At 71.8% G+C, this 115,343-nt stretch carries 91 protein-coding genes and 1 pseudogene (1 of these 92 running past the window's edge); 49 read left to right on the forward strand and 43 right to left on the reverse strand.

Going from position 1 to position 115,343, the window contains the following annotated elements; genetic code table 11:
* Window positions 1-50: 50 nt before the first annotated feature.
* A complete protein-coding gene (locus tag ABEA87_RS28100) occupies window positions 51-2,474 on the reverse strand; it encodes a glycoside hydrolase family 48 protein (RefSeq protein ID WP_425570968.1) in 2,424 nt (807 codons plus the stop codon).
* Between the two features lie 598 nt (window positions 2,475-3,072).
* Here ABEA87_RS28100 and ABEA87_RS28105 point away from each other — a divergent pair.
* From ABEA87_RS28105 to ABEA87_RS28115, 3 genes are all read left to right on the forward strand, one after another.
* The gene (locus ABEA87_RS28105) at window positions 3,073-3,516 is read left to right on the forward strand and encodes a hypothetical protein (RefSeq protein WP_345634613.1); all 444 of its coding nucleotides are present in this window, start codon (window positions 3,073-3,075) and stop codon (window positions 3,514-3,516) included.
* Between the two features lie 48 nt (window positions 3,517-3,564).
* Window positions 3,565-4,650: a hypothetical protein gene (locus ABEA87_RS28110; RefSeq protein WP_345634616.1), complete on the forward strand. Its 1,086-nt coding sequence runs from the start codon at window positions 3,565-3,567 to the stop codon at window positions 4,648-4,650.
* A 378-nt stretch (window positions 4,651-5,028) separates the two neighbouring features.
* Entirely contained in the window at window positions 5,029-6,513 is a 1,485-nt protein-coding gene (locus tag ABEA87_RS28115; protein WP_345634618.1) for an endo-1,4-beta-xylanase, read from the forward strand.
* Window positions 6,514-6,584: 71 nt separating this feature from the next.
* Here the strand turns inward: ABEA87_RS28115 and ABEA87_RS28120 are convergent, their stop codons facing one another.
* Together ABEA87_RS28120 and ABEA87_RS28125 are read right to left on the reverse strand one after the other, a co-directional pair.
* Window positions 6,585-7,661, reverse strand: a complete 1,077-nt coding sequence (locus tag ABEA87_RS28120) for an alpha/beta hydrolase (RefSeq protein ID WP_345634620.1) — start codon at window positions 7,659-7,661, stop codon at window positions 6,585-6,587.
* Between the two features lie 899 nt (window positions 7,662-8,560).
* On the reverse strand, window positions 8,561-10,585 hold the full coding sequence (locus ABEA87_RS28125) for a hypothetical protein (protein WP_345634621.1): 2,025 nt from the start codon (window positions 10,583-10,585) through the stop codon (window positions 8,561-8,563).
* A gap of 278 nt (window positions 10,586-10,863) precedes the next feature.
* Here ABEA87_RS28125 and ABEA87_RS28130 point away from each other — a divergent pair, with 278 nt between their 5' ends.
* Complete coding sequence (locus tag ABEA87_RS28130; protein WP_345634622.1) at window positions 10,864-11,847, forward strand: N-acetylglucosamine kinase; 984 nt, start codon at window positions 10,864-10,866, stop codon at window positions 11,845-11,847.
* A gap of 51 nt (window positions 11,848-11,898) precedes the next feature.
* On the opposite strand, the gene ABEA87_RS28135 is transcribed toward ABEA87_RS28130, so the two are convergent.
* The 3 genes from ABEA87_RS28135 to ABEA87_RS28145 all read right to left on the reverse strand — a co-directional run bounded on the left by ABEA87_RS28135 (window position 11,899) and on the right by ABEA87_RS28145 (window position 16,081).
* Window positions 11,899-12,852: a MurR/RpiR family transcriptional regulator gene (locus ABEA87_RS28135; RefSeq protein WP_345634624.1), complete on the reverse strand. Its 954-nt coding sequence runs from the start codon at window positions 12,850-12,852 to the stop codon at window positions 11,899-11,901.
* A gap of 97 nt (window positions 12,853-12,949) precedes the next feature.
* Window positions 12,950-14,704: a serine hydrolase gene (locus ABEA87_RS28140; RefSeq protein ID WP_345634626.1), complete on the reverse strand. Its 1,755-nt coding sequence runs from the start codon at window positions 14,702-14,704 to the stop codon at window positions 12,950-12,952.
* Window positions 14,705-14,722: 18 nt separating this feature from the next.
* A complete protein-coding gene (locus ABEA87_RS28145) occupies window positions 14,723-16,081 on the reverse strand; it encodes an exo-beta-N-acetylmuramidase NamZ family protein (protein ID WP_345634628.1) in 1,359 nt (452 codons plus the stop codon).
* A 513-nt stretch (window positions 16,082-16,594) separates the two neighbouring features.
* Between ABEA87_RS28145 and ABEA87_RS28150 the strand changes: the two genes are divergently transcribed.
* The 4 genes from ABEA87_RS28150 to ABEA87_RS28165 all read left to right on the forward strand — a co-directional run bounded on the left by ABEA87_RS28150 (window position 16,595) and on the right by ABEA87_RS28165 (window position 20,716).
* Window positions 16,595-17,563, forward strand: coding sequence for an N-acetylmuramic acid 6-phosphate etherase (locus ABEA87_RS28150; protein ID WP_345634630.1), 969 nt, complete (start codon window positions 16,595-16,597; stop codon window positions 17,561-17,563).
* Window positions 17,560-18,834, forward strand: a complete 1,275-nt coding sequence (locus ABEA87_RS28155) for an ABC transporter substrate-binding protein (protein ID WP_345634633.1) — start codon at window positions 17,560-17,562, stop codon at window positions 18,832-18,834. Before ABEA87_RS28150 ends, ABEA87_RS28155 begins: the two co-directional genes overlap by 4 nt.
* 77 nt (window positions 18,835-18,911) lie before the next feature.
* Window positions 18,912-19,820: a carbohydrate ABC transporter permease gene (locus tag ABEA87_RS28160; RefSeq protein ID WP_345634635.1), complete on the forward strand. Its 909-nt coding sequence runs from the start codon at window positions 18,912-18,914 to the stop codon at window positions 19,818-19,820.
* Entirely contained in the window at window positions 19,817-20,716 is a 900-nt protein-coding gene (locus tag ABEA87_RS28165; protein WP_345634637.1) for a carbohydrate ABC transporter permease, read from the forward strand. The genes ABEA87_RS28160 and ABEA87_RS28165 overlap by 4 nt, the downstream gene beginning before the upstream one ends.
* 40 nt (window positions 20,717-20,756) lie before the next feature.
* Here the strand turns inward: ABEA87_RS28165 and ABEA87_RS28170 are convergent, their stop codons facing one another.
* On the reverse strand, window positions 20,757-21,785 hold the full coding sequence (locus ABEA87_RS28170) for a LacI family DNA-binding transcriptional regulator (protein ID WP_345634639.1): 1,029 nt from the start codon (window positions 21,783-21,785) through the stop codon (window positions 20,757-20,759).
* Between the two features lie 398 nt (window positions 21,786-22,183).
* Between ABEA87_RS28170 and ABEA87_RS28175 the strand changes: the two genes are divergently transcribed.
* The 4 genes from ABEA87_RS28175 (at window position 22,184) to ABEA87_RS28190 (ending at window position 27,579) form a co-directional block, all read left to right on the forward strand.
* On the forward strand, window positions 22,184-23,713 hold the full coding sequence (locus ABEA87_RS28175) for an endo-1,4-beta-xylanase (protein WP_345634641.1): 1,530 nt from the start codon (window positions 22,184-22,186) through the stop codon (window positions 23,711-23,713).
* Between the two features lie 209 nt (window positions 23,714-23,922).
* Window positions 23,923-24,579, forward strand: a complete 657-nt coding sequence (locus ABEA87_RS28180; RefSeq protein WP_345634644.1) for a polysaccharide deacetylase family protein — start codon at window positions 23,923-23,925, stop codon at window positions 24,577-24,579.
* Window positions 24,580-24,898: 319 nt separating this feature from the next.
* Window positions 24,899-26,614 carry a CopD family protein gene (locus ABEA87_RS28185; protein WP_345634646.1) on the forward strand — a complete coding sequence of 572 codons (1,716 nt, stop codon included), beginning with the start codon at window positions 24,899-24,901 and terminating at the stop codon, window positions 26,612-26,614.
* Window positions 26,615-26,769: 155 nt separating this feature from the next.
* Complete coding sequence (locus ABEA87_RS28190) at window positions 26,770-27,579, forward strand: dienelactone hydrolase family protein (protein ID WP_345634648.1); 810 nt, start codon at window positions 26,770-26,772, stop codon at window positions 27,577-27,579.
* A gap of 30 nt (window positions 27,580-27,609) precedes the next feature.
* On the opposite strand, the gene ABEA87_RS28195 is transcribed toward ABEA87_RS28190, so the two are convergent.
* The 4 genes from ABEA87_RS28195 to ABEA87_RS28210 all read right to left on the reverse strand — a co-directional run bounded on the left by ABEA87_RS28195 (window position 27,610) and on the right by ABEA87_RS28210 (window position 29,855).
* Entirely contained in the window at window positions 27,610-27,987 is a 378-nt protein-coding gene (locus tag ABEA87_RS28195; protein ID WP_345634650.1) for a hypothetical protein, read from the reverse strand.
* Window positions 27,988-28,148: 161 nt separating this feature from the next.
* The gene (locus ABEA87_RS28200; protein ID WP_345634652.1) at window positions 28,149-28,679 is read right to left on the reverse strand and encodes a hypothetical protein; all 531 of its coding nucleotides are present in this window, start codon (window positions 28,677-28,679) and stop codon (window positions 28,149-28,151) included.
* 103 nt (window positions 28,680-28,782) lie between these two features.
* Entirely contained in the window at window positions 28,783-29,508 is a 726-nt protein-coding gene (locus ABEA87_RS28205; RefSeq protein ID WP_345634654.1) for a hypothetical protein, read from the reverse strand.
* Window positions 29,508-29,855, reverse strand: coding sequence for a CU044_2847 family protein (locus ABEA87_RS28210; protein WP_345634656.1), 348 nt, complete (start codon window positions 29,853-29,855; stop codon window positions 29,508-29,510). The genes ABEA87_RS28205 and ABEA87_RS28210 overlap by 1 nt, the downstream gene beginning before the upstream one ends.
* 89 nt (window positions 29,856-29,944) lie before the next feature.
* Here ABEA87_RS28210 and ABEA87_RS28215 point away from each other — a divergent pair, with 89 nt between their 5' ends.
* The gene (locus tag ABEA87_RS28215; protein ID WP_345634658.1) at window positions 29,945-33,076 is read left to right on the forward strand and encodes a trypsin-like peptidase domain-containing protein; all 3,132 of its coding nucleotides are present in this window, start codon (window positions 29,945-29,947) and stop codon (window positions 33,074-33,076) included.
* 252 nt (window positions 33,077-33,328) lie between these two features.
* On the opposite strand, the gene ABEA87_RS28220 is transcribed toward ABEA87_RS28215, so the two are convergent.
* Both ABEA87_RS28220 and ABEA87_RS28225 read right to left on the reverse strand, forming a co-directional pair.
* Window positions 33,329-34,417, reverse strand: a complete 1,089-nt coding sequence (locus ABEA87_RS28220) for a hypothetical protein (protein WP_345634661.1) — start codon at window positions 34,415-34,417, stop codon at window positions 33,329-33,331.
* 461 nt (window positions 34,418-34,878) lie between these two features.
* Window positions 34,879-35,253: a Rossmann-fold NAD(P)-binding domain-containing protein gene (locus ABEA87_RS28225; protein WP_345634663.1), complete on the reverse strand. Its 375-nt coding sequence runs from the start codon at window positions 35,251-35,253 to the stop codon at window positions 34,879-34,881.
* Between the two features lie 20 nt (window positions 35,254-35,273).
* On the opposite strand from ABEA87_RS28225, the gene ABEA87_RS28230 reads away from it, so the two are divergent.
* From ABEA87_RS28230 to ABEA87_RS42735, 9 genes and pseudogenes are all read left to right on the forward strand, one after another.
* Complete coding sequence (locus tag ABEA87_RS28230) at window positions 35,274-35,765, forward strand: helix-turn-helix domain-containing protein (RefSeq protein ID WP_345634665.1); 492 nt, start codon at window positions 35,274-35,276, stop codon at window positions 35,763-35,765.
* A gap of 80 nt (window positions 35,766-35,845) precedes the next feature.
* Complete coding sequence (locus tag ABEA87_RS28235; protein ID WP_345634667.1) at window positions 35,846-36,589, forward strand: GntR family transcriptional regulator; 744 nt, start codon at window positions 35,846-35,848, stop codon at window positions 36,587-36,589.
* 214 nt (window positions 36,590-36,803) lie between these two features.
* Window positions 36,804-37,166, forward strand: a complete 363-nt coding sequence (locus tag ABEA87_RS28240) for a DUF4286 family protein (protein WP_345634669.1) — start codon at window positions 36,804-36,806, stop codon at window positions 37,164-37,166.
* 38 nt (window positions 37,167-37,204) lie between these two features.
* On the forward strand, window positions 37,205-38,506 hold the full coding sequence (locus tag ABEA87_RS28245; RefSeq protein ID WP_345634671.1) for an ABC transporter substrate-binding protein: 1,302 nt from the start codon (window positions 37,205-37,207) through the stop codon (window positions 38,504-38,506).
* Window positions 38,507-38,592: 86 nt separating this feature from the next.
* On the forward strand, window positions 38,593-39,393 hold the full coding sequence (locus ABEA87_RS28250) for a sugar phosphate isomerase/epimerase family protein (RefSeq protein WP_345634673.1): 801 nt from the start codon (window positions 38,593-38,595) through the stop codon (window positions 39,391-39,393).
* Window positions 39,394-39,400: 7 nt separating this feature from the next.
* On the forward strand, window positions 39,401-40,276 hold the full coding sequence (locus ABEA87_RS28255) for a carbohydrate ABC transporter permease (RefSeq protein WP_345634675.1): 876 nt from the start codon (window positions 39,401-39,403) through the stop codon (window positions 40,274-40,276).
* On the forward strand, window positions 40,273-41,097 hold the full coding sequence (locus ABEA87_RS28260; protein ID WP_345634677.1) for a carbohydrate ABC transporter permease: 825 nt from the start codon (window positions 40,273-40,275) through the stop codon (window positions 41,095-41,097). The genes ABEA87_RS28255 and ABEA87_RS28260 overlap by 4 nt, the downstream gene beginning before the upstream one ends.
* Window positions 41,098-41,166: 69 nt before the next feature.
* Window positions 41,167-41,763, forward strand: a complete 597-nt coding sequence (locus ABEA87_RS28265; protein WP_345634679.1) for a hypothetical protein — start codon at window positions 41,167-41,169, stop codon at window positions 41,761-41,763.
* Window positions 41,764-41,935: 172 nt separating this feature from the next.
* A pseudogene (locus ABEA87_RS42735) lies at window positions 41,936-42,319 on the forward strand (glycosyltransferase); the annotation flags it as partial.
* Between the two features lie 528 nt (window positions 42,320-42,847).
* On the opposite strand, the gene ABEA87_RS42740 reads toward ABEA87_RS42735, so the two are convergent.
* Window positions 42,848-43,408, reverse strand: coding sequence for a low temperature requirement protein A (locus tag ABEA87_RS42740; protein ID WP_425570970.1), 561 nt, complete (start codon window positions 43,406-43,408; stop codon window positions 42,848-42,850).
* A 168-nt stretch (window positions 43,409-43,576) separates the two neighbouring features.
* Between ABEA87_RS42740 and ABEA87_RS28275 the strand changes: the two genes are divergently transcribed.
* Window positions 43,577-44,308 carry a DUF7873 family protein gene (locus ABEA87_RS28275; protein ID WP_345634683.1) on the forward strand — a complete coding sequence of 244 codons (732 nt, stop codon included), beginning with the start codon at window positions 43,577-43,579 and terminating at the stop codon, window positions 44,306-44,308.
* Window positions 44,309-44,310: 2 nt separating this feature from the next.
* Here the strand turns inward: ABEA87_RS28275 and ABEA87_RS28280 are convergent, their stop codons facing one another.
* Window positions 44,311-46,002, reverse strand: a complete 1,692-nt coding sequence (locus ABEA87_RS28280) for an MFS transporter (protein ID WP_345634684.1) — start codon at window positions 46,000-46,002, stop codon at window positions 44,311-44,313.
* Window positions 46,003-46,558: 556 nt separating this feature from the next.
* On the opposite strand from ABEA87_RS28280, the gene ABEA87_RS28285 reads away from it, so the two are divergent.
* Window positions 46,559-47,848: a glycosyltransferase gene (locus ABEA87_RS28285; protein WP_345634686.1), complete on the forward strand. Its 1,290-nt coding sequence runs from the start codon at window positions 46,559-46,561 to the stop codon at window positions 47,846-47,848.
* Between the two features lie 92 nt (window positions 47,849-47,940).
* Here the strand turns inward: ABEA87_RS28285 and ABEA87_RS28290 are convergent, their stop codons facing one another.
* From ABEA87_RS28290 to hpnR, 4 genes are all read right to left on the reverse strand, one after another.
* Window positions 47,941-49,515: an FAD-dependent monooxygenase gene (locus ABEA87_RS28290; protein WP_345634688.1), complete on the reverse strand. Its 1,575-nt coding sequence runs from the start codon at window positions 49,513-49,515 to the stop codon at window positions 47,941-47,943.
* Between the two features lie 94 nt (window positions 49,516-49,609).
* Complete coding sequence (locus ABEA87_RS28295) at window positions 49,610-50,260, reverse strand: acyl-CoA-like ligand-binding transcription factor (RefSeq protein WP_345634689.1); 651 nt, start codon at window positions 50,258-50,260, stop codon at window positions 49,610-49,612.
* Between the two features lie 121 nt (window positions 50,261-50,381).
* Window positions 50,382-52,589 (reverse strand): FUSC family protein, encoded by a 2,208-nt coding sequence (locus ABEA87_RS28300; protein WP_345634690.1) that lies wholly within the window; start codon window positions 52,587-52,589, stop codon window positions 50,382-50,384.
* Window positions 52,590-52,681: 92 nt separating this feature from the next.
* A complete protein-coding gene (gene hpnR / locus ABEA87_RS28305; RefSeq protein ID WP_345634692.1) occupies window positions 52,682-54,238 on the reverse strand; it encodes a hopanoid C-3 methylase HpnR in 1,557 nt (518 codons plus the stop codon).
* A 165-nt stretch (window positions 54,239-54,403) separates the two neighbouring features.
* Here hpnR and ABEA87_RS28310 point away from each other — a divergent pair, with 165 nt between their 5' ends.
* Together ABEA87_RS28310 and ABEA87_RS28315 are read left to right on the forward strand one after the other, a co-directional pair.
* The gene (locus ABEA87_RS28310) at window positions 54,404-55,006 is read left to right on the forward strand and encodes a TetR/AcrR family transcriptional regulator (RefSeq protein ID WP_345634694.1); all 603 of its coding nucleotides are present in this window, start codon (window positions 54,404-54,406) and stop codon (window positions 55,004-55,006) included.
* 312 nt (window positions 55,007-55,318) lie between these two features.
* Complete coding sequence (locus ABEA87_RS28315; protein ID WP_345634696.1) at window positions 55,319-56,677, forward strand: CynX/NimT family MFS transporter; 1,359 nt, start codon at window positions 55,319-55,321, stop codon at window positions 56,675-56,677.
* 103 nt (window positions 56,678-56,780) lie between these two features.
* Here ABEA87_RS28315 and ABEA87_RS28320 read toward each other — a convergent pair whose 3' ends face one another.
* Window positions 56,781-59,609 (reverse strand): PKD domain-containing protein, encoded by a 2,829-nt coding sequence (locus tag ABEA87_RS28320; RefSeq protein WP_345634698.1) that lies wholly within the window; start codon window positions 59,607-59,609, stop codon window positions 56,781-56,783.
* Between the two features lie 310 nt (window positions 59,610-59,919).
* Here ABEA87_RS28320 and ABEA87_RS28325 point away from each other — a divergent pair, with 310 nt between their 5' ends.
* From ABEA87_RS28325 to ABEA87_RS28355, 7 genes are all read left to right on the forward strand, one after another.
* On the forward strand, window positions 59,920-61,128 hold the full coding sequence (locus ABEA87_RS28325) for a low temperature requirement protein A (RefSeq protein WP_345634700.1): 1,209 nt from the start codon (window positions 59,920-59,922) through the stop codon (window positions 61,126-61,128).
* Window positions 61,129-61,313: 185 nt separating this feature from the next.
* Window positions 61,314-62,807 carry an alkaline phosphatase family protein gene (locus tag ABEA87_RS28330; RefSeq protein ID WP_345634702.1) on the forward strand — a complete coding sequence of 498 codons (1,494 nt, stop codon included), beginning with the start codon at window positions 61,314-61,316 and terminating at the stop codon, window positions 62,805-62,807.
* A 122-nt stretch (window positions 62,808-62,929) separates the two neighbouring features.
* The gene (locus ABEA87_RS28335) at window positions 62,930-63,319 is read left to right on the forward strand and encodes a GntR family transcriptional regulator (protein ID WP_345634704.1); all 390 of its coding nucleotides are present in this window, start codon (window positions 62,930-62,932) and stop codon (window positions 63,317-63,319) included.
* Complete coding sequence (locus ABEA87_RS28340; RefSeq protein WP_345634706.1) at window positions 63,316-64,218, forward strand: ABC transporter ATP-binding protein; 903 nt, start codon at window positions 63,316-63,318, stop codon at window positions 64,216-64,218. Before ABEA87_RS28335 ends, ABEA87_RS28340 begins: the two co-directional genes overlap by 4 nt.
* 153 nt (window positions 64,219-64,371) lie before the next feature.
* Entirely contained in the window at window positions 64,372-65,283 is a 912-nt protein-coding gene (locus tag ABEA87_RS28345; protein WP_345634708.1) for an ABC transporter ATP-binding protein, read from the forward strand.
* Window positions 65,280-66,290, forward strand: coding sequence for an ABC-2 transporter permease (locus ABEA87_RS28350; RefSeq protein WP_345634710.1), 1,011 nt, complete (start codon window positions 65,280-65,282; stop codon window positions 66,288-66,290). Before ABEA87_RS28345 ends, ABEA87_RS28350 begins: the two co-directional genes overlap by 4 nt.
* 28 nt (window positions 66,291-66,318) lie before the next feature.
* The gene (locus ABEA87_RS28355; RefSeq protein WP_345634712.1) at window positions 66,319-67,536 is read left to right on the forward strand and encodes a low temperature requirement protein A; all 1,218 of its coding nucleotides are present in this window, start codon (window positions 66,319-66,321) and stop codon (window positions 67,534-67,536) included.
* A gap of 13 nt (window positions 67,537-67,549) precedes the next feature.
* On the opposite strand, the gene ABEA87_RS28360 is transcribed toward ABEA87_RS28355, so the two are convergent.
* The 5 genes from ABEA87_RS28360 to ABEA87_RS28380 are packed head-to-tail and all read right to left on the reverse strand — an operon-like array spanning window position 67,550 to window position 74,647.
* The gene (locus ABEA87_RS28360; protein WP_345634714.1) at window positions 67,550-69,715 is read right to left on the reverse strand and encodes an amylo-alpha-1,6-glucosidase; all 2,166 of its coding nucleotides are present in this window, start codon (window positions 69,713-69,715) and stop codon (window positions 67,550-67,552) included.
* Window positions 69,715-70,830 (reverse strand): Gfo/Idh/MocA family protein, encoded by a 1,116-nt coding sequence (locus ABEA87_RS28365; RefSeq protein ID WP_345634716.1) that lies wholly within the window; start codon window positions 70,828-70,830, stop codon window positions 69,715-69,717. The genes ABEA87_RS28360 and ABEA87_RS28365 overlap by 1 nt, the downstream gene beginning before the upstream one ends.
* The gene (locus ABEA87_RS28370) at window positions 70,815-71,522 is read right to left on the reverse strand and encodes a ThuA domain-containing protein (RefSeq protein ID WP_345634718.1); all 708 of its coding nucleotides are present in this window, start codon (window positions 71,520-71,522) and stop codon (window positions 70,815-70,817) included. Before ABEA87_RS28370 ends, ABEA87_RS28365 begins: the two co-directional genes overlap by 16 nt.
* A gap of 15 nt (window positions 71,523-71,537) precedes the next feature.
* Window positions 71,538-72,551, reverse strand: coding sequence for a hydroxyacid dehydrogenase (locus tag ABEA87_RS28375; protein ID WP_345634720.1), 1,014 nt, complete (start codon window positions 72,549-72,551; stop codon window positions 71,538-71,540).
* Complete coding sequence (locus ABEA87_RS28380; protein ID WP_345634722.1) at window positions 72,548-74,647, reverse strand: heparinase II/III domain-containing protein; 2,100 nt, start codon at window positions 74,645-74,647, stop codon at window positions 72,548-72,550. The genes ABEA87_RS28375 and ABEA87_RS28380 overlap by 4 nt, the downstream gene beginning before the upstream one ends.
* A 165-nt stretch (window positions 74,648-74,812) precedes the next feature.
* Between ABEA87_RS28380 and ABEA87_RS28385 the strand changes: the two genes are divergently transcribed.
* The 5 genes from ABEA87_RS28385 (at window position 74,813) to ABEA87_RS28405 (ending at window position 82,148) form a co-directional block, all read left to right on the forward strand.
* Entirely contained in the window at window positions 74,813-75,907 is a 1,095-nt protein-coding gene (locus ABEA87_RS28385) for a substrate-binding domain-containing protein (protein ID WP_345634724.1), read from the forward strand.
* A 255-nt stretch (window positions 75,908-76,162) separates the two neighbouring features.
* Entirely contained in the window at window positions 76,163-77,512 is a 1,350-nt protein-coding gene (locus ABEA87_RS28390) for a type 2 periplasmic-binding domain-containing protein (RefSeq protein ID WP_345634726.1), read from the forward strand.
* Window positions 77,513-77,558: 46 nt separating this feature from the next.
* Window positions 77,559-78,554, forward strand: a complete 996-nt coding sequence (locus ABEA87_RS28395; protein ID WP_345634728.1) for a carbohydrate ABC transporter permease — start codon at window positions 77,559-77,561, stop codon at window positions 78,552-78,554.
* Window positions 78,551-79,435 (forward strand): carbohydrate ABC transporter permease, encoded by an 885-nt coding sequence (locus tag ABEA87_RS28400; RefSeq protein WP_345634729.1) that lies wholly within the window; start codon window positions 78,551-78,553, stop codon window positions 79,433-79,435. The genes ABEA87_RS28395 and ABEA87_RS28400 overlap by 4 nt, the downstream gene beginning before the upstream one ends.
* A gap of 4 nt (window positions 79,436-79,439) precedes the next feature.
* Window positions 79,440-82,148 (forward strand): DOMON domain-containing protein, encoded by a 2,709-nt coding sequence (locus ABEA87_RS28405; RefSeq protein ID WP_345634731.1) that lies wholly within the window; start codon window positions 79,440-79,442, stop codon window positions 82,146-82,148.
* Between the two features lie 115 nt (window positions 82,149-82,263).
* Here ABEA87_RS28405 and ABEA87_RS28410 read toward each other — a convergent pair whose 3' ends face one another.
* Window positions 82,264-82,911 carry a TetR/AcrR family transcriptional regulator gene (locus tag ABEA87_RS28410; RefSeq protein ID WP_345634733.1) on the reverse strand — a complete coding sequence of 216 codons (648 nt, stop codon included), beginning with the start codon at window positions 82,909-82,911 and terminating at the stop codon, window positions 82,264-82,266.
* 90 nt (window positions 82,912-83,001) lie between these two features.
* On the opposite strand from ABEA87_RS28410, the gene ABEA87_RS28415 reads away from it, so the two are divergent.
* Genes ABEA87_RS28415 through ABEA87_RS28425 form a run of 3 tightly spaced genes read left to right on the forward strand, consistent with a single transcriptional unit; the run spans window position 83,002 to window position 85,268 of the window.
* A complete protein-coding gene (locus ABEA87_RS28415) occupies window positions 83,002-84,006 on the forward strand; it encodes an alcohol dehydrogenase catalytic domain-containing protein (protein WP_345634735.1) in 1,005 nt (334 codons plus the stop codon).
* Window positions 84,007-84,041: 35 nt separating this feature from the next.
* Window positions 84,042-84,932, forward strand: a complete 891-nt coding sequence (locus ABEA87_RS28420) for an SDR family NAD(P)-dependent oxidoreductase (RefSeq protein ID WP_345634737.1) — start codon at window positions 84,042-84,044, stop codon at window positions 84,930-84,932.
* Between the two features lie 12 nt (window positions 84,933-84,944).
* A complete protein-coding gene (locus ABEA87_RS28425; RefSeq protein WP_345634739.1) occupies window positions 84,945-85,268 on the forward strand; it encodes a nuclear transport factor 2 family protein in 324 nt (107 codons plus the stop codon).
* 28 nt (window positions 85,269-85,296) lie between these two features.
* Here the strand turns inward: ABEA87_RS28425 and ABEA87_RS28430 are convergent, their stop codons facing one another.
* The 6 genes from ABEA87_RS28430 to ABEA87_RS28455 all read right to left on the reverse strand — a co-directional run bounded on the left by ABEA87_RS28430 (window position 85,297) and on the right by ABEA87_RS28455 (window position 91,485).
* Window positions 85,297-86,181, reverse strand: coding sequence for an STM4011 family radical SAM protein (locus ABEA87_RS28430; RefSeq protein WP_345634741.1), 885 nt, complete (start codon window positions 86,179-86,181; stop codon window positions 85,297-85,299).
* Window positions 86,178-87,485, reverse strand: coding sequence for an STM4012 family radical SAM protein (locus tag ABEA87_RS28435; RefSeq protein ID WP_345634743.1), 1,308 nt, complete (start codon window positions 87,483-87,485; stop codon window positions 86,178-86,180). The genes ABEA87_RS28430 and ABEA87_RS28435 overlap by 4 nt, the downstream gene beginning before the upstream one ends.
* Window positions 87,485-88,288, reverse strand: a complete 804-nt coding sequence (locus tag ABEA87_RS28440) for an STM4013/SEN3800 family hydrolase (protein WP_345634745.1) — start codon at window positions 88,286-88,288, stop codon at window positions 87,485-87,487. Before ABEA87_RS28440 ends, ABEA87_RS28435 begins: the two co-directional genes overlap by 1 nt.
* Window positions 88,276-89,397 carry an STM4014 family protein gene (locus ABEA87_RS28445; protein ID WP_345634747.1) on the reverse strand — a complete coding sequence of 374 codons (1,122 nt, stop codon included), beginning with the start codon at window positions 89,395-89,397 and terminating at the stop codon, window positions 88,276-88,278. Before ABEA87_RS28445 ends, ABEA87_RS28440 begins: the two co-directional genes overlap by 13 nt.
* Before the next feature lie 128 nt (window positions 89,398-89,525).
* Complete coding sequence (locus ABEA87_RS28450; RefSeq protein ID WP_345634749.1) at window positions 89,526-90,464, reverse strand: STM4015 family protein; 939 nt, start codon at window positions 90,462-90,464, stop codon at window positions 89,526-89,528.
* 7 nt (window positions 90,465-90,471) lie between these two features.
* Complete coding sequence (locus ABEA87_RS28455; protein ID WP_345634751.1) at window positions 90,472-91,485, reverse strand: STM4015 family protein; 1,014 nt, start codon at window positions 91,483-91,485, stop codon at window positions 90,472-90,474.
* A gap of 100 nt (window positions 91,486-91,585) precedes the next feature.
* Between ABEA87_RS28455 and ABEA87_RS28460 the strand changes: the two genes are divergently transcribed.
* Window positions 91,586-92,347, forward strand: coding sequence for a class I SAM-dependent methyltransferase (locus ABEA87_RS28460; RefSeq protein WP_345634753.1), 762 nt, complete (start codon window positions 91,586-91,588; stop codon window positions 92,345-92,347).
* 15 nt (window positions 92,348-92,362) lie between these two features.
* On the opposite strand, the gene ABEA87_RS28465 is transcribed toward ABEA87_RS28460, so the two are convergent.
* Window positions 92,363-93,238 (reverse strand): sigma-70 family RNA polymerase sigma factor, encoded by an 876-nt coding sequence (locus tag ABEA87_RS28465; RefSeq protein ID WP_345634755.1) that lies wholly within the window; start codon window positions 93,236-93,238, stop codon window positions 92,363-92,365.
* Window positions 93,239-93,526: 288 nt separating this feature from the next.
* Between ABEA87_RS28465 and ABEA87_RS28470 the strand changes: the two genes are divergently transcribed.
* The 3 genes from ABEA87_RS28470 to ABEA87_RS28480 all read left to right on the forward strand — a co-directional run bounded on the left by ABEA87_RS28470 (window position 93,527) and on the right by ABEA87_RS28480 (window position 95,464).
* Window positions 93,527-93,940: a carboxymuconolactone decarboxylase family protein gene (locus ABEA87_RS28470; RefSeq protein ID WP_425570971.1), complete on the forward strand. Its 414-nt coding sequence runs from the start codon at window positions 93,527-93,529 to the stop codon at window positions 93,938-93,940.
* A gap of 306 nt (window positions 93,941-94,246) precedes the next feature.
* On the forward strand, window positions 94,247-95,029 hold the full coding sequence (locus ABEA87_RS28475) for a nucleotidyltransferase domain-containing protein (RefSeq protein ID WP_345634757.1): 783 nt from the start codon (window positions 94,247-94,249) through the stop codon (window positions 95,027-95,029).
* 3 nt (window positions 95,030-95,032) lie between these two features.
* The gene (locus tag ABEA87_RS28480; RefSeq protein WP_345634759.1) at window positions 95,033-95,464 is read left to right on the forward strand and encodes a phosphatase domain-containing protein; all 432 of its coding nucleotides are present in this window, start codon (window positions 95,033-95,035) and stop codon (window positions 95,462-95,464) included.
* 63 nt (window positions 95,465-95,527) lie between these two features.
* Here the strand turns inward: ABEA87_RS28480 and ABEA87_RS28485 are convergent, their stop codons facing one another.
* Entirely contained in the window at window positions 95,528-97,123 is a 1,596-nt protein-coding gene (locus tag ABEA87_RS28485) for a hypothetical protein (RefSeq protein WP_345634761.1), read from the reverse strand.
* Window positions 97,124-97,478: 355 nt separating this feature from the next.
* Between ABEA87_RS28485 and ABEA87_RS28490 the strand changes: the two genes are divergently transcribed.
* On the forward strand, window positions 97,479-98,897 hold the full coding sequence (locus tag ABEA87_RS28490; RefSeq protein ID WP_345634763.1) for an alkaline phosphatase family protein: 1,419 nt from the start codon (window positions 97,479-97,481) through the stop codon (window positions 98,895-98,897).
* Window positions 98,898-99,020: 123 nt separating this feature from the next.
* Here ABEA87_RS28490 and ABEA87_RS28495 read toward each other — a convergent pair whose 3' ends face one another.
* The 6 genes from ABEA87_RS28495 to ABEA87_RS28520 all read right to left on the reverse strand — a co-directional run bounded on the left by ABEA87_RS28495 (window position 99,021) and on the right by ABEA87_RS28520 (window position 109,887).
* Window positions 99,021-99,869: a hypothetical protein gene (locus tag ABEA87_RS28495; protein WP_345634765.1), complete on the reverse strand. Its 849-nt coding sequence runs from the start codon at window positions 99,867-99,869 to the stop codon at window positions 99,021-99,023.
* Entirely contained in the window at window positions 99,866-101,098 is a 1,233-nt protein-coding gene (locus ABEA87_RS28500; RefSeq protein WP_345634767.1) for a CHAT domain-containing protein, read from the reverse strand. The genes ABEA87_RS28495 and ABEA87_RS28500 overlap by 4 nt, the downstream gene beginning before the upstream one ends.
* A 38-nt stretch (window positions 101,099-101,136) precedes the next feature.
* Window positions 101,137-104,511, reverse strand: coding sequence for an NB-ARC domain-containing protein (locus ABEA87_RS28505; protein WP_345634769.1), 3,375 nt, complete (start codon window positions 104,509-104,511; stop codon window positions 101,137-101,139).
* A gap of 4 nt (window positions 104,512-104,515) precedes the next feature.
* Complete coding sequence (locus ABEA87_RS28510) at window positions 104,516-107,023, reverse strand: NB-ARC domain-containing protein (RefSeq protein WP_345634771.1); 2,508 nt, start codon at window positions 107,021-107,023, stop codon at window positions 104,516-104,518.
* A gap of 658 nt (window positions 107,024-107,681) precedes the next feature.
* On the reverse strand, window positions 107,682-108,932 hold the full coding sequence (locus tag ABEA87_RS28515; RefSeq protein WP_345634773.1) for an HNH endonuclease signature motif containing protein: 1,251 nt from the start codon (window positions 108,930-108,932) through the stop codon (window positions 107,682-107,684).
* 211 nt (window positions 108,933-109,143) lie between these two features.
* Window positions 109,144-109,887 (reverse strand): hypothetical protein, encoded by a 744-nt coding sequence (locus ABEA87_RS28520; RefSeq protein WP_345634775.1) that lies wholly within the window; start codon window positions 109,885-109,887, stop codon window positions 109,144-109,146.
* A 71-nt stretch (window positions 109,888-109,958) separates the two neighbouring features.
* On the opposite strand from ABEA87_RS28520, the gene ABEA87_RS28525 reads away from it, so the two are divergent.
* On the forward strand, window positions 109,959-110,510 hold the full coding sequence (locus ABEA87_RS28525; protein WP_345634777.1) for a YbhB/YbcL family Raf kinase inhibitor-like protein: 552 nt from the start codon (window positions 109,959-109,961) through the stop codon (window positions 110,508-110,510).
* 120 nt (window positions 110,511-110,630) lie between these two features.
* On the opposite strand, the gene ABEA87_RS28530 is transcribed toward ABEA87_RS28525, so the two are convergent.
* The gene (locus ABEA87_RS28530; protein ID WP_345634778.1) at window positions 110,631-111,476 is read right to left on the reverse strand and encodes an alpha/beta fold hydrolase; all 846 of its coding nucleotides are present in this window, start codon (window positions 111,474-111,476) and stop codon (window positions 110,631-110,633) included.
* A 10-nt stretch (window positions 111,477-111,486) separates the two neighbouring features.
* Window positions 111,487-112,617 (reverse strand): dipeptidase, encoded by a 1,131-nt coding sequence (locus tag ABEA87_RS28535; RefSeq protein ID WP_345634780.1) that lies wholly within the window; start codon window positions 112,615-112,617, stop codon window positions 111,487-111,489.
* Between the two features lie 209 nt (window positions 112,618-112,826).
* Here ABEA87_RS28535 and ABEA87_RS28540 point away from each other — a divergent pair, with 209 nt between their 5' ends.
* Both ABEA87_RS28540 and ABEA87_RS28545 read left to right on the forward strand, forming a co-directional pair.
* Window positions 112,827-113,801 carry an aldo/keto reductase gene (locus tag ABEA87_RS28540; RefSeq protein ID WP_345634782.1) on the forward strand — a complete coding sequence of 325 codons (975 nt, stop codon included), beginning with the start codon at window positions 112,827-112,829 and terminating at the stop codon, window positions 113,799-113,801.
* Between the two features lie 143 nt (window positions 113,802-113,944).
* A complete protein-coding gene (locus tag ABEA87_RS28545; protein WP_345634784.1) occupies window positions 113,945-114,970 on the forward strand; it encodes a 5'-3' exonuclease in 1,026 nt (341 codons plus the stop codon).
* Here ABEA87_RS28545 and ABEA87_RS28550 read toward each other — a convergent pair.
* Window positions 114,957-115,343, reverse strand: partial view of a beta-ketoacyl synthase N-terminal-like domain-containing protein gene (locus ABEA87_RS28550; protein WP_345634785.1) — the end only. The gene runs 897 nt beyond the window's last position; 387 of the gene's 1,284 nt are visible here — the last part of the coding sequence; the start codon falls outside the window, past its right edge; its stop codon occupies window positions 114,957-114,959. The two genes, ABEA87_RS28545 and ABEA87_RS28550, sit on opposite strands and share 14 nt — an antisense overlap.

The raw sequence follows: 115,343 nt of genomic DNA on the forward strand, positions 1-115,343 counted from the left end.
ATGCGAACATCGGATCGGGGCGCGGCCGGCGGTGGGGTGAGGAAGCTGGCTCAGCTGCCCGACGCGGACAGCGTGGGTACGGCGTTGGTTCCGCTGTAGGTGCCCTGGAACCCGAAGGTGGTGGTGCCACCGGGCGCGATCGTGCCGTTGTAGCCGGCGTTGACCGCGGTGACCGACCTGCCGGAGGTGGAGACCGTGGCGTTCCAGGAGTTGGTGATCGCCTGGTTGCCGCCGAAGGTCCAGGCGACCCGCCAGGCGTGGATGGTGGACGTCCCGTTGTTGCGGACCGTGACCGTCGCGGTGAATCCGCTGCCCCAGTCGCTGTCGACGTGGTAGCTGGCGCTCACCGCGCCGGACTGGCCGCCGGTGGGGCTGGGGCTCGGACTCGGGCTCGGCGAGGTGGGGCTCGACGGGCTCGACGACGGGCGGGCGGTGGCCGACATGGAGGCGCTCGGGCTCACGGTCCCGCCGCCGCCGAACAGCTCCGAGTAGGTGGCCAGGGCGATGGCGATGTCGGCCTGCGCCCAGAACCGGTGGTACGTGAAGGACGGCACGGCCCCGCCGTTGAGGTAGGTCTGCACCTTGGCGAAGTCCGGGTCGTTGCGGTAGAAGGAGCGGATCGACAGGAAGGTGGCGCCGGAGGCGATCGGGTCGCCGTTGGGCATCTTGCCGGTCCAGCCGGACGGCACGTAGACGGTGTCGTCGAAGCGGTTGTAGTCGGTGCGGGTCTCGGCGATGGCGATGCCCTTGTTGTCGGTGTGCGTCGCCAGGGCGTCGAGCAGGTTCTTGCCCAGCGTCTGGGCGGCGGTGTTGCCGCTGGCGGCGGCGTAGTACAGCAGCGCCTTGACCAGGCCGGCGGCCACGCCCACGTCCTGGCCCCGGTCCACGACGCTGACGTGCAGGCTGGCGTTGCTGCCGGGGCTGGACGCGTTCCAGGTGTCCGGCTGGCCGGTCCAGCTCAGGTTGGACGGGATGGAGAAGCTGCCGCCGGTGCCGACGGTCACCTGGGCGGAGGCCCAGGTGACCCACTTGTCGAGGATGGGCTTGACCTTGGCGTCCTTGCTCAGGTAGTAGTACTCGGCCCAGCGCTCCATGCCCCAGACCTGCATGCCGAACCAGTTGTTGCTCGGCGGGTCGTGGTACACCGGCTCCCAGTCGTAGAACATGCCGTAGAAGGTGGGGCTGTTGGCGGGCGGGGTGGCGTACTGGCCGTTCCAGCTGTTGGTGGCGCCGCCGGCGATCGCGCCCTCGGTCGACTGGAGCCAGTGCAGGAACTCGATCTGCCGGTTCAGGCTGGTGGCCCAGTCCGACTTGCCGGTGGACGCCTTCGGCGCCATGGCGGCGACCGTGGACAGCGCCCACGCCGCCACCGGGTTCTGGTACCCGTGGTGCGTCGCGCCGTCGCCGATGCGCCAGGCCCAGCCGCCGCCCGGCTCCGCGCCGCCCCAGGCGTAGTACCAGCCGAGCAGGTAGTGCTGCGAGGAACGGCCGCTGCCGGCCGGGCAGCTGGACGGGCTGGTGCAGTTGCCGATCTGCTTGAAGTACTTGTCGAACATGGAGTAGCGCAGGTAGTCGCCCATCTTCGCGGCCTTGGCGACCGAGGCGGACACGGCGCTCGCGTTGCCCTGCGCCGACGCCCACCGGTACGCCCAGTACGCCGCTTGGATGGCCCGCGCGTCGGCGTCCGGCGCGTTGGTGTACTTCCACTGCTGCGAGTAGCTCTGGTCACCGGTGAACAGGTCGAGGTACCCGTTCGTGCCGCCGTACTTGAACAGGTCGGTGCACGGCTGCGGGATGGTCTCCCACACCGACTCCTGCGAGCCGCGCTGGTAGCTGTTGATGAAGCAGGGGCCGGCCGCGCTCGGGCCGTTCTCCCCACCGGTCCCGGCGGTGTTGCCGTACCCGTAGACGTTGTCCACGTCCAGCAGCCAGTGCATGCCGTAGATGTCGGAGTTGCCGTACGCGGAGCGCAGCTCGCCGGCGATCGGGTCCTGGCCGACCGAGACCGAGCTGTCCAGCCGGCTCGGGTAGCTGCTGGGGTCGGGCCACTCGGGTGCGTAGGTGGCCGGCGCGCTCGCGTTGTACGAGTCGTTGCTCGGCTGGTCGGTGTGGGTGGGGATGATGTACTTCTCGGCCGCCGTCCACGCGTTGTTGAACGGCGTCCAGTCCCCGGTGACCCGGCCGTACACGGCCTCCAGCCACATCCAGTAGCTGAACGCCTCGGAGGTGCTCTCGTGCCCGTGGTCGGGCGCCTCCACCATCAGCGTCTCCACCGAGTGGTAAGGCACGCCGGCCGGGCTGAAGTATCCGTTGGCCGAGTTCTTAATCTTGTTGTACTGGTCCAGGAACTGCTGCGCGTACGGGTCCACGGCCGCCGGCGCGACGGCGCCGGTCGCGGCCTTGACCATGGTGGTGCCGACGGCGACCCCGGCGACCGCGCCACCGACGACGGTGACGAACTTTCTGCGGGACATGCGGGACGACATTGCGAGCCCTCCTAATAGGGGTGGCGGTGCCCGGTCGCGGCCGGCCGGCCGGTACGGGCGGGCGGAGCAGTATTCGGGTGGTCTAGGTCAGTTGGCGGTACGGGCGGCGTCGATGCCCGGTCGGCCCCTAGCGCGCGGGTCGGCGCGGCCATGCCCGGACTCGTTCTCGCCCATGTCGCCGGTCGGCACCGGTACCGTGCCCGGCGAGTTCCACCACTGGCACTCCGGCGGGCTCCCCTGCGCCGAGTACCAGCAAAAAGCAGTGCCTGTTCATCACGCGACCCCTTCGATGACCATGTCAGATCATCGATGGAAGCGCTCCCAAATAGGCTGATCGGCTCGGCCGCAAAAGTCAAGGTGTCCCGCGCACCGATCGCCCGGCCGCCGCTGGCCCAGGCCCGCGAGCAGCCGACTTTCCCTGCCCGCGCGCATCTCCTACCATCGGCGGGCGAGGATCCGCCCCCCTGCCCGCACCACCCGCGCACCGCCGAGGAGCGACGTGGCCGTCAGCGACCCAGACGAACCGGGGATCCACCACGCGTGGAATCCGCCCGACGGGGTCGGGGTCCGCCCGCCAGGACCCGATGTGCGTGACGACGACTGGGGCCTCGAGTACGAGCGGAATCCGGATGTGCGGCCACCCGGGCCCTACCTCGGCCAGGACGACTGGGCACCCGACGACCGGGCACCCAACGATCGGGCACCCGGCAACTGGGCATCCGGCGGCGCGGCCCCCGACATCGCCGGCCAGCCCGGCACCGGCGCGCCAGTGCCCGGATCCGGCGGGCCGCCGCCCGGCCCCCAGTTCGGCCAGGACGACTGGGCATCCGGCGACACGGCGTCCGGCGATACCGCGTTCGGCGACACGGCGTTCGGCGACCGCGACCGTCGCTATGCCGCCGCGCCGTTCGCGGCCGGCTCTGGCGGCGGGAGCCCGCGCGACGCGGCGACCGGGCCGCTCACCGAGTACCGCGCGGGCTGGTGGCGCAGGCTGATGGCGGCGCTGCGCCGCCCGCGGCCCCGCTCGTAGCCGGCGTGGCGCCGGCGGATCGCGGAGGATGCGGGATGTGGTCGACGAGTGAATGAGATCGTCAAGGGTGCCCTGGATGGCGGGTGGTCGCTCATCGTCGGGTGGGTGCTGCCCAGCGCCGTGAACCTGGCGCTGGCCGTGCTCATCTGCTCCGGCGTGGCCGGCGTGCCGTCCATCGGCGACCTCGCCGACGGCGACAACGCCGGCCGCGGCGCGGTGGCGCTCGGCGTGGCGGTGCTCGGCGGACTGATCCTGGCCGCCCTGCAGACCCCGCTGTACCGGCTGCTGGAGGGCTACCTCGGCTGGCCGCGGTGGCTGTTCGGCCGCGCCCGGCGGCGGATGCTGCACCACAAGCACCTGCTGACCGACCGGCTGGCGATGTGCCGGCTGGCGGACGCGGAGCGCGAGGGCGGCCTGGACGAGGCGGGCCGCTCGGCGCTGGCCGCGCTGCGCGCGCACCCGGTCGTCGGCCGGTACGCGGCCCGGGACGCCGGCCTCAGCGCCACCCAGCGGGCGCTGCTGCGGGAGCGGCTGCAGCGCTTCCCCGTCGACGACGACCAGGTGGTCGCCACCCGGCTGGGCAACGGCATCCGCCGGCTGGAGGAGTACGGCTACGACCGGTACCGGCTCGACTCGCAGGTCCTCTGGTACGAACTGTCGGCGGTGGCCCCGGAGCAGACCGCGAAGCAGATCGACCGGTCTCGCACGGGCGTCGACTTTTTCGTCTGCCTGCTGTTCGGCCACCTCATCGTGGCCGCGAGCGCCATCGGCCTGCTGGCCGCCGGCGTGCTGCCCCGCTCCCCGGCACGCATCCTCGCCGTGCCGCTGCTCGTGGTGCTGGCGCACGTCTGGTACCGGATCGCCGTGGTGGCCACCGACGACTGGGCCGCCGCGGTACGCGCGATGGTCAACGTCGGGCGCGGGCCGCTGTCCGAGGCGATGGGCCTGCGCCTGCCGGACGGCATCGCGGACGAGCGCGAGATGTGGACGCTGGCATCGAGGCTGGTCCGCCTCCCGTTCGACCGGCGCGCGGCGGCCCTGGACAGGTTCCGGAACGGGCCCGATCCGGCCCAGACCATCGAGGCTCAGGCCGCCGGTGCCGAGGCGCGGGAGGCGGCGGGCGAGCCGTCCTGATGACCGGGCGGGTCCGCCGGGTGCCGGGCGAATGCCCCGTGCGCGATCCCGGCGCCCGCCCGCCGATCGTCGATCGCCGAAAGTTTTCGAAGCCGCAACTCTCCAAATCTCTCCCCCGGGCTGCCCGAGTGCACCGGAGATGAGTCGTTGACTGGCGCGAACCCGCTCAGTTAGCCTTCCTTCATCTTCCGAAAGGTATCGGAAGACGGGAGCCAAGAGACCTTCGCAGGTTCGTGTGTGCGCCCGGCGGCAACCGCCGGGCGTCGTGGCTAGGCCAGAGGGCAGGCCGGCGGATCGGCCACGGCCGTGGCGGGCAACCGCGGCCGGGTGCGTCCGGCCGTGATGCCTGCGTCGAACCGGTAAGAAGGAAGAGGTCTCATGACGTCCCGATCGACCCGCCGGGTCCGGCTGCTGTGCGGCATCACGGCGCCGCTGGTGGCCATCGCCGGCATCGGCATCACGCTACTGAGTAGCAACGCGGCGTCGGCCGCCACCGGGCTGGCCGCCGCGGCCGAGGCCCAGGGGCGGTACTTCGGCGTCGCGTACGCCACCGCGCACGCCGGCGACTCCACGTACAGCGGCATCGCCGGCAGCCAGTTCGACATGGTCACGCCCGAGAACGAGATGAAGTGGGACACCACGGAGCCATCTGCGGGCAACTTCAACTACGGCCCCGGCGACCAGGTCGTCGCCTTCGCGCAGGCGCATAGCGAGCGCGTGCGCGGCCACAACCTGGTCTGGCACCAGCAGATACCGGGCTGGGTGACCGGCCTGTCCGGCACGGCCGCGAAGACCGCCATGGAAAACCACATCACCAACGAGGTGACCCACTACAAGGGCAAGATCTACGCCTGGGACGTGGTCAACGAGCCGTTCAACGACGACGGGTCGTACCGGACGGACGTGTTCTACAACGCGTTCGGCGGCGGCGTGCAGTACATCGCCGACGCACTGCGCACCGCCCACGCCGCCGACCCCAACGCCAAGCTGTACGTCAACGACTACAACATCGAGGGCGCCGGCGCCAAGGCCGACGCCATGTACAGCCTGGCCCAGCAACTGCTGCAGCAGGGTGCTCCGCTGAACGGCATCGGCTTCGAGACCCACCTCGCGGTGCAGTACGGCTTCCCGACCAACATGCAGCAGAACATGGCCCGGTTCGCGAACCTGGGGCTGGACGTCGCCGTCACCGAGCTGGACGTGCGCATGACGCTGCCGGAGACCTCGTCCCAGGACAGCACGCAGTCCACCTACTACACCAACGTCATCAACGCCTGCAAGGCGATCAGCCGGTGCGTGGGCTGGACGGTCTGGGGCGTCTCGGACAACTACTCCTGGGTGCCGAGCACCTTCTCCGGCCAGGGCGCGCCCCTGCTGTGGAACAGCAACGAGCAGCAGAAGCCGCTGTACACCACGGTGCTCAACGCCCTCGGCGGCACCAGCGTCCCGCCGCCACCGAGCAGTTCGCCGCCGACCAGCCGGCCCCCGACCAGCGCGCCGCCGTCGTCCCAACCGCCGACCTCGCGGCCGCCGACCAGCGAGCCGCCCACGACCAACCCACCGACCGGCGGCTGCACCGCCGCCTACTCGATCGTCAACCAGTGGCCCGGCGGCTTCCAGGTGACCGTGACCGTCACCAACGGGAACGCCGCCCGCAGCTCGTGGCAGGTCGGTTGGACCTTCGCCAACGGTCAGACCATCACCCAGCTGTGGAACGGCACACTGAGCCAGAGCGGCTCGGCCGTGACGGTGCGCAACATGAGTTACAACGGCACGCTGGGCGCCGGTGCCAACACCACGTTCGGTTTCACCGGCACGTGGAACGGCAGCAACGGCGTCCCGGGCAGCCTCACCTGCCAGTAGACCCACCCGGCTCCACCGCCATGGGCGCCCCGGCTTCCCCGGGGCGCCCATCTCGGGTCGAGCCGCGAAACCTAGTGGTCCGGTACGAACTGGTTGGCCCAGCTCATCACGGTCTGCCGGTAGTCCGCGGCGTTGCGTTCGAGGTTGAGGTCGTGGCCCGCGCCCGGAAGCACGTACACGTGCAGCTGTGCGGCGGGGCTGAAGTAGCCGGACTCCTGCTGGTACAGGGCCGTCGAGCTGGAGCAGTCGCTGTGGATTATCAGGCCGGAGCAGAACAGGAAGTCCTGCCCGCCCTGCACCAGCAGCACGGGTACCTTGATGCCCAGGGTCGCCGGCCCGGTGAGTTGCAGCACCGCGCCGGCCATCTCGGTCAGGCTCACCACGTCCTTGTTCGCCTCGTCGACGGCGACCACCGCGGGGTCGGTGTCCGACGCGTTGTAGAACACCGACGCGCGCTTACCCGGGATGGTGGTGATGTAGCCGACGTCGTACGAGAGCCCGAACTTCGGGTCCAGCGCGGCCGGATACGCCGCCGTGAGCACCGCCTGAGTCAGATCGGTGACTGACACGTGGTGGGTCGCCCCGGTAAGGACCACGCCGTCGACATCGTGGTACGTCGACGCCTCCACCTCCGTGACGCCGCTGCCGAGCGAGTGTCCCACCAGGATCACCTTCGAGAACGCGGTACCGCCGACGCCGCCGGCACGCAGCTTCTGGATCACTTGGTGCACCACCGCGGCCTGCGCCACGGCGGTCAGCACGAGGGACGGCTCCTTGGTGCTCTGCCCCGTCCCCACCCGGTCGATGTTCAGCGTCGGGTAGCCCGCCTCGTTCGCCGCGCGCACGTAGGAGTAGGTGGCGGGCTGGTACGGGAAGTCCCAGTAGTAGCTGTTGTAGGTGGCGCCGGGAATCAGCACCTGGATCGCCGTGTGATGCGGGCCGGTGGGAACGCACAGCTGGGCGTGCACGTGCGCGGACAACAGCAGGTCGAGAGTCACCGGCACGCTGACGTCCGTGCAGGTCGCCGGGGCCGGGTCGGCCTCGGCCGGGGCCGCGTACGCGAGCGGGGACAGTAGCAGCGCGGCGGCCGCCGCAACCGGTAGCAGGAAGCGTCGGCGGCGCAGCGCGACACCGTGGGAACGACGCATCGGTATCTCCGATCCCTTGTGGCGTAGGGCGAAGCGGGCGCTCCACCAGAGCCGACAACGAGGTGGCGGACCGGATCCGCCTGGCCCGTGGGGGCACAGTGCGGTGCCGATTGATCGCGAACGGGCGGCCGGACGGCCGCGCCGGCGGGCCGGCGGAGTAAAACCGAAAAGCGTTCGAGCGCGTATCCCGGCGGGGCGGTCGAGCCGCCGACCACGAACGATCCACACGGGCACGCCCGGCCGAACGACGTCACGGCCGGCCAAGCATTCGGTGGTTACGGGTCAGCCGGACAGAGATCCGCCGACGCATGGCCGCACCGGTACGGTGCGGCGGAACGGCGGCGAGTAGCGCGGTCGCCGGCGTACGCGCGGGTCGGGCGGGATCGACCGACGCCAGCCGGCCTGTCCGTCCCCGAGAACATTGATACGCATGATTCACAGGGCGGGCGACGCATCGACCCCCACCGGTACCGGGTTACCGGTATCGGCTCACCCGCTCGGAACTGGAGCGGAACGGACGATGCCCTCGCGCGCACGGCCGGCGCGCGCCGCCCACCCGGCCGCGGGCACCGCCGAGCGCACGAGGCACCATGGGACGGCCGGCGGCGTCACCGACGGGCGGACGCGACCCATCCGGGCCGGTTCGTACCGACGCGCACACTGTTCCGCGCGGGCGGGCCGGCCGGCCCGCTGGCGCCTTCGGAACGTCCGGGCGCCGGAGCTGCCGTTGACGGCGGGTGCGGTGACGGCGCGGGGGACGGGCGGCCGAGGCCCGGGCAGAAATTTCGGCCGGTACGGGGGTGGCGCGAACGGCACCGCAGTGCTCCTCGACCCCGGCCGGCATGAGCGGCCACGCGCCGGGCCCGGGGCATACCGCCCCGGGCCCGGCTCGGCATCGGTCAGCTGGACGGGCAGGGCTTCCCGCCGCAGACGTTCACCACCAGGCCGGTCAGCAGGAACGTGGCCTTCTGCTGCTGGGCCTGCGGCTGCGCCCGGGGGAACTCGTGCGGGTCGGCGCCGTACTGCGGCTGGTCGGGGGCGAGGTTGGTCGGCGGCGGGTTGAACGCGGCCCCGCTGTTCCAGACCACCATGGCCGAGCCCTGGTACGGGTGGTTCGGCAACGGCGGGATGCCCCAGTACGGCTGCTTCTCGTCGGTCCAGCCGGGCGCGAGTGCCGGCTGGTAGAGGCGGGCGCCGATGGTCCGCGCCTCGACCTCGGCCGCCGCGTTGGACACCTGGTGGTCGGCGAAGGCCACGTGCATGAGCACGGTGTGGTTGGGCGTGTGCGGCAGCGGGTCGCTGGTGATGTGCTGCGCGTACCCGTCGGCCTCGCCCCGGTCCCAGAGCATCTGCACCAGGCCGAAGAGTAGCTGCTGGTTGATGGGGTCGGGGTAGGACACGTCGAGGATCTGCTGGAACGGCGCGAAGTCCACGCTGCGCTGCAGCAGCGTCGAGTAGTTCATGCCCGGCACGCCCAGCACCGCCCGGGTGTAGTCCTGGGCGATGGCGGTCAGCGCGCCGCCGTTGATGCCACCCTGGCTGTTGCCGTCGTAGTGCAGGCCACCTCGCACATCGAGCAGCGAGTGCCCCTTCGCGTCCTGGAAGGCCGGGTTGCTGGCGAACCCGGACGCGGTGTCCATGTCCCGGCCGAGGAACAGGAAGTTGAGGAAGCTCTGCTGGAGCCGGTCGGGTACGGCCGGGAACTGGGACACGTCGGTCCACACCCCGCTCACGAAGTTCACGTCGTCGGCGGCCAGGCCGATCCAGCTGGTCGCGCAGAACATGAAGTCGTGGCCCTCGGACATGTCCTTGACGTTGCCCGCGTTGACCTCGGTCGGCGAGCCGAGCAGTCCGTGCCCGTACAGGGACAGGTGCGCGGGGTGGGCCGCGTCGGCGGAGCGCGGGATGTTGCAGACGAAGTCGGCCTGCAGGTTGGTTCCGGACGGGGTGGGCAGCGCGTCCGGGGTGGCCGGCAGGCCGTTACCGGAGGCGGGGCCGTAGTGCAGCCGGGAACCCGGGCCCCCCGAGCCGGTGAGGAACGAGGGCACCGTGACCGTACCGACGACCTGCCGGGCGATGCGGGGGTCCTGGTCGGCCGGGTAGTCGGTGACCGAGGTGACGGTGAACTTCGGCGCGGCCCTGCCCAGCGAGCCGAACGCCGTGTCGCGCATGGCGAGCACGCGCCCGGTCAGGTTCTGCTCGCTGGCGATGGTGAAGTCCCAGGCCAGGTAGAGGTCGCGGGTGTGTACCCCGTGTGCCGCGAGCACCCCGGCGAGGTGCTGGACCTGCGCGTCGCGGGTGGTCCGCTTTCGGCCCTGGGCGTCCAGGGCGGAGCTGAAGCTGGCCGGCGCCCGCAGGGTGCGACCCGCGCTGTCCCTCAGGTCGCGCAGCCCGACGACGTAGGTGGCGCCCTCATCCATGGCCACCGCGGGGCGGATGATGAGCAGCTGCCGGTCCGGCTGGGCGGCGGCGTGCGCGTCGAGCTCGGCCCAGTACGGCGTGCGCTTCCCGGTCCGCGTGTTGATGAGCACGATCGGCGCGTCGGCGTCGAGCGACGAGCCCACGTCGGTCACCGGTGCGATGTGCGACCGGGCCACGTCGAGCCCGGGTACCTGGACCAGGATCGGCTCGCCCGGGCTGAACCCGTCCTGCCGGTTCCACTCGGTCGGGTCGATGTGCTGGCCAAGCACGTTGGCGGGCATCGCCGCGGCGTCGAAGTGCACCCGCAGGCCGGTCGCGCTCTGCCGGTCCGGCACCGTGTAGTAGTTGTCGGGGAACGGCAACATGCAGCCGGCGGGCGCGACCGGGTCGCAGGCGTCTTTCGGGGCGGTGGGGACGGCGCCGAAGCTGGCAGTCCCGGTCAGCGCGAGGCCGAGCAGCACTGTCGTGCCGAACACCGCCCATCGCGCGTTGAGGCGAGGCACGTTACCTCCGGGGGTAGGCGTGAAAGCATCGCGACGAAACGATCTCTACTTCATACAAGACTTCCCGGAGCCCGGGCAATAGCCGCGGGTACCGAGCCGATCGCACACCGTCCACATCGGACGGTGTGGCCCGGGTTCGTGGCGGGTGCCGCCGCCCGCCCGGGCAGCGGAATCGGGCACTGCACCCGACCCCACCCGGCGTGGCATATTTGCTGATATGAGAGATCGCAACCCCGGCACTCCCCGCCCGCGCCCGCACCGCGTCCCCGCCCGCCGCCGTGGCTGACCTGGTGATCGGCGCCGACCTCGGCGGCACGTCCACCCGGGTCGCGCTCGCCGATGCCGACGGAGCGCTGCTGGCCACGGCGAGCGCGGGAGGCGGCAACCCGACCAGCCACGGAGCCGACCGGGCCGCCGCCGAACTGGGCATCGCGGTCAAGCGCGCCCTGGACGGGTTCGACCCGCGACGGGTGCGCGCCGCCGTGCTCGGGGTGGCGGGCGCGGGGGCTCTGGACGACCCAGGGGCGGCCCGGCTGTTCGACGAGGCGGTCGGCGGCTCGGGCCTCGCCGTGCGGCCGGACTTCCTGAGCGACGCCGAGGTCGCGTACTGCTCGGCGACGCCGCGGCCCTCGGGGACCCTCCTGCTGGCCGGCACCGGGGCCAAGGCGGCGCGCGTGCGCGACCGGCGCGTCCAGGCCACCGCCGACGGGTTCGGCTGGCTGCTCGGCGACCACGGGTCCGGATTCTGGCTCGGCCGCGAGGCGGTGCGCGCGGTCCTCGCCGCGATCGACGGCACCGGCCCGGAGACCTCGCTGACCGGCACGGTACCGGGGCGGCTGCTCGACCGGCCCCTCGACCGCCCGGCGTACCGGCGCCGGTACGCGGTCATCCGCGCGGTCGCGGCCCGGCCGCCCGTCGCACTGGCCGGCCTGGCCGTCCTGGTCGCCGAGGCCGAGGCGGCCGGTGACGAGGTGGCCACGAGCATCTGCGACCGGGCCGCCGCCCACCTGGTCCGCACGATCGGCGAGGTGCGGGAGCCGGGCGAGCGGGGGCCGCTGGTGCTCAACGGCGGTGTGGTGCGCTCGCCGCACTCGCCGGTGGGGCGGCGCGTGCGGCGGCTGATCGCCGAGCGGTTCGCCGGCGAGGTGCTGACCCCGGCGGACGGGATCGCCGGGGCGGTATGGCTCGCGGTGCGGGCCGCCCGTCCACAGTGGTCAGAGGAGCGGCTCGCCGCGATCCACGCCCGGCTGACCGGGGCGTAGCCGCGGGGCGCTGGCCAGCGGCGGGGCGCTGGCCAGTTTGTTCCGGGTCCGTCAATGCCGGCCGCGAGGCGCGGGCGCGCGCCGGCTGCCGACGGCACCCCGGGTGGCCTTGAGGGCGGCCAGGGTATCGGCGTACGTGCGCTGCGCGACACCCACGAACATGCAGTCCACGACGGTGAGTTGCGCCAGGCGGCTGGCCATCGCGCCCGACCGGAACGTCGTCTCCCGGGCGGCGGTGGTGAGCACGTGCTCGGCGGCCAGCGCGATCGGCGAGCGCGGGAAGTTGGTCAGCGCCACGGTGGTGGCGCCGCCCGAGCGCGCCTGCTTCAGCGTCTCGATGGTGTCCGTCGTGGCGCCCGTGTGCGAGATGCCGATGGCCACGTCGTCCGGTCCGAGCAGGGCCGCGCTGGTCAGCGCCGCGTGCGTGTCCGGCCAGGCGAACGCCACCCGGCCGATGCGGTGCAGCTTCTGCTGGAAGTCCAGAGCGACGAACGCGCTGGCGCCCACCCCGTAGAGGTCCACCCGGCGCGCGCGTACCAGCGCCTCGACCACCCGTTCGAGCACCACGACGTCCAGCTGCGCCCCGGTCTCCTCGACCGCGCGGGCGTCCGCGAACGCGATCTTCTCGACCACCCGGCCGAGGTCGTCCCCGGGCCCGATGTCGCTGCCCATGACCCGCTCGTCGCGCCCGGCCCCCTGCGCCCGCCCGGCCTCGGTGGCCAGCGCAAGCCGCAGCTGCGGGTACCCGGCGAAGCCGATCGCCTTGCAGAACCGGATGACCGTGGCCTCCGAGACGCCGGAGGCGGCGGCCAGCTCGGTGACCGTCAGGGTGGCCGCGGTAACGGTGTCCGCCAGCACGTGCTCGGCCACCTGCCGCATCGACGGCTGGAGGGCCGGCAGCAGCGCGCGGATGCGCACGACGGTGCCGAACTCCGGTGCCCGACGGGCGTCGGCGGCGGGTGCGACCGACGCCCGGGTCGGGGACGACTTGCGGCTGGAAGCCATAACACCAACGTAGTCGAGGGGGCGGGCAGTGGGGCGACTGGTCTGGGTCGACGCGCGGCGCCAGACGCGCCGAGCCAGACCAGTCGAGGGTGGCAGGTCAGCTGGTGCTTTCCGTCCATCCGGCCGGTTGGAACCGGGCCGCGTCGGCCGGTCGGGCGTCGTCGAACAGCACGCCGTGCGGACCGGTCACCCGCACCGCGTCCACGTACACGCCCCGGCCCTCGTACAGGGGGTCGGTGGTGTAGCGCCAGCGCAGCTCGGTGGTGCCGCCGGGCAGTCCGGCCGTCGCCCGCAGCCACTGCCGCCCCTCGAAGCCGGAGAACGAGCCGCCGGTCTGCCAGGAGTCGGAGCCGACCCGCAGCGACAGCGGGACCGGTTGCCAGGACGCGCCGCCGTCCGACGACGCCTCCAGCACGCCGACATCGGTCTCCTCGGTGTCGTACCAGAGGTCGAAGGACAGTCGGGCCCCGGCGGCGGGTACGGCGACGGGAACGGTCAGGGTGGCCGTCGACGCGTCGGTCGTACCCGAGAACCAGTCGGTGCGACCGCTCGCCGGGCGTACCGGCAGCGCGAGCGCGAGGTCACGCGCGACGGCTCGCCGGGACGGATTGTTGCTCCCCCAGTTCCGGCTCGGATGCACCCGGTTGGTCAGCAGGATGACGAACGAGTCGGACAGCGGGTCGATGACGATGGAGGTGCCGGTGTAGCCGGTGTGCCCGGCGGTCACCGGCGAGCTGAGCGCGTCCATGTAGAACCGTTGATCCAGCTCGAAGCCCAGGCCGTGCCCGTTGCCCGGGAACGCCTGGTTGAGGTCGGTGAACAGGGTCCGCACCGAGTCCTCGGACAGGATCCGCACGTGCCCGTACCGGCCGCCGTTCAGCAGCGTCTGCGACAGCACGGACAGGTCCCGCACGGTGGAGAACAGCCCGGCGTGCCCGGACACGCCACCCACGCAGTACGCGTTCTCGTCGTGCACGGTGCCCCACACGATGCCGCGGTCGGTCCAGGGCTGGTACTCCTCGGCGGCGATGCGCGGCTTCAACGACGCCGGCGGGTTGAACATGGTGTCGGTCAGGCCCAGCGGCCGGGTGATGCGCGCCGCGATCACCTGATCGAGGGTCTGGCCGGTGACCGCCTCGATCACCTTGCCGAGCGTCATCATGTTCATGTCGCTGTAGAGGTACGCCGTGCCGGGCGCCGCGAACGGCTGCACCGCGTAGACCGCCGCCCACCGCTCGTCGTTGGTCGCGTAGTCGCACAGCGACGGGTCCGGGTCTGCGGGCAGCCCCGACGTGTGGGTGAGCAGCTCGCGGATAGTGATGCCGGCCTTGCCGTTCGCCGCGAACGGCGGAAGGTAGTGCGCGACGGGGGTGTTCAGGCCGATCCGGCCCGCCTGGATGAGCTGCACCGCGGCGATGGAGGTGAACAGCTTGGTCATCGACGCCAGGTCGAACATGGTGTCCGTCCGGGTCGGGATCCACTGGTCGGGCGGCAGCTCGGTGGGGGTGTCGTCGGCGTAGCGCAGGGCGTAGCCCACGGCGTCCCGGGCGACGACGACGCCGTCGTGCGCGGCCAGCGCCACGGCGCCGGCATACTCCGGGTACGTCGGCGACGGCTGCAGGTAGCTGGCGATGTCGTCGCCGATCTGGTCGACGTACTGGGGAACGAGGCCGGCCTGCCGGGCCGTGCCGATGCGCAACGTCTGCGAGGAATGGGTGAACCGCAGGTCGGCGCCGGTGACCGTGGGCGGCCCACCGGCCGGGGCCGCGGCGCCGGCCGCCGACGGCGCTATGGTCAGGCCGGCGGCGGTGACGAGCGCTGCCACGGCGCGCAGCGCGGATCGAGGCTTCATCGGTGGCCTCCGCTGTCTTTAGTAGATGAGGTACCTGTCGCGCAGCGCGCGGAAGGTGGCGAGCTCGCCCTGCCAGCCGGCCACGACGGCGTCGGTGTCCAGGCCGGCGTCGATGCCGGCGCGTACCCGGTCGGAGCCGGTGAGGTTGTCGATCCAGTTGTCCGGGCGCCACCCGAAGTCGTCCGGGTACAGCGCCCGCAGCGTCACGAGCATGGCGATGCCGGTGCGGATCGGGTCGAACGCGTACCGGTCGGTGACGTAAAGCTCTACGCCGCCAATGGTCTGACCAACCCACTTGGAGAAGGTGGGGCTGAAGTAGTTTTCCCGGAACCGCGCGCCGGGCAGGCGCAGGGCGGTCAGCGCGTCGCGCCAGCGCCCGTCCCCGGCCGGCGTGGCTATCTCCTCGAACGGGCGGGTGCTGCCCCGCCCCTCCGACGCCAGGGTGCCCTCGAACATGCACGTACCGGGGTAGACCACGGCCGTGTCCACGGTGGGCATGTTCGGCGACGGCGGCACCCAGGGCAGGCCGGTGTCCTCGAAGTACATGTCGCGGGACCAGCCGTCGAGCTCGACGACGGTCAGGTCGACCGCCCGGCCGGCCTCGTCGGCGATCCACTCACCGTTGTACAGCCGGGCCAACTCCCCGACGGTCATGCCGTGCGCCTGACAGATCGGCCGGCGCCCCACGAAGGTGGCGTACTCGGGGTGCAGCACCGGGCCGAGTGCCGCGCGTCCGGAGATGGCGTTGGGGCGGTCCAGCACGACGAACCGCTTGCCCGCCATGGCCGCCGCGGCCATCGAGTCGTAGAGCGTCCAGATGTAGGTGTAGAAGCGCGCCCCCACGTCCTGGATGTCGAACACGACGGTGTCGACCCCGGCGGCGGTCAGCACGTCGGCCAGTTCCTGACCGCTCTTGTTGTACGTGTCGTAGACGGGCAGCCCGGTGCGCGGGTCGTCGTAGAACCCCTGCGACCCGCCCGCCTGCGCGGTGCCCCGGAAGCCGTGCTCCGGGCCGAACACGGCGACCAGGTCGATCCGGCCGTCGGCGTGCATGACGTCGACCTCGTGGCGCAGGTCGGGCAGGATTCCGGTGGGGTTGGTGATCACGCCTACCCGTTGGCCCCGCAGGGTCCGGTAGCCGGAGTCGAGCAGCGCGTCCAGCCCGGTGCGCACCCGGCCGCCGTGGCCGGCACCCTTCGACGCCGCGTCCTTGGGCGCCGCGCCCTTGGGCGCCGTGGCCGATGCGGTCGGCGCCCCGCTCGATGAGCCGGCGCCCGGTGGCGCGGCGGCCGACGGGGGCGCGGCGGCGCCCGCCGCGACAATGGTCCCGGCGGCGGCGGCCGCGCCGGTGAGGAACGCACGACGGTCAACGGACATGCGCCGCTTTCCTTTCGTTCCCGCAACGGGGCCCGTGCCGCCGCGTCGGGCGATGGTGCGGGCACGGGCACGTTGTCGACGTCAGCGGTATCCATCAGGGCGATGGGGATCGTGCCGGTAGACGCGGCGACACCGTCGGCGGATGTGCGGTGGTCGCCATCCCCGGCTCGACAACCGCCGGGCCCCCCGTGGCGGCCCGGTGGGTGGATCCCGCCGCCGTGATGCTGATTGACGATGACATTGACAAGTTTGAAGGTTACCGACCTCGCGTACAGGCCGTCAACAGTCTGCCGCCACCACCTCGGGTGGCGCCGGCGGCTCGCTCCCGACCGTGCGCTGGCGGCCTCGGAGATCCGGAAATCGAGGCCGTGACCTGCGCAATGATCGCGCGTATCGCCGGGCGCCGGAGCGCCGGGGCTCCCGAAAAGCATTGACGCACTCCGACACATGGTGGAAAGTTTCTATCGTGTCGCATCGATCAATGACCGGCCTCGCGTCGCGGGATACCCGCCCGTGAGCGCCTCCGCCGACCACGCGGCCTGGGTGGTCGCCCCGACCGAGGAACGCAATCCCCATACGCTCGACATCGATCTGCGCACCACCATCGACATCCTGCACATGATCAACGATGAGGACGCCCGGGTGCCCCGCGCGGTGCGCGACGCCCTGCCGGCTCTGGCGGCGGCGGTCGAACTCGGCGTCGCCGCGTTACGCGGCGGGCATCGCGTCCACTACTTCGGCGCCGGCACGTCGGGGCGGATGGCGGTGCTGGACGCGGCCGAGCTGATCCCCACCTACGACCTCGAGCCATCCTGGGTGGTGGCGCACCACGCGGGCGGGGCCCAGGCCATGAAGCAGCCAATCGAGGACGTCGAGGACGACGAGGCAGGTGGGGCCGCCGAGGCCGCCGGGCTGGGCCCCGGCGACGTCGCGATCGGCCTGACCGCGAGCGGCCGCACCCCCTACGTCACCGGCGCCCTGCGCGCCGCCCGGGCGCGCGGTGCCGGCACCGTACTGATCTCGGCCAACCCGGGCGCGGCGCTCGGCACCGAGGTCGACGTGCACGTCGGAGTGTCCACCGGCCCCGAGGTCATCGCCGGTTCGACCCGGATGAAGGCGGGCACCGCTCAGAAGCTTCTCCTCAACGCGTTCTCCACGGCGTTGATGGTGCGCATGGAGCGCACCTACTCCAACCTGATGGTCGCCGTCGCCGCACGCAACGCCAAGCTGCGCGGGCGGGTGGTGCGGATCCTGGTCGAGGCCACCGGCCTCGACCCGCAGACCTGTGCGCTCGCCGCCAGGCAGGCCGGCGGCGACTGCCGGGTCGCGCTGGTGTCGCTGCTCGCCGGGGTGCCGGCCGGCACCGCGCGGCAGGCACTGGCCGCCTCGTCGGGCGGGGTCCGGCGGGCGCTCACCGTCGCCCAGGCGGCGGGCACCGAAATTGAGGTCACGGTCTCTTCAGCTGAGAGGGCACAGACATGAGAACGCGCAAGGGATTCGCGATTCTCGGCTTGGCGACGGTCCTGGCGGGCATGAGCGCCTGCACGGCGACGGGCTCGTCGGGCGGCGACGACGGAGGCAAGGTCACCTTGTCGGTGTGGTCCTGGCGTCCCGAGGACGCGGCCACCTACAAGCAGATCTTCGCCGAGTTCCACGCGGCGCACCCGAACATCACCGTCGACTTCAAGCCGTACAAGTCGACGGAGTACAACACGATTCTCTCCACCGGACTGACCCAGGCGGGCGGCCCGGACGTGATGCAGTTGCGTTCGTACGGGTTGGCGCAGCCGCTGATCCAGGCGGGCAACCTGGTCGCGCTAGACGGCAAGGTGACCGGGTTGGCCAACTTCGACCCCACGGCGCTGGATGGCGCGCGGGGCAAGCAGGACCACAAGGTGTACGGCGTCCCGCTGGAGATGTCGACGTTCCAGATCTACTACAACAAGGACATCTTCTCGAAGTACGGCGTGACGCCGCCGACCACCTGGGACCAGATGATCGCCGACGCGAAAACCTTGCAGGGCAAGGGCATCACCCCGTTCGCCGCGGCCGGTAAGGACACCTGGCTGCTCCCGCTGTACGACGACGCCTTCGCCGCGACCCGGTACGGCGGCCCGGCCTTCGAGGGGAAGGTGCTCGGCGGAAAGGCGAAGTTCACCGACCCCGACTATGTCGCCGCGCTCGATGTGATGAACCAGCTCAAGCCGTACTTCCCGAAGGACCAGATGGGTCTCGCCGAGACCGACGTGCAGACGCTGTTCGCCACCGGCAAGGCGGCGATGATCCCCGAGGGATCGTTCGCGCTCGCGCCGATGAAGGCCATCAACCCGAACCTGAACCTCGGGGTGTTCAACGCACCGCCGGCGCCCGGGGCGCTGGTGAGCAACCCGCTGGAGGTCGGCTGGGTGGACGCCTCGTACGGCCTGTCCGCGAAGTCCAAGCACCAGAAAGAGGCGCTGGAACTGCTGCAGTGGATGACCACCGCCGACTTCGGGCACCTGGTCGCCGACGACCTGAAGCAGGTGTCGCTGATCAAGGGCGTGCAGTCGGCCGACCCGCTGTTGGGGCAGATGGTGCAGGACTACACGGCCGCGCCGACGCCGTACCTGATGCTGGTCGATTTCCGCTACGGCACTCCGCTGGGCAGCGACCTGGAGGCGGCCGGTCTGCAGAAGATGCTGCTCGGCCAGCAGTCCGCCAGCCAGGTGGCCGGTGACATCCAGAACGGCATCTCGCAATGGTTCACGCCGTAGCCAGGCACGCGGCACCCAGGGCTCGGGCCGGTCGTGGCCGACGCAACGCCGCGACCGGCACGAGCCCGGTGCCACGAATGAAGTGGCGCAAGGCCGGCTGGTTCCTGCTGCCGGCGTTCCTGCTGTACACCGTGTTCGTCGTGTACCCGCTGGTGTCCGCGCTCGCCGACAGCTTCTGGCGCTGGCAGGGCACGGCGCGCGGCGGCTTCGCCGGGATGGCCAACTTCACCGGACTGTTCACCACGTTCCCGCTCAACCACCAGCTCTGGCCCGCGTTCTGGCACACCGCCGTGTTCTTCGTCGGCACCATGGTCGTGCAGAACACCTTCGGCCTGCTGGTCGCGGTCCTGCTGACCGAGCTGCGTTGGGCCAGGCGGTTCCTGCAGACCGTCTACACGCTGCCGTACCTGGTCGGCGGGCTGGTCGTCGGATACCTGTGGAGCCTGCTACTGAGCCCCAGTTTCGGACCGGTCAACGCGACCCTGGAGGCCGTCGGGCTGGGCTCGTTCGCCAGGCCCTGGCTCGGCGACCCGGCTCTCGCCCTGCCGGTGGTGATCCTGGTCAACGCGTGGCAGTACGTTGGGTTTCCGGTGCTGCTGTTCGGCGCCGCGCTGGCCGGTTTGCCGCCGGAGTACGCGGAGGCCGCCCGGGTGGACGGGGCGAACGCCGCGCAGCGGTTCTTCCGGGTCACCCTGCCGCTGCTGCTCCCGTCGATCGGCGTGGTGTCGATCCTCACGTTCATCGGCTCCTTCAACACCTTCGAGCTGGTGTACGCGCTGGAGGGCGCGCAGGGCAACCAACCCACCGGGCCGGGCGGCGCCACCGACGTGCTCGGCCTCATCTTCTACCGGGTCGCCTTTCAGGAGGGCGGCGTGGACGCGATAGGGCAGTCCTCGGCGCTGGCGGTGCTGCTGTTCCTGTTCATCTTCGGCATCGCCGTGCTCGCCAACCGCGTGGTCCGCCGTCGGGAGGCGACACTGACGTGACCGTGCTGAACGAGCAGGCGATTCGCACCGGTGCCCGGCCCGCCGTGACGCGCCGCCGCGCCAGGCGCCGCACGCCGCGCGAGCGGCTGGTGCTCGCGCTGGGCATCCTGCTGCTGTGGGGGTACGCGGCCGTGGCGCTGGCGCCGATGGTCGTGATGGTGATCGACTCGTTGCGGCCGAACGCGCTGGTGCTGTCGGATCCGCTGGGCCTACCGAAATCGCTGAACTTCTCCAGCTACGCGACGGCGTGGACCCAGGCGTCGTTCGCGACCTACGTGCGCAACTCGGCGCTGGTCACCATCGCCGCCGTGGCGCTGGACGTGTGCGTGTCGCTGCCGGCGTCCTATGTGCTCGGTCGCTACCAGTTCCGCGGCAGCGGCATGCTCATCGCGTACTTCCTGTCCGGGCTGATGCTCCCGATCCGGCTGGGCATCCTGCCCATCTTCTACCTGCTCGGCAGCTTCGGCATGATCGACTCCCGGCTGGGGCTCGTGCTGGTGTACGCGGCCAGCGGAGTGCCCTTCTCGGTGTTCATCATGTCGGCGTTCTTCCGCGGGCTGCCCCGGGAACTGGAGGAGGCCGCGCGCATCGACGGCGCGGGCGAGTTTCACATCTTCGCGCGCGTCATGGTGCCGCTGGTGCGGCCGGCCATCGCCACGGTGGTGGTGTTCCGCTTCGTACCGCTGTGGAACGACTTCTTCTTCCCCCTGGTCCTGCTGCGCACCACCGGTAAATACACGCTGCCGGTCGGGCTCACCCAGTTCTTCGGCGAGTTCCAGACCAACTGGTCGGCACTGTTCGCCGGGCTGGTCATCGCCACCCTCCCCCTGGTGATCCTGTTCGTGGTGGCCACCAAGCAGCTCGTCGCCGGACTGACCGCGGGAATGGGCCGGTAAGCCGCTCGGCCGGCGGTCTTCAGCAACGGGCGGGCGGAAGTCAGGGGGGCGGCGGGGCCGTCGAGGCCCGGATCTCCAGGCGGGTCGCCAGCTCGACGTGGTGGGAGGCGATGGCCTCGCCGGCCCGCAGCCGCAGCAGGGTCTGCACGGCCAGCTCACCCATCTCCCGCAGCGGCTGGTGCACGGTGGTCAGCGGCGGTGCGGTCGACGCCGCCGCGTACGTGTCGTCGAACCCGACCACGCTGAGGTCCTGCGGCACCCGCAGGCCGGTGAGCCGCGCGGCCTCCAGCACGCCGAAGGCGATCTGATCGGAGCCGGCGAAGATGGCGGTGGGGCGGTCGGGCCCGTCGAGCCACGGCAGCGCCTCCCGCACCCCGGTGTCGTAGCTGAACGAACCGGTTGCCACCGGCCCGGTCGGGATGGCCGCCCGCTCCAGCGCCGCCCGGTACCCGTGCAGTCGCGCCACCGAGCAGGCCAGCGTGGGCAGCCCGCTGATGTGCCCGATCCGCCGGTGCCCGAGCCCGAGCAGGTGCTCGGTCGCGGCGACGCCACCGGTGAAATTCGTCGAGCCGATGCTGGTGAACTTCGTGCTGGGCAGGTTGATGGTGTCGATGACGACCATCGGCAGGCCCGCCTCGTGGAATCGCGCGATCTGTTCCGAGGTGAGCACCGAGGTCACGATGATGATGCCGTCGCGCCCGGACGCGCTGACCCGCCTGGCCCACTCGCGCGGGGTGTCCCCGGTGTGCCGCTTAGGTATCACCGTCACTCCCCCGGTGGCACCCGCGTCGGCGGCGCCGTTGACGATCTCGGCCGCGTACGGGTTGAGCAGGTCGTCGAAGACGATTTCCACGAACCGCTCCTCGCCGCGGCCGCGGCCGGAGACCGGCACGTACCGCAGGTCGCGGATGGCTTCCTCGACCCGCGCCCGGGTCGCGGCGGACACGTCGAGGCGCCCGTTGACCACCTTGGAGACGGTGGGCATGCTGACGCCTGCGGCCGCGGCGACGGCCGCCAGGGTCGTTCGGCGAGCGGACTCCGAAATGTTTTCGGGGTCGTCGATCCCCACCAAGCACTCCCGTCGGTCGGCTGAGTCTCCCAGTCTGCAATTTGGGCGCCGGCCCGGCAAGACCTCGGGCGGTGGTCGTCGGCCCGGCGGATGCTCCCAGTCCCTCGCGGCGGATTTCCTTGCTCCGGGCAAGTCAGCAAGTCGAATCGCGCACGCCCGGCCGGACCGCCGGCACCGACCAGCGGCGAGGTGCCGGACCATCCGAAAATTTTCGGATCCTCTCGATCGGCAAACCAGGCGCTCAGGCTGGCTTCTTGACCGGAGACTCGAAGACATCTACGGTGCTGATTATCGACATGCGTCGCCATCATTTCCGAAACTTTTCGGCACCTCCCCGGTGCCTTCGTCCCCGCTCCCCGATGGCGACGCACACCCCCCGATAGAAGGGAACACCGTCCATGGCCACGGATGTTGGCCCCGATCCGCACCGGTCACTGCCGCCCGGGCCGGCCCGGGCGCCCCGGCGTCCCCGCCGGCGGCGGCTGGCCGCGACCCTGACCGCCACCGTCGGCGGCGTCGCCGCGGCGGCGATGGTCGCGGTCTTCGCGGCCAGCCCCGCGTCGGCCGCCTCGCCCCTGCGCCAACTGGCCGAGGCGCAGGGTCGCTACTTCGGCACGGCGGTGACGCAGAACATGCTGTCGAACTCCACCGTGACCAACCTGGCCGGTGCCCAGTTCGACATGGTCACCCCCGGCAACGAGATGAAGTGGGACACCACCGAGCCCGGCAACGGGTCCTACAACTACGGCCCCGGCGACCAGATCGTGTCCTTCGCCCAATCGCACAGCATGCGGGTGCGCGGGCACAACCTCGTCTGGCACAGCCAACTGCCCAGTTGGGTGTCGAGCCTGCCGACCAACCAGGTACAGGCGGCCATGGAGGCCCACATCACCAACGAGGTCACCCACTACAAGGGCAAGGTCTACTCCTGGGACGTCGTCAACGAACCCTTCGACGACAGCGGCAACCTGCGCACCGACGTCTTCTACCAGGCCATGGGTACCGGCTACATCGCCGACGCGCTGCGCACCGCGCGGGCCGCCGACCCCAACGCCAAGCTGTACCTCAACGACTACAACATCGAGGGCAGCGGCGCCAAGGCCAACGCCATGTACAACCTCGTCTCCTCACTGAAATCCCAGGGCGTACCGCTGGACGGCGTGGGCTTCGAGAGCCACTTCATCGTCGGCCAGGTGCCCTCCACCATGCAGGCCAACCTGCAACGTTTCGCCGCGCTCGGCCTGGACGTCGCGGTCACCGAACTCGACGACCGCATGCCCACCCCGGCCAGCCAGGCCAACCTCAACCAACAGGCCACCGACTACGGCAACGTCGTCAAGTGGTGCCTGGCCATCTCCCGCTGCGTCGGCGTGTCGCAGTGGGCCGTCGGTGACCCCGACTCCTGGATCCCCAGCGCCTTCCCCGGCTACGGCGCGGCCACCATGTACGACAGCAACTACCAGCCCAAGACCGCGTACAACTCCGTGGTCACCGCGTTGAGCGGCGGCAGCACCCCGCCCCCCACCACCGCTCCACCGACCACCGCACCGCCCACCACCGCACCCCCCACCACCGCACCCCCCACCACGGCTCCCCCGACCGGCGGCGCCGGTGGCTGCCGGGTCGGCGACACCATCAGCGCCTGGAACACCGGCCTGACGGCGAACCTCACCATCACCAACACCGGCAGCACTCCCATCAACGGCTGGTCCCTGGTCTTCACCCTCCCCAGTGGACAGACCATCACCTCCGGCTGGAACGCGACGTACACCCCCACCAGCGGGCCGGTCACCGCCACCAACCTCGGCTACAACGGCAGCCTGCCCGCGGGTGGCTCCACCACCATCGGGTTCCAGGCCAACCACACCGGCAACACCGCCGCACCCACCAGCTTCAGCCTCAACGGCCGAGCCTGCGCCCTCGGCTGACCCCGAACCGGTGCCGGCCCGGGAGGGTCCGGGCAGCAACACAGGCCACCCGGGCCGGCACCCTCACCCAGCACGCGACCGAACCGCGAGGCGGACCCCGCTCGACCGGGTCCGCCCGCGGCGCGGTCCGAGACCCGAACGACCGTCTGGCTCGGCGCGTCTGGCGCCGCGCCACGACCCAGACCTGCCGAACCTCACGGGGGAGACAGATGGACACCGGTCACCGGCTCATCGAGACGCCGGCCACCCACCTCGCCGATCTCCGTTACGAGAGCGGCTGCGTAGCGCTGACCTTCGACGACGGCCCCGACCCCACCTGGACCGGCCAGGTACTCGACCTGCTCGAGGAGAGCGGCACACCGGCCACGTTCTTCGTGCTCGGCAGGATGATCAGGGGTCACGAGCGGATACTCCGGCGGATGGTCCGGCTGGGCTGCTCGGTGCAGGTACACGCGTGGGAACACGTGCGGATGACCGATCAGCCCGCCGACCGGCGGCGGGTGGACATCGACCGGACCCGGCGACTCATCCGGGAGGTCACCGGCCACGACCCCAGCTGCGTGCGACCGCCCGAGGGGCGCGTCGACGCCGACGTGATCGACAGCATCGAGTCCGCCGGCCTGACCCCGGTCTTCTGGAGCGTGCACGGCCGCGACTGGACCCGGCCGGGCGTCGCCGCCATCGAGGGCGACGTGCTCGCCGGCCTGCACGACGGCGCGGTGGTGCTGCTGCACGACGGTGGGGGCGACCGGTCACAGACCGTAGCCGCGGTACCGCGGATCATCGAGGCGATCAAGGACCGCGCGCTGCGGCCGGTCAGCCTGTCCGCCCCGCCTCGATCGCACCGTGACCACCCGAACGGGTGACCCTCGCACCCGCTCAACCGGCGTGTCACCGGACCGTCACCGGCGCGTTACCGGCGGCGGTCCACTACAGACGGTCAGATCGCCCGGCCGGTTCAGCCGGCCGGCGATGACCCATGTCTCAAATTTCGCGCTCCCCCGGGATGGCTGTATAGCTTAGCCTTACCTAACTATGCCTTACCTAACAAAGAGGCGCCTGGGCGCCGTTTCCCTGCTGCTCCTGGCCATTGTGGCCGGGTCCTGGTGGAGAGCCACGCCGGCCGACGCGGCGCCCTCTGCCGGACCTGCCCACACCGTTCCGGCCGCGAATGAGGCACTGAAAGTGGCGCCGTCGCGACTAGAAGTAATCCCGGGGGACCCGGCCACGACCGGTACCGCCTCGGTGATGGACAGCGCCGGCAAGCAGGTCGCCGGCGGCGCGCTCGCCCCGGTAGGCGGAGGCGCCCTCGGCGTCGACCTCCCGTCGCTGGGTACCGGCGTCTACCTCGTCTCGTGGTCCGCCGGCCCGGACTCGGGCGCGTTCGCCTTCGACGTGACCGGTGGCGCCGCCTCCCCGGCCACGGTGGTCCAGCCCAAGCCGGACACCCCGCTGGGCTCGCTGCGCGACAACCTCGTCGAGTGGGTACCGATCATCGCGATCATGATCTTCGTTGGCTCCCTGGTGCTGCGGTTCCTGGTCAGCGCGCCGATCTCCCGGCGGCTCGGCGACCCGGCCCTGGCGGAGCGCACCGACCGCTGGCTGGTACGCCTGGCCGCGGTCGCGATAGCCGTGTTCGTGCCCACGACCCTGGCCGAACTCGCCTTCGACGACGGCCAGTTCGACTTCGGCTCCATCTGGCCATCGCTCGGCGCGGACGCCTCGGGCCATCTCGTCGGCGCCCGGCTGGCCCTGACCGCGCTGGCCGCGCTGTGCCTCATCCCGCTGGCGTTCGTGCGCGCCCGGCCGTCGGTCAGGACCTGGCTGATGGGCGCGGGCCTGCTGTGCGGCCTCGGCGAGCTGGCCGGACGCGAGATCCCCACGTCGAGCGGGGACGACTGGCCGCGCACCATCTTCAACACCGTGCTGTACGTCTTCCACCTGTGGGGCGGCGGGGTGTGGATCGGCGGGCTGGCCGGCCTGCTCATCCTGGCGCTGGGCGCGGTACCGGCGCAGGTGCGCCGCGGCTTCTGGCCCAGCGCGATCCGCCGGTTCTCCACCAGCGCGATGTCCGCCGTCGGCGTGCTGGTGCTGTCCGGGCTGTGGCTCTACTGGGTACACATCGACGGCGTGCAGCAGCTGGTCACCACGCTGTACGGGCGCACGCTGCTGGTGAAGCTGATCGTCGTGGCGGCGCTGGTCCTGCTCGGCGGCGCCAACCAGTTCTGGCTGATGCCGCGCATCGACGCGCAGCACGCGGCCGGCGACCACCGGGGACTCCGCGACACCCTGGTGCGGCACTTCCGCACGACCATCGCCGTCGAGGTGATCCTCGGCCTGTTGGTGCTGTTCATCGCCCCGCTGCTCGGCGGCTCGGCCCGCAACCAGGCGTTCCAGGCCAGCCCCGAGGTGTTCGCGCAGACCGCTCAGGCGGGTGGCTCGACGGTCGAGCTGATCCCGTCGGCGCTGCAGCCCGGGCTGCTCGACTACCGGATCAAGGTCGACGGCGGTCCGAGCCCCAAGCAGGTCACGGTGAGCTTCGCCTCGAGCAAGCTGGGCGTAGCCGCGCAGCAGGTCACCGCCGTGGCCACCGGCGGGGACAACTACCGGGTCTCGGGCTACTACACGCCGGTGGTCGGCGACTGGCAGGTCGGGGTGCAGGTGGACAACGCGGCACCGGCGACGTTCGACCTACCGATCGCGGCCAAGCCGCCGACGAAGCTGCCCAAGGCGCCCACCCCGCAGGTGCGGTGGACGACCTGGCTGTACGGCATCGGCTGGACCCTGCTCGTGGCCGCGGCGCTGTTCAGCTCGTTCCGGGTCTCCCGCCGGCTGACCGACCAGCGCACCCGATCGGCGCCACCGGCGGTCGAGCCGGAGCCCGACCTGGTCGACGCCTGACCTCACCCAACCATCGCCCGCCGACGCGGGATCGGGCCGGCCGGCGCAACCCGGCCGGTCCGGCCGACGTGGCGCCGCCACGCCCGCGGGCGACGATCGTCCGTGGCCGACGATCGTCGGATGCGCTCCGGGCGACGCTGCGGTAGAACGCAATCATGGACCTGTGGACCTACCTTGAATCGGAACTCGCGGAGGACGCCCGCCTCGGCATCGCAGCCGGCACGGGACCGGCACAGCGGACCGGCTACCCAGGAGACCCGGCGGTGTACGTCGCCGAGGACGAGGTGGACGTGGAGGCCGACGACGCCCGGTACCTGGCCCGCCCGCTCGGCACCGGCGCAACGCCGGCCGCCCCGGTACCGGCCGTGCTGGTCATCCACGAGAACAAGGGGCTCACGCCGTACGTGCGCAACACGGCGCGGCGGTTGGCCCGGCACGGGTACCTGGCGGTGGCGCCCGACCTGCTGGCCCCGCTCGGCGGTACCGGGGCGTTCGAGCCCGACCAGGTCACCAAGGCGCTGGCCGGCATCGCCGCGGACGACGTCGTGGCGTACCTGAAGGGGGTCGTCTCCGAGGTGGCCGGCGCCTCCGGTGTCCGAGCGGACCGGCTGGGCATGGTCGGGTTCTGCTACGGCGGCGGCGTCACCTGGCGGATGCTCACCCGCGACGCCCGGATCAGGGCCGGCGTCCCGTTCTACGGCCCGACCCCGGACGCGGACGCGGTCGCCACCATCGCGGGCGACACGCTGGCCATCTACGGCGAGACGGATCAGCGGATCACGTCGATGCTGCCGGGCATCCGGGCGGCCATGGCGGAGCACGGCAAGCCGTTCCGGGCGATCGTCTACCCCGGCGCCGGGCACGCCTTCCACAACGACAGCAACCCGGACCGGTACCACGCCGAGGCGGCCGGTCAGGCGTGGGAGGCCGCGGTGGGCTTCCTGGACGGGGTGCTCAGGTCCTGACCCGTGCCCGGTCGTGGTCCGTGCTCGCGGTCAGGACCGGGAGCCGGGGGAATCCCTCGCCCAGAACCGTCCGCGGCGCCCGAGCACCGGGTCGATGTCGGCGTGCGGCGCGGTCTCCACGAACCGCTCCACCGCCTGGTCGCATTCGGTCCGCCGCTCGTACGACCGGGCCGCCTTGGCCAGTTCGTGGCCGTCGACATCGGTCATGAACCAGCGCCACTTCAGCACCGGATCGGGAGACACCTCGACGGTCGCCTGACCGACCCGATCACGGACCACCATCGCGGCGGCCGCGGCCGCGGCCAGGTCGTCCAACTCCTGTGGCGAGACGCCGAGAATCCGATTGTTCCTGCCGACGAGTCGCCAGATCACCAGGCCGGCGCGTGTCCGATGGAACTGGTATCGCACGAGCGCCGCCCCGTTTCGCCTCTCGCCGCCAGCGGTTCGCTGGGAGTGACCGGCCAAGCCACGGAATGACACTTCCTGATCGTCGGATAGCGGGGATACGGGTCCCGCCTGAAGAGGCGGTGACGAGACTGACTCCTAGCGGTAACGTCCCCGCTGCGCGGTCACCGACGGCGGCGCGAGTGCCCCTCCGGCCAGTCGACCACCAGCTCCTCGCCGACGGGCAGCGCCGCCCAGCGCAGCTCCGTCTCGCGCAGCGCCTCGGCGGCGGCGGCGACCCGCCGTTCGTCCACCGCGGAGTCCGGCAGGGTGGCCAGGACCTCGCGGGCGGCCCGGCGCACCTGATCGGGCGTGGTCATCCGCCGCCGCGCACACAGCTGCACCAGCTCGGCGACCATTTCGGCCCGGTGCAGCCGGCCGGACCGGCCACGGATTACCTCGATGGACCGCCGCTCGGAGTGTGGGGGCCGCCGACCGTCCAGGTGATCCATGCTCGCGAACACCGCGCCCGCGGCCACCGCGCCCCAGAACCCGCCGTCCTCGCCCAGCTCCCTGTCCACCACCAGATGCACCAGGTCGTGCGGGATCGCCGGCCCGGCAACGCCCTGACGGACCCGGAACCGGACCCCGTCCGAGCGTTCGACCACCGAATAGGAACGCCGGCCGTCGGCGAGCCGCGGGAACCTGATCCTCATCCGCCCATTTTCCCGAGCCGGCCGGCGGCCCGGCAACCGAATACCGGCCGGCCGCGAGCCCAGCAACGAATACCGGGCCGGCGGGCCGGCAGCGGCATGAGGGTCAGGGCCGGCGCCGGCCCCCCAGCAGCCGCAGGCTCGCATAGGTCGCCCCGATGAGTACGGCGACCCCGGTGATGGTCAGCGACTCCACCGCGCGGGCCACCCCGGACAGCGACGTGGCCAACAGGTGCATCACCTCCAGGGCCGTTGCCGCGAACCCACCGCACCCGACGACCAGCACGATCGGGGACAGCGCCCGGGGCATCCGCCAGGACCGGCGGACCACCGTCACGCAGACCACCAGGCACACCAGGTAAATACCGCCACCCGCCCACTGCCACGACTCCGGCAGCGCCCTGGTCAGCCGGGGCAGGAACGGGTCCGACAGGTCCCCGGTCAGCCGCTGGATCTGCCCGCCCAGCCGCCGTACCGGCTCGGCCGACACCAGCGCGAACGGCGGGTACGGGTGCAGCCGCCGGGACAGGTCGGGCCAGCCGCCGAGCGTGTCGAGCAGGGCCACCACGCACAGGAACTGCCACAGCCCTACCCAACGGCCCAACCGTTCGGCCAACCGGGCGGTCCGGCGCACCGTACGGGATGCGGTCGGCCCGGCCGCGGACAGCACCCGCCGCGCGGACCTGGTGGCCCAGTTGCGGTTGGCCCGCGCCTGATGCCGCTCCCACCGCCGCATCGCCGGCACGAAGACCTCGTCGATGAGCGACTCTGGGGGTGATGGCCCGCGATCGGCGGGCGCGGGCTCACCGGCCCCCTGCCGGTCGCCGGCCATCAGCTCGGATCGGAACCGGTGGGCGGGGGCTCCTCCCACTCCAGCCGCACCACCATGCTCGCCTCCGCCCCGACCTTGGCCAGCACGCTGACCAGCGCGTTGGACTCGACGGTCAGCTTCACCCCGAACTCGACGCTGATCCGGCGCGGCGCCGCTATCTTGGCGCCGGCGACCGCGTCGGTGACCAGCCGGGTCATGTTCGCGATGTCGTCGCGCAGGTCGGCGAACCGGATCCGCCGGCCGGCCGTGGCGTCGCCCCCGCCGCCGCCGAGGACCTCGACATGCAGCACCGAACCATCGGGCATGTCGACCGGCAGGACACGGGACCGATCCGTCGGGTCGGGCATGGCCGCCTCTCTGCGGGTGCGGGCAGGTGGAACGATTTTAGTACCATCTGATGAACTCGCGTCGATCCGATGGCGGTGATGGTTCGGGCATGCCCACGCTCCAGACCGATCCCGCCGCACAGACCCGCCGCTGCGCCGTCGCCCTGTTCGACGGTGACGAGTTCCTCGGCAGCGGCTTCTTCATCCAGCGCGGCGTGGTGCTGACCTGCGCGCACGTGGTGTGGGGGCGGCCGGAGCAGCTCACCGTGCGGTGGGGCGAGCTGCGCATCCCCGGCCGGGTCATCGCGCGCGATCCGGAACGACCCGACCCCGGCCAGACGCACTATCCCTTCCCCGATCTGTGCTTTGTGAAGGTCAGCGAGGCGGTCAACCACCCGTACGCGCCGCTGCCCGACAGCCCGATCACGCCGAGCGAGGTCGACGCGTACGGGTTCAGCGAGTATTCGCCGGACGAGTCGGTGGGCCAGGAGACCCTGCGCCTGGACGTCACCGGCTTCAGCGGCCGGTACCTGCGGCTGAAGAACGACCGGGTACCGCCCGGCATGAGCGGCAGCGCCATCGTCGATCCGTCCACCGGCATCGTGTACGGCATCCTCAAGGCATCCCGCGACTACGAGCAGCAGCAGGGCGGGTACATGGTCGGCGCCACCAGCATCTTCGAGGCCCTGCGCCGCCACGCCACCACCCTCGACCTGCGCTCCCCGCTGGAGCAGCCGCTGCGCCGGCCCGGCGCACCGTGGCTGCGTGAACTGCTCGCCGCCCAGTCCCATGCCGCCGACCGGTTCCCGTACCGGCTGGTCGACGGGAACATGCCACCACTGTCCGAAGTGTACGTTCGGCTGCGGGCCCGCGCCCGGAGCAGCGGCGAGGTGCCCGGTCCCCTCGGCGAGACGCTGCCCGTCGCCCGGCCGGTCACCGGTCGGCCGGCGACCGACATCCTCACCCGGCACCGGCACGCGCTGGTCATCGCCGGCCCGGGCGCCGGCAAGACCACCCTCCTGCAGAACATCGCCGGGAACACCGCGGCCAACTGGCTGACCGGCGGCGACGAGCCACCCCCGTTCGGGCGGGTGGTCGCCGTGCGGGTGCCCGCGGTCGCCCTGACCACCCGCCGGCCGTGGCGGCAGGCCCTCGCGCAGGCCGTCACCGCCGACCTGCGCGGGCTGATCGACCACCCGCTGTCCCCCGAACTGTTCGACAGCCGCCCGATGCCCGGGGTCACCTGGCTGATCCTGGTCGACGGGCTCGACGAGATCCTCGACGCCGACCGGCGCCGCGAGCTGATCGACACCCTCGCGCTGCGGATGGGCGGCTACGACCAGGATTTCCGGTACCTGGTCACCAGCCGGCCGCTGCCCCTCGGCGAGCTGGAACGGCTCGGCGCGCACGTGCCCCGGCACGAGACCGACCGGCTCGGCGACTACCTGCTCAACCCGCTGGACACGATGGACCTGCGGCGGTTCGCCGTCCGCTGGTTCCGCGCCCGCCGGCCGCGCGAAACCGACGAGTTCACCGCCGACTTCCTGCGCAAGGTCGACGGCAGCGAACTCGCCCCGCTGCTGCAATCCCCCCTGCTGGCCACCATCACCGCGGTGGTCTACGAATACAACCCCGACGCCCCGCTGCCCGAGGACCGCACCGGCATCTACCGGAAGTTCGTGGACTACCTCATGCACGACCGGCAGGACCGGCTGCGCCTGGCCGAGCAGCTACGCGACCGGCTGTCCGGCCGGCTCACCGACGAGCAGATCACCGAGTTCCTGTACCGGGACACCGAGACGTGCCTGGAGCACCTCGCGGACCGCCGGCTGTGCGCCGACGAGCTGCCGTCCATACCCGGCGCCGTCGGGTACCTCCGGGCGCACCGGGCCTGGCTGGGGGCCGTGCGGAACCTGGACGACCACGTGTCCGGGCTGCTGACCAGCACCGGCCTGCTGGTGCCGGTGCGGGACCGGCTGGACTTCATCCACCAGAGCTTCGCCGAATATCTGGCCGCCGCCCCCGCCTCCGAGGCGCCCAGGTTCTCCTGGCGCGCCTGGGCCCGCACCGCCCGCCGCGACGGCGGTGTCCGCAGCCTGGCGATGTTCACCCTGGCCCGCGCCGTCGGTCGCGACTTCGACCCGCTGCCCCTGCTGCGCCGCCTGCTGATGCCACGCTGGAATCTCCGGCACACCGGCGTGCCGATCGTGTCCGCCATCCTCTCCGACGGCATGCCGCTGGGGACGGACGGCGGCCAGCGGTTCTTCTCCACGGCGCTGCGCCTGCTCCGGCTGCGCCCGGCATTCCCACTCGGCGGGTTCATCGAGCGTGACCTTCCGGAGGTCGTCGGTTGGTTGCTGGCCCGCTCGCCGCGGCCCGACGAGCTGTTCCGGCTGGCCTCCAGCCGGTGGGTCTCCACGCCCAAGCGGCTCGGCATCGCGGCCGTTCTCGCCGACAGCGCCATCGACACCGTGGCCGAGCACGGCCGCCAGGCACTGCGCCGGCTGGCGACCCACGGCCGGCTGGACTACCGCGTGGCCGCCTGCGCGGTGCTGGCCGAGCAGGACAGCGAGACCGACGGGGAGCTGATCTCACGCGTGCTGCGCGACGCGCTGATCGACCACCGGCGCACCGAGGCCCGATCCAGCGCCCTGGCCCTGCTGAACGAGTTGGGGCAGGGCCGGCTGGCGGTGCTCACGCTGCTGTCCGTGGCGCTCGACCCCACCCGTGGCCGCCGGGCCCGGCACGGCGCGCTGGGCCTGCTCGCCTTCGCGTCGAGCCGCAACCTCAACCGGTCCGACGCCACCGTTGAATCGCTCGAACCTCGGCTGCGCCACACGTTCTCCGGTCCCCCGCTGGCGAACACGTGGATGGGCGACGTCGTGGCCGACAACCGGCGCGCGTTCGTCGACCGCCTCGCGGCCGCGATCGCGACGTACTACCCGCTGGACGAGTGGCGGCTCGGTCGCGCGCTGGTGCTGCTGATGCGCGACCCCTCGAACAGCCCGACCGATCGGCTGCGGGTCGGCAACCTCCTGGGGGCACGGGCGGACGAGCGGGTCGCCCGGCTGGCCCTGGGCACCCTGGCGACCGACGAGCACCTGGGCCGGACCGGGCAGCTCGCGGCGGCCAGGAGCCTGGAGCGTCTCGGCGACGTCGGGCAGCGGGAACGCCTGCTGGCGCGATGGCGCGAACGGTCGGGCCGGCGCGGACGGCTCGGCCGCGCCGATCTCGACGACTGAGGCCGCCGCTCGGTGAGCCCTCGACGTCACCGCGCGCGCCCGACGGCGCAGCTTCGTCGCGGTCGCCGTCGCGGTCGCGGGTTCGGTCAGGTTGGTCGAGTTGCCTTGCGCCACCTGGCATTCCGATCGTCCGGGCCGCCCGGTGGTGGCGGAGCGGCCCGAACCGATCGGAGCGGCCCGGACCGATCGGGGCGGCCCGAACCGATCGGAGCGGCCCGAACCGATCGGAGCGGCCCGGACCGATCGGGGCGGCTACCCCTCGTTGCCGCGGATCTCGACGGTGGTCAGGTTCCACCGGTCGTTGGTGGGCGCCGTGTCGCCGATGGTGATGGCCGTACCCTTGGCCGTGGTCGGGCCGGTCGTGGACTGGACCCAGTACGTGCCGGAATCGTTGATGGCGGCCTGCGCGACCAGTGTCTGTCCACCGTCGACGGTACGGTTGACCAGCCGGTCCCAGTCGTTGCCGACGGCGAACACCCACGAGTTGGCCGCGGTCGTGGTGAGAGTGTCGTGCGGCGCACCGGTACCCGCGTTGGCTTCGGCGACGGTACCGATCCCAGCGGAGGAGCGGAACGCGACGACGGTGAGTTCCTGCTGGTACCCGGTGGTGGACATGGCGCTGCGCACCGACACCGCGGTGCCCGCCGCGGATGCCCGGGCGGTCCACACCTCGGCGGTGCCGTACTGGGCGTCGGTGCGTCCGGCCAGCGTCCAGGTCAGCCCGCCGCCGGATACCGTGGCCTTTTGTTTGGTGCTGGCCGGCGCGTCGCCCGCCACGAACGCGACGAGCAGGTCGTCCGCTGTCGCGGTCGTCACCCTCACGGTCAGCGGGCTGGTCCCCTTGCCGGTGGCCTGCGCGTCCACGGCCGGCGGCGCCGACCCGGAACGGGGTGCGACCGTCGCCGTGGTCGGTCCGGTGCCCGGGTTGGGCGGTCCGCCGGTTCCCGCCGGCCCGGTCGGGCCCCCGGGAACCTGGTGCCGCGTCGGCGTCGACGTCCGGGCCGAAGCGTTGGCCGATGGCGTTCGGGCCGAAGCGTTGCCCGACGGCGTTCGGGCCGAAGCGTTGGCCGATGGGTTGAGCCGACCGGTGACCGGTGCCGTCGTGACGGTGTCCGGGCCGGGTAGGCCACCGGCCGCCGCGTCGACCGTGTCGCTGGCGGAATCCGGAGAACCGTGGCTCGGCAGTACGGCGAACACCACCGCGAGCGCCGCGGCCGCGGGGATCGCGCCACCAAGGATCAGGATCTTTCGGGTCCGCCGTACCGGCGGCTTCCGCTGATCGCCCTGGTCGGCGTCCGCGGCCGTCCGCCGATCGTCCCGGTGCCTACCGGGCGCGGCCACGGCGTCGGCGGCCCCTCCCTCCGTCGGGTCGTCGGTAGCAGTCCGATCGGCGACGGTTTCGGTGATCGGCCCGATGTACGGGCGCACCAGGGCCGTGGAGCGCCGGTCGCTAGCCTCATCCAGGCAGCGGGCGCACCGCCCTGCGTCGGATGGTCCTCCACATGTCGAACACGGGTCGTGGGCATGCATAGCAATTCCGATCCGCCGGCGAGTTTTAGGCGCACTCTATTCGCATACATGGTCGGTGCCGATGCGGCACCCGCCATCCTGATCTGACGGTCAGGTGCCGTAACATTTCCAGCTGTGCTGTCGCCGAGCGGGGCTCGGTCGGGTGAGTCGGGATTTCCCCAGGTGGCGGTGTCCACAGTGCTCAGTGCGTCCGGCCTCGGGCCGTGTCGCGGCGGGTCAACACCTTTGGCCGCAAGGACGATCTGGCCGCCGTTAATCCAGCGATTCGCCCGCTACGCGGGGGATCCGGCATCGAGGGCGTGCCGGTGGTCGCGGGCCCAGCCCGCGAATGTCCGAGGTGGACGGCCGAGCACCAACCGCACGTCGTCGCTGAGTCTGGCGTTGCCGCCGGCCGCGACCAGCCGGGAACCGTTGACGGCCACGTCGACGAAGGCCGGCTCGACGCCGGCGGCCAACAGCCGTTCCCGGTAGGTGGCGAGCGGCACCTCGACCGTGGTCAGCGTCCGGCCGAGGGCTTCGCCCAGTACGGCCGCCTGCCGCGGGACGCTCAACATCCGCGGACCCGTCAGCGTGAGCACTCGACCCGCGTGCTCATCGGACGTCAGCACGCGCACCGCCAGCTCGGCCACGTCGCGCGGGTCGACCACGTCCTGTTCCCCGGTACCGGTTGTGTTCGGGATCGGGTGCCCGGACCGGATCGGTTGCGCCCAACGCAGCGCGTTGGAGCCGAAGCTGGACGGGCGCAGGATCGTCCAGGACCTGCCGGCCGAGCACAGCTCGCGCTCCCCGGGCAGGTGCCACTGGTCCGCACCGCCGCCGAGGCGCTGACCGGACTCGACGCGCAGCGCGAGCGGTTGCGGTTGCCGGTCCTCGCCTGCCGGCTCTCGCGGTCAGCAAGCGACGGCTGCGCGACGTGTTCCGCGATGAGGTGGGGCTGCCGCCCATCCGGTTCGAGCGCATCATGCGGGTCCGCCGGGTACTCGACCGGGCGCCTACCCCTGCCCGCCGCTGGGCGCGGGTCGCCGCTGCCGCCGGGTACTACGACCATTCCCACCTGATCGCCGAGTTCCGCGCGATGATGGGCGTGACGCCGGTCGCCTACTTCGCCGACCGCCTGCCACCCCTGCGCGGCTGCGACGGGCGGCTGCGGGCCTCCTGAGCGGTGGTCACTGCCGGTACCGGAGCGTTAACGGAAATCGGTCTGGCCATTTGCGGATGGGACGGTAATACACTTCGGCCATGTCTCGTCGGGGGCCCGGGCGCGAGTCCGTGTATCGCACCATCGCCAATCAGCTTCAGGACCGCATCAACTCCGGCGAGTGGCTGCCGGGCCAGCGGATGCCCACCGAGTCGGCGCTCGTCGCCGAGTTCGGCGTCAACCGGCTGACCGTACGCCAGGCCCTCGCGCAGTTGCAGCAGATCGGCATGGTGAACATCCGGCACGGCAGCGGCACGTTCGTGGCCGATCCGTCCCCAGTGCTGGAGATTTCCGTCGATCCGGGCACCCAGGTGGACGAGGGCAGCGTGCACGCCTCCATCAAGAGCATCGTCAACGACGACGTCACCGAATCCGTCCTCGATTACCAGCCCGACCCGTATCCGGCCGCCGCCGGCTACCTGTCCGTCGAGCGCGGCCAGATCGGCCGCCTGGACACCCTGGTCGGCTCGGGCGGAGACCCCTTCGCGGTCAGCAGCTACTGGATCGACGCCCGGCGCTTCGACGGGCTGGCCGACCGTTGGGTTCCGCAGGCGACCCTGGCGGCCAACCTCCGGGAAAACTACGGGACAACGCTGTATTACGACTGGCGTGGTTTCTCCGCCGCGGCGGCCGGAGCGCTGGAGGTCGAGCACCTCGGCGCGCGCCCCGGGGCGCCGCTGATCGTGCGCGACGGCGTGAGCGTGGACGCCGAAGGCAACGCGGTCTACTACGTCCGCCGCCGCATCCTCGCCGAGCGCGCCTCATGGGTGCGTTACCGCAGGTAGTGAGGTTGCGAGTTCTACTCGCCAAGGTTTACACGTCGTTCAGACTCAGGCTCGGGGCACGTCATCTAGATGAGTCAGCGTTGGTCGCGGGTCATTACCGCAGGACACGAACCAACGCCGCTCGCCAAAGCGATCCCTGGTGCGAACCAGCGGCTCCCGGTGCCTCGCCGGGCCGCCGGGCGGCATGCACGCCGAACAGCTAGATGAGGAAGCCATGACCAGGTACCTCCAGATCGTCCAGACCAGCCCGTCACCCGGCTCGGAAGAAGAGTTCAACGAGTGGTACGACACGGTCCACGTGCCAGAGGTGTTGCGGATGCCTGGCTTCATCAGTGGCCAGCGTTTCCGGCTCGTTGACGCCGATCCATCGGAAGGGCCGCGCTACCTCGCGGTCTACGAGATCGAGTCCGACGACATCGCGGCCACGCTCGACACGATCCGGGACACCGCGCCCGGCCGCACCAAGTCCACCGCTATCGACACCTCGGTCAGCATCGTGCGGATGTACGAGCCGCTCGGCGAACCCCAACGGCGCGCGCCGGCGCCCGAGGGTTCCACCGTGGCCGATTCCGACTGACCAACCACGAACTCGTTCCACTCACTCAGGAGTACAACGTGAGAAAGGCACTTGCCGCCGCCATCCCACTGCTGTTGCTCGGCGGAATCGCCGGCTGCGGAGCGGGCAGCAGCGACAACAGCACCGCCTCGAACGCCCCCGTGACGATCCAGTTCTGGAACACCTTCACCGGACCGCTGGAGACCGAACTCGGTTCGCTGGTCAAGGATTTCGAGTCCTCGCACCCGAACATCAAGGTGAAGCTCGTCTACCAGCCGTACGACTCGATGCTGCAGGCGCTGCAGACGTCGGTGGCGGCGAAGAAGCCACCGGCCATCGCCCAGCTCGAGCTGACCCAGATGGGTCAGCTGGCCACGGACGGCGCCCTGGCCCCGATTTCCGACCTGCTGTCGGCCAACGACGCCAAGGCCGTGCAGAAGTCCATCATCCCCGCCATCGCGACGGCGAACTCCTACCAGGGCAAGCTTTACACCGTGCCGCTGGGCTACAACTCCAACGTCCTCTACTACAACAAGGACCTGCTGGCGCAGGCCGGGATTTCGCCGCAGGACATGCCAAAGACCTGGGCGCAGCTGGAGCAGGACTCGCAGAAGCTGGCCAAGGACACCAACGGCGACGGTAAGACCGACACCTTCGGGTACGCGTTCCCGGCTCAGGCGCCCTGGATCCTCGAGGTGCGGCTGTGGCAGAGCGGCGCGCAGCTGTTCAACGACGCCAACAACAAGGCGTTGTTCGATTCGCCGCAGGCGGTGAACACCTTCAAGCAGTACCAGGATCTGCTGAACACCAAGTCCGCGGAGATGGTGCAGACGGACTCCTCGCTGGACCAGTTGACCGACCTGTTCGCCGCCGGCAAAGTGGCGATGTTCGAGCAGTCCTCCACGGCGGTGCAGGCCATCACCAGCGCGGCCAAGTTCGACGTCGGCGAGGCCCAGTTCCCGACCATGGGCAAGCAGGTCTACAGCCTCGGCGGCTACAACCTCGGCGTCTTCAACGGCGCGCCACCGGCACAGCAGAAGGCCGCGGCCGAGCTGATGAAGTGGTGGACGAGCCCGGACGTCGCGGCGAAGTGGACCAGCGTGTCCAACTACATGCCGGGCATCCAGGCCGCGTGGAACACCGACACCCTCAAGCAGTGGCAGAGCGCGGACCCGCGGCGTGCGGTGGCGGCGGCACAGATGCCCTACACGCGGTCACGGCCGAACCTGCCGAACTACAACGAGATCGCGGATGACCTCGCGGACGCCTTCGAGTCGACGATGAGGGGCCAGGGCACGCCCCAGGCAAACCTCACCAAGGCGGTCGGCCAGGCCAAGGACGTCATCTCCGAATCAAACTGACCCTGGACGACGCGGGCGGCGGCGAGGCGATCCGGCGCCGCCGCCCGCCATCCCACGAACCGCAACCAGGAAACGATAGAGAGAACATGAAGCTCACCCCTTCGGCGGCGACGTCGATAATGAACATCGATCAGATCAAGAGTTCGTCCTCGTTCATCACGGCATTCGAACTGTCGGTCGACTTCGCCATGGACATCGTGACCGACGAGCACCTCGACGCGCTGGCGGCACTACGCGCCAGCGGCGTGGAGTACAGCGTGCACGCACCCTTCCGGGACCTGAACATCGCCTCGCTCAACGACGGCGCGTACCAGGCGGCCCGCGCCGACATGATGCGGGCGATCCGCATCGCCGACCGGGTGGGCGCGACCGCCATCAACGTGCACCCCGGCATCCACGGGTACTACCCGGCGGAGTTCTGGCCCCGGATGAAGCGCCTGGAGCAGGACGTGTTCGAGGAACTGTCCGCGTTCGGCGCGGATCGGGGCATCCGGGTGATGGTGGAGAACCTCATCAAGACCAACGTGCACTTCGAGGACACCTGGACGCTGGACGGCATCATCCAGCTGCACGACGAGTGGGACGCCGACAACAAGGGAGTGTGCCTGGACACCGGGCACGCGCACCAGGCGGGGCTGAACGTGGCCGAGGCGCTGCGGCGGCTGGGCAAGCGGGTGCGGCACCTGCACCTGCACGACAACCACGGCGGACCGATCGACGAGCATCTGCCGATCGGGGACGGCACCATCGAGTGGGAGCCGTTCTTCCAGGTTCTGGAGGAGCTCGACTTCCAGGGGTACGGCGTGTTCGAGTTCGGCCCCCCGCCGCGCCAGGAGCGGGCAGTGGAGTTGCTGCGCGACCGCTTCGGTTCGCTCGTCGGGAGGTAATCCAGCCGTGACCGCACGCGTCTACCGCTGGATGCCGCTGCTGTTCCTCGCGCCGAGCCTGATCCTGCTGGGCCTGTTCGTCTTCTATCCGACGGTGAACGCGGCGTGGACGAGCCTGACGAACTGGAACGGCATCTCCCCCAGCAGCGACTTCACCGGCCTGAGGAACTACCTCGACCTGTTCACCGACGGGGACTTTCTGCGGTCGCTGCGCAACACCTGCCTGTACGTGGTGCTGACCCTGCCGACCAGCCTCGTGCTGGCGATCGGCGCTGCCCTGCTGATTCAGCGGGGCAGCGCCGGCTCCACCGTGCTGCGGCTGGCCTTCACGGTGCCGTTCGTGGTGAGCATCCCGGTCGTGTCGGTGGTGTGGGTGTGGATCCTCGACCCCAACTTCGGCATCCTGAACTATGGCCTGCACCTGGTGGGCCTGGGCCGGCAGGACTGGCTGGGCAACCCGTCGACCTCGATGCTCGGCATCGCCATCCCGTCGGTGTGGCGGCAGTTCGGCTACTTCATGCTCATCGTGCTGGCCGGCATCAAGGGGATCGACCCGTCGTACCACGAGGCGGCGGCCCTGGACGGGGCGTCGTACTGGCGGCGGTTGCGCCGGATCACCCTGCCGTTGCTGGGCCCTCAGCTGTTCTTCTGTCTGGTGCTGGGCGTCATCGACTCGTTCCAGGTCTTCTCGCAGGTGGATCTGATGACCGGTGGCGGACCGCTGAACAGCACGAACGTCGTCGTCTATGAGCTGTACAAGCAGGGCTTCTCGTACTTCCACGTCGGCTACGCCTGCGCCATGGCCGTGGTGCTGATGCTGGTGCTCGGCGCCCTGACATATGTCCAGCAACGCTGGGTCGGGTCGAAGGTGTTCTATCAATGAAGTCGACCGTGGTGCTGCGCACCGTGTCGAACGTGCTGAAGGTGTTCCTCGCGCTCGTCGTGGTGTTCCCGATTCTCTGGATGATCGTGACGGCGCTGAAGCCGTCGACCGAGGTGGTCACGTGGCCGCCGACGTTCCTGCCCCGGCACTGGCACTGGGGCAACCTCGCCGAGGTGGAGCGGGCCGGGCCGTTCCTGCGGTGGTACTTCAACAGCGTGCTGATCGCGGCCATCACCGTGGCCGGCAACCTCGTCTTCGGGGTACCGGCGGCATTCGCCTTCGCCCGCCTGAAGTTCCGCGGCCGCAACCTGCTGTTCCTGGTGGTGCTGGGCAGCCTGATGATTCCGGGCGAGGTGCTGCTGATCCCGCTGTTCGTGTTCCTGAACAAGCTGGGCTGGGTGGACACCTACCAGGCGCTGACCGTGCCGTTCCTGGCCAACGGCTTCGTCATCTTCCTGCTCCGGCAGTTCTTCGAGACGATCCCGCGGGAGTTGGAGGAAGCGGCCGTGATCGACGGTTGCGGACTGCTGCGCATCATGTGGCACGTGGTGGTGCCGCTGTCCCGGCCGGCGTTGGCGGTGTCCGCGTTCTTCGTGTTCATCGGCTCCTGGAACAGCTACCTGTACCCGCTGATCGTGACCCGGTCGGAGTCGATGCGCACCGTCACGGTCGGGCTGTCGTTGTTCAAGAGCGAGTCGGGCACGAACTGGCCGCTGCTGATGTCGGCCGCCACGCTGATCGCGCTGCCCGCGATGATCGCGTTCCTGCTCATCGAGCGGCACCTGAAGGACACCATGGCGCTGAGCGGGGTACGGGGGTAGCTGTCCACCCGGGCCGTAGCGCCCGTTCACCCGAGCCGGGTGCGGCGCCCGCTCGATACTCTGCCGGTCATGGGAATCACCGACCTCGCGACCCTGAGCGCGGCCTGGGCGGCGATCGCGATTTCGGTCGCGACCGCCCTCCTGGCGTGGCGGCAGAACGCGAGAATCGCCGAACTGGACCGTCGACAGACGCTGGACGTGCGGCAGAGCGAAGCGGTCATCCACTTCACAACCCGGTACCACGACCTCATGCGCGACGGGGAGCGCTTCGATGATTCCCGGTGGGTCACCCAGTACTGGGGGCAGCTGAGCATCGAGTTCTTCTTCTTCGACCGCGGCTGGATCCCCGACTTCATCTATGAGCTGTGGATGATCGAACTGATAGGCCGGGGATACCTCCAGTCGCCGGCCGCCTGGGAGTCGCACCTCCAGCAGCTCGTCGAGCTCTACTCCCCCGCCTACCCGCGGATGACGGATTTCTTCCTCGGTCTCCGTGAGCTCGCGCGCCAACCCTTCCCCGGTCCGGCCCTGCGCAACGAGGCGGTGGTCCGGTACGTTCGCGGCTACCGCGAACAACCGGCGGCCACGGGAGCCGGACGGGTCGACTACGCGGCGGGGTTCAGGTGGGTGGTGAGGAAGTCGATGATCCGGCGCCGGGCGTCCTGAGCCGACCCCGGTCCGGGCTGCCACGACGGGTACGTGCTGAGATCTTGTCCACAGAATAGATCTTGGAACTCCTGATCGGCGCGGGCCGCCCATTAGGATCTTGAACCGTGATGTGGTCGAACTACGTGGTGAGCACCGGGAACCCCGTCACCGTCCGCCGCGGCTGACGTCCATGGCCGCCGAGCTGACCGACCGGCCGCGGATCGATGCCGCGCTGGGCCTCGAACTGGTGACGGCCCGCACTCTCGCCCGGTCCAACGCGACGGTCACCGTGCTCATCCCCGCGCACAACGAGAGCGAGACGATCGCCGACGTCGTCAAGGAGTCCCGGCGTGGCCTGGAGCTGCTGGGGGTCGACGAGGACATCGTGGTCAGCGCGAGCGGCTGCACCGATGACACCGCCGCCATCGCGCGCACGGCTGGCGCCCGGGTCATCGAGTCCCCGAAGGGCAAGGGCGCGGCCATCATCGCCGGGCTTGCCGGGGCGCGGGGCGACATCGTGTGCCTCATCGACGGCGACGTGCGGTACTTCGGGGATCCACCGCTGGTGCCGCTGCTGGTCGAGCCGATCCTGGCCGGCATCGCCGACGCCTGCGTCACCGACCTGTACTGGCGACCGGTGTACCCGCAGCTGTGGCTGATGGGCTTCTTCGCTCCGCTGGCCGGGGCGTTGTACCCCGACCTGCTGGCGCGGTCCGGGTCGACGCCGTGGTCGGGGCAGCGCGCCGCGCGTCGCGAACTCTGGCCGCAAACGCTGCCGGACGGGTTCACCTCCGATCTCGAGATCCTGCTGCACTGGAACGAGAACGCGGTCCGGTTGCGTCCCGTGCTCGCCGACGACTGGGTCAACCCGCAGCGACCCAAGCCGGACCTGATGGCCGAGGAGCTGTCGCTGGTCACGCGTTGGGCGCTGCGCGACGGGCGCCTGGCGCCAACCCTGGTTCCCGCGGTGCGGAGCTGGTTCGAGGCCGCGCACGCGATGATGGCCCGGTACCGGCCGGGCGAGCACGACCCGCAGGAGTTCGAACGCCAACTCCTGCGGGACTCGCGGGCCGCGCTGCACCAGGCTCTGGCCGGCCGCCGCTCAGGTCGCCTGGGGGCGCCGCCGGTACATCGGGCCCTCGATGAACAGGATGAGCAGCAGGACCGCCTTGGCGAGCCCCGAGGCGAGCAGCGGCGGGCTCACCCGCAGCGCCGGGGTCAGGGCGAACAGGAGGAGGACCGCTCCCAGCCGCAGCCGTGGAATCCGGCCGGTCGCGATCCGGTCGAACAGGCAGCAGCCGATCAGGAACATCCCCGGCCCACCAACGATGGCCAGGGCCAGCCCCCACGACGTGGACCCCATCGGGTGATCGATCATCGACCGGTCGCCGGCCGCGATGGCCACCACGCCCCCGGCCATCAGCAGGTGCCAGTGGGAGGTGAAGGTGCCCGGGCCGACCTTCTCGGCGAAGCGGCCGGGCGGGGGCGCGGCCGGCCGGCGGACCTGCTGGAAATACAGCAGGAACAGCAGCACGGCGCTGGCGAACGAGGAGGCGAGGGGCTCATCGGGTCTCCGGAGGATCCGGGGCAGCTCAGCGGTTGACACGCACGCCCTCCCACCGGGAAATCCTACGGCACGCGACCATCGGTCACCGGCAATCACGAGCCGATGCGCGTTGCCCTAATCCGAGGCGTCCCCACCGTTCCCGGCGCCATCGCGGCGCCGACAAACCGCTTGCCACCAGATCGGAATCCGGTACGTTACTCACCTGTGCGCCGGCCCGACCCGACGCGCTCGTCCACCCCCGACTCACCTCTCGGAGAACAGCCCGTGGCCAAGCTGAACCAGATCATCGCCGTGTCGAAGGGCGTCAAGAGCGAGACTCTGCGTTCCTTGACCGCGGCGCACCGCGACGTGCAGAAGCAGCCCCTCCTGTCGGGCATCTCCCGCACCTACCAACCGAAGGACGACGAGGGTGAGCGGCTGCCGGCCGAGTCGACCCGGGTGCAGCTGACCGCGCAGGGCGTCATCCGGGACGTGAAGGCCAGCCTGACCCGCCTCTTCGACGTGGTCGCCAGCCAGGACTACGCGAACCGCGACGCCACCGCCGACATCGTGGTCGACGGCCAAGCGCTGCTGACCGGCGTGCCGGTGACCTACCTGCTGTTCCTGGAGAAGCAGCTGACGGACCTGCACACGTTCGTGGAAAAGCTGCCGACCCTCGATCCGTCGGAGAGCTGGACGTTCAACGAGGCGGCCGGCTACTACGCGACCGACCCGGTGCAGACGACCCGGACGAAGAAGGTGCCCCGCAACCACGTTCTCGCCGAGGCGACGGAGAAGCACCCAGCGCAGGTGCAGGTGTACCAGGAGGACGTCATCGTCGGCACCTGGGCGACCATCAAGTTCTCCGGCGCCCTGCCGGCGACCACGGTCCGGGACCTGCTGGAGCGGGTGACGAAGCTGCGCGAGGCGGTCAAGTTCGCCCGCGAGGCCGCGAACAGCATCGAGGTCACGGACCGCCACGTCGGCGACCCGATCCTGACCTACCTGTTCGGGTAAGCTCACAGACTCCCCCGTCTGGAGCACGGGGGTGCCCGCGAGGGCAGAAGCTGAGGGTGAATCTGAGCCTGACGCACGACCCGGCCCCAGTGGAGGTTCGACCCCTCCCCCGCGCACCACAGGCGCGGGTGGCCCAATCGGAAGAGGCAGCCGGGCGGCACCTGAATTTCAGACTCTTGCTCCAGCCTCAGCATTCTCCACCGATCGCCAGATCGACCGGACGTGGACGACGACAGTCGAGGTGCTGGTTCAAATCCAGCCTGGGGCTCTCCCTGCCCCGGTGGTTCAACGGCAGAACGCGACGTCATCAGACTGATCCACGGACTTAAACGCCACTGGCGAGCGCAATTGGGTGGTAACCGGACCCCCGGCGGATGGGTATGCCGCCGGGGGTCGCCCATTCCCGGGTACGCGACGGCCGCCCTCAGCCGCCGGCCGTCGCGCCAGCCTCGACGGGGCGGACCCGGCGGCGGCGCGACCACAGCAACGCCGCGGCCACGGCGATGACCGCTGGTGCCGGGACGAAGCCGATCGCCCCCGCCGATCGCCTGGCACACGGCGCCGTCGACGGCGGAGCCCGCTGCGCTGCCGGCGGCGAACGCGGTCGCCACCCAGGCGAACGACTCGGCCGCCGTGCCCGGGAGGGCCACCCGGTCGGCCGTGATGAACACGGCGGTGAGCGTGGGCGGCAGCATCAGCCCGCTGATCGCCAGCGCGCCCGCCATCACCGGCAACGGCGCGGCCAGCAGCGGCGGCAGGTAGCCGGCGGCCAGCACCGCCACCACGCCGGGCAGGGCCCGGCGGGGATTCCGGAACGGGTACCGGGCGGCGAACAGCCCGCCGGTCAGCGCCCCGGCCGCGTGGGCGGCGAGCAGCCAGGCCGCCCAGGAGCGGGACCCGTGCGCGTCGGCGTACCCGGCGACCGCGACCGACGTGGCGCCGACCGCCGCGCCCACCAATACGGTGGCGGCCAGCAACAGCCGTAGGTCCGGTGAGCGCAGGGCGCCGGCCCAGTGCCGGCGGGCCGGGCTGCCGCGCCAGCGCCGCACCGCCGGCGCGGTGACGAACAGCAGGGTACCGGCGAGCTGACTCGCGGCGGTCGCCACCAGGCCGCCCCGGGCGCCGCCGGCGGCGTACCCGGCCAGCGCCACCAGCGGCCCGACGATGAAGATGAGCTCCTGGAGCGCGACGTCCAGGGTGTACGCGGCGTGCAGCAGCGGTTCGGCGATCAGGTCCCGCCACAGCACGCGCAGGCACGACTCGAACGGCGGCGCGCCGATCCCGGCCATGGCTACCGCGACGACGGCGACGGCCGGCGTGGGGTACAGCACGACGAGGGCGAACCCGACCGTCGAGAGGGCCGCCCCGCCCCACAGCACCGGCGGCTGGCGCCACCGGTCGGCGATTCGGGCGAGCATCGGCTGCCCGACGGCGGTACCCGCGGTGTACGCGGCGACGAGCACGCCGGCCATGGCGATGCTCATGGTGTCGCGCGCGAACAGCAGCAGCGACAACGGCGCCGAGGCGAGCGGCAGCCGCCCCAGTTGGCTGGCCGCGAGCACCCGGACGGTCTGCGGTGCGCGCAGCACGGCGGTCACGCCGCCCGCACCGCTCACACTGTCGGTGGCGCTCACGCTGTCGCCGCCCGCGCCGCTCACGCTGTCGGCGCCGCTCACGCTGTCGGCGGCGCTCACCACGCGATCCGCGCGGTGACGGCCGACCCTGGCCGGAGTGGAAGCGGCGGATTGTTGGGTAGGGCAGAGACAAACACGGTGGGCATGGCGAAGCGCTCCGGAGGGGGAAAGAGGGGACCTGTGACGGCGTCGGTGGTGGACGGTCAGGGAGCGAGGTCGCCGCGTTCGTGATCGTTGCCGTACAGCGGCAGGTCCGGAGCGAACCACTGGGCGTAGGCAGCGGCCACGGCCTCCAGCGGAATCACGCCGCCAGCCTACCGCCCGCCCGCCTCACCGGGCCGGATGCCTCACCTCGCCGGATGCCTCGCCCGGCCGGATGCGCGGCGGTCGCGCGGCTCGCGTGGGGTCACGCCGATCGTCGCGCCGGCGTCGTGAGCCAACGCGATCGGGTCACGACCAACTGCGATGGAACCCTCGGTTAACAAGATCATCCCGCCGTTCCCCGGGAACGACGGGGCGGTTAGGGTAGCGCGCGGCCGATTGGGCCGCCGCCGGGTGCGGCCCGCGCAACGCCGGCCGGACTCGGCTTGCTGTCGGGAAGAATGAGGTAACACGCATGGCGAAAGTGGTTATCGCCTCGACCCCTGCCCAGGGACACGTCGCTCCGCTGCTGACGGTCGCGACCGACCTCGTACGGCGCGGGCACGAGGTGGTGGTCCACACCGGTTCCCGTTTCGGGCAGCGCGCACAGGAGACCGGGGCTCGGTTCGTACCGCTGCGGGGACTCGCCGACTTCGACGAGCGCACCTTCCCCGGTTCGCTGCCGGGACGCGAGGAAGTCCCGGAGGGCCCGGAGCGCATCGGTTTCGACCTCGTACACGGCGTCATCAATCCGATGGCCGACCAGTACGAGGGGCTGCGCGCGCTGCTCGCCGACTTCCCCGCCTCGGTGGTGCTCGTCGACATCATGTTCCTGGGCATCCTGCCGATCTCCGGGCTGCCTCGCGAGGAGCGGCCCACCACCGCCACCGTGGGCATCCTGCCGCCCGTCTTCGACAGCGTGGACACCGCGCCGTTCGGCACCGGAATCCCACCGCTGCCGGGCGAGGCGGGGCGGGCCCGCAACCGCGCGATGTACGAGCAGATGCGGCAGCTGACCGCTCCGCTGCAGGAGTACGCCGCCAAGGGTCTGGCCGACCTGGGCGTGCAGCTGGACGACAGCCTGTTCAACTTCATCGCCCACGCGCAGGACCACTACCTGCAGCTGACCGTACCGTCGTTCGAGTACCCGCGTGGCGACTGGCCCGAGGGTTTCCGGTTCGTCGGCGCGCTGCCGCCCGACCCGGGCGGCGACTTCGAACTGCCCGACTGGTGGGGCGAGCTGACCGCCGGCCGGCCGGTCGTGACCGTCACCCAGGGGACGCTGGAGAACAACGACCTGTCCGCGCTGGTCGAGCCGACCCTGCGCGCGCTCGCGGAACTGGACGTGACCGTGGTCGCGGCCACCGCGCGCCCGGACGGACCCGATGCGGTGCGCGCGTCGCTCGGGACGGTACCGGCCAACGCCCGCCTGGCCGGGTTCGTGCCGTTCGACCGGCTGCTGCCGCTGTCCGACGTGCTGATCACCAACGGCGGCTACGGCGGCGTGCACGCCGCCCTGCACCACGGCGTACCGCTGGTGGTGGCGGGCGAGAGCCAGGACAAGCCCGAGGTGGCGGCGCGGGTCGAGTGGAGCGGTGCCGGCGTGAGCCTGCACAGCGGCCGGCCCGGGGAGGCGGCCATCCGCGCGGCGGTGACGTCGTTGCTCGCCGAGCCGACCTTCCGCACCCGGGCGCGCGAGCTGCGTGCGGAGTTCGCCGGGTACGACCCGCTGGAGACCATCGCTCAGGTGGTGGAGACGGCCTAGCACACCCCCGCCTAGCACACCCCCGCCTAGCGCACCGGTGCCGGCGACCGTCGTCTCGGTCGCCGGCACCGGAATCCGGCACCGCCGAGGGCTCACCCCACGGGCTCGCGGTCACGGGTCGGTGCGCCGAACCACCGTCCCATCGCCGTCCGCAGCGTCCCCAGCTCCTCGGGGTCCGGATCGGGCGACGCCGACGCCCACGCCACATAGCAGTCGGGCCGCAGCAGCAGGGCGGTCGCCGGCACCAGTCCGGTCCCCGGGCGGGCCCTGACCACTTCTACCCGCTCCCGCCATCCGGCCGCCGTGGCCGCCGGCGATCCGCCATCGGTCAGATCCACCAGCAGCGGCCGCGCGCCGGTGGTCAGCTCCCCCAGCCGCACCGCCCCGCTCGAGGTGCGCAGCGCCAGATCCGGGGCGAACAGTCCGACCAGCGGGTGCGCGCCGGGCGCCGCGAGGTCGTACCGGACGTCCGTGCCGGCGATCAGGCCCGCGATGCGCGCGGCATTGGCCGGGTCCCGCAGCAGCTCCGCGAACAGTTCGCGCAGAGCGGTGACCTCGCTGCCGGGGGCGATCAGCGCGGACTGCGCCTGGGTCTGCATGACGACCCGCCGGGCCACCGGCACGCGCTCGGCCGCGTAGCTGTCCAGCAGGCCGGGCGGTGCCCAGCCGTGAATCTCGGCGGCCAGTTTCCAGCCGAGATTGATGGCGTCCTGCAGGCCGAGGTTGAGCCCGGGCCCGCCCATCGCCGAATGCACGTGGGCGGCGTCGCCGACCAGCAGCACCCGGCCGTCCCGGACCCGTTCGGCCAACCGGGTGTTGCCGCCGACCAGCCGGCGCAGCAGGTGCGGCCCGTCGCCGGTGGGCGCCTCGAGCGGCACGTCGACGCCGAGTACCCGGCGGATGCTGGCCCGCAGCTCGTCGAGGGTCATCGGCGTCTCGTCGCCGTCGGGTACGTCGAACTCGGTGGTGTTCACCAGCGGCGGCCGGCCCGGAAACTGCGCGAAGACGAACAGCCCGCGCTCGTTGCGGTGATGCATCCGGGCCGGGATGGTGCCGTACCCGGGCACGGTCAGCGCGCCGGTATCGGGGTCCACCCACTCGGCCGGCGGGTACGCGTGCGCGGCGCGGGAGACCCGCCGGTCCGTGGTGATTCCCGGAAAATCGATGCCGGACAGCTTGCGGGTGGCGCTGTGCCCGCCGTCCGCGCCGACGAGGTAGCGCGCCTGGAGCCGGTACTCCCCGTCCGGGCCCGCGACGGTGACGGCGACGGCGTCGTCGCCCCGCGACAGCGCGACGAGTTCGTGCCCCCACCGGAGCTCGACCCCGAGTTCGACGGCGCGCTCGGCCAGAACCCGGGTGAGGCGGGGCTGCGGCACCGGCAGCACCCGGATCGGGTTGTCCTCCAGCATGGTCAGGTCGAGGGGCAGCGCACCGAACATGTAGCCCGGCACCGGCTGGGGGGGTCCGGGGCTGCCGGCGAGCCGTTCGTACAGGCCCCGCCGGTCGAGCATCTCGACCACCTGGCCGACCAGTCCGTTGGCCTTGGGCTCGGCGCTCGGCTCGGCGAGGCGCTCCAGCACGATCGGCCGCACCCCGGCCAGGCTCAGTTCAAAGGCGAGCATGAGCCCGTTCGGGCCCCCGCCCGCGATGACGACATCGGCGATCACGGCGTTGTCCTTTCTCTGCGAGAGGCGAAGCTGGGCATGGCGGCCCGGCCCGGCCCGGAAACGGGTGGGCTCGACAGGGTGCGTCGGGCGCGCGCTACGGGACGGGAAGCCCCGCCGCGAGCTGGGTGAGCAGGTCGCGCATCAGCGGCGCGATGGCGGCGGGCGGATCCGTGCGCAGCCAATGGTTCATGGCCACGCCGATCGCCGCGCCGACCGCCGCCGCGACCAGTTGCGGGTAGAGGTCGTGCGCGGCGTCGGTCCCGGTGCGCTCCGCGATCGCCCTGGCCAGTTCGTCCTGCGCGGCCGCGTTGGCCTTGTGGAACTCGCCCTGCACGGTCGGTTCGCCGAGCATGAGCAGGATTCCCTCGGCCCAGTTCTGGCCGCGTGGGTGCTCCCCGCCGGCCGTCCGGCCCGGCCCGCCCTCCTGCCGCTCGGGCGCGAACTGGACCGGCACCGCGTTGGCGATGGCGTCCCACAACGGCTCCTCGGCGGGCCGGGCGCGCAGTTCGTCGGCGACCCGCAGCGCGCGGTCCAGGTGCCGGGCGACGATGGCCTCCGCCTTGTTGGCGAAGTAGTTGCGGAACGTGCGCAGCGAAACGTTTGCCTCGGCGGCGATGTCTTCCACCCGGACGTTGTCCACCCCGCGCTCGGCGGCGAGCCGGATCGCGGCCCAACTCAGCGCGGCACGGGTGGCCTGCTTCTTGCGCTCCCGCAGTCCGGTGCGTTCGCTCGCCTCGGTATCCACGCGAACCACGGTAAGCAATTTTTGCCCAAAGTGCAATGATGCCTAACAGGCAGGTTTTTGCGCTCCCGTCTCGCCGGGTCATTCGCGACGGGCGCGCGGTCAGGTCGGTCGGGCCCGCGGGTCAGGTCGGCCGGTCCAGCGACGGCCCCTCGGTCGGGCGGCCCGACACCGTCTGGATCCAGCTCAGGTTCTCGCTGAGGTCGGCGAGCCAGTCCGCGACCTGGACCAGGCACGCGTCCTCCGGCCGGCCCCCGCCCGCGGTGATGATGCCCGCCGCCCGTTCGGCGATCGCTTCGCCGGCCAGCGGGATGGTCACCGGCCGGGCGATCCTTCCGGTGGGCAGTTGCCGGGCGAGGTCCAAATACCCCGAGCGCAGCGCCCGCGCGATCTGCGTCAGCGCGGCCGTCGCCTCCGGCCACGACGCCAGCGCACCCACCTCGTCCCCGCGCAGCAGCAGCTCGGCACCGTGCAGGATGTGATGCCCCGCGACCATCGAGGCGTCCCAGTTGACGTGCGACATGCGCGCCTGCGGCCGCTCCAGGTAGTACAGGCACAGCGAGGCGTCCGCGAGGACGTACTCGGCGCGCGCCGCGGACAGCGTCCTCGGCTCCTCGACGCGGTACCGTTCACGGTCGCCGGCCACGACGGCCACGGTCTCCTCGATGAGGTCGGCACCGGCCCGAAGGTAGGAGCCGACCCGCCGGCGCAGTTCGCCACCGGCTCCCCGGGGCCACAGCAGCAGCCCCGCGGCGACGCCGATCGCGCCGCCGATGGCGACGTCGATGAGCCGGACCCGGGCCAGCCCCACGTTCGCCGGGGCGAGCTGGGCGAAGACGAGCGTGATCATGATAGTGAGCGCGGCCTGACCCCAGATCATGCCCAGCATCGGCACCACCGCGTAGGACAGCAGCGTGGCCCCCAGGAACTCGAACGAGAACGGCACCGGGCCGCTGGCGAACCTGAGCAGCACGCCGGTGATGACGGCGCCGATGACGGTGCCGAAGGCCGCCGAGACCAGCGTCGTGCGGGTATTGAAGGCGGACGTGCGCATCACGGTGAGGGTGCCGAGCAGCACCCAGAGGCCGTGCGACAGCCTCAGCTCCGCGGCGACCAGCCGCGCCGCGGCCAGCGCCACGGCCAGCCGCAGCGCGCCCTGGAAATACACCGAGCGCGGCGTCAGGTGCGCCCGCAGCTGCCGCCAGAACAGCGCGACGTCGTTGTGCCCCGCGTACCAGAACGCACCGGAGCCGCCGGGCCGCGACTCCCCTTCGAACCACGGCGGTTCGCCCAACGCGACGCCGACGGCCATGCCGACGCCCTCCACGTGCTCCCCGAGGGTGCGCAGGCTCGTCCACAGCCGCAGGCGGTGGAACTCCGACCGCTCGGGCGGCCCGCCGGTACCCGGTTCCAACTCGGGGACCCGCGGGTCGGGTTCGTCGCCCCCGGCCGGCCGCTGGCCGGTCAGCCGGCGGCTCGACCGCCGCATCGACTCCGCGTACCGGCGCATCCACCCGGCCATCGCGTCGTCCACGTGGTCCCGCAGCTCGGGCCGCGACCCGAACCGCCACACCTGTTCGGCGACCTCCCGGGTGGTCGCCGCGGCGTCACGCAGGCCGCGGTCGTGGCGGCTCGCCGAGGTCGGCCGCTCGGTCCGGCGGAAGCCGGCTATCCGCGTCACCTCGACGGCCCGCGCCGCCCGATCCCGCTGGCGCGCCAACTCCTCCCGGCCGCCAGGACGGCCGGCCAGCACGTTCCCGCACGCGTTCAGCAGGTCGGCGACGGCCGCCACGGCCTCGGCGAGGCGCCGCTCGTACGGCACGGGCGTGGGTTCGGGCCACAGCAGCACCTCCGCGGCGGCCACGAGCCCAACCCCGACCGTGGCGCCGATCAGCCGCGACGGCAGCGCGTTCGCGTGCTGCGCGGGGAAGACTGCCACGATGAAGAACAGCTGAAGGCCGGCGGCGAGCCCGACCAGGCGAGGTCCGCCGACCCCGAAGAAGGCCACCGAGAATCCGATGACGAGCGTCGCGGCGACCGCCCACAGGGTTCTGATGTCCAGCGCGGTCGCCAGGGACAGCAGGGCCCACGCCGCGGGGATCGCGGCGAGCAGGGCACGTGCCCGGCTGCTCGGCCGACCGGGCAACTCGATGAACAGCCCGGCGGAGATCACTCCGAAGACGACGTAGGTGGCGAGGATGGCGTCGTCGAGGCCGTACAGGCAGACGTAGTAGCCGGGCACCGTGACAATGGTCAGGCGGACGGACCGCAGAATGATCCGGTGGTCGGGATCCCGGCGTCTCAACCGGTTCACGATGCCGGCGCCGATCATGCCTGGCTCCCCTGTCTCGACCGACTGACCGGCCGGTGCGCCGCGCGGCGGGGCCCGGAATGCCGGCGCTGACCGGACGCCAAGGCGGTGACTCAGCCGAGCCGGCGCGGGTCCGGCGATGGCGCGGCCGGCACGGGCGCCGGCACAGCCGGTTCCGCCGGCGCGTGCGCGTGCGCGCCGGTGCGGTGGCTGTGGATGTACAGCCGCTGGCGTTCGCGCGGCGCGACCGTGTGCGGTTGCGGGGCCGGCAGCTCGTACCGCACCGGCCGCTGATGCTCCGCGTTCAGCCGCCGCGGGTCGTAGACCCGGGAGAACCGCCACAGCATCCTGGCGAAGTTGGTCTGCCCGTGCATCAGGTGGCGGGCGACCAGGCCGGCGGTCTGCGCCAGGGCCGCGACGCCGAGGTGCTTGCGGTTGATCACGGACTGGGTGCGCACCAATTCCCGGTAGAACTCGGGCAGCGGCAGCCGGGTCGGCATCACCGCATGCTGAATGTCGAACAGCCGGTAGTCGAACGTGGTCAGCTTGCGGGATTCGGTGTGCCAGATCTCGGTACCCGGGTAGGGGGTCATCACCGACAGATGCACGATCTCGGGTACGGACAGCGCCCACTCGCGCACCAGGCGGAACTGCTCGGTGTCCCACTGCGGGTCGACGATGAGGTTGATGGCGACCGTGAGGCCGAGGCTCCTGGCCCGCTCCAGCGCCAGCATGTTCTCGTCCGGGCTGATGCGCTTGCGGAACAGGTCCAGCCCCTCGGCGTCCAGCGCCTCCATGCCGAGGAAGACGTAGTTCAACCCGAGCCGCCGCCACCGGGCGAACACCTCGGTGTTGCGCAGCAGCACGTCGGCCCGGGTCTCCAGGTAGTACTGCTTGCGTACCCCGCGACGCTCCAGCTCGGCGGCGATGGCGTCGCCGTGCTCGGGCCGGATGAACGCGACATCGTCGACGATGAACACGCCGTGCTCCCGGATCCCGGCCAGCTCCTCCGCCGCGGCCGCCGCCGAGACCTTACGGTAGCTGCGGCCGTAGAAGGTCCAGGCCGAGCAGAAGGAGCAGTCCCAGGGGCAGCCCCGGGTGAACTCGATGGAGGCGGCGGGATCGAGCACACCGATGAAGTAGCGGTTGCGGCGGCGGATCAGATCGCGGGCCGGGCGTGGGGCGTCGATCGAGTCCAGCATGCGCGGCGGCGGTCCGCTGCCCTGCGGGGTGACGGCGCCGGGCGCCTCGTGGGCGGCCCCGTCGCGGGCGGCGGCGAGCAGAGCGACCGCGCCGGTCTCGCCCTCGCCCCGCACGATGGCGTCGATGGCGCCCTCGGACTGGGCCAGCACGTGCTCCGCGATGAAGGAGACCGAGTGCCCGCCCGCGAAGACGAACGGCGGCCGCCGCTGCCGCTTGAACCACCGCGCCAAGTCGATGACCTCGGGCACGTTGGCCAGGTAGTTCAGCCCGAACCCCACCACGTCCGGCTCGAAGTCGAGGAACTCCTTGGCCAGCTCCGGCTTGGTGTGGGTCTGCAGGTCGACGATGCGTACCCGGTGGCCCGCGTCCCGGATCGCGCCGGCCACCCGCTCAAGCCCCAGCGGCTCCAACCTGAGGAACAGTTCGGAGTACATCAGGACGCTCGGGTGTACCAGCAGAACCCGCATGTGACGCCACCCCGGTCATAACAAGAAGAATCCTCCTGTTGGCCAGGTTACTGGCCCGAGAGCCGCTTATCAGACGAAACCGGGTGAACCGCCCCGGAGTCCACGGCACGCCGGTTAGAGCCAGCTCACATCGGCAACATACGTACTAGTAGGTATGGTGGAGTCATGGCACCGCAACACGATGACGCCCGCGAGCGCCTGATCGAGGGCACCTGCGAGCTGCTGTGGGATCGCGGATACGTCGGGGTCAGCCCGGCGGCGATCCTGCGGCGGTCCGGAGTCGGACAGGGCAGCATGTACCACCATTTCAAGGGCAAGTCCGACCTTGTTCTGGAGGCCGAGCGGCGCAGCGCCGCGTTGATGCAGGAAGAGTTCACGGCCATCTTCGCGGCCGACACGACGGCGTTCGCGCGGATCTCCGCCTACCTGCTCCGGGAGCGCGAGGTCCTTCGCGGGTGCCGGGTCGGACGGTTGGTGGCCGACCCCGACGTGGTGGTCGACGATCAGCTCCGCGAACCGGTCCGCGAGACCTTCGCGCTGCTGCACCGGTTCCTGGCCGAGGCCATCGAGGAGGGCCGGGCGGCCGGCGAGTTCGCCGCGTCGCTCGACGCCGACGAGACCGCCGATACGCTCGCGGCCGTCATCCAGGGCGGATATGCCCTGTCCCGGGCCGAGCAGTCGGTCGCACCCTACGAGCGGGCCGTCCGGGGCGCCCTGGCGCTGCTGCGCGCGAGCGCGCCGGAGTCCTCGGCGCGCACCGACCACTAACCAACGCCGTCCGGCGCCGGCCGCCGGTGCCGCCCCGAGGAGGGATCGCCGGCCGTCGCGCTGGACGGCCGTTCTCGCACGACACTTCCCGACCGGCCCGGTACTGACGCCGCCACCGGGGCGCTGCGAACTACCGGCGCCGTCGGGCGCTGCGACCGACCGGCGCGGTCCCGCCATGCCCGCGCGCCCGAGCCACGCCCGAGCCACGGTCGCCGGCCGGACGACGCGCGCGGCGACGCGTTCACGAATCACACCATCCACCGCACAGACCAGTGCGGCCGTCACCGGACCGCAGAGCGAGGAGATTGATCGATGTCAGTCAATGTGTCGGGCGGTGGGGCGCTCACCCGGGCGGCGGGGTCGAGGACCGACGCCGGTGACCGAGTCCCGGACCGCGCCGAGGCGCCGGGTGACCATCGGCCGGCCCGCCGGCGATCCCTGGGGTTTCTCGCCATCGGCCTGGTGCTGCTGGCGCTGAATCTCCGCCCCGGGGTGGTGGCGGTCTCGCCGCTGCTGGACACCATCCGCGCCGACACCGGCATGTCCACCTCGATGGCCGGGCTGCTCACCACGCTGCCGGTGCTGTGTTTCGGGCTGCTGGCCCCGATCGCGCCGCGCCTCGGGCGCCGCTTCGGCGTCAACCCCGTCCTGCTGGTCATGATGATGCTGCTGGCCGCCGGAACGGCCCTGCGGCTGCTGAGCCCGACCGCGACGCTGCTGATCGGCACCGTCGTCGTCGGGGCGGCGATCGCGGTGGCCAATGTGCTCCTGCCCGGCGTCATCAAGCAGGAGTTCCGGTCCCGGGTCGGGCTGATGTCCGGCGTCTACAGCATGTCGCTGTTCGGCGGCGCGGCGCTGGCCGCCGGGGCGACCCTGCCCATCGCGAACGCCACGAACCTCGGCTGGCGGCCCGCGCTGGGGATCTGGGGCCTGCTCGCCGTTCTGGCCACGCTCGTGTGGCTGCCGCAACTGCGGCACCGGCCGGCACGCGGCGGTGCGGGCACCGGCCCGGCCGCCGCCGGCGACGTCGCGGACCGGGTGGTACGGGGCATGTGGACGCACCCGGTGGCCTGGCTCGTGGCGTTCTACTTCGCGGCGCAGGCGCTGGTCTTCTACTCGTCGGCGGCCTGGCTGCCGACCATCCTGAGCAACGCGGGGATGTCTTCCGGGACGGCCGGCTGGATGCTGTCCTTCTCCAGCCTGACGGCCGTCGTCGGAGCGTTCTTCACCCCGATGCTGGCCGCCCGCAGGTTACGGCCCGGAGTGCTCGTGCTGTCGAGCGCGCTGCTGACCATGGTCGCCTTCGCCGGCCTGCTGGTGGCGCCGGGCAGCGACACCTACCTGTGGATGACTCTGATGGGGGTCGGGCAGGGCGCCGGCCTGAGCCTGTCGGTGCTGTTCATCGTGCTGCGTGCGCCGGACGCCCGGCACGCCGCGCAACTGTCGAGCATGGCGCAGTGCTCGGGGTACATCCTGTCGGCCGTCGGCCCGCTGGCCCTGGGCGCGCTGCACCAGGCGACCGGCGGTTGGGCGCTGCCGCTGGCGGTGCTCATCGTCCTCGGCGCGCCGACGGTGTTCTTCGGGCTCGGCGCGGCCCGCGAGCGGTACGCGTCCCACGAGGTGACCGCGACGGCGACTGGTCTGGGTCGTGGCGCGGCGTCGGACGCGTGAGCCAGACCGGTCGCTGGGGCCGCCCGGCGGCGATTCCGGGGGGTCGGGGGCGGGGCCGGCCGGCACCGTGAGGTGCGGCCGGCCCCGGGTCGTCGAACGTTGCTCAGCTCTGCGGGTAGCTGTAGTAGCCGCCGGCCAGGTCGACGATCAGATCGACCGCCGCCGGCCCGCCGTTGTAGAGGGTGATCGCGCCGTTGGAGGCCGGGGTGACGGCCATGTTCGCCACGGTCTGCCCGGCGGGATAGTCGAGGCTCGCCGTGACCGGGCGGGCCTTGCCGGTGGGGTACGCGGTGATGTATCCGGCCGCGGTGGCGTTGGTGGTGGTCAGGTTGACCTCGACGGAGGAGATCCCGGAGGACGCGGCGGCGCCGAAGTTGGCGGCGGTGGAGAGCACCAGTTGCTGATGGGGTTGCAGCTTCACGATCTGGCCGTTGTTGCCCAGCCCGGATCGGGTGTCCAACAGCCGGGTGGGCTTCGACGGCAGGAACACCGAGGACTGGCCGCCCTGGTTGTAGTAGCCGACGATGTCGGCGAGGAAGTTGGCCGTGCCGGGGCCGGAGTTGTAGAACACCAGCTTGCCGTCGGTCAGCGGCGCCACCACGAGGTTGGACGCGGTCTGCCCGGCCGCCCAGTCGATCGCGGAGACGCCGGGCCTGCTGCCACCGTCGTTGTAGACGGTCAGGAATCCCGCGGACCTGGTGTCCGTGGCCGCCACGCTCATGACCACCGCGGCGGCGTCGGCCGGCACCCCGTTCGTGCCGGCGACCTGCACGGTCACCGACCCGGCCGCCGGGACCGGCCCCTGCGCACCGCCCACCGTGGTCCTGGTGTCCAGCAGCCGCACCGGCCCGTCGGGCTGGTACGTGTCCGACGCCTGGCCGTGAACCTGCGCTCCGAGGCTGTCCACGATCAGGTCGACCGGGCCGCTGCTGTGGTTGTAGAAGTCGACGATCCCGTTGCCGCCGGCCAGCGCGACGGTGTGGTTGGCGACCGTCTGCCCGGCCGCGTAGTCCACGCTCGAGGTGGTCGGCGCGGTGGTCCCGTCGGGGTACACGGCGATGTATCCGGCCGCCGTCGGGTTGGTGACGGTGACGTTGACCAGCGCGGCCTCCACCCCGGTCGCGCCGGCGGTGAGCTGATCGAGCGAGAGCTTCACCACGCCGCCCGCCGGCACGCTGTCCACGCCGCTGGTGCGGCTGTCGTACACCCGCCGAGGATCATTCGGCCCGGGCAGGAAGCCGTCGCCCACGACCAGGGTGTCGAGGTCGGAGGAACTGCGGCCGAACACGTCGGTCTGGCTGACCCGCGCGGTGTAGGCGCCGGCGTGCGCGTACTCGTACCGCGCGTTGGTGTTCGTCGTCACGGGATCGGTGAAGGTGCCGTCCCCGAAGTTCAGCGTGGTGTCGCGCAGCTCCCACGGATCCGAGTTCGCGAAATTGAACTGCGCGACGCCCGGCAGGATGTTGAGCTTGCCGGGCGGCTGCTCGTACAAGACCCGGGAATCGGTGAGCGTCACCAGCGGCGCCACGGTGGTGCCCGCGGTGACCTGGTGCGTCACGGTTTCCCGTGCGCCGCCGGGGTCGGTCGCCGTCGTCGTCTCGGTGTACTGGCCGGACGTGGAGTACGTGTGGGTCACGGTGCCGCCCGAGGTGACCGGCACGCTGGCGCTGCCGTCGCCGAAGTCCACCGAGAAGCTGATCGGCTGGGACCAGCCGCTGGTCGCCGGCGAGGTGACCGTCACGCTCACGTCCACCGGCACGATCGCCTTGGGCTGCGCCGGCGTCATCGTGTCGGTCAGATGCATCGGGTCCTGCAGCTCGTACGCGCCCCGGTCGGGCGCCGGCGAACCGGTGCCGGTGTCGTCCACCAGCGGGTCGTCCGTGCGCGGGATGCCGAGGATGTCCGCGGTCAGCTGGCCCGGTGCGTTCGCGTCCCCGGAGTCGATCAGGGTCGAGTGCTCGGCCGGTGCCTGGGCGGGCGGCAACTCGTCGAGTTCGGTGTCGTGCGCCCCCTGCCCGGTGGCCGCCGAGAACGCCGCCGACGTCTGGTAGTCCACGCCGCGCCAGATGTCGTCGTAGGTGAACCCGTGGTACGAGTTGTAGTCGGTGTGCACATGGCTCACGGACGGGCTGTCGACGATCAGCCCGCCGATATCGAACTCGCACCCGCTGGTGGGGTTGGGCTCGCCCGTGCCGACGGCGTTGTTCTCCAGGGTGCCGGACGAACTGGCGACACGGATGCCGGAGGTGCACGCGGTGGCGATGGTGTTGCCGGTGACCGCGGTGTTGACCGCCTCATCGAGCCACACCGCCTCCGGCGCATAGGAGACGATGCGGTTGGTGGTCACCGTCGCCTGGGAGCCGGCGACGACCTGGACGCCGACGCCGTACAGGCCGGTGATCTGGCTTCTCGACAGGGTCACGCCCGACGAGCCGCCGAAGATGCTCACCCCGATGTTGTTCGCGGTCGGGCTGGCCACGGACCCGACGGCCACCCGGTCCACCGTCACGTTCGAGGAAGCGAAGACCTGGATCCCAAACTTGCCGCTCGGCGTCGTGACGCCGAGGTTGGACAGGATGACGTCGTGCACGCTGGACAGCAGCAGCCCTCCGGCCACCGTGGGCCGGACCGCACCGTAGCTGGTGAAGGTGATGGGCGCCCCGGTGTTGCCGGAGTGCGTGATGGTCGCCGACCCGTACGGCACCGCACCGCCGATCGCGACGGTCTGGCCGGCCACCACCTCGTTCGCGGCGGCCTGGATCGAGCAGTACGGCAGTTGTTGGCTGCCGTCACCGGAGTCGTCGCACCGCAGCCCGGCGTTCACGTAGAGGGTGTCGGGCGGCGCGGCGCTCGCCGACGCTGCCGGAATGACCAGGGCTCCGGCGGCCAACAGGATCGGGGCTAACGTCCCCAGGTGACGAGACGGGCGCACGGCTTCTCCTCGGTCCGCTCCGAAGGGCGGCCGGATCCCCGTGATACCCGCTCGTTCCCCCCGTGCCGGCGAATGTTACCGGCATCGAAGTCTTACCGTTGCCCCCCGCGCACGCCGTGCCGGGCCCGCCGGCACCGCATCCGGAGGCACCAACCGTTCCGCACGGTTCGCGGGTGCGCGCGATCCGGATCTGCCACCGTAGACGTGTGTGTCCGGTCATGACCGCCGCCCCGCGCCGCTCCCGCCGGGCCCCGCCCAGCCACCGGCCCGGTGCCGGCGCCCGCGCTGCCGGTGACGGTGCGGCGGGTCGATGAGGCCGGCACCCCCGGCGTCGGGCCTGCGGCGGCGCGATCCGGAGGCGCAACAGCGCGCGACGCTGCTGGAGTTGTTCTTCGATCTGGTCTTCGTCGGGGTGCTCGCGCTCACCTCGATGACGCTGGCCGGCGACCCGTCGTGGACGGGGGCCGCGAAGGCGATCCTGCCGCTCATGGCGGTGTGGTGGATCTGGACGGTCACCACGCTGTTGGCCGACTTCTACGACCCGCAGCAGCGGACCATCAAAATCCTGCTGGCCGGTATCATGCTGGGCACCAGCCAGCTGGCGGTCACCGCGCCACACGCCTTCGCGGGTGGCGGGCTGGTCTTCGCCGCCACGTTCGTGGCCATCCACCTCGGCCGCGGCGTGCTGCTGACCAGCGTGCAGTCCTATCGGAAGGACTACTCCGCCAGCCGGCGAACGCTGAGCTTCATGTCCTGGTTCGGCGCCTCGGCGGTGCCGTGGCTGGTCGGCGGGCTCGTCGACGAACGGGTGCGGTTCGCGCTGTGGGGCCTCGCGCTGGCCATTGACTACGTCGGTGGCGGGCTGCGCTACCCGACGCCGTGGCTCGGCCGGGTGCCGAAGGCGCAGTACGACCGGGCGGGCGAGCACCTGGGCGAGCGGTACCAGCAGTTCATGATCCTGGCCCTGGGCGACATGATCCTGGTCGGCATCCTGGTGTACGCCCGGGTGCCGCACGGCGGGGGGCACGCCGTGGCGGCGGTGCTGTCGTTCTTCGTGACCCTGCTCATGTACCAGATCTATGTGAACCGGGCCGGATCCATCCTCGAGCTGGTCACCGTTCACCGTCCCGGGCGGCACGCGCTGTGGGCGCCGTACACCCATGTGGTGATGATAATTGGCATCATCAGCACCGCCGCCGGGTTCGAGCTGGTCATCCGACGACCGGGCGGCACCACGCCGCCCGGATGGGCCGGCATGATAATCGGAGGCCCGGCGCTGTTCATGATGGGGCGCATCACCTTCGAGTACGAGGTCTTCGGCCGATGGTCCTGGGCCCGGGTCGCCTTCCTGGCCGCCCTGGTCGCGACGGCACCCGTGGTGGTCTTCTTCGTCTCTCCCCTGCTCGCCGCGGCGATCTCCGCCGGAGCCCTGCTGGGCATCGCGATCACCGATCAGCTGCGCGTGCGGGCCAGGGCCAGCCACGCCACCAGCCACCGGCACGGCACACCCGACGCCTGACGCACTGACGCACTGACGCCTCGACGCACTGACGCCTCGACGCCTCGACGCCGATCCACCGGCGTCGCCGCGCCGCGAGGCTTCAATCTGCATTCAAGATCCATTCACCCGTCTACCGCAATGTCCGCCATGAACGGTGATCAGGCTCAGGTTCGCACCATCGCTCGACCCTTGGAAGGATCTCGATGAGCGACACCTCGGCAACCTCGGGTGGCGGCAGCGGCGTGACCCGCCGCCGGCTGCTCGGCTCCGCCGCCGCCGCGACCGGCGCCACCGCCGCCTCGCTGGCCCTGCCCGTGAACGTTCGCAAGGCGCTGGCGAACCCACCCAAGAAGCGCGGCAGCCTCAAGGACATCGAACACGTGGTGCTCCTCATGCAGGAGAACCGCAGCTTCGACCACTACTTCGGCTCGCTGTCCGGCGTGCGCGGCTTTGAGGACCCGCACGCGATGCGGCTGGCGAACGGCCACCCCGTCTACTACCAGCCCGACCCGTCCAACCCCGACGGCTACCTGCTGCCGTACCGGCTCAACACCCGCATCAGCGCCGCCCAGGCCATCCCGTCGACCAGCCACGAGTGGGCCGTACAGCACGCGGCGTGGAACGGCGGCAAGATGGACAACTGGGTGCCGGCGCACATGGCCGCCGACGGCAAGAACGGGCCGTACATCATGGGGTACCTGACCCGGGATGACATTCCGTTCCAGTACGCCCTGGCCGACGCGTTCACCCTCTGCGACTCGTACCACTGCTCGGTGATGGGCCCGACCGGCCCTAACCGTCACATGTGGATGGCCGGCACCATCGACCCCAACGGTGTGGCCGGCGGTCCGTCGCTGACCACCGACGCGCCCAACGGCGCGTACTCCTTCAAGACCTACCCCGAGCGGCTGACCGAGGCCGGCGTCAGCTGGAAGATCTACCACCAGCCCGGCGGCGTGACCGGCCTGGCCGCCATCCAGCACATCGCGCAGTACTTCAACGCCCAGCCCGGCACGCCCCTGTACGACCAGGGCATGGCGACCTCGCCGATCGGTCAGTTCGAGTACGACGCGCTCAACGACAAGCTGCCCACGGTCAGCTGGCTGCTACCCCCGTCGGGCTACGACGAGCACCCCGCCGGCCTGCCGGCCGCCGGCGCCACCTTCGTGGCCAGCAAGATCGATGCCATCGCGGCCAACCCGGATGTCTGGGCCAAGACCGTGTTCATCCTGTCCTACGACGAGAACGACGGGCTGTTCGACCACGTCCTGCCGCCCACCCCGCCGGCCGGCACGCCGGACGAGTTCGTGTTCAAGACGTCGGTGACCGGGGTGGACGGCGCCGGCCTGCCGACCGGACTCGGCTTCCGGGTGCCGTGCGTCATCGTCTCGCCCTGGACCGTCGGTGGCTACGTGGCCTCCGAGCTGTTCGACCACACCTCGCAGCTGCGGTTCCTGGAGCAGATCACCGGGGTGATGGAGACCAACATCAGCGACTGGCGCCGCCGGACCGTGGGCGACCTCACCTCGGCGTTCCGGTTCAACGACACGTCCAAGACCGTACCGACCCTGCCGGACACCACGGGCCAGTACAACCTGGCCCAGTACGAGGTGGCCACGCTGCCGCCGCCGGTGGTGCCGACCACCCAGCAGAGCGTGCCGCACCAGGAGCCGGGCAAGCGGCCGAAGGTGAAGTGATTTCCGCACCTCGCGCGTCAACCGCGGGCCGGGCGTTCCCGCCCGGCCCGCGGCCGTTGGCGTACCCTAAACATCTACGATCCTAGTTAAATGGCAGTCAGGCGTTGATGGGCGGTGGAGCCGTGATCGATTTCCAGTTGGACATCCGTTCCGGCGTCCCGCCATACGTGCAACTGGTCCAGCAGGTGCGGCACGCCCTGCGCCTCGGCCTGCTGTCCCCCGGCGACCAGCTGCCGACGGTCAAGGAGGTGGTGGCCAAGCTGGCCATCAACCCCAACACCGTGCTCAAGGCGTACCGCGAGCTGGAGCACGAGGGCCTGGTGTCGCCGCGGCCCGGCCTGGGTACGTTCGTGACCCGCAGCCTCGCCGACGACTCCCTGCCGGCGCACGAACCCCTGCGGCGGGACCTGCTGCGCTGGCTCGACTCGGCACACCGGGCCGGCCTCGACGCGGAGAACATCGAGGCCCTGTTCATGACCACCTTCCGCGCCACCGTTCGGGTGCCGCGGTGACGTTGGCGATCGAGGCCAGGCGCCTCGGCAGGTGCTACGGGCAGCGATGGGCGCTGACCGACTGCGACCTGCGCGTCCCGGCGGGACGGATCGTCGGCCTGGTCGGCCCGAACGGTGCCGGCAAGTCCACGCTGCTCAGCCTCGCGTGCGGGCTGATCGCGCCGACCACCGGCAGCATCAGCGTGTTGGGCAGCAGGCCGGCGGCCACCGCTGAGCAACTGGCCCGGGTCGGCTTCGTCGCCCAGGACACCCCGCTGTACGCGAACCTGTCCGTGGCCGAGCACCTCCGCCTCGGCGCCAAGCTCAACCCCCGGTGGGATCCCCGGTTGGCGCACGACCGCGTCCGCCGGATCGGGCTCGACCCCGGCCAGAAGGCGGGCCGGCTCTCCGGTGGCCAGCGCGCTCAGCTCGCCCTGACCCTCGCCGCCGCGAAGCGACCCGAGCTACTGATCTTCGACGAGCCGCTCGCCGCCCTGGACCCGCTGGCCCGCCGGACCTTCCTGCAGAGCCTGATGGAGTTCGTCGCCGAGTTGGCGGCCACCGTGGTGCTGTCCTCACATCTGGTCACCGACCTGGAGCGGGTCTGCGACTATCTGGTCGTCCTGGCCGGCGGGAGGGTGCAGGTGGCGGGCCTCGCCGAGGATCTCCTGGACACCCACCACCGCCTGATAGGGGGCCAGGGCGACTTCGATGCCCTGCCCGCGGAGGTCGACATCATCCGGGCCGAGCGGACCGGCCGGCAGACCACCCTGACGCTGCGCTCCCCCGTGATGCTCCCGTACTACGGCACGCAGGTCCAGCGGCTGGACCTCGAGGAGTTGGTGCTCGCCTACCTGCGACGCGCCGAGGCCGGCAGCGGGATCGCGGCACCGGGCCGGCTCCTGCCGACGCGGTCCTGACCGACGAGAACGGGATCGCTTGACACTCATCGACCCGTCTCTCCATACTGCTAACATCGTAGTTAAATAGCTCTTTGAATGATCTCACCGCGGCGCCGCTCGCGCGCCCGCGAACCCGTCCGCCACATCGCCACGAGGCACGAGGGTGAGGACATGACAGCCGTCCTGCACACCGAGAGGCTCACCAAGCGGTACGGTCACCGTCCCGCGCTCACGGACGTCGACCTCGACATCCCACCCGGCAGGGTGGTGGGTCTGGTCGGGCCGAACGGTGCCGGCAAATCGACCCTGCTCGGGCTGGCCGGTGGGCTCATCACGCCGACCTCGGGCACCATCACCGTGCTGGGTAACCGGCCCGCCGCGAACGCGGCCCACCTGGCGAGGGTCGGCTTCGTCGCGCAGAACACGCCCGTCTACCCGGGCCTGTCCGTACGCGACCACCTGCGCCTGGGCGCCCGCCTCAACCGGAGCTGGGACCAGCGGCTGGCCGAGCGGCGCATCGCGCAGGTGGGTCTCGACCCGGGACAGAAGGCCGGCCGGCTCTCCGGCGGCCAGCACGCCCAGCTCGCCCTGACGATCGCCGTCGCCAAACGACCCGAGCTGCTCATCCTCGACGAGCCCGTCGCCGCACTGGATCCGTTGGCGCGCAACCAGTTCCTGCGCAACCTGATGGAGTTCATCGGCGAGCTGGAGGTGACCGTCGTGTTGTCCTCACACCTGATCAGCGACCTGGAACAGGTCTGCGACCACCTCGTCCTGCTGTCCGCGTCGCGGGTCCAGCTCGCGGGCGAAGTCGACGCGCTGCTGGCCGAGCACCACCGGCTGAGGGCGGCACGCGGCGACCTCGACGACCTGCCCGCGGAGGTCGAGGTCATCACCGCCGAACACCGCGCCGGCGAAAGTACCGTGGTGGTGCGGCGAGCCGGCACCGCGCCGATCCCCGGTGGCGCTCATCGAATCGAGAGCGTCGGTCTGGAAGAGCTGATCCTCGCCTACCTGACCCGGGCCGCCGACGCGTCCGTGGCCTACCAGCCCACCACGAGGCCCATGGAGGCGCAGCGATGATCTGGCTGACCTGGCGGCAGTTCCGCGTCCAGTTCGTGGCGGCACTCGTCGTCCTCGCCGCGCTCGCGGGCTATCTGGTGGTCCTGGGCCGCTCGATCCGCCACAGCTACAACTCCGACATCCTCGGCTGTGTCGCGGCCAATGGCTGCAGCCTCTCCCAGGTCGAGGCCCGCTTCGTCCAGGACTACGCCGGCCCCGTGCGGGTGTCCGGGGTGCTGCTGATGGTCGTACCCGCGATCATCGGGCTGTTCTGGGCCACCCCGATGATCACACGGGAACTCGAGACCGACACCCACCGCCTGGTGTGGAACCAGAGCGTGACTCGCACCCGCTGGCTGGCGGTCAAGCTCACCCTCGTCGGGCTGTTCGGCGTGGCCGCCACCGGAGCGGCGAGCCTCGGGCTCACCTGGGCGGCCAGCCGCTTCGACCAGGTGGAGGGCAACCGGTTCCTGGCCATCGACTTCGCGTCGCGCAACCTCACCCCGCTCGGATACGCCGCGTTCGCGTTCGCGCTCGGCATCGCCGTGGGGCTGCTCGTGCGCCGCACCGTACCGGCGATGGCCATCACGTTGGCCGTCATCGCCGTGGTCCAGTTCGCGATACCCATCGCCGCCCGCCCGCACCTTCGCGCGCCGGTCACGGCGTCGGTGCCGTACACGAGTGCGGTCCCGGATGACCGGGGTGGCTTCCTGAAGATCCCGGGGCCCGGGCGCCCGGTGGAGATCGAGGGCTACACCATCCCCGGCGCCCTGATGCTCACCTCCTCCGCGGCCCTGCTCGACTCCGCCGGCAGGCAGGTCGTCAGCGATCAGCTCCGGCAGTGCCTGCTGCGCGATCCGAGGAAGACTCAGGACTGCGTGGCCCGGCTGAACCTGCACTTCCGGGTCTCGTACCAGCCGGCCAACCGGTACTGGTCGTTCCAGATGCTGGAGTTCGGTGGCTTCGTCGTGCTGGCCGTGCTGCTGGTCGGCGTGTCGCTCTGGTGGATCCGCCGGATCCGGGGCTGACCACCGGGCCGGGCCGGAGGATTGCCCTATGTGGCGAATCCTCCGGTCCCGGCCCGTGCTGACCGATGAGACCCACCGGGCGACCGCGTTCGAGGTCTTCTTCGACCTGGTGTTCATCTTCGCCCTCACCCGGATCATCTCGTTCATGGGTCACCCGCCCACCCCGCTGACCCTGGCCCAGGGCCTCGTGCTCCTGCTGCTGCTGTGGATGGCCTGGACCACCTACGCCTGGCTGAGCAACCAGGCCCGCGCCGACCTCGGCCTGATCCCCGCCGGCACCATCGCGGCGATGGCGGCCATCTTCGTGATCGCGCTGGCCATGCCCGACGCCTTCCAGCACGCCGGCGGCAGCCACCGCGGCCCCCTCACCCTGGCCGTGGCCTACGTCGTGCTGCGGGTACTGGACCTGGTCCTCTACTTCCACATCGCGGCCGGCGACCGGCAGATGCGCACCACGCTGCGGCTGTTCACGCTCACCGCGGTGCTGGCCTGGGTACCGCTGTTCCTCGGCGCCCTGGCCGGCGGCGGCGCGCAGACCCTGCTGTGGGCCGCGGCGTTCGCCATCGACTTCGGCGGCGGCTTCATCGCCTCGGCCTTCAGCGGGTGGCGGCTGCGCAGCCCCAGCCACTTCACCGAGCGGCACGGCCTGGTGCTCATCATCGCGCTGGGCGAGTCCCTGATCTCGACCGGCGCCGGGGTCGGCTCGGCGGTGACCCAGTGGCCGGTGCTGGTGGCGGCGCTGCTCGGCTTCACCAAGGCGGTCTGCCTGTGGTGGCTGTACTTCAAGATCTCCGCTCCCGCGGCGGGCGAGGCGCTGGGCCGCGTGCCGATCCAGCGGCGCGGCCGATCGGCGAGCGACGCGTACAGCCTGGCACACTTCCTGCTGATCGCCGGGATCATCTACACCGCGCTGGGGCTTGAGCAGACCATCGCCGGCGTGGCCCACCCGCGGCAGGAGCATGCGTCCGCGGCGCGGCTGCCGTGGACCTCCACCACCGCGCTCTACGGCGGGGTGGTCCTCTACCTGGCCGGCCGGGCGCTGTTCCTGCGGTTCACCGTCCGGTCCGTCCCGCCCGCGCAGCTCGTCGCCATCGCCGTGCTGCTGGCGCTGGTGCCCGCCGCCCGGTACCTGCCCGCCCTGGCCGCGCTCGGGCTGCTCACCGCGTTCCTGCTCGTGCTGGTGGGCACCGAATGGTCGCGGCGCTCCCGTGCCACCGCCCGGGCGGGCCTACCAACGATGGAGTGACGCGCCGGAGCCGTCAGGAGGACACGGGCACCGCGCCGGCCCCGATGCCGGCCGCCGGATCGACCACCGGGCCGGCTGCCGGATCGACCACCGGGCCGGCTGCCGGATCGACCACCGGGCCGGCCGCCGGATCGTCCGCGCGTCGCACGACGCGCAGCCCGGCGGGCAGGCCGCCGACCGACACCGCGCCGGTGCCGTCCAGGCTCACCTCCACCTCGTGGCGGCCGACGCGCAGGCCGGCGGCTACGACCGCACCCAGCGGCGCGCCGGGCAGTGGGCGCAGGCGCAGCTCGCCGGCCGGCACGTCGGGCTCCAGGCCGAGCGCCGCCCGCAGCACCAGCACCGCGGCGGCAGCCGACCAGGCCTGCGGCCGGCACGAGGCCGGGTAGGGCACCGGGCGGCCGAAGTCGGCACGGTCGTCACCGCCGTACAACTCGGGCAGCCGGTAGTCGAACGCCTCGGCGGCGGCCAGCAGCCCGCCGGCCAGCCCGGCCGCCGCCGCGCCGAACCCCGCCCGGGCCAGGCCGTCGATCACGATCGCGGTGTCGTGCGCCCAGATCGACCCACAGTGGTACGACAGCGGATGGAAGCCGGGTTCGCGGGCCGACAGGGTACGCAGCCCGAACCCGCCGGCCAGTTCCGGCGCGGTGAGCCGGGCGGCGACGCGGGCGGACTCGTCCCCGGTCAGCAGCCCGGTGCCCAGCAGGTGACCGATGTTGCTGGTCAGCACGTCGACCGGGCGCCCCCCGCCGTCCAGGGCCAGGGCCGGGTAGGGCCCATCCGGCCCGTCCACCCAGAACCGGGCGCGGAACCGCTCACCGAGTTCGTCCGCGTACCCCCGCCAGCGCGCCGAGCCCGGTCGTCCGAACGCGTCGAGCATCCGCGCACCGGCCAGGGCCGCCTGGTACGCGTACCCCTGCACCTCACACAGCGCGATCGGCGCCTCGGCCTGCCGGCCGTCGGACCGGCGCAGCGCCTCGACGGAGTCCTTCCACCCCTGGTTGACCAGGCCGTGTCCGGGGTGGCCGCGGTAGGTGAGGAACCCGCCGCCCTCGGCGCCGCACGCGGCCAGCCAGCCCAGGGCCGCCTCCAGGTTGGGCAGCAGCGCGGCCACCTCGTCGTCGGGCATTCCCCAGCACCACGCCTCGTGCAGCAGAACGATCCACAGTGGAGTGGCGTCCACCGTGCCGTAGTAGGCCACCGATCCGGGCCGGGCCTGGGTGCCGGCGAAGACGCTGCCGTGGCGCAGCTCGTGCATTACCTTGCCTGGTGCCTCGCCGGACCGCTCGTCCACCGCCCGGCCCTGCCGTCGGGCCAGCGCCCGCAAGGTACCGGCGGCCAGCCGGGTGCCCAGCGGCAGCATCATCCGGGCCGCCCACAGACTGTCCCGGCCGAACAGGGTCAGGTACCAGGGGACCCCGGCGCCGAGGAAGGTGTCGTCGGGGTGGTCCGGCTCGGTCAGGCGCAGCGCGGCGAGGTCGTACAGGCTGCGGTCCACCAGCCGGACCAGCCGGCGGTCGTCGGCCACCAGCCGGGGGCTCGACCACTCGACGGGCGCACCGGCCACCGCCACCGCGGCGGCGCTGGTCTTCACCCGTACCCGAAAGCGCAGCGTCGCCGCCCCGCCCGGCGGTACGGTCAGCGTCCACTCCAGCCCGTCGGGCAGCGCGGTGGCACCGTCGCCCGAGAGGACCACCTCTGTGTCCTCGCCGGCCCAGCGCAGCCCGCCCGCCATCGGTTCGGCCGGCCGTGGCGTGCCCCGCCCGCCCCGCTTCACCTCGCGCATCGGCGCCAGGTCGCAGCCCGCGCGCACGGTCACGGTGGTGGTGACCGGCGCGCCCGCGGTCGACCGGACGACCACCTCCTCGGTCATCCCGTCCGGCACGGCGAGCCGGACCCGCTCCACCCGTACCGTCGGGTCCCGACCCTCGTCGCCCAGGTGCCCGGCCAGCGACACGAAGCGCGCGCCGTGCGGACCGTCCAGCGCGGCCAGCACCGGCTCCGGGCGCCGGCCGTCCAGCAGCAGCTCGACGGTCGACAGTGCCCGGAGGTCGGCGTGGTAGACGCCCTGCGCGCCCGGCCCGCCGATCTGCCCGTCCGGTCCGCCCAGCACGGTGGTGGGCGCGTGGGTGGTCGCCACGAGGTCGTGCAGCGAGCGCTGCCGGGGCGGCTGGGCCATCAGGCCACCTGCCGCTGCGGCTCGACCTGCGGCAGCGACGCCAACTCCACCGGGGACGGGCGGGGGCAGGTGCTCGCCACCGCGACGGCCCGCCCGCTGTGGGCGGATTCCAGCAGCGACTCCATGACGTCGAGCACGTGGAACGCGATGAGCCCGCCGGCCCGGTGCGCTTCGTCCCGGGGCGTGGCCGCCAGGTCGGCCAGCCCGTACCCGCGCCCGGCGCCGAGGTACCCGGCGGAGACCGGCAGCGTACGCCACTCGGGGTCGTCGAGCCCGCGCAGCCGCACGTCGCCGTCGAAGCGGTTGGGGTCGGGCACGATCAGCGAGGCGTCGCTGCCGTGCACCTCGATGTTGGCCGAGGCCGTGGCGACCACGTCGAAGCTCATCAGCAGCGTGGACAGCACGCCGGAGGCGTGGGTCAGCACGCCGGTGACGTGCGTGTCGGTGTGCACCGGCACCGTCTGGCCGGCGCGCGGGCCGGAGCCGATGACCCGCTGCGCGCGGGCCCGGCTGGCCGACCCGGTCACCGAGCTGACCGGGCCGAGCAGGGTCACCAGCGCGCTGAGGTAGTACGGCCCCATGTCCAGCAGCGGGCCGCCGCCGGGCAGGTAGTAGAAGTCCGGGTCGGGGTGCCAGCGCTCGTGACCGGGCGTGGTCATCGTCGCGGTCGCCGCGATCGGGGTACCGATGGCGCCGGCGTCGATCGCCCGCCGGGCGGTCTGCGTACCGGTACCCAGCACGGTGTCCGGGGCGCACCCGACCCGTACCCCGGCCTCGCCGGCCGCGGCCAGGATCCGGCGGGCCTGCTCGGTGTCGGCGGCCAGCGGCTTCTCGCTGTAGACGTCCTTGCCGGCGGCGATGGCCCGCAGCGACACGTCGGCGTGCGCGACCGGCACGGTCAGGTTCACCACCACGTCGACCTCCGGGTCGGCGACCAGCTCGCCGACGCCCAGCGCCCGGACCCCGGGGTGGGAGTCCGCGACCGCCCCGGCCCGCGCGGCGTCCAGGTCGGCGACCGCGCTCAGGCACAGCCCCGACAGCCGGTCGATGGTCCTGAGGTACTGCCCGGAGATCGCGCCACAGCCGACGATCCCGACGTTCACCTGCTGGCCCACGTCAGGCCCCTCTCGATGATGGTGCGGACACTGGGGTGGCGCAGGACGTTCAGGTCGTGGCCGGGGGTGGTGACGAAGATGCGGCCGGCCCCCCACTGCCGGGTCCAGATCGCCGGCGAGGTCACCTCCCGGTGCCAGGGGTCCCAGGCGCGCACCCGCTGGGTGGTGGTGGCCAGCACGTCGATGTAGTCGTCGGTGAGCACCCAGTACTGCTCGGTGGTCAGCTCGAAGTCCTCGAGGTCCCGGGTGATCGGGTGGCTCTTCGCGGCCGGCAGCAGGTTGACGGTGTACGGCACGAAGTTGTGGTCGGCGGCGCCGGGCACCCTGGTGGCCGGGTCCTTGCCGGGGTGGCAGGCGAACTGGCCGCCGATCAGGTGCAGGTAGTCGGCGCAGTCGCGGAACGAGTCGGCGATCCCACCGTGCCACCCGGCCAGCCCGGTGCCGGCGCGCACCGCGGCCGACAACCCGCGCACCTGGTCGGGCTCGATGGTGCCCATGGTGTAGCACTGCATCACCAGGTCCACCCCGGCCATGAAGTCGGCGTCGGCGTACACCCGCGGCGAGTCCTCCACCCGCACCGCGTACCCCTGCCGTTCCAGGTAGGGGATGAACAGGTCGGTCGCCTCGACCGGCGCGTGGCCCTCCCAGCCACCGCGCACGACCAGTGCGACCCGGCCATCGTTGTCCGGCATGAGCTGCTGCCTCCTTCAGGCGATGCGGTCGAGTTCGTCGGGGTGCACCTGGTGGCGCAGCGGGACACCGCGGCGGTAGCGGTCCAGCTCGTCCAGGGCGAGGTCGGTCATCCGGCGCGTCTCGCCGCCCAGCGCCCCGGCGATGTGCGGGGTGAGGGTGACGTTCGCCAGCCGGTACAGCGGGGAGTCGGCGGGCAGGGGTTCGGGATCGGTCACGTCGAGCACCGCCGAGAGGCGGCCGTCCAGGCACTCGGCGGTCAGCGCGTCGTGGTCGACGAGGCCACCACGGGCGGTGTTGATGACGGTCGCGCCGTCGGGCAGCAGGCCCAGCCGGCGCCGGTCGAGCAGGTGCCGGGTCTGGGACAGCAGCGGCGCGTGCAGGGTGACGATGGTACTCGCGGCGGCCAGTTCGTCCAGGTCGACCAGGTGTACGCCGAGGGCCGCCGCGTCCTCCGGCCGCGCGTACGGGTCGGACGCGAGGACCGTCAGGTCGAAGGCGCGCAGCGCCTCGGCGACCCGGCGGCCGATCCGGGACAGTCCGACGATCCCGACCGTGTGCGGGTACCGGGTGCCGTCGCGAATCCGGTCCCGCCATGGCGACCAGGTGCCCGGTGCCTCCCGGTAGCGGGTGGCGTACTCGAAGAACCGCTTGCCGGACAGCATCACGGCGGCCATCGTGTACTCGGCCACCGGGATGGCGTTGGCGTCGGCCGCGGTGGTGACGGTGATGCCGCGCTCCCAGCAGGCCGGGGTGATGTGCTGCTTGATGGAGCCGGCGGCGTGGAACACCGCCTCCAGCTTGGGCGCGTGCTCCAGCAGTTCGGCGGTCAGCGGCGGGCAGCCCCAGCTGGTGACCAGCACCTCGATGCCGGACAGGGCGGCCAGGCCGGCCGGGTCGGACAGATCGGTCGGCCCGGCCGGCGCCGGCACGTCGGCCAGCGCGGCCAGCCGGGCCAGGCCGCGGTCGTCGAAGAGCTGGTCGAAGGCGTCGGGCGACATGGCCACCAGGGCGCGCGGACGGCGGGTCATCCGGCGACCTCCGGGGTTGATGCGGCCTCCAGGAACGCGGCCTCCAGGAACGCGGCCTCTTGGAACGCGGCCTCAGGCAACGCGGCCCCCGGGGACATCGACAGGGTGAACCGGCCGTCGCGCGCCGGTGCCGCGAGGTCCAGGGTGAGCCGGAACAGCCGGCGGCCCCAGACCGAGACGAGCTTGCGGTCGGTCAGCTCGATGGTCTCGACCCGGGCCGTCACGGCCGCCGGTCCGGCGTCGGGGCGCAGCGTGAGGGTACGGCGATCGGGCGCGGCCAGGTGGATGGCCCCGGAATCAAGGCAGCGCGGCTCCCGGGGCGTCATCAGGTGCAGCCGCAGGCTGCCCGGTTCGTGGTCGAGTTCCCACCGCTCGTCGAGTTCGATGCGCCCGGCCCCGGACCGGTGCATGGTCAGGGTGCGCCACCAGTGGCGCGCGCCGGCCTCCGGCGGGTACGCCCCGGCGAGGTCCAGCGCGAACCCGACCAGTTCGTCGCCCAGCTCGACCCGGGGCCGGCCGCCCCGGTACTTGGCGCCGGCGGCCTGCTCCACGCCGTCGATCTCGGGCAGGTTGTGGTACGCGCCGCGCATGGTCCAGATCGAGTACCGGTCCGGCCCGAAGGTGTCCCGGTGGTAGTCGCCCACGCCCGCGTCGACCAGCACCGGAACCCCGTCCAGGGCGACCACGAAGGTACCGACGTCGTTGTGGTTGTGCCCCTCGTCGTTGTGTCCGCCCTTGGCCGACAGGAACAGCCCCTCGGCCGAGCCGTCCCGGGCCCGCACGGTCAGCACCTCGGTGTCGGGCAGCCAGGTCTGCCCCAGGTACGGGTAGCCGGTGGCCGGCTCGGCCGCCCACTCGGCGTCGAACAGCCCGCCCAGGGTCCGCGACAGCGGGGTGCCCGGCACGATCGGCGGCTCCCCGGCGCCGCGCATGGCGCGGGCGTGCGCGCACACCTGCCGGTCACCGATCCGGCGACCGAAGCGGTGCAGCAGGTCGGGTGGATTGCCAGACAGGCGCGACGGCTTTACGTAGGTCTCCCGCAGCGCGGTGCCGTCGGCGTAGTTGACCTGCCAGGGGCCGTCGATGTGGGTGGCCAGCGGGTACCGGGCCATGGCGCGCACCAGCGGGTGGTCGAAGGCGCTCAGTGCGCCCGCGCTGGCGCGGTGCAGCGTGTCGAGGCACTCGAACAGGGTGGCCCCCGATCGCCACCAGTACATGGCGCCCTCGTCGCAGCCGCCGTCGGCCGGTACCCGGTCGAGGTGGTTGTCGAGCCCAGCCACCACCCGTACCGCCGTGTCCAGCAACTCCTCGGGCGTCTCGTTCAGCAGCAGGCCGGCGGCCAGCACGTTGGAGTGGATCCAGGGGTTCCAGTTGTTGGCCTGCTCGTCGTACCAGGGCCAGTCGTCGCGCCCCCGGTACGGGCGCAACACCCGGCGGCGCACCTCGCGGCGCAGCCGGGTGCGCAGGCCGGGGATCCGCGCGTCGAACCGGGCGCCCAGCACCAGGTCGAGGTGCGCGAGCAGCGACCCGGTCTCGGCCGCGAACAGGTCCAGGTACGGCTCGTCCGGGTCGGGCAGCAGCGCACCGGCCCGCTCGCTGTACCGGTCATGAGGCGGCAGGCACCAGCTGCTCTCCTCGCACACTCCGAACGCCTCGTCCGCGGCCAGGTCGAGGAACCGCCCGCCCTCCCCCGGCACGGTCTGGCCCGGCGAGGTCTCACCCTGCGCGCGAGTGTCCATGGTGGACTCCTCGGGTGCGGCGCTCAACGCGGCGGCCAGCGCGAAGGCGGCCAGCCGGTCGCGGCGCTCGAAGTACGCGTCCTCGAACGCGGCACGGTCGCCCTCGCGACCCCACCGCGCCCACAGCCCGGCGGTGATGACCGGGGAGGGCTCATCGGCCAACCGCCGCGCCTCGCTCAGGAGCAGTTCGCGCGCCGCCGGATCGACCGCACCCCAGGCCCGCCGATCGTCGGCGTCCGGGTACGGTCGCCAGCGTCCGGGAGCGGGCAGCCGCGCGGCGAGCATCGGGGCGGGCAGCAACTCGCGCAGCCGCGGACCGCGGGGCGCGTCGGATGCCCGGCGGGCAGGGGATGGCATGTGCGTTCCTCTCGACGTAACAGAACACACCTAAAGAGCACATGAGTTACCGCTAGGAGTCAAGACTGTTGGCAATGACGAGAAATTATGTTCACAACTCTTGCTTTGTGATCCAGTGCCGGTTCATGCTGTGGTCCCGCAACCGAACCGTGAGGAGGCGCATCGATGCTGGCGGCTGAGCGCCGATCCCGGATTCTCGACACCGCGCGTCGCGACGGCGCGGTGCGGGCCGCCGATCTGGTTCAGGAGTTCGGCGTCTCGCTCATGACCGTCCGGCGTGACCTGGACGCCCTGGCCCGCGACGGCCTGGTGGACAAGGTGCACGGCGGCGCGACCCTGCGCGCCGCGGCGGCGCTGGCATCGGTGCCGCCGGCGACGGCCCCCGCGACGCGCGCGATCCAGGTCGGTGTCGTGGTGCCCACGGCGTATTACTACCGGCGCGTGGTGGACGGGATGCGCGAGGTGTTCGACCAGTCCGGTGGGCGGTTGACGCTCAACCTCTCCGACTACCGCGTCGATGACGAGCGTTCGCTCATCGCGAACCTGGTCGAGTCCGGCGTCGACGGTCTGGTGCTGGTGCCGTCGGTGGGCGAGGAGGAACAGGACGCCGGCTACGTCGAGGAGCTGCGCCGCCTGCCCGTCCCGACCGTACTGGTGGAACGGGAGCTGCCCGACCACGGGCTGGACGCCCTGCCCACCGTCCGCACCGCGCACGAGCGGGGCGTATGGGCCGCGCTCGACTACCTCCACACGCTCGGGCACGAGCGGATAGCGCTCGTGGATCGGGGCCGCACGCACACCGCCACGGTGGTCCGGCGGGGCTGGGCGCGGGCGGTCGAGCGGCTGGACCTCCCGCACGACCTGCCCAACCTGTCCAGCCACGAGCTCGGACCGGGGGGCAGCTGGCAGGCCGGCACGCTCGACGACCTGTTCCAGCGCTTCGCGGCCTACGGCAACACCGCCGTGCTGGTACACGGCGACGACGACACCCTCACCATCAACCAGCACGCCCGCCGCCTGGGCCTGTCGGTGCCCGCCGACCTGTCCATCGTGGCCTACGACGACGAACTGGTCGGCATGGCCGACCCGCCGATGACCGCGGTCGCCCCGCACAAGGAGCGGGTGGGCCAGGTCGCGGCCCGGCTGCTGCTCGAACTCATCGCCAACGGGCACGACGCCGAACAACCGCCCGTCCAACACACCCTCATCCAGCCGCGCCTCGTGGTCCGCGACTCGGTCGCCGCTCTGACCGGCCGCTGACCGCCGGACCCCGCAGCACCCCGGCCCCGCAGCACCCCGCCCCGCAGCACGCTCTTCGATCCGCAGCACGCTCCTCGATCCGCCCCCGCACCACATCTTCGATCTGTCACCGCGTCGCGGGCCGACCGTCGTCGTCCCGCGCGGGTACCACGCACTCTTTTTCCGCCACCGGCGGAGTTCTTCGAGCACGTGAAAGACCGCAGACACCGAGGGAGACATCGACCCATGAGGCTCAGATCACGCCCAATGCTCGCCGTGAGCGCGTCCGCACTCGCCCTCGCCGTGCTGGCTACCGGTTGCTCATCCAACGGCGACTCCGGCAACGCCAGCGGTGGCAAGACCGTCATCACCGTCGAGGGGCTGCCGGCCACCACCAAACCCGGCCCGCGCCAGGCGTTCCTCGACGACGTGAAGCGGTTCGAGGCGGCCAACCCGACCATCACCATCAAGCCGACCGACGCGTCCTGGGACGCGCAGTCCTTCGCCGCCAAGCTCGCCGGTGGCAGTGCGGAGACGGTCATCCAGGTGCCGCTGACCGAGCCGCAGGGCATCATCCAGCGCGGCCAGGCGCTCGACATCACCAAGCAGGTCAAGCAGCTGCCCGAGTACGGCAAACTGGACCAGCACGTGCTGGCCGAGGAGAAGGACACCGGCGGCAAGCTCTACGGGCTGCCGGTCAACGAGTACGCGCTCGGCCTCGTCTACAGCCGCGCGGTGTTCACCAAGGCGGGCCTGGACCCCGACCAGCCGCCGGTCACCTGGGACGACGTGCGCGCCGACGCGAAGAAGATCGCCGCCACCGGGGCGGTCGGGTTCAGCATCCCGACCACCGACAACTTCGGCGGCTGGATGCTCACCACGATGGCCTACACGCGGGGCGGGCGGATGGAGGCCCAGCAGGGCGGCAAGTGGGTCTCCTCGGTCACCAACGACGCCACCACGCAGACGCTGCAGTGGCTCTCCGCCCTGCGCTGGGACGACAAGACGACCGGCACCACCTCGGTGATCACGTCCACCGATCCGGTACAGGCGCTGGCGACCGGCAAGCTGGGCATGTCGATCGGGGCGCCCAACACGTACACGCAGTTCGTCACCACGTACCACGGCAACAAGGACGACTTCGGGGTCAGCGCGATGCCGCAGGGCGGCGGCAACGCCACGCTGTCCGGCGGCACGGTGGCCATGGTGACCGCCAAGGCCACCCAGCAGCAGGCCGAGGCGGCCGTCAAGTGGATCGACTTCGAGTACCTGCAGCCGCAGCTGGACCCGACGGTGGCCGTCGCGCAGGCCAAGGCGCAGTCGGCCCAGGAGGGCGCCGTGGTCGGCCTGCCCGCGGTGCCGCTGTTCGACCAGGCCAGCACCGACCAGATCGCCGCCGCGGTCAAGCCGTACGCCACCGTGCCGGTCGACAACTTCACCAAGTACCTGACCGACACCCGCAAGCTGACCTACGTGTCCGAGCCCCCGGTCGGCGCGCAGGACCTCTACCACGCGCTGGACCCGGTGGTGCAGGCGCTGCTCAGCCAGAAGAACGCCGACCTGAACGCCAAGCTGGCCAGCGCCCAGAAGACCATCAACGGCACCCTGCAGCGGCTCCAGCCGTGAGCGGGCGCGCGCCTCAGATCGGACCGCGGCGTCGCGAGGGTCAGACATGAGTTCGGTCAATCAGACGGTGCCCCTCGACCGGCCCAGCCGGCCGGTCGGGGAGGCACCGGCCCCGCGGCAACCCGGCCGCCAGCCCGGCGGCCAGCGCGGCCGGTGGCGTGCCGCGTGGGGTTCGCAGCGACGCACCGGCGACTGGATCGGGTGGCTGTTCCTGGTGCCCGTGCTGCTGGTGTTCGCCTACTTCGCCTGGTGGCCGATCCTGCGCGGCCTGGTGCTGGCGGTCCAGCAGACCAACCTGGTGCAGCCGGCGCGGTACGTGGGTCTGGAAAACTTCCAGCGGCTGTTCGCCGACCCGCTGCTGCCCACCGCGGTGCGCAACACCGCCTGGTTCGCCCTGCTGTCGCTGGTACTGGGGTTCCCGGTACCGCTGGTGCTGTCGGTGCTGATGAACGAGATCCGGCGCGCCGCCGCCGTGTTCCGCGTGCTGGTGTACCTGCCGGCCGTGGTGCCCCCGGTGGTGTCGGTGCTGTTGTGGAAGTGGTTCTACCAACCCGACACCGGCCTGTTCAACCAGGTGCTCGGCCTGGTCGGGCTGGGTCCGGTGCGGTGGCTGGACTCCCCTTCCACGGCGATGGTCTCCATCGTGCTGGAGGCGATCTGGGCCGGTGCCGGCGCCACGGTGCTCATCTACCTGGCCGCGCTGTCCTCCGTACCCGAGGAGCTGTACGAGGCCGCGGAGCTCGACGGCGCCTCGATCCCGAGGCGGGCGTGGCACGTGACCCTGCCGCAGCTGCGCGGCGTCATCCTCATCATCCTGCTGCTGCAGATGCTCGGCGCGTTCCAGCTGTTCGCCGAGCCGTTCGTGTTCACCGGTGGCGGCCCGGACAACTCCACCACCACCGTGCTGCTGCTGGTCTTCCAGTACGCCTTCGTCGACGGCGACTACGGCGGCGCGGCGGCGCTCAGCGTCCTGCTGGCCGCGGCGCTGGCAATCCTGTCCGCGGTGTATCTGCGGGTGACCAGGGGGTGGACCTCGTCATGACCGAGAACCTCGGGCGCGGGCTGATCTCGTCCAGGGACCGGCGCCGGCCGGCGGTGCGCGTCGTGTGGACCGCGATCCGGGTGGCGCTGGGCGCCGCGCTGGTCGTCGGCGGGGCTGGACCGCTGTACTGGACGCTCAAGGGCTCGCTGTCCGACACCAACCAGCTGCTGCGCCATCCGCTGGCGTTGTGGCCGTGGCCCATGCGGGCGGGCAACCTGCCGGACGCCTGGCAGGCCCTGCGCATCGGGCACTTCCTGCTCAACACCGTGGTGCTGGTGGCCGGCTCCTGGTTCGTCCAGCTGTTCGTCGCCATCACCGCCGGGTACGCACTGTCGATCCTGCGGCCCCGGTTCTCCCGGGTGGTGCACGCGGGCATCATGGTGACCCTGTTCGTGCCGGGCAGCGTGTCGCTGGTGGCGCTGTACCTGACCGTGCTGCACCTTCCGCTGTTCGGCGTGTCGATCGCCAACTCGCCGCTGGCGGTGTGGCTGCCGGCCGGCGCGCACGCGTTCAACATCCTGATCGTCAAGCAGTTCTTCGACGGCCTGCCCAGGGAGCTGATCGAGGCGGCCCGGGTCGACGGCGCCGGACCGCTGGCGATCGCCTGGCGCATCGTGCTGCCCATGTCCCGCCCGATCCTGGCCGTCGTGTCGCTGTTCGCCGTCATGAACGAATGGAAGAACTTTCTGTGGCCCATGGTGGCCATCTCCGACTCCGACAAGCAGCCGCTGGCCGTCGCCCTGCCGAAGATCGCCGGGGCGTCCGACCAGGCGTTGCTCATCGCCGGCCTGCTGATCGCCAGCCTGCCGCCGGTGCTGCTGTTCCTGGCGTTCCAGCGCCAGATCACACGAGGAGTCCGGTTCACCGGACTGAAGGGGTGAGTCCATGCATCTACGTCCCGGGTGGCGCCGGCTCGGCGTCTGCGCCGCCGCTGTCGTCCTGAGTACGGGGATCCTCGCCGTACCGCCGGCCTCGGCGGACGCTCCCGCCCTGACCATCACCGCTCCCACGCTCGTGTTCACCAAGGGAGACACGCACATCGCGGTCGCCACCCCGGCCACCAAGGTGGCCTACATCGTCACCGACGAGCAGAGCCTGAACGTCACCTCGGGCACCAGCGACATCTCCGGGGGCACCGGAAGCATCGACCTGAGCTCGCTCGGCCCCGGCTACTACAACCTGACCGTCGGGGCCGGCGCCACTCTCGACAAGACCACCTTCGCCGTGCTGTCCTCGCTGCCGAGCGGCGCGATCTCGCCGTCCTCGCCGTTCGGCATCGGCATGCACGCCACCCAGGACTCCAATGCCGGACTGATCCCGACCGTCGCGCAGGTCGGCTTCGGCACCGTGCGCTTCGACCTCAAGTGGGCCGACGCGGAGCAGTCTCCCGGCGTGTACAACTTCCCGTCCAATGTGGACGCGGTGGTGAACGCCTTCGACCAGTACGGCATCACACCGCTGCCGATCGCGAACTACACCAACCCGCTGTACGACGGCGGCAACACGCCCAGCAGCCCGACCGGGCTCGCGGCCATGGCCAAGTTCATGAGCCAGATAGTGACCCACTACCCGTCGGTCAAGGGCATCGAGGTCTTCAACGAGTTCAACGAGAAGACCTTCAACAACACCGGCTGCCTGACCGCGGCCTGCTACGCGCCGATGCTGGCCACCGCGTACGCCCAGCTCAAGGCCGACCACCCGAACGTCACCGTGGCCGGGCCGTCCACCTTCCAGCAGTCGCCCACGGCCTTCCTCGACGACCTGTGGAACCTCGGCGGCCTGAACAACCTCGACACGGTCAGCGTCCACCCCTACCTCTACCCGAGCGCCCCCGAGGGGCTGGTACCGCTGCTGTCCGGGATCAACGCGTCCATCCGCGCCCACAACAATGGGAAGAGCAAGCCGATCTGGATCACCGAGGACGGCTGGACCAACGGCACCAACCCCAGCAGCGTCGACGAGGCCACCAGCGCCGACGACCTGATCCGCGCCGAAGCCCTGGCGATGGCCAACGGGGTCACCCAGTTCGACTGGTACGACCTGGTCAACGACGGCACCGACCCGACCAACGTGGAGCACAACTTCGGCCTCATGCGCCTGCCCACCGCCGGGGAGACCGCCGTGACGCCCAAGCCGGCGCTGGTCACCCAGGCGGTCACCATCCGGCAGCTGGCCGGCCTGACGTTCTCCGGTGACGACGGGCTGCCCACGCCCGCGTACTCGGAGCGCTTCGGCTCCGGCGCGGCCACCACCCGGGTGATGTGGTCGTCCAGCCCGACCGCCGTCACGCTGTCCGCCAAGGCGCCGGTGACGGTGACCGACGAGTACGGCCGCGCCACCCAGCTGGCCCCCGACAACGGTACGGTCACCGTCGACCTGACCCAGCACCCGGTGTTCGTCAAGGGCTCGGCGACCAACGTTCGGGTCGCGGCGACGCCGAGATTCTCCGCCACCGTCTGGCCGGCCGTCGCGGTGGGCGACACGGCCCCGGCGACCCTGACCGTGGACCGCCGGCACAGCGGCGGGAGGCCGGGCCTGGCCACGTTCCGCTTCGGCGACGCCACCTACACCGTGCCGTCGCGCCCCAACCGCGTCACCACGGCCAGCGTGGACCTGCCGGCCTCGACGGTGCTGGGCAAGCGCGACCTGGTCGGGCAGGCCGGGCTGGGCAAGAAGGCCAGCGCGCGGCTGGTGACGACCACCCAGACGGTCACCGCCAACACGATGAGCGTCCAACCGGCGGTGACCACCACCCCGTTCGGCGCGAGCCTGGCGGTGAACATCGCCAACAACCGCCACTCGGGCAGCACGACGATCAGCAGCATCGACTGGTCGGTGGGTGCGGACAGCGGCACGCTGACCTCGGTGCCGGACGTCGCCCCCGGCACCACCGCCACGGTGAACATCCCGGCGCCGTCGGCTGCGCCGTGGCAGTCCTACCCCTTCAAGGTGACGGTCAACGTGGCCGGCGCGGCCTCGATGGTGCAGTCGGGGCAGACCGGGTTCGATCCGATCACGCCGGACGGCAGCACCACGATGCCACCGATCGACCTGGCCACCGACGGCAAGGCGACCTACACCCCGCGCCCGTACGGCGGTGCCGCCGACCTGTCCGGGACCGTGGCGCTGCACTCCAGCGCGGGCGGCCTGCACGTGAGCGCCGACATCACCGACGACGTGCTCTCCCAGAAGAACCCGGCCTCGACCATGTACCTCGGCGACTCCCTCCAGGTGGCGGTCACCCCGGCGCTGCCGGGAGCCTCGCCCAACCGGGTCGAGTTCGGCATCGGGCAGACCTCGGCCGGGCCGCAGGTGTACTGCTTCGCCGCCGCGGCGGGCCAGTCCACCGGCCTTGTCGACGGCACCGGCGTGCAGGTCACCCGTACCGGGACCGTGACGCACTACGACGTGACGCTGCCGTGGGACCGGCTCGGCTTCGCCGCGGCGCCCAGCGCACCGTTCGGCATCTCGGTACTGGTCAACGACGACGACAGCGACGGCTTCACCCGGCCGGGCTTCATCGAGTGGGGCAGCGGCATCGCGACCAGCAAGTCGACGGCGCTGACCTACCCGGCCGAACTCGCCACGCCGTAACCCGACCGGTGGCACCTGTCGCCCGTCGCGCCACACGGCGGCAGAGCAACCGGACCGCGGTGCCGGCGGACCTCGTGTCCGCCGGCACCGCCGTGTCCATCGGCACCGCTTCCGCTCACCGGTGTGGCGGCACCCCGAGAGCTTTTTCGCGCAGTGGTGAGGGCGCGGCGGCTTCCCCTCGTACGCCCTGGAACAGCGTGTCCACCAGCCGGTCGGCGAACTGTTCGGTCAGCGGGAGGTCCGGGATCAGCAGGCGGTGGTAGCAGGCGCCCCACAGCTGGTCGACGAGCCCCTCGCTGTCCACGTCCTTCCGCAGCTGCCCGGCGGCCTTGGCCGCGTCCAGCCGCTGCACGGCCAGCGCCCGCCGGGGACCGCTGTAGCGCTCCCGCCATGCGGCCATCAGGTCGCCGTCGGTCTGCGCGGCGCCGAGCAGCTCCCGAACCACCCGTCCGGCGCTGGTCCGGGTGGCCAGCCGCACCCAGTTGCGCAGCTGGCTGCGCAGGTCCGCCTCGATGTCGCCGGTGTCCGGAAAGGCCAGCACCGGGCTGGTGGCCGCGAAGTAACCGTCGAAGGCCAGCGCGCCCCGGGACGGCCACCACTTGTGCACCGTGACCCGGCTGGCCCCGGCCCGCTCGGCCACCTTCTCCACGGTGAAGCCGGCCATCCCCTCCTCCAGCAGCAACTCCCCCGCCGCCGTGAGGATCTCGGCGCGCACCTCGTCGGCGGGGCGGCGCCCGCGACCGCGACGGATCGGTGTGCCCATCGTCACCCCATCAGGAATATGGCCACTGTGTTCATTTAAAGCTAGTGTACAGCGTGTTCATAAGTTACCGCAGCACCTAGGGAGGCCGCCATGCGCGCCGCCGTTCTCACCGCCACCGAAACGCCCCTCGATCTGGTCGAACGGGAGATCCCCACGCCCGGCCCGGGCGAGATCCTCGTTCGCGTCACCGCCTGCGGCATGTGCTTCACCGAGGTGAACCTGCTCCACGGCGCGTACCCCTTCGCCCGGTTCCCGGTGGTGCCCGGCCACGAGATCACCGGTGTGGTCGAGGCGCTCGGCCCCGGCGTCGACTTCCCGGCCGTCGGCACCCGCGTGGGCGCCCAGTTCCTCTACTCCTCCTGCGGCCACTGCGACTACTGCGTGCGCGGCGACCAGATCCTGTGCCTGAGCAAGCGGATCACCGGCATCGGCGTCGACGGCGGCTACGCGGAGTACTTCATCGGCAGGGCCGGCTTCGTCACCCCGCTGCCGGAGGGCCTGGACCCGGTGGCCGCGGCCCCGCTGATGTGCGCGGGCATCACCGCGTTCAACGGGCTACGCCGCGCCGGCGCCACCGCCGGGTCCCGGGTGGCGGTCGTGGGCTCCGGCGGCGTGGGCAACCTGGCCATCCGGTTCGCGTTGGCCATGGGCGCCCGGGTCGCGGTCGTCAACCGCTCCCGCGCCGGCGAGGAGGACCTGCTGGGGCTGGGCGTCGAGCGCGTGATCGCCTCGGGTGAGACCGACCCCGCCGCGGCGCTGAAGTCCTGGGGCGGCGCCGACCTGGTCGCGAACGCCTCCCCGAGCACCGAGGCCGCCGCGGCCACCCTGGGCGGGCTCGCCCCGGACGGGACGCTGCTGCTGCTCGGCTACGGGCACAACCCGCTGGTGCTGCCCACCATGCCGATGATTCTCAACCGCCTGCACGTGATGGCCTCCCCGTCGGGCTCGCCGCACGACCTGCGCGACACCCTCGCGTTCGCGGCCACGCACGGCATCCTGCCGGAGGTGACCCCGGTGTCGCTGGACGCGGCCCCGGGCGCCCTGGCCGACATGACCGCCGGCACCTCGCACGGCCGCCACGTCATCACCTTCTGACCTCGCCCGCCGACCCATCCGGGAGCCACATCAACATGTCCAAGATCATTCTTATCACCGGCGCCTCCAGCGGCTTCGGCGCGCTGTCCGCCCGGGCCCTGGCCCGGGCCGGGCACACCGTGTACGCCGGCATGCGCGACCTCGCCGGGCGCAACGCCGGCGCGGCGGACGAGGCCAGGCGGTACGCCGCCGCGAACGGCGTCGACCTGCGCACCGTCGAACTCGACGTCTCCTCCCAGCCCTCGGTGGACGCCGCCATCGCCGCGGTGCTCCACGGCTCCGGCCGCATCGACGTGGTCATGCACAACGCCGGGCACATGGTGACCGGCCCGGCCGAGGCGTTCACCCCGGAGGAGATCGCCGCCGTCTACGACACCAACGTGCTGGGCACCCAGCGGGTCAACCGGGCCGTGCTGCCGCACCTGCGGGCCGCCGGCCGGGGCCTGCTGCTCTGGATCGGTAGCAGCAGCACCCGGGGCGGTACCCCGCCGTACCTGGCGCCGTACTTCGCGGCCAAGGCGGGCATGGACGCGTTGGCCGTCAGCTACGCGGCCGAGCTGGCCCGGTTCGGCATCGAGACGTCGATCGTGGTGCCCGGCTCGTTCACCAGCGGCACCAACCACTTCGCCAACTCCGGCCACCCCGCCGACGGGGCCACGGTCGCCGCGTACGACGAGCGCTACCCCGGCCTCATGGAGCAGGTCTCCGCGCGGCTGGCGGCGCTGGCCCCGCCGGACGCCGATGTCGCCCAGGTCGCCGACGCGGTGGTGCGCGTCGTGGACCAGCCGGAGGGCAGCCGCCCGTTCCGGGTTCACGTCGATCCGGCCAACGACGGCTCGGAAGAGGTTAGCGTGGTGGCCGACCGCATCCGCGTCGAGTTCCTGCGCCGCATCGGCCTGGACGACGTGCTCACCCCGGGCGCCTGAGGGAGCTACGCCATGACCACCACCCTGCCGGCGCCCGCACAGGCGCTGATCGACGCCGCGAACCGCGGCGACCTCGAAGGGTTCCTCGACGCCTTCACCGACCACGGCGTGGTCGACGACTGGGGCCGCGAGTTCCGCGGTCGCTCGGCCATCCGGGGCTGGAGCGACGGGGAGTTCATCGGGGTACGGGTGTCCCTCGAGGTCACCGGGGTGACCGGCGGCGGCGACGAGTACACGGTCACCGCCCAGGTCGGCGGCGACGGCTTCAACGGCCCGAGCCACTTCTCGTTCCGGATCAGCGGCTCGCACGTGACCCGGATGACCATCCGGGCCTGACCCCGGGCCCGTGGCCCCCGCCGACCGATCAGCTGGCGGGGGCCGCGGTCGTCGTCTGATACTCGTCGGGCCAGCCGGCCGGGATGCGCTCCAGCACCCCGCCGGCGAAGACCTCCCGCAGCCCCAGCGGCTTGAGGTGCACGTAGCCGATGTGGCAGTCGCACACGGCGTTGGTGCAGCCACGGGGGGCCAGCGCCGAGCGCCACGAACCGTCGTACAGGTTGCCGATCGGGGTCGGGATGAAGTGGCAGCGCCGCACCGTGCCGTCGCCGAGCACCGACACCACCGTCTCGCCGGCGTGGCAGGGCCGGTCCAGCGACAGGTGCGGGCGCACGCTGTAACCGAACAGCGGGTCCAGCGCCGTCCAGTCGGCCTCCTGCTCCGGCGGGTACCGGTGGCCCTCGGCGGCGTTGACCCACAGGTACGTCTCGGGCGGCAGGGCGGCCCGCAGCGCCCGGGCCGGCGCCAGGTGCTCGGGCAGCCCGACGACGCCGACGGAGAACCGCACGCCCAACTCGTCCAGTCGCCGGCAGCGCGCCAGGAACCGGTCCTGGGTCACCTGCCCGGGGTGGTAGGTCGCCCAGAGGGCCACCGCGTCCCGGTCGGCCTCGGCCAGCCAGTCCGGCCGGGCCGCCAGGTTGGTCTGGATGGCGACCCGGCTCAGGTGCGGCAGCCGGGACAGCGCGACTATCGCGTCCCGGTACCAGCGGCGGGTCAGCCCCTCGCCCCACGGCGTGAACAGCACCGACAGCCCCACGTCCCGGCTGGCCTCGGCCCAGGAGACGAAGCGCTCCAGCGCCTCGCGGTCGGCGCGCAGCAGCTCCGGCGGGTCGTGCCGCTTGGCGAACGGGCAGTACGGGCAGTCGTAGTTGCAGCTGGCCAGCGGGCCCCGGTAGAGGATCGACAGGTTCACCGCAGCGCGTACCCGTCCATCGCCGAGCGCACCGCGCCGGAGACCAGCCACGGGCCGATCAGGTCGGAGCGGGCCATCCCCTCCGCGGTGAGCCGGTCGCCCTCCTCGTCCAGCCAGCCCCGCTCGCACAGCCGCGCCAGCTCCGGGAAGTCGTCCTGGTGCGCGGCGCCGAAGCGGGTCCGGTAGGCCGCGGCGTCGACCCCGTCGGCACGCAGCAACGACTTGATCAGCCAGCGACGGCGCTGCTCGGCGTCGTCGAGCCGGTAGCCGACCTCGGCGACGTCGAAATCGGCGGCCGGGCGGGCGAGGTAGTCGTCGATGACCGCCCGGACCCGCGACACCGCCACCGCGTAGTCGAACGAGTAGTGCAGTCCGGCCGTGTACGAGCGGGCGCCGCAGCCCAGCCCGACCGAGCCGTCGTCCTGGCAGGAGTAGTCGGGCCCGTCCGGCGCCGGTACGTCGGCCCGCCGGAACTGGCGCATCGACTCCTGCCGGTACCCGGCGTCGGTGAGCACCTCCACCGCCTCCCGGTACCGGGCCAGCCGCTGCGCGTCCCAGTCCGCCTGGTCGGCGGCGCGCCGGCCCAGGCCGGTCAGCGGCCGCACGTACAGCGGGTAGAGGTACAGCTCCTCGGGCCGCCAGGCCAGCGCGGCGTCGAGGCTGGCGCGCCACGTCGTCGCGGTCTGCCCGTCGATGCCGTAGATCAGGTCGATGTTCAGGGTCGGGGCCCCGGCGTCCCGGATCGCGGCCAGCGCCCGCTCGACCTCGACCCGGCGCTGCGGGCGGACCGCCGCCCGGGCCTCGGTGTCGAGGAAGCTCTGCACGCCGATGCTGATCCGGGTCGCGCCGCGGGCCACGAGCACCGACAGCCGGTCGGGGGTGGCCGTGGCGGGTGAGGTCTCCACCGCCAGCGGCAGCCGACCCAGCGGCGCCCCCATCGTGGCGGCCGCGATGTCGCACAGCTCGTCCAGCTCCCCGGCGGTGAGGTAGGTGGGGGTGCCGCCGCCGAACGCGACCCGGGCGAAGCCCGCGTCCGCGCCCAGCGCCGCCCGGACCCGCCCGGCCTGCCGGCGCAACTGCGCCAGGTAGGCGGTCACCTGCTCGGCCGGCGGCCGGGCCCGGGTGAACAGGTTGCAGAACCCGCAGCGCATCTCGCAGAAGGGCAGGTGCACGTACAGCATCAGCGCGTCGCGCGGCTCGGCCGCCCACACCTCGGACAGCGGCGGACGTGGCCGCAGCGGCCGGTACGCGGTCTTGTGCGGGTACGCGTAGAGGTAGCCCTGGTACGGCGAGCCGTCGAGCATCACCACTCCTGTCGGTCGAGCGTGAACTGGGCGTACGGCACCGTCCACACCACCTCGTGACCGAGGCGGTGCCCGTGCTGGCCGTCCTCCCCGTAGGCCGTGCCGTGGTCGGAGCAGACGATGGTGAACACCGGGCGCCCCCGGCCGGCCACCAGCCCGAACAGCCGGGGCAGGCGCGCGTCGACGTAGCGCAGGGCCTCGGCGTGGCTGTCCACGCCGTCCTCGGCCGCGCCGGGCAGGTAGTGGCGGTTGGGTTGGTGGATGGCCGCGACGTTGAGGAAGGTGAACAGCGGCCGGCCCTCCGGCAGCCGCGCCAACACCTCGGCCAGCCGGTCGAGCTGTGCGTCCAGGCAGCCGTGGGCGGTCACCCCGAAGCTCGGCTCCCAGTGCGCCTCGGCGAACAGGCCGGGCAGCACCGCGCCGAGCGGGCTGCGCCGGTTGAAGAAGCCGACCCCGCCCAGGCACAGCGTGTGGTAGCCGGCGCCGGCCAGCGCGGTGGGCAGGTCGGGCTCGTCGAACACCCAGGTGTCGCCGCCGGTGGTCTCGCTGCCCGGGAACCGGGCGGCGAACAGCCGCTCGTGCGGGCCGCCCTCGACCGGCGTCGGTAGGAAGCCCGCGAAGAACGCGTGGTGCGCCGCGTACGTGAAGCTGGCCGGCGTGTGCCGCCGCTCCCATCGCCCGCCCGGCAGCACCGCGGCCAGGTGCGGGGTGCGCCCCGAGTCGACCAGCTCGGCGGCAACGTCATAGCGCAGCGTGTCGAGGGTGACGAACAGCAGGTCGTGGCCGCCGATCAGGTCGCGCACGACACCTCCCCGGCCCGGCACCAGCGCTCGTACTCCCCGGTGGCCAGGGCCAGCAGCTGCGCGGCGTAGGTGTCCCGCCCCTCGGCGAGCACCCCGGGCAGCAGGTCCCCGAACGCGTTGACCTCGGCGACGGCGTGCCGCCGCCAGCCCGCCAGGAACATCAGGTCCACGCCGACCTGCAGGGTACGGCGGAAACACGCGGCCACCCGCACACAGGTCTCCATCGCCGCCGCCCAGCCGACCGGCCCCACCGCGGCGCGCACCGCGCCGAGGTCGCCGCGGGCGTTGCCCAGGTGCAGGTTGGTCAGCGGGGTGCGGCTGGCCCGGACCACCGCGTGGCTGGGCCGGCCGGCGATCACGACCACCCGCAGGTCGATGGTCCGCTCACCGAGCCCGGCCTTGGGCAGCCACCGCTCGACGTGCAGCCGGTCGGGCGCCAGCCGGTCCACGATCGCCGCCACGTCGGCCTCCCGGTCGTAGCGGCGCACCCGCAGCGAGTTGTACAGCCGGTCCCCGGCCAGCTCGACCGAGGTGATCGCGCTGACCCGCGCCCCGGCGGTCGCCAGGGCCAGCACCCCGGACGCCGAGGAGCCGTGCGCCGGCTTCACGAACACCCGCGCGAGGCCGGCCTCGCGCATCGCCGCACGCAGCTCCGCGTAGCCGCGCACCGGCGGCAGGGCGGCCGGCACCGGCACCCCGGCCGCGTCGAGCACCGCGTGGCAGCGCCGCTTGTCACACATGACCGCCACGTCGTCGGGCCGGTTGAGCAGGCTGGCCGCGCCGGCCGCCAACCGGTCCAGCGCCGCGCGCAGCCCGTCGTACCAGGCGGCGGTGCCGACGATCTCGCCCGGCTCGCAGGCCCGGGCCGCACCGCGCAGCAGCCGGTCGACCTCGGCGTCCTCGCCGGGTGAGTCGACCCGGACCAGGGCGCCCGGCCCCGGCGCGGGGGCGCCGGTCAGCAGGGACCGCCAGGGCAGCACCACCGGCGGCGGGGCGCCCACAGCGCGGGCGGCGTCGCGGAACAGCGCCACGCGCCGGTTGTCCGGGTTACCGACCACCGTCACCGCCGCGCCAGCCACCGCCGCGCCAGCCACCGCCGCACCAGCCACCGCCGCACCAGCCACCGCCGCGCTCGCGGGCTCCGTGGCCGCCGTCGGTGTCGCCGCCGTCTGCGTGGCCGCCGTCTGCGTCGCCGCCGTTCGTGTCGCCGCCGTTCGTGTCGCCCGCGCCACTCCGGTTACTCCGACACCGCGGTGTAGCGGCCGTACTCGCCCTCGACCTGCTGGTCGGAGACGTCCACCTCGACGCCGGGCAGCTCGGCCACGAGGCGCGCGGCCATTCGCTCGGACAGGTAGTTGCGGCGTAGGTCGAGCCGGCGCAGGTGGGTCAGCGGCCGCCCGGACAGCAGCGCCTCGCCGCCCTCGTCGCCCATGACTCCCAGCGACAGGTCCAGCTCCTCCAGCCGGGCGACCAGCGGCGCCCCGTCGACCGCGCCCGCGACCCGGTCGGCGATCTCGGCGTTACGCAGGCCAAGCGCGCGCAGCGCGGGAAACCGGGCACCGTCCAGCAGCGGACCGAGGTCGGCGACGCCGACGTCCCCGCCGTAGCGCGGGGTGCCCAACCACAGTTCGAGGCGTTCGAGGCCGGGCAGGTCGGCGTCGATGACGGCGCGGAGCATCTCGGCGGGCAGGCCGCCACCCTCCAGGGCCAGCTCGCGCAGGCCGGTGTGGCGCACCCGGCCGAGACTCAGCCCTCCGGTGCCGCGCACCCGCAGAATCCGCAGGTTGGGGTACGCGGCCAGCAGCGGGGTGAGGTCGCCCTGCCGGATCCAGGAGACCTCGCACTCGTCGGCCGTGATGTCGCCCAGGAAGAGAGCCTTGAGCGAGGTGAGCCGGTCCGCTGCCGCGCACAGCTGGGCGATCGGGGCGTCGTCGAACGCGGCGTACCCCCAGGTGCCGACCACCAGCGCGGTGACCGAGGCCGCGTCGACCTCGTCGAGAAAGTCCTCCAACGCGTCGTGGAAGGCGGCGTTGGATCCGAACTCGGTGCCGCCGTCGTACTCCCAGAGGCACACCCGCCACGCCACCGGTCCGTCGACGGACCGCAGCTCCGTGTCCGGCTCCACGTTCACCACGGGAAGGCCGGCGAAGGTGGTGGCCCACCCGCTGAAGCTCATCGCCGGCTCACTCCGACACCGCGGTGTACCGTCCGTGCTCGTCCTCGGTCTGCTGGTCGGACAGGTCCACCTCGACTCCGGGCAGCTCCGCGACGAAGCGGGCGGCCATCGGCTCCGACAGGTAGTTGTGGTGCAGATCGAGCCGGCGCAGGTGGGTCAGCGGCTTGCCGGACAGCAGCACCTCGGCGTCCGCGTCGACGAGCGTCCCCTGGGACAGGTCGAGCGACTTCAGGGCGGTCAGGACCGGCGCGGTCGCCACCGCGGCGGCCACCTTATCGGCGATCTCCGCGTCGCACAGGGCCAGGTGGCGCAGCCGGGGCCACTTGTCTGCGGCGAGGATCGACCCGAGGTCGGCGATCGTCGCGTCGCCGCCGTACTCCTCCTCGCCCAGCCACAGCTCCAGGTGGGTCAGCTCCGGCAGCTCACTCTCGCCGACCGCGCGCACCACGGAGGCGGGCAGGCCGCCGGACTCGAAGGCCAGCTCGCGCAGTGCCGCGTGGCGCACCGGGCTCAGCTTCAGCCCGTCGCCCTCGCTCCCCCGGCCGCCGCGCACCCGCAGCACCTCCAGCCCCGGCCACGCCGCCAGCAGCGGGGTGATGTCCCGATGGCAGATCCAGGAGATCTCGCACTCTTCGAAGGTCATCTCGCCGAGGAACAGCGCCCGCAACCCCGGCAGCCGGGGCGCGAGCGCGGTCAGCAGGTCGATCGGCGGCGCTTCCTCGTACGCGCTGCCCCAGTTGCCGATGATCAGCGCGCGCACCGAGTCGCCGGGCACCCGCTCCAGCCAGCCCTCCACCAGCTCGCCGAAGTCCGCGGCGTCGGCCTCGAAGTCCTCCAGCGCGAGCCGCCAGGCGACCGAGGCGGGGTCGTCGGGAAGGGGCTCGGGCAGTTCGTCATCGTCCTCGTCCGGCAGTTCGAAGTTCACCACCGGCAGTCCGGCAAACGATGACACATGGTCACTGATGCTCACGTGCACCTCCGCGATCGGCGATCCTGCGGGCAGCACGCTAACAAGCGCCACCGACAGTTCCGTCGGCGCACCAACGTGTTGTGCGCGAATCGGCGCCAGACGGCCGCGCACCCCTGGACCCGGCCGCATCGGTGTAACTATCGTGTCGGGCATGGACCCTTACATCGCGAACCCGCTGGCATGGCAGGAAAGCTGGGACCGTCAACAGGAGGCATACCTGCCGGATCGGGAGCACCGCATCGCGAGCATGCTCGACGCCGTCGACGCGGTGGTGGGCGACGACGCCGCGCCCCGGGTGCTCGACCTGGCCGGGGGCACCGGCTCCATCTCGCTGCGGACCCTGGCCCGGTTCCCGTCCGCCCGGATGACCCTGGTCGACCTGGACCCGGCGCTGCTGGCCATCGCGGCCGCGTCGCTCGGCGATCGGGCCACCATCGTCACGGCGGACCTGCGGCGCCCCGACTGGCGGGCCGACCTGGCGCCCGGCACGTACGACGCCGTGCTGACCGCCACCGCGCTGCACTGGCTGCCGGCGAATCGGGTCGCCGACCTGTACGCCGAGATCCATGAGCTGCTGCGCCCCGGCGGGGTGTTCGTCAACGCCGACCACATGCCCGACGACGGGCTGCCCGGCCTGTCCAAGCGGCTGGTCGAGCGGGCCGACCGCCGGCGCGAGCAGCGGTACGCGGCCGGGGTGGTGCTGTCCTGGTCGGCGTGGTGGGAGCACGTGGCCGGCGACCCGGCGCTGGCCCCGCTGGTCCGGCGCCGGTTCGAGATCTTCCCCGCCGGGCCGCACACGGAGTGGACCCCGCCCATCTCCTGGCATGTCGACACCCTGCGCTCGGCCGGCTTCACCGAGGTCGGCCCGCTGTGGCGGGGCGGGGCGGACGCCGCCGTCGCCGGGGTGTGCTGACCCGTCCGACGCGGCTCACTCGCCGAGCGGCGTCACGTCCAACTCCGCCAGCCGCTCCGGGTCACCGGTCACCTCGATGGCCGCGATCCGGCCGCCGATGATGACGAGTTCGAGGACCACCACTATCCGCTCGCCGGCCCGGCCCACGGCGCCCACCGTGCCGTCGATCAGCGCCGGCACCGCGCCCCGCGCGCGGCCGGACAGGAAGCGGGCCACCGCCTCCTGACCACGTACCGCGCCGGAGCCGCCCAGGCGTGCGGCGGCGTCGTCGGCGCGCAGCACCACGTCCGGGTCGAGCAGGGCGAGCAACGTGGCGAACTCGCCCTGCCGCGCCGCGGCGAAGAACGCGTCGACGATCTTCCGCCGGCGGGACGGATCGGCGTCGGCCAGAGCGGCACCGGGCCCGGTGTCGCCGGCCGCCACCCGGCGGCGCGCTCGGCTGGCCAGTTGCCGGGTCGCGGCCGGGCTGCGCCCGGCGATGGGCGCGATCTCCTCGAACGAGACCGCGAACATGTCGTGCAGCACGAAGGCCAGCCGCTCGACCGGGGCGAGGGTGTCCAGGATGACGAGCAGTGCGCTGCCGACCGAGTCGGCCAGCACCGCCTCCCCCTCCGGGTCTGCGGCGGCGCGCGGCTCGACCCCGCCGTCCAGCGGCTCCTCGCGGCGGGAGGCGCGCGAGCGCAGCAGGTCCAGGCAGATCCGGCCGACCACGGTGGTCAGCCAGGCGGCGAGGTTGTTCACCTCGCCGGGATCGGCCCGGATCAGCCGCAGCCAGGCATCCTGGACGACATCGTCGGCCTCGGCGCCGGAGCCGAGCATCCGGTAGGCCATCGCCCGCAGGCGCGGTCGTTCCCGCTCGAACCGCTCCGCCAGCCCGTCGTTCCCGCTCACGGTCGTGTCCCCATTCCCTTGTCGACCGGTCTGGCTCGGCCCGTCCGGCGCCGCGCGACGAACCCGCACCAGTCGCCCGACCGGTCTGGCTCGGCCCGTCCGACGCCGCGCGACGAACCCAGAGGTGACCGGGGCCACATTTGTCACACTCGCCCGCCGGGACCCGTCGTGACAACGACGAACCAGGGCGCCCCGGTGCGACACGGGCACCGGGCGCCCGCCACGATACCCGAGGAGGCGGTCTTGACCGCACGAATGAACAACCCACTGGCTGTGCTGTCCGAGGGCATGCCTGCCGTCGGTATCCTCAACAAGGCGGCACTGTCCGCCGGGGTCCCGGAGTCCACGCTTGGCCTGGTCCACCTGCGGGCGAGCCAGATCAACGGATGCGGCCCGTGCGCGGACTCTGGCGCACGGATGGCCAAGAGGAAGGGCGAGACCGACGAGCGCCTGTTCGCGGTGGCGACCTGGCGGGAGACTCCGTACTTCACCGACGCCGAGCGGGCCGCCCTGGCCCTGGCCGAGTCGGCCACCCGGCTGGCCGACCGGGCCGACGCGGTGCCCGACGAGGTCTGGGACGAGGCGGCCAAGCACTTCAACGAGCGCGAGTTGGCGGCGATCGTGCTGTGGATCGCGACCACCAACTTCTTCAACCGCCTCAACGTCACCACCCGGCAGCAGGCGCCACAGAACTGGAGCTGACCCGCACCGGCCGGGCCGCGTCGCCGAACCGCGGCACGACCCGGCCGCGGTTCGACGGCCGGGTCGCGACCCGGCCGCTGTGCGCCGACGACCCTGCGCGGCACCGGAAACCCGGGGCGGCACCGCAGACCCGGGGCGGCACCGCAAACCCGGGGCAGCAGCGCCAACCCGGGGCAGCAGCGCCAACCCGGGGCAGCAGCGCCAACCCGGGGCAGCAGCGCCAACCCGGGGCAGCAGCGCCAACCCGGGGCGGCAGCGCGGAAACCCGGTCGCGGCCGAGCGGTCGGCGCGGGGATCATTCGTGGGGTGAACCTCTTGCTCCGCGGGATCGTCGGGTCGACCGCCTACGGGCTGGCCGGTCCGCGCTCCGACGTGGACCGGCTGGGCGTGTACGCGGCGCCCACGCTCGACTTCGCCCGGCTGGATCCGGTGACCGACCGCGAGTGGACCATCGTGCGCCACGACCCCTCCGACGTGACGCTGCACGAGGCGGGCAAGTTCTGCCGGCTGGCGCGCGGCGGCAACCCGACTGTCACCGAGGCGATGTGGCTGCCGGCGGAGCTGTACGAGGTCCGCACCGAGCTGGGCGACGAGCTGATCGCGATCCGGTCGGCGTTCCTCTGTGCCGAACGGGTCAGGCTCGCCTACCTCGGCTACGTCGAGAAGCAGCGCGTCCGGTTCGTCAACAAGACCGAGTCCGGACCCGAGCACCGCGCCCGGACCGAGAAGCACGCGCGGCACATCCTGCGGCTGCTCGACCAGGGCCTCGGGCTGTACGCGACCGGCCGGCTGGAGGTCCGGCTGGACGATCCCGACCGGTACGTCGAGTTCGGCCGCCGGGCCGCGGCCGACCCCGCGGTGCTCGACACCGCGCTGGCCGGGGCCCGGGAGAGGTTCGCCGCCGTCCGCTCGCCCCTGCCCGACGAGCCCGACGAGGCCGCGATCCAAGCGTGGTTGCTGCGGGTACGCCGCGCCAACCTGCCGGCCGAAACGGTCGGCGCGGTTGAGACGGTCGGCGCGGTTGAGACGGTCGGCGCGGTTGAGACGGTCGGCCGGGCGCATCGACGCCGGCCCGTTCGGGATCATTGACCCGTGGCGCACGACGTTGTAGTGGTGGATGTGGATGGCACCGTCGCACTGATGGGCAAGGGAGAGCCCGGCAGGCGACGGCCGTTCGAGTGGCATCGGGTGGGCGAGGACGACCCGAACCAGCCCGTCATCGACCTGGTGGAGATTCTCCGTGCGCACTACCCGATCGTCTACGTGTCGGGCCGGGACGAGGTGTGCCGCCACGCAACACAGCGATGGCTGGAGCGGCACGGCGCCATCCGGCCGGGCGAGCCGCTGTTCATGCGCCCGGCGGGCGACAGCCGCCCGGACGACCAGGTCAAGCTGGAGATCTATAAACGGGACATCGAGCCCCGCTACCGGGTGGTGTACGTGCTGGACGACCGGGACCGCGTCGTACGCGCCTGGCGCAGCGTCGGGTTGACGGTGTTGCAGGTCGCGGAGGGCAACTTCTGAACCTCGCCCGCGTCCCTGGGAACGGGACGCGGGCGAGAGTGGTGACCGCTCAGCGCGAGTGGGTCAGCGCTGGCACAGCCAGTCGGAGCAGTGCAGCGGAGAGACGGTGACCGGGTCGGTCTGCTTGCTGGTGTACGCCGTCGGCGCGTAGCCGGCGGCGCTGCCGGTGACCCGCACCGAGATGCGCTCGTTGCGCATGCCGGTGGTGAGCGTGAAGGTCGGCGCGGTCGCGCCGGGGATGACGCGATCGTCGGTGAGCCACTGGTAGGTGAACGTCACGCCGCGCGTCTTCCAGTTACCGGTCTTGACCTTCAGCGTCTTGCCGGCCACCGCGTTGCCGTTGATGGTCGGCTTCACGCCGACGACCGGCGGTCCGGTGGGCGTCGGGCTGGCCGGGGCGGGCGGCAGCTGTCCGGGGTCGAGCAGGCCGGGGTCCGGCGGGACGAGCCTGGAGATCTCCGGCATGGAAGACGAACTCGTGGTCGGCAGGCCGTACTTGACGTCCTCCTCGGCGCCCACGTCGCCGGCGTGGTAGTAGGACCAGTCCAGGACGCTGCCGTCACCGTTCATGATGCGGATGCCGCGCTCGCCGGCGTTGGCCATGCCCGCCTGGCCGGTGACGTGGTAGACGGGCACGCTCGGGTCGGCGAGGAAGTGCGCGCGGAAGTCCGCGTCGCTGTACCCGGTGCTGTTGACGTTTCCGCTCGTGTACTGCACCCAGAACACGGCCGCGCCGCGCGCCGGGACGACGGCGTCCTCGGCCACCTTGAGGATGACGTCACGCGAGGTGGCGGTGTCGTCAACGAAGATGTAGTGGAACGTGATCCCCTGCTTGCCGAGGTCGATGTCGGCGTCCGTGGTGTTGGCGACCTCGAAGAACTCGAAGTTGTCGTCGCTGGTGTTGTCCGGATCGATCTCGCTGACGTACACCGGCGGGATGACGGCCGGGCCGGTCGGCCCCACCGTCGGAGAGCTCGACGGAGTGGGCGACGCCGTGGGGGTCGCGGTCGGGCTCGGGGAGCCGGTCGGCGGCGTCGGGCCTCCGGTGCCAGGCAGCTGTCCGGGGTCGAGCACACCGGGGTTGGGGTCGGCGAGCGTCTCGAACTTCGTCATCGACTGGACCGACGCGTCGGCCGGCACGGCGAACTTCGCGTCCTGGTCGGGGGCGACATCGCCGGCGCCGTAGTAGGACCAGTCCAGGACGGTGTCGCCCTTGACGATCCGGACCGCCCGCTCGCCGGTGTTGGCCATGCCGGGCTGACCGGTGACGTGGTAGACGGGGGTGGCCGGGTCGGCGCCAAAATGGCTGAGGAACTCCGCGTCGGTGTACTGGGTGCTGTCCACAGTGGTGCTGGTGTACTGCAGCCAGAACACCGCCGCGCCGTGCGCGGGGACGACGGCGTCCTCGGCCACGGTCAGCGGCACATCCTTCGTGGTGTCACCGCTGTCGACGTACGCGTAGTTGAAGCTGAACCCGCTCTGCCGGAGGTTGATGTCGGCGTCGGTGGTGTTGGCGACCTCGAAGAACTCGAAGTTGTCATAGCTGGTGTTGTCCGGGTCGATCTCGCTCACGAACAGCGGGGGCGGCGACGCGCTGTCGTCGGCGTTGGCATCGACCGCGAACGCCGTTCCCGCGATCGCTCCGCCGGCAATCAGCATGGTGGCGACGACGCTTCCAGCTCTGTATCGGAACCGGGAGCCCGAGCGACGAGAAGCACCAGACATATTTGATCCGTTCGCTGATGTACGGGAAGTGTGGGCGATCGAGTTTAGAACCGGTGACACGGCCGGAACTGGTCCGCGACGTGAACGGTAGGGGTGGTGGCCGTGACCAACGGCGCGCGACTCGACGCCGCACGGTTCGGGTATGCGGGCGCGTCGCCAAGCGATCATCAAACCGACACCGGGCCATTGCGTCGCTGTACCTCAGACTTCAGCAACGGCCGACAGTCTCCTCGTGCCCGGACCCACGTGCGTAGCCGGGCCTTTCGGTGAGGAGAAACCCGTGGTCGAAATGACCCGTCGGAGACTGCTTGGACGCGCCGCTGCGGCCGGTGCCCTCGGCGTCGGCGCATCGCTGCTGCCCGGGACGGTGCAGAAGGCGCTCGCGAATCCGCCTCAGAAGCCCGGTCGGCTCAGCGACATCAAGCACATCGTCATGCTGATGCAGGAGAACCGGTCGTTCGACCACTACTTCGGCACGCTGTCCGGCGTCCGGGGCTTCGACGACCCGAACGCGCTCAAGCTGCCGAACGGCAAGTCGGTCTTCTACCAGCCCGACTCGGTGAACCCCGACGGGTACCTGCTGCCGTTCCATCTCGACACCAAGTCGACGTCCGCGCAGGCGATCCCGTCCACCAGTCACGCGTGGAACGTGCAGCATCAGGCCTGGAACAACGGGAAGATGGACAGTTGGCTGCCCGCGCACCGCACGGCGGACAAGGCCAACGGTCCCTACGTGATGGGCTACTACACCCGCCAGGACATCCCGTTCCAGTTCGCGCTCGCCGACGCGTTCACGATCTGCGACAACTATCACTGCTCGATGATGGGCCCGACCTGGCCCAACCGGATGTACTGGATGACCGGCACCTGCGACCCCGACGGGGAGAACGGCGGCCCGATCACCAGTAACATCGCGCCCGCGGGCGGCTACACCTGGACGACGTACGCCGAGCGCCTTGAGGCGGCCGGGGTCTCCTGGAAGGTCTACTCCGAAGCCGACGACTACGGCTGCAACATGCTGAAGAACTTCAAGAACTTCCAGGAGGCGTCGACCGACTCGCCGCTCTACCAGAAGGGCATCGCCTCCGCCCCGCGCGGAAGCTTCGAGTACGACGCCATCAACGACAACCTGCCGCAGGTGAGCTGGATCATCTGCACCAGTACCGAGTCGGAGCACCCCGATTACATGCCGGCCGCCGGCGCGGCCTACGTCGCGTCGAAGATCGGGGCGATCGCGGCCAACCCCGAGGTGTGGGCGAAGACCCTGTTCATTCTCAACTACGACGAGAACGACGGTCTCTTCGACCACGTCGTCCCGCCGACCCCGCCGGCCGGGACCCCCAACGAGTTCATCTCGGGACAGCCGGTGGGTGGCGGCTTCCGGGTGCCGTGCATCCTCATCTCCCCCTGGACGGCTGGTGGTTGGGTGGCCAGCGAGCCGTTCGACCACACCTCGTGCATCCGGCTGCTGGAGGAGTGGACGGGCGTCAAGGAGCCCAACATCAGTGACTGGCGGCGGGAGACCTTCGGCGACCTGACCTCGGCGCTGCGGATGAACGGCAAGGCCAAGGCCCCCGTGCTGCCGGACACCTCGGGCCCGCTGATCCTGGCGAACTACGAGGTCGGCCAGCTTCCGGCGCCGACCCTGCCGGGCGCCGCCCAGTCGTTGCCGAAGCAGGAGTCCGGCAAGCGGCCGCGCACCTCGTAGGCCGCGCACCTCGTAGGCCGCGCACCCCGTAGGCCGCGCACTCCGTAATCGGAACCCCGCCGAAGAGGCCGCCGGCTACTCGCCCAGCGCGATGGCCGAGCCGGCCTCCTCGCCGGGGTGCGCTCAGGAGGTCGCGGCCGGCGGCAGATCCTCCGGGTACTCGATATCGACGATCTCCGGGAACTCGCCGCCGGTCCCGTCGCCGCCCGGGTCGGTGCCGCCCGGGTCGGTGCCGCCCGGGTCGGTGCCGCTCAGGTCGGTGCCGCCCGGGTCGATGCCGTCCTCGCTCGGCGTCTGGCGATCGTCGAGCCAGCGCCTGCGCGACCACCACCGGGAGTGCACGCAGCGGCCCCGCCACAGCAGCGTCATCCGCTGGGCGCCGATGAACGACGCCGCCAGTCCGCTGGCGGTACCCAGGCGGCAATCGGCCCCGACGACGTCGACCCCCGCCACGGCCACGCCCAGATCGACCACCGCGCCGCTACTTGTGCCACCCGACACGAGCATCACCGACGGGCCGCCCTCGGCGACCTCGGTCACCACTATCCACTCGCGCCGCCAGATCTTCTTCTCGTACCTCGACAGGATCTGCTCGTCGAGCGCGTCCACGTTCGTGATGCGCCGCACGGCCACCGCCTTGGCTCGCAGCACGAACGCGCCCTGGCGAGAGAAGTCCACCCGCATGCCGATGTTGCCGCCGACCACGCCGGTCAGCACCGGATCCAGTGGAGCCGCGAGCCGCACGTGGACCTGCGCCCCGTCGTACGAGCTGCAGTCGTAGTCGACCGGCGTTCCGCCCGCGTCGACGGCGTACCCGATGCCCAGCGCGTCGAGCGTGGTCGACTTCGACCAGCCGCCGTCGTCGAGCACCCCCACGTCGCCCAACTCCATCGGCGTTCCCGGCAGCCACACCGGCAGCCGCTCCAGGCGGTTGCGGACCTCGTGCCACAGGCTGTCCACCAGTTGGTTCACTGCGCACCTCCGTCGATCGCGGGCTGCGGACGAATCGGGCTCGGCTCCACGCGCATCCCGCTGAAGGCGTGCATCGAGTACAGCAGGCCGACCGGGTTCCCGTGGTCCTGCAGGAGCCGCCACTTGGCCTCCTGGAGCGCCTCGCCCACGCTCGCGCGCTGAGTCATCAGGTGCGTGTAGAAGCACTTCGACATCTTCGCGGCGAGGCGATCGGGCACGTTGGCGGCGGTACCGATGATGCCCCGGTTGTGGTTCGCGTGGAACGGCTTGAGCAGCGTGGCCGCGCTCGCCGGATCCATCACGGCGGTCCCGCAGGCGTTGAGGAAGGCCAGCGGCCGGTCTGGCCACAGCGCCGTCGAACCGGCCTTCAGGCCACACTCCATCAGCTCTCGCATCAGGGAGTTCAGCGAAATCATCATGCGCTGCCGCCGCTCGTCCGCCAGCCGATAGGCGAGCGTGCCCCCGGCGGTGCCACCGGCCTCGCAGTGGCAGGCGAAGTGAACGATCTGATCGGGGTGGTCGCCGGGAGTACCGTTCGGTTCCAGCGACGGCTCGAACAGCTGCTGGGCGAGCGTGGGCGCCGCGGAATCCGTCACGTCTTGGGGATACGGTCCCCTGAGCCGGAAGACGTCACCCCTGGCCTGGAAGAAACCCACCTCGTCGCGCGCGCCGCCGAGGGTCGCGTCGTACACCACCCGGACCGGTACCCGCCGCCAGCCGTCGAGGGAGTCGGTGTTCAGCGCCCGCGAAGGGTCCTGCCGTTCCACCACCGACGCGAACCCGGTGAACCGCAGCGCGCAACGTTCGAGTTCGAGGTTGTCCCGCACGTTGACCGGACCGTCCGGGCCGAACAACGCGAGCAACTCCCAGGGAAAGTAGTTCTCGCCTTCCGACACGACGTGAATCAACGGAGTCGGTGCCTGCCGGTTCCGCCACGTCGGGCAGGCCGCGACCAGGAACTCCCTCAGCCGCACCGCACCCCACACCGGGTCGGACAGCGCGTTCGACAGGAAATCCAGGCCGGCGCGGCGGATCGCCTCCAGCACCGCGCCCGCCTCCGCCGGCCGCAACCGGCGCCGGTCGGTGATGCCCGCGAACGCCGAACCCAGGCTCCGGCCGAGTTCGGCGCACTGGCCGCGTACCACGTCGGGGTCGGCGAGCCGGATCCGCTCCGGCGCTCCGCCCGCCGGTGTGGACAGGCTCAGCGTCCGGCCATCCGCCTCGGTCACGACGGTCACGTTCGGCCGTGCCGACGTCGCCCCGTACATCAGACCGCTTCCGGTTCGACGGCGACGAGTTGAATCGGCATCGCCTGCAGCAGCCGGCCCGAGGAGAACAGGGCGATCCGCAGGCTGTACTGGTCGGCCGCCCCGGCTCGCAGACTGGTGCGGTACCGCACCGTTCCGCCGTCCGGCTTGCAACTCGTGGCCAGCCGCGGGTCCGACACCTCGAGGAACGGCGCGTCGACGGTCAGCGTCACGTCGACACTGGCCGCACTCGGACCCGTGGTCACCACGAACGGCAGGCAGACCGTGGCGACACCGGTGCTCGGCTGCCAGCCCTCCGCGACCACGAACGCGTCCCGCCCGGTCCGCACCAGTACCGTCAGCTCGCACGCGCGCCCGACGGGTATCCGCCACACCGGCGGCACGCCGGCCTCCTCCGCCACCGCCTCGGCCAGCCTGGCAGTGATGCCGCCGCGAAAGGCGACCGGCTCGGCCGGCACCAGTATCTGCCGGAACTCGTTCTGCATCCGGTCGGCCACCGCGCTGCCCAGGCGGGCGGCCAGCCCTTCGGTGGCCGACCTCGACAGGGTGAACGGGCTGGCCGCCGCGGCCGGCGGCGCCTGGCGCGGTTGCGCCGCGTCGACGTCCGTGAAGGTCGCGGCACCGGCGGGTGTCCGGTCCCGCCCGCGGTCGTAGTGGTCGAACGTGTCGAGCACCCGGTCGAGCACGGACCAGTCCTGGTTCTCGCCCAGCGCCGTCGCGGCATCCATCATCAGCTCCCGGGCGCCGTGCAGGTCCCCGGCTGCCAGCCGCAGTTCGCCCTCGGCCCGGCGCAGCCGCGCGGCGAGCGGCAGCAGCACCTCGGGTCGCTCGCCGAGGTCCAGCAGCGACAGGTACTCGCTCTCGGTGACGCGCGCCAGGTGCTCGGCCTCGGTCGGCCGGCCGAAGGCGAGCATCGCCCGGGTCAGCAGGCTGTGCGCCCGAACGAGCCCGATGGGGTTGTCCATCCGGCGGAAGGTCACCGCCGCGTCGGCCGCTCGGCGGACCGCCCTGGCCGCCGCCTCCTTCGCCTCGGGTGCCGTCGGGTCGCCGGCGAGGCTCCGGTTGCGCTCGTCGAGTTGCAGGCGTGCCAGCCGGTACTGGACGGTCGCCACCCGCCGCAGGTCACCGTCCACGAATCGCAGCGCCTGGCTCAGGTAGTCCTCGGCGTTGCACCAATCGCCACGCCGCCGGGCCGCCTCGGCGAGCGAGAGGAGCACGCGGTACCGGGTGGCGTCGGGGAGTTCGGAGTCCTGCAGTTGGTCGAAGGTCGCCTCCGGGGTATCCACCTGGTATGCGTCCGCGATCAGGATGCGGAGCAGCTTCTGCTCCTCCTCGTCCTTGTCGGCCTCGGCCAGATCCAGGGCCCGCTCCAGATACTCGATCGCCTGCCGGTAACAGGCCGCCTGCAGGAACGCCTCGCCGAGCTTGCGGGTGGCCTCCGCGACCCGGTCCCGTTCCGGCCGCTGCCAGGCTGGCCGGGGCGCGGCGGTGCCGTTCGCCCCGGCCACCTGCCTGGCCAGTTCGGCCGCCTCGGTCAGGCACTCCTCGGCGTCGCGGTAGCGCTCCACCGCGATCAGGAAGGTGGCCTTGGCGAGCAGCACGTCCACCGTCGCGAGACCGCCGCGGTCCTCTTCGGCCGCCCGCAACGCCTGCGCGTACGCGTCCAGCGTCTCGTCCGGGCTCACCCCGGCCGCCACGCAGCCGCCCAGCCACACGCTGATCCGCCAGCTGTCGCTGCCCGCCCGCGACAGCGCCATCACCCGCAGCAGGTTCGGGTACTCGGTGCGGACCCACGCCTCGGGGTGAGCCGCGATGCGCTTCGGGAGCGTCGACTCGCCGTTGTGCCACCGGGGCAGCACCCGCACCCGCAACTCCGGGTGCTGCTCGTGGAGCACCACCGAGACAAGCTCGTGGTACGCCTCGTCCAGCGCGGTACGCGCGTTGTCCCCCTCGCCCTCCGGTAACCGGCTCGCGTGCTCGTCGGCGTACAGCTTGACCAGCGGATGGAACCGGTACCGAGCGGTCTCCGAGGCCTCGTCCCGCCCGGCGTCCTCCAGGAACTTCGCGGCGGTCAGCCGGTCGATCAGCGCCTCCGCCTCGGCGGCCGGCAGGTCCTCCATCAGCGGCCGCAGCACCCACGGCACGAACGTGGCGGACGAGACCAGCGACAACAAGGCGAACGCGCGCTGCTCCTCGGGCAGTAGGCGCTCGTACTCCGTCTCCAGGTGCCCCCGCAGCGACCGGCCGGGCTGATCCAGCCGGTCCAGCCGGGCTCCGGGGGCGCGCAGCAGGTCGGCGACGTGGCAGATGTCCGTACCGTCGTCGAAGACACGCTCGGCGGCGGAGCGGATGGCGAGCGGCAGCCGGCCGCACAGGTACACGATCTCGGCGGCGCACTCGGGCTGGTTGCCGTCGTGGGTGTGCGACACGGCCCGGAAGATCGACATCGCATCGTCGTCGTCCGGCAGATCCAGCGCGTACGAACTCGCCGGCATCGGGTCGGACAGCATCAGGTCGCGGCGGCTGGTGACGATGACGGCGGTCGCCGGATCGCTCGGCAGCACGTGCCGCACCTGGTCGGCGTGGCGGGCCGCGTCGAAGATGAACAGGATCTGCTTCTTCGCGGTCAGGGACCGGAAGATGAGCGCCTTGTCGACGGTCGCCTCGGGCACCGGCTCCGTCCAGCCGAGGGCGAGTAGGAGCTCCTTCAGAATCTCGTTGGGGGTACGGACCGCGCCCGCGGTGCCCATGTTCACGAACAACTGGCCGTCCGGGTACTGGCCGGCGAGGCGGCGCGCCAACTCCTCGGCGAGCGCGCTCTTGCCGACGCCGGGCATGCCGTGTAGCAACAGTACGACCGGCCCGACCTGCCGGACGGACTCCGGGTCCGGGGAGGCGGGCCGGGCGCGGACCCGTCGCCGCCGGCCCGCCGGTTGGGGCACCGCCCGAGCGAGCCGCGCCGTGTCGTGCACCTGCCGCAGGATGGCAAGCTCGGTCTCCCGGCCGCTGAACAGATTGTTGCCGGGCGGCAGCGTGGGGACCGACTGGGCACCGCGCCCCAGCCGGAGCCTCGCGCCGACCCAGCGCCAACGGTCACGGGCGGCGCGGCCGGCCTTCGCGTCGCCAACCCGTCGCTTCGGGGAGCGCGGCCCGGCCGGCCTCTCCGGCCGCGCCTCCGGTGGCACCTCGAGCAGCAGGACGGCCGCCGCGCTGAGCACGCCCACCAGGGCCAGGGCCGCCACCTGCAGCCCGCCCGGGAAGCGGTCGTACACGACGCTCAGAACCGTGACGACGGCGCCCACCAGGGCGGCGAGGCGGGATCGGAAGCGGCGGAGCTGAGCGAGCGTGCGCCGTAGGGTCCAGCGTACTGACATGGTCTCACCCCACTGTCGTGTCCGATCGTTGCGGCGCCGGCCAGCTGACCGGACGTGACAGGCCCGGCTCCGACCCGGCGTTCGGCTGGGCGACCGGCTGTTCCTTCTCCGTGAACAGGCGCAACGGCTCGGACGGGTACCCGGACTCCACCGTCCACAGCCGGCGGGTGGCCCTCCTTCTGTTCTCGTCGTCACCCAGCAGGGCGAAGGCTTCTTCGGCGGTACTGAGCAGGTCGATCGCCTGGGCGACCCGGTCGTTCCGCTCGCCGCGTTCATTCCGCTTCGCGCCATCGGCGCGTTCGGCGCGCTCGTACGCGTCCGCCAACGCCAGCGCGCACTGGGCCTGGATCCAGCGGTCGCCGCATCGGCGGAAGGTGCCGTGGCTCTCCTCCAGCGCGACGATCGCCCGGGAGAGACTGCCGTCCGCCAGGTACGCCCGGCCGATGACCAGCCGGGCATGCGCCGCCCCGTACCGGTGGCGCAGCGCGGTGAACCCGTCCAGCGCCGAGGTGCCGAGCGTCCGGCTCTGGTCGGGCTCCTGGGCGTCGAGGGCGACCAGGGCGTGCTCCAGGCGGATCCAGGGACGCCACAGCCGCAGGTCGGGCAGCCTGAGCGTGTGTCTCTCGGCATCGGCGAGGCACTGGCTGGCCTCGGCCCGGTACCGCATGTCGCTGCTCTGATTGCCGCACGCGCGCAGCACCCGGGCCCGGGCCAGCAGTACCCCCGGAAGGTGCCGCTGCCCCGTCATCCCCTGGCTCGCGCAGACCGCCTCGGCCTCCTTGACGTAGCTCAGGCCGTCCTCCAGTTCGGCGGTACCCGCCAGCGCGACGGTGAGTTCGCGTAGCACCCGGACCCGCTCCAGCGGATCATCGAGCCGCCGGGCGACCTCGAGCGCGCGGTGCAGGTGCAACAACGCGTCGTCGACGAGGTTCTGCTGGCGTAGCAGCGTCCCCGAGATCCGCAGCGCCCTGGTCAGCGTGTGATCGGACCCCGCGCCGAGTTGCACGGCCTCCTTCGCGCACGCCCAGCCCTCGTCGATCCAGCCCAGTTCGGAGTGGACCTCGGCGAGCGCCGCCAGGGTCAGTGCCTCGTCGGCCGCGAACCCGGCGTCGTCGGCGCGGGTCGAGGCCCGCGCCCGGCAGAGCGCCACGGTTTCCCGGCTCCGGTTCAGGGCGTCCTCGAGTTCACCGTTGTCGAGGAGTTGGTAGACGTTCTCCCGTAGGTATGCCTCGGTGCTGCGCCGCGCACGCTGTTGCCGTTCGATGTCGACCTGGTTCAGGGCCTCCCGCCGCTGCTGGTCGCTCAGCGTGCCGCTCGCGGCCGCGCGGACGTAGGCCTGCACGTAGGCCGGCATGTGGAAGGTGGACAGGCCCGAGCTGTCGTCGTACCGACGCTTCACGAAACGTATCCGGGCCAGCCGGTCGAGCAGTTGCTTCGCGACGAGTTCCGTCACCGCCACCGAGCCGACCCGGCTGCCCTCGAACAGGGCGACAAGGATCCAGTCGTCGATCCGTCCGTCGTCGATGAGGCCCAGCAGGATGGCGGCCATCCGCTCCTGACCGGTCATCAGCGAGAAGCAGAGGTTGAGGATGCCGGGAAAGGCGATCTGCTCGACGTCTCCGTGGGCGACGGGCTGCGCCGTCATCTGGTCCACGGCCACCTTCCGCGTCCAGTTCTTGCGGATCGTCAGCGCCGTGCCGGCCATGTGCAGGGCCATGGGGTACCCGTGCGCCTCGCGGACGACCCGCGCGGCGAACTCCGGCTCGGCCGCCACCCACCCACCGCCGATCAGCGTGTCGAGCAGCGCCGTGGCGTCGTCGTCGACCAGAGGCAGCAGCCGCAGCCCCGACCAGGACCGCTGAGGCGACCGCGGTTCGGACTGGGAAGTGATGATGACCGTGCACCGGTTGCCCGCGGGCAACAGCGGCGCGATCGCGTCGAAATCGCTCACGTCGTCAAAGATGATCAAAAGCCGACTGCGGAGGCTGACCCGCCGGTACCACTGGCCGTAGTCCTCTCTGCGCTCCGGCACCGGGTCCTTCGGCCCGGCCAGGGCGCGCACGAGCATGGCCAGCGCGTCGTCGATGCTGCTGAGCACGTCGACCTGGACCAGCAGTTGCCCGTCCGGGTAGTCGTCCGCGATCAGGTGCGCCACGTTGGTGGCGAGCGCGGTCTTGCCAATCCCGGAGCCGCCGCTGATCAACGCGACTCTCGGGCCGGACCGGCGATCGGACGACGACAGATATCCCCACAGCTGCGCCAGCTGCTGGTGCCGGCCCTGCAACGGTCCCGGCGGCGGCGGTAGATCGGCGGGCGCGATGCGTTGCCGGCGCCGGCCACCGGCGGTGTGGTCGAGCCCGACGGGCACCACCGGAGGAGCCAACAGCTGCCGGCGGCGCACCAGAAACAGCGCCAGGTGGGTCAAAAGCACGCCGACGAGTACGGCGGCGGCTATGCCGTATCGCCCCGCGACCGCGATACCGAGATAGTCCACGGCCGCGAATACGATCATCGGAATACCGAGAACGGTGACAAGGGTGACGAGATTGCCGGCTTTCGGACTGGCTAGGTCACGCATGTGCTCTCCCGCTTCACTGGGTGCTCACATCATGCAGTGGTCCAGCAAACCAAGCCAGGACTATTGGCCCTTCTGGATTGATTGCGACCGACTCGTCTACCGGGACGCGGGCCGATCACACAGCCGCAATTGGCACCTTCGGTCGCCGTACCCGGACTTTCGCCGCCCGACTTCCGCACACTCGGCGCGAGCCTGTCCGCCGCCCGACAAATATTGGTGAATCAATTATCCCCGCGATAGCGACCAACACCAGCGGCGGCGACAGCGTTGCGGTGCCCATCGAGGTTCATTCCTTCGCCAGGAGCACGATCTTGCCGCGTACAGGTCCGACCTCGATCTCGTGGTGGGCATCCGCCGCGGGTAGCGAATGCGGTGTGCGCCGTAGGTACCGGCGGCCCTCTGGTCGGCGGTGGTGCCGATGCATTCGGGGTTGTCGACCAGGTCGAGTGACACGCGGACCGCGTCGTCGCCGATACAGTCGCGGTGGTCCCGGATTGTCCGCCAAACGTCCGAGCCCTGAGCCTCGGCCGGCCAGCGATGCCGCTGGCGGCTTTGTGCTGTCATCGCTCGTGGCGATCGTTGCCGGTGGGTGTCATTGCCTGCGGTGGTAGATGTTGCGGCGGGGTTGCTGGTCGGGGTCGAGGTATCGGGGTGGGATGAACTCGGGTAGCCCGTCGGAGGCGATCCTGACCTGCCAGTCGCCCTGGTGGATCACCCGATGGTGGTGTGCGCACAGCAGCACCCCGTTGTCGAGGCTGGTGGGGCCGTCATCCAGCCAGCTGACGAGGTGGTGCCCGTCGCACCACCTCGGTGGGCGATCACAGCCCGGAAACGCGCAACCCCGATCGCGTAGCACCAGGGCTCGGCGGATCGGGCCGGTGAACAGGCGCCGTTCCCGGCCGAGGTCCAGGACCTGACCCGTGCTGCCCAGCACGGCGGGCACGATCCGGGCATCGCAGGCCAGCCGGCGGGCGGCGGCGGGGCTGAGCACGGTGCCATCGTCCAGGGTGGCGGCGCCGATCTGCCGGCGTAGGGTGTCCAGGTCGACGGTGACGGTCACCTGCGGCCGATCCCCACCATTGTCGGGCAACTCCCCGCCGGCCAACGCCAGCCGGCACACCTCCACCAGGGCGTCCGCGCGTCGCTGCTCCGGGCTACGCAACCCCGCCTCATCAACCGGTCGGGGTGCGCACAACGGATCGATCGCCGCCCGCACCACGGCGGCGGACTCCTGATCCAGCCACCCGGTCAACCGCACCCCCGCCTGGCCCGGCACATCGGTCAGGTACAGACACCGGTCCGCGTGGGCACGGTCCTCGTCCCGGGCCAACTGTTGCGCGGCCTGTTCCTCGGCGACCTCCGGGGCAACCACGTCCAGCAGTCGACCGGTCAGCCGACCCAACTCCCTGGGCCCGAACACCGCACACTGCCCAACCAGAAACTCCTCCCCCTCGGGGCGGACCCCGGCGGGAAGAGTCGGGACAGCAGCCGCGATCACCCGCGCCTGCTCAAGATTGACCGTCCCGGCCGCCAACCCCTCCACCGTCCTCGGCAACCCGCCGTGCAACGCCGCGGCGAGCCTCACCTGACGCGCCGCCGTACCCCCATACAACCGATACCGGTCACGCAACCACGCGGTCGTCGTCGTAGCACCCTGCCGCCGGGCAAGGTCCCGCCCATCGACCTCCCGAACCAAACCCAACCGCACCGCGTCCAACCGCGACGCCAACGCATACGCCCGATCCAAACAGTCAATCAACACCTGCGGGGACTGAGCCCAGACCGACGCGTGCGCGAGCGACCGCACCGCCTGCTCCAGCTCGATCAACGGATCCCCGTCCACGAACCAACGCTACCGACGGGGTACGACACTAATGATGGCCGTGAGGCTGATCGTGTGCAATGGAGCGGGCCGGGCCTACGATCGTCCGGGCGCCGACCGAGCGACCGGCTCAGGCACCGAACCGCTCAGCGAAGTTGCGGATGAACCGCTCGGTCGCCCCGCCCGCGAGCACCTGGCGAACCTCACCGAATTTCGCCACCATGGTGCGCGCCTAGGGCAGGTCGCCCGACACCGCCAGGCAAACGGCCAGGGCTCCGTACTCGACCTGCGATTGCGGCCGTCCGCGCAGGGCTTCCATCAGACTCGGCAACGTCTGATTGGCCACTCCGTCCACCTGGTCGGGCGACCGCACGCGCCAGCGGAAGCACGTGGATGTCAACGGCTCGTCGGTGACCCGCCGCCGATCCGTCGCGATCCGTACGGTATCCGGTGGCACCCGCTGCGCCAGGAGTCTTGCCCGCTGGGTGCTGCTCGCCAGCGTCTCCGCCAATTCCGAGCCGAGCTCCCGGCTCGCCAGTCGCTCGGCGACCGTCGTGTCCTGCGCGGTGAGTAGGACACGAACGATTCGCACGTCGGCGCCCATCGCCCGCTCGAACATTCCGGTGGTCACGGGCAACACGCTGAGGGTGTTCGTGTAGATCAGCCGGCGGTATCCGAGAAGGCGATAGTTTACCCAGACGGCCGTCACATTGCGTTCGGCGATTTTCGAACGATCCGGATCCCCGTCCGGCGCCGGATGTACCTGCCCCATGAAGTCGCCCTCGACAATGGCGTGCGCGACGGCCGCGGCCCGCAGTCGCGCGGAGACCTCCCAACCCACCGTCGTCTTGCCAACGCCGGCACGACCCCCGATGAGTAACACCTCCGCGCGATTCATGCGGGTAGCGTGCCAGCCTCGGCCGGCCGACGCGATCCGATATTCCCCGCCGTCGGCGGGCCGCGCGCCACTCGACACCAACGGATGCCGGTCGGGGCTCGAGCATCCAGCGGTACCCGGCGGTGCCCGGTGGATGACAGCATGGGCTCGTGAGGTTGACAACGGTCATCGCGCTCGGCGGCGCACTGCTCCTTACGGGATGCGACGGAAGCAGTCCGTCCGGCGCGGCCTCGCCCGCGTCCTCCCCGGCACCCAGCGCCGCGTTGATGGTCACCAGCAGCGCGTTCGCTGCCGGCGCGCGGATTCCGGACGAGTACACCTGTCGCGCCGCGGGCATTGTGCCGCCGCTGTCCTGGACCGGCGACCCGCGCTCGGCGGCGGCGCTCGCGGTGGTGGTTCACGACCCCGACGCGCCGAACGGCGACTACGTGCACTGGGTGGTGTACGACCTGCCGGCCGGCACCACGTCACTGGCCGCGAGCGCGCTGCCGGCCGGCGCCAAGCAGGCACGCAACTCGGGTGGTACGACGGGCTGGACCCCGCCCTGCCCGCCCAGCGGCATCCACCACTACCACTTCGTGGTCTACGCGCTAAGCTCCCCGACCGGGCTGGCGGCCGGGGCCGCGACCAACGCGGCCCGAAAGGCGATAGCCGACCGGGCCGTCGCCTCGGGCGAACTCGTCGGCACCGTCAACGGCTGAGGCTCCGCCCCCGGCGGCGCCGACCGTCCGGAGGCGCGGTTGACCGTCCGGCCGCCCGCGCCCCCGTCACCGCCCGGCCCCACCCCGTCACCGGCTGGGACTCCGAAGCCCACCCCGTCGTCAGGCGATGCCGGCGGAGGTGAGGAAGTCGCGCACCACCCGCTGGAACAGCTCGGGCTCCTCGAGCTGCGGCGAGTGGCCCGAGTTCTCGAAGACGACCAGCCGGGCGTCCGGAATCAGGTCGGCGATGGCCCGCGAGGCCGGCACGGGCGTGCGCCAGTCGTGCCGGCCGACGGTCACCAGCGTCGGGCAGGTGATCGACGGCAGCTTCGGCTTGAGGTCGTAGCGCGGCATGTTCTGTCCGAAGGCCGCGTTGTGCGTGCGGTAGTGGAACCGGGTGGCGGCCAGCTTCGCCGCGTCCCGGGCCGGGTCGTGGTCGTGGTCGTAGAGCGGCAGGATGGCCGCCCAGTACTCGCGCAGCTGCTCGTTGCTCTCGAAGCGACCGGTGCCGATCCGCTCGATCGCCCACTCCGGAATGACCGTGCGGTCGGTGGTTCGGGCCCGCCGCACCGCCAGGTGGTCGTGTGCGGTGTCGGCGGCCGTGTCGCGCAGGACCAGGGCGTCCACCCGGTCCGGGTGGGCGATGGCGTACTCCATGGCGATGAACCCGCCGTACGAACCGCCGGCCATCACGATGCGCTCGTAGCCGAAGCGTTCCCGGATCGCGTCGACGTCGGCGACCCACTGCTCGTGCGTGAACGGCTCGTCGTCGCTGGATTCGCCGGAGCCTCGGGCGTCGAACACGATGACGCGCAGCCGGTCGGCGAACCCGCCGAACGAGCGCGCCGGCTCCGCCCGGGAGCCCAGCCCCGGCGCCCCGTGGTGGACGATCATCGCCGGCGCGTCCTCGGGCCCGTACGCCTCGACGACCAGCTCGGCGCCGTTGATCTTCATCCGCTCCGTCATGGCGCGCAGCTCACCAGACCTCTCGAAGGACCCGCACGATGTTGCCGCCGATGACCTTGGCGATCTCGTCGTCGGAGTAGTCGTGCGCGACCAGCCAGCCGACGATGTTGCCGAAGCACTCCGCCGGGTTCTCCATGCCGGACACGTACGGCACCCGCGGGTGGTCGACCGTGCCGTGCGCCTTACCGATCGCCAGGTGCTGGGTGAAGCTGTTGTGCAGCCCGACGTGGTCGCCGAAGTTGGTGTCCGGGCCGAACCCGACGTGGTCGATGCCGACCAGGTCCACGCAGTACACGAAGTGGTCCATCACCGACTCGATGGAGTGGTGCGGGTGCTCCGGCGAGAGCGTGGTGTGCGGCGCCGCCTCGATGCCGATCACACCGCCGCGCTCGGCGCAGGCCCGGATCACCTCGTCCGGCTTCATCCGCGGGGTGTTCCACACCGATCGGGCGCCGGCGTGGGTGATGAACACCGGCACGCGGCTCGCCTCGATGACCTGCATCGAGGTCAGGTCCCCCGAGTGCGAGACGTCGATGGCGATGCCCAGCCGGTTCATCCGGTCCACGGCGCGCCGGCCGAAGTGGGTCAGCCCGCCGTCGCGCTCCTCGGACAGCCCGGAGCCGAGCATGTTCGCCTGGCTGTAGGCGATGCCCATCTGGCGCACGCCGAAGCCGTACAGGATGTCGATGCGGTCCAGCTCGTTCTCGATCATCGTGGCCGCCTCCAGGCCGGCCACCAGGGCCACCCTGCCGTCGCGCTTCGCCTCGAAGATCTGCTCCAGCGTGGTCGCCAGCACCACGTAGTCCTGCTTGGCGACATCGGCAAGGCGCAGGCCGATGTCGTAGATGACGTCGTCCCACTTCCAGGCGTGCTCGCTGGTGACGCAGCCGGTGCCGTTCATGAAGTTGTCGAACACGGCGGTCATCCCCGAGCGCGCCAGCCCCTCGAAGCCGAAGGCGTTGCGACCGGTCCGGTTGTAGTCGCGCAGCTGGCTCACGTCGGCCGGCAGAATCTTGGGGTGCTCGTGCAGCGAGATCGCCGTGTGCTCCCTCAGCAGGCGGTCGACGCGCTGCCACTGCGTGTCCGACAGCCCCAGGTCGTGCTCGGGTACCCGCCCGATCTCCGGAGCCAGTTCGAACACTTTGTAATCACGACGTGGCTCAAGGTAGTCAAATGATCGGTAGCCACGGTATCCGGCTGCTGCTTCCCGCACGCGCGCTCCCCTCAACAGAGGTCAGACCTCTTACCAGATGCAGGCTATACCTCCGCCGCCCGGATGATCGAGCCGTGGCCGTCGCGGCTTACGATGCGGTGCGCTGTCCAACGTGATCAACACCTGGGAGGCTCGCCATGCAGTACCGCACGCTCGGCCGCACCGGTCTGTCGGTGTCCGAGGTCGGCTTCGGCGCCTGGGGCATCGGCTCCTCGGGCTGGATCGGGGCGGACGAGGACGAATCGCTGCGCGCTCTGCACCGGGCCATCGAACTGGGCGCCAATGTCATCGACACCGCCCGCGGGTACGGCGACAGCGAGCGCATCGTCGGCCGAGTGGTGCGCGAGCACCGCGGCGAGACGATCCACGTGGCCACCAAGGTGCCGCCGAAGAACCGGCTGTGGCCGGCGCCGAACGGCATCGACCCGATGGAGGCGTTCCCGGGCGAGCACATCCGCACCAGCCTGGAGACGAGCCTGCGGGCCTCCCGGCTGGACGCGTTCGACGTGCTGCAGTTCCACGTGTGGAGCGACGAGTGGGTGGGGCGCGGCGACTGGCTGGAGACCATCCAGGCGCTCAAGCAGGAGGGGAAGATCCGCTTCTTCGGCATCTCCAACAACGACCACGAGCCGGCCAACGCGGTAAAGCTGGTCCGGTCCGGGCTGGTCGACACGGTACAGGTCATCTACAACGTGTTCGACCAGGCGCCGGAGGAGGAGCTGCTGCCGGCCTGCGCCGAGCACGGCGTGGGGGTGATCGTGCGGGTGCCGCTGGACGAGGGCGGGCTGACCGGCAGCATCACCGAGGACAGCACGTTCCCCGAGGGGGATTTCCGCAACCGGTACTTCGCCGGCGACCGGCGCGCCCAGGTGCGGCGCCGCGCCGAGGCGATCGTCGCCGACCTGGGCATCCGGCCGGACGAGCTGGCCGAGACCGCGCTGCGGTTCACGCTGTCCTCCCCGGCGGTGTCCACCGTGATCCCGGGCATGCGCACGGTACGCAATGTGGAGCGGAACACGGCCATCGGCGACGGTCGTGGGCTGCCCGAACAGCGGCGCGCGGCCCTGGTGGCGCACCGCTGGGACCGCAACTTCTACCAGCCGGACGCGTGACGCTTCTGGAGGCCACCCCCGGCGGAGCCCGGTAGCGGTTTCGCGGGTCGGCGGCCCGACCGGTCTGGCTCGGCGCGGCTGGCGCCGGGCCTCGACCCGGGCCAGTCGCCGGCGCCGCCCCGCGGGACCACTACCCTGATGAGGTGACGCCGCCGTCGACCCCGCCATCGCTGCTGGTGGTGGACGGCAACAGCCTGTTGCACCGGGCCTACCACGCGGCGGCCACCGGGCAGTTGCTCGACGGGGCGGGCCGGGCGGTGTGGGGGTTGAAGGGGCTGATCGGGTACGTGGCCCGGGCCGCGGCCCGGCTGCGCCCGGACGCGGTGGTCGTCGGCTTCGACTGCCCGGACCACTCAGCGCGCAAGAATGACTACCCGGAGTACAAGGCGCAGCGGCCACAGAAGCCGGCCGACCTCGCCGATCAGCTTGCCGACGCCCCGGACCTGCTGCGCGCGGCCGGCATCGCCACCGTGGTGCCGCACGCCTACGAGGCCGACGACGTGCTCGCCAGCTCGGCCGCGGCCGCCCGGCGCCACGGCTGGCGGGCGGTGCTGATGACCAGCGACCGGGACGCGTTCGCGCTCATCGACCCATCGACGTCGGTGCTGCGCGTGCGCAATGGCGGGTTCGACCAGGCCGTGCTGGTCAACGCCGCGTCCCTGGCGGAGAACTACGGCGTCACCCCCTCGCAGTACCGCGACTACGCCGCGCTGCGCGGCGATCCCTCGGACAACCTGCGCGGGGTGCCGGGCTTCGGCTCGGCCACCTCCGCCCGGCTGCTGGCCGAGTTCGGCAGCCTGGAGCGGGCCTGGGCGGCCTGGGACGGCGGGGACGAACAGGCCGTCCGCTCGGTGGTGGGCGAGCGCTCGGGTGGGCAGTTCGGCTCGCCGGCCGCCCGGGAGACGGTGCGGCGCAACCGCCGGCTCATGGCCATGCGCGACGACCTGCCGATACCGGCCCTGGACACGCTGCGGCTGCCGCTCGACCTCGCGGTGATGAAGCGCGCGCTGGCCGGTCGCGGCATCATCCTCGGGCCGTCGCTGTGGGCGCTGACCGGCGGCTCGCCGCCGGACGCCCAGGCCGTCGCGCCGGCTCCCCAGCAGTGGGTGCGGGCCGGCGGCCCGCGCCGGCGCCGGGAGCCCCTGCCCGGACAGCTCAGCCTGTTCTGACGCTCTCGCTCTCGGGCCAGCGGCGCAGCAGCACCGCGCTGTTGAAGCCATCGAAGCCGCGCGCCCCGACGAGCGCGAGGTCGGTGCGCTGTTGCCGCTGCTCGCGGACGAAGTCCAGCTCGCAGCCGGGGGCCGGGCGATCCGTTCCGGCGGTCGCCGGCAGCAGCCCGTGCCGCATCGCCAGCAGCGCGTTGGCCACGTCCAGGGCCGCCCCGCCCTGGTGGGCCCGGCCGGTCAGCGGCTTCTGCGTGGTCACCGGCGGCGAGCAGCCGAACACGGCACGCAGCGCCTGGGCCTCGGCGAGGTCGTACCCGGGCACCCCGAGCGCGTCCGGCACCACCAGCCCCACCTCGTCCGGCCGGGCCCCGGCCCG

This window comes from Rugosimonospora acidiphila, assembly GCF_039543385.1.
In the GTDB taxonomy this organism is placed as follows: domain Bacteria; phylum Actinomycetota; class Actinomycetes; order Mycobacteriales; family Micromonosporaceae; genus Rugosimonospora; species Rugosimonospora acidiphila.

Bases quoted from the DNA above. Each gene is read 5' to 3' on its own strand.
- ABEA87_RS28100 (WP_425570968.1), bottom strand. From the start codon at position 2,474: ATGTCCCGCAGAAAGTTCGTCACCGTCGTCGGTGGCGCGGTCGCCGGG.
- ABEA87_RS28115 (WP_345634618.1), top strand. From the start codon at position 5,029: ATGACGTCCCGATCGACCCGCCGGGTCCGGCTGCTGTGCGGCATCACG.
- ABEA87_RS28120 (WP_345634620.1), bottom strand. From the start codon at position 7,661: ATGCGTCGTTCCCACGGTGTCGCGCTGCGCCGCCGACGCTTCCTGCTA.
- ABEA87_RS28135 (WP_345634624.1), bottom strand. From the start codon at position 12,852: ATGGCTTCCAGCCGCAAGTCGTCCCCGACCCGGGCGTCGGTCGCACCC.
- ABEA87_RS28140 (WP_345634626.1), bottom strand. From the start codon at position 14,704: ATGAAGCCTCGATCCGCGCTGCGCGCCGTGGCAGCGCTCGTCACCGCC.
- ABEA87_RS28145 (WP_345634628.1), bottom strand. From the start codon at position 16,081: ATGTCCGTTGACCGTCGTGCGTTCCTCACCGGCGCGGCCGCCGCCGCC.
- ABEA87_RS28155 (WP_345634633.1), top strand. From the start codon at position 17,560: ATGAGAACGCGCAAGGGATTCGCGATTCTCGGCTTGGCGACGGTCCTG.
- ABEA87_RS28160 (WP_345634635.1), top strand. From the start codon at position 18,912: ATGAAGTGGCGCAAGGCCGGCTGGTTCCTGCTGCCGGCGTTCCTGCTG.
- ABEA87_RS28175 (WP_345634641.1), top strand. From the start codon at position 22,184: ATGGCCACGGATGTTGGCCCCGATCCGCACCGGTCACTGCCGCCCGGG.
- ABEA87_RS28180 (WP_345634644.1), top strand. From the start codon at position 23,923: ATGGACACCGGTCACCGGCTCATCGAGACGCCGGCCACCCACCTCGCC.
- ABEA87_RS28190 (WP_345634648.1), top strand. From the start codon at position 26,770: ATGGACCTGTGGACCTACCTTGAATCGGAACTCGCGGAGGACGCCCGC.
- ABEA87_RS28200 (WP_345634652.1), bottom strand. From the start codon at position 28,679: ATGAGGATCAGGTTCCCGCGGCTCGCCGACGGCCGGCGTTCCTATTCG.
- ABEA87_RS28205 (WP_345634654.1), bottom strand. From the start codon at position 29,508: ATGGCCGGCGACCGGCAGGGGGCCGGTGAGCCCGCGCCCGCCGATCGC.
- ABEA87_RS28210 (WP_345634656.1), bottom strand. From the start codon at position 29,855: ATGCCCGACCCGACGGATCGGTCCCGTGTCCTGCCGGTCGACATGCCC.
- ABEA87_RS28215 (WP_345634658.1), top strand. From the start codon at position 29,945: ATGCCCACGCTCCAGACCGATCCCGCCGCACAGACCCGCCGCTGCGCC.
- ABEA87_RS28235 (WP_345634667.1), top strand. From the start codon at position 35,846: ATGTCTCGTCGGGGGCCCGGGCGCGAGTCCGTGTATCGCACCATCGCC.
- ABEA87_RS28240 (WP_345634669.1), top strand. From the start codon at position 36,804: ATGACCAGGTACCTCCAGATCGTCCAGACCAGCCCGTCACCCGGCTCG.
- ABEA87_RS28250 (WP_345634673.1), top strand. From the start codon at position 38,593: ATGAAGCTCACCCCTTCGGCGGCGACGTCGATAATGAACATCGATCAG.
- ABEA87_RS28260 (WP_345634677.1), top strand. From the start codon at position 40,273: ATGAAGTCGACCGTGGTGCTGCGCACCGTGTCGAACGTGCTGAAGGTG.
- ABEA87_RS28265 (WP_345634679.1), top strand. From the start codon at position 41,167: ATGGGAATCACCGACCTCGCGACCCTGAGCGCGGCCTGGGCGGCGATC.
- ABEA87_RS28285 (WP_345634686.1), top strand. From the start codon at position 46,559: ATGGCGAAAGTGGTTATCGCCTCGACCCCTGCCCAGGGACACGTCGCT.
- ABEA87_RS28300 (WP_345634690.1), bottom strand. From the start codon at position 52,589: ATGATCGGCGCCGGCATCGTGAACCGGTTGAGACGCCGGGATCCCGAC.
- hpnR (WP_345634692.1), bottom strand. From the start codon at position 54,238: ATGCGGGTTCTGCTGGTACACCCGAGCGTCCTGATGTACTCCGAACTG.
- ABEA87_RS28310 (WP_345634694.1), top strand. From the start codon at position 54,404: ATGGCACCGCAACACGATGACGCCCGCGAGCGCCTGATCGAGGGCACC.
- ABEA87_RS28315 (WP_345634696.1), top strand. From the start codon at position 55,319: ATGTCAGTCAATGTGTCGGGCGGTGGGGCGCTCACCCGGGCGGCGGGG.
- ABEA87_RS28325 (WP_345634700.1), top strand. From the start codon at position 59,920: ATGAGGCCGGCACCCCCGGCGTCGGGCCTGCGGCGGCGCGATCCGGAG.
- ABEA87_RS28330 (WP_345634702.1), top strand. From the start codon at position 61,314: ATGAGCGACACCTCGGCAACCTCGGGTGGCGGCAGCGGCGTGACCCGC.
- ABEA87_RS28345 (WP_345634708.1), top strand. From the start codon at position 64,372: ATGACAGCCGTCCTGCACACCGAGAGGCTCACCAAGCGGTACGGTCAC.
- ABEA87_RS28350 (WP_345634710.1), top strand. From the start codon at position 65,280: ATGATCTGGCTGACCTGGCGGCAGTTCCGCGTCCAGTTCGTGGCGGCA.
- ABEA87_RS28355 (WP_345634712.1), top strand. From the start codon at position 66,319: ATGTGGCGAATCCTCCGGTCCCGGCCCGTGCTGACCGATGAGACCCAC.
- ABEA87_RS28360 (WP_345634714.1), bottom strand. From the start codon at position 69,715: ATGGCCCAGCCGCCCCGGCAGCGCTCGCTGCACGACCTCGTGGCGACC.
- ABEA87_RS28370 (WP_345634718.1), bottom strand. From the start codon at position 71,522: ATGCCGGACAACGATGGCCGGGTCGCACTGGTCGTGCGCGGTGGCTGG.
- ABEA87_RS28375 (WP_345634720.1), bottom strand. From the start codon at position 72,551: ATGACCCGCCGTCCGCGCGCCCTGGTGGCCATGTCGCCCGACGCCTTC.
- ABEA87_RS28380 (WP_345634722.1), bottom strand. From the start codon at position 74,647: ATGCCATCCCCTGCCCGCCGGGCATCCGACGCGCCCCGCGGTCCGCGG.
- ABEA87_RS28385 (WP_345634724.1), top strand. From the start codon at position 74,813: ATGCTGGCGGCTGAGCGCCGATCCCGGATTCTCGACACCGCGCGTCGC.
- ABEA87_RS28395 (WP_345634728.1), top strand. From the start codon at position 77,559: ATGAGTTCGGTCAATCAGACGGTGCCCCTCGACCGGCCCAGCCGGCCG.
- ABEA87_RS28400 (WP_345634729.1), top strand. From the start codon at position 78,551: ATGACCGAGAACCTCGGGCGCGGGCTGATCTCGTCCAGGGACCGGCGC.
- ABEA87_RS28405 (WP_345634731.1), top strand. From the start codon at position 79,440: ATGCATCTACGTCCCGGGTGGCGCCGGCTCGGCGTCTGCGCCGCCGCT.
- ABEA87_RS28410 (WP_345634733.1), bottom strand. From the start codon at position 82,911: ATGGGCACACCGATCCGTCGCGGTCGCGGGCGCCGCCCCGCCGACGAG.
- ABEA87_RS28415 (WP_345634735.1), top strand. From the start codon at position 83,002: ATGCGCGCCGCCGTTCTCACCGCCACCGAAACGCCCCTCGATCTGGTC.
- ABEA87_RS28420 (WP_345634737.1), top strand. From the start codon at position 84,042: ATGTCCAAGATCATTCTTATCACCGGCGCCTCCAGCGGCTTCGGCGCG.
- ABEA87_RS28425 (WP_345634739.1), top strand. From the start codon at position 84,945: ATGACCACCACCCTGCCGGCGCCCGCACAGGCGCTGATCGACGCCGCG.
- ABEA87_RS28435 (WP_345634743.1), bottom strand. From the start codon at position 87,485: ATGCTCGACGGCTCGCCGTACCAGGGCTACCTCTACGCGTACCCGCAC.
- ABEA87_RS28450 (WP_345634749.1), bottom strand. From the start codon at position 90,464: ATGAGCTTCAGCGGGTGGGCCACCACCTTCGCCGGCCTTCCCGTGGTG.
- ABEA87_RS28460 (WP_345634753.1), top strand. From the start codon at position 91,586: ATGGACCCTTACATCGCGAACCCGCTGGCATGGCAGGAAAGCTGGGAC.
- ABEA87_RS28470 (WP_425570971.1), top strand. From the start codon at position 93,527: ATGCCTGCCGTCGGTATCCTCAACAAGGCGGCACTGTCCGCCGGGGTC.
- ABEA87_RS28485 (WP_345634761.1), bottom strand. From the start codon at position 97,123: ATGCTGATTGCCGGCGGAGCGATCGCGGGAACGGCGTTCGCGGTCGAT.
- ABEA87_RS28490 (WP_345634763.1), top strand. From the start codon at position 97,479: ATGACCCGTCGGAGACTGCTTGGACGCGCCGCTGCGGCCGGTGCCCTC.
- ABEA87_RS28505 (WP_345634769.1), bottom strand. From the start codon at position 104,511: ATGTCAGTACGCTGGACCCTACGGCGCACGCTCGCTCAGCTCCGCCGC.
- ABEA87_RS28510 (WP_345634771.1), bottom strand. From the start codon at position 107,023: ATGATCGTATTCGCGGCCGTGGACTATCTCGGTATCGCGGTCGCGGGG.
- ABEA87_RS28530 (WP_345634778.1), bottom strand. From the start codon at position 111,476: ATGACGGAGCGGATGAAGATCAACGGCGCCGAGCTGGTCGTCGAGGCG.
- ABEA87_RS28540 (WP_345634782.1), top strand. From the start codon at position 112,827: ATGCAGTACCGCACGCTCGGCCGCACCGGTCTGTCGGTGTCCGAGGTC.